Raw genomic sequence first — 114249 nt, 5'->3', positions numbered from 1 at the left:
GCGGAATGCCCCTAATTTTCGGAATACGTCCAAAGTGGTTTCGTTGTAGATATTCAGGCTTGCACCGGCAACAAAAGGAATGCCATGTTCGCGTGCCAATTTGACCGCACCCATGTCGTTGGCTTCAACTTTAAACTTTCCCTGCTCCGTGATTTTGCGCAGGCGTTTCAGATCGGATTCGCTTTCGAGCAGGACTTGTGAAGAAAGAATAATCTCCTTACCGCTTTCCGCCAAGTCTTCAGCCAGTCCGAACCAGTCGGCAAAGCGCATTTTCTGACGGCGTGAGCAGACTACTTCGCCCAAATAGACCGTGTCCAACGGCGTATCCAGCATGGAAACGTAAAATTCCAGCAGGGCTTCTTTTTGCCAGAAAAATAAAATAGGACCCAGCGACAATTTCAATGAATTCATTTTCTTCCCCTTATTTCCATGGGCGGTTGTATGCGCCCAAAGTTGTCTGATGACCTTCCGAAACTTTGCTCAAGGCATTGTTCCAGGACGGATTGACTTTGAAATGCGATGGGTCGGCTGCGGCTGCATCCAGTGCTTGGCGCAGGGATTTGGTTACTTGCGCCGTATACATCGGACTGCGTTGGCGTCCCTCGATTTTGATGGCGGACACACCGATTTTGATGAGTTCGGGCAACATTTCCAAAACATTCAGGCTAGTCGGTTCTTCCAAAGCATAGTAGGTTTCATCATTGACTTCAAAGCGGCCTTTGCACAAGGTTGGATAACCTGCCGGTTCATTGGGTTTGTATTGGTCTATCAATACCTGGTTTAGACGTACGTTCATGCGGTCGGGCAGTTGTTCCCAGCGGACGGATTTTGCCGGAGAGCAGACACCTTGCATATTGGGCGATTCGCCTGTTGCATAGCTCGACAAGATGCAACGGCCTTCCACCATCACACACAAACTGCCGAAGCCAAAGACTTCAATTTCCACATCAGTATTGTCAATTACATGTTTGACCTGATCGATGGTCAGCACGCGCGGCAAAACGGCACGACGGATGCCGAACAGCTCTTTCATCATATTGATGGCTTCGTAATTGGTGGCCGAACCTTGTACTGACATATGCAGGCGTAAATTCGGATGTTTGTCTGCCGCATACGCCATGATGGCGGGGTCGGCAACAATAATCGCATCGGCACCCAAATCCGCCGCCGTATCCACAGCAGCGTGCCAACGCTCCACTTGGCCGGCTTGTGCGAATGTATTGATGGCCATCAGTACATTGCGTCCGCGCGCATGGGCGTAAGCTACGCCTTCCCGCGCAGATTTCATATCGAAATTCAGTCCCGGAAAGTTTCGTGCATTGGTCGCATCTTTCAAACCCATGTAAACCGTGTCCGCACCGTTGTCCACAGCGGTTTTCAGTGCAGGCAGGTTGCCGGAGGGGCAGACCAATTCTGGAATTTTCTGCATTTTGTGTTCCTCGTCTTGATGATAACCTCTATCGGGTTAATCAATATTTTGTAGAATTCCGAATATTTTATGGATTAATGACACAAGATATGCTGACTTAAATCAAATCGAAAAATTCATGTTGACGTGGACATATTGTTTACAAAATCTTAACAGACGTTGTTTTTTATATATTTCATGTGCTTAAAAATTTTGATGACGGATTTTGTTTCAAAATCGGCTTATGTTTTTAACTATCGTATTTATTAATTTTTACAATAATAGTGATAGAAAAATGAAAAAAGGCCGTCTGAAAATCTGGTTTCAGACGGCCTTTCGCTTTAAAGGGGTAGATTTAAGAGAAACCCAAGCGGTTATCGGGTCGGGTAAACACAAAAATAAACAGAGAAGTTAACGCGCCCAAAGTATCGGCAAGCATGTCTTTTTGCGCGTCCCAAATATCGCCTTGAGAACCCAAGAATTCCAGTCCGGCCTCTCCGCCGTCGATGACGGCATATTGCCATTCGATGATTTCATAGGCGGCAGCCACGCTCATAATGAAGAACAAGGAGAAAAATAAGGCCAGGGGCAGATTACACAGCTTGCGGCGCAGCAGCCACTCAGCCATTGGATAGGCGTAGAAGCCGATGATGTAATGGGCAATACGGTCGTAATGATTGCGGTTTTCGCCCAAAATCGGTTCAAAAAAGCGGTTGATGGATTCAAATGGCACATCGGCAAAAGTATAGTATGCACCGATGGAATGCATAATCAGCCAAAAGCTCATGAATAAGTAGGCCAAGTTGCTGAAGCGGAAAATGCGGTAGGTGGCAACCAGAAGGAAGAATACGGATGCTACGGGGATGATTTCGGCGTACCAGACTGCACGGTCATGGGGATTGATGCCAGACCAAACAATGAGGGCGAAGATAATCGTAGCAAGAAAAATGGGAAAGATTGGAGAGGGTTTATTCATTTTTTGTGTGTAATAACAATGGTTGCGTATTGTATAACGAATTGGCAGGGCTGGCAGTTTCATACATTCAAGGCTGTCTGAAAAACAGCTTTCAGACGGCCTGAAGTTTAGCCGTTCCAGAAATAACGGGTGATGTGGAAAAACACGGGTGCGGCAAAACAGATCGAATCCACGCGGTCAAGCATGCCGCCGTGGCCGCGTATCATATTGCCCCAGTCTTTGACACCGTAATCTCGTTTGATGGCAGACATAACCAGGCCGCCAAAGAAGCCCATCAGGCAGACGATAAAGCCGATAACGGCTGCTTGGCCGTGGGAGAACGGCGTAATCGGCGCCATCAGCGCGGCAATGGCAGTGGCCGACAAAATACCGCCGACAGTGCCGGAAATGGTTTTTGACGGCGAAAGTGAAGGCATGATTTTTGCACCGCCAATCAGTTTGCCCCAAACGTATTGCAACACATCCGATACTTGCACCACGCCAATCAGGAAGATCAGCAACAGGATATTGTTGCCGTTATCGAAGCCGTCCAAGTCTAGAAACATCAGCGCCGGAACATGGGACAGACAGAAGATGCAAATCATCGCCATCCATTGCGTTTTGGCGGCGCGTTCCAAAAAGTGCGCGGTTTGGCCGCTGAGGCTGGCAATAATCGGCAGTATCAAAAAGCCGTAAACCGGAATAAAAATGCTGAACATGCCGTACCAGCTGTCATAGACGAAATAGTATTGCACCGGCAGCAGCAGGTAAAAGCAGACCACCATGCTGTAATAGTCGCTGCGGCGACGATAGACGAGGGTCATAAACTCGCGCAGTGCGGCAAATGAAATCAGGAAAAACAGTACAACCGTCCCGATTTTGCCGAACCAAAACGCCCCCAGCAACACCAGCGTCATCAGCCACCATGCGTAAATACGGGCATTGAGGTTGGCGATGGTGGCATTATCGGTGCCGTTTTTACGCTTAAGCCATTGTCCGATGATGCTGGCAAAACACAATACGGCAAACACGCCGACAAAAATATAGCTGGCTTGCGGAGTCAGATGAGCGGCGGCTTGTTCGACGATGATTTGTTGGGAAGTCGTAGAAAGGCTCATGCTTGTCCTCCTTTGTTTTGCTGAACTTCAGATTCATTTTGGCGAAGCTCGCTGCGGTCGTTTTCAGATGGCCTGAGTGCCAGCAATGCCTCACAGCTGCGTGTCAAAAAGCTGTCTTTGTCTTCGTTTTCCTGCAAAGTAAGCGGCTGTCCGATATGGACTTCACACAAAAGCGGTATAGGCAGGATTTTGCCTTTTGGTAGTACGCGGCTGATGTTGTCTATCCAAATCGGCACAAATTCGGTATCGGGTTTGCTTTTTGCCAGATGATAAATGCCGGACTTGAATGGCAGCAGGATGGTGTTGTCGTCAGTGTTACGCGTACCTTCAGGGAAAATAATCAAGGAGTCGCCTGCGTTCAGCGCGTCTTTCATCTGTTCAGTAATCGCTTGCGGATTATCACTATGGCGCGGAATCAGCAAGGCATTGAAAACGTTTTGAATGATGAAGCGTTTGAGTTTGCTTGTCAGCCAGTAATCCGAACCGGCGACTGGGCGCGTGGACAAGCGCCAGCGGCGGGGCAGGGAAATCCACACCAATACAAAATCACCATGGCTGCCGTGATTGGCGTAATAGACTTTTTGGTGCTGATTGAATGTCAGCTCACGCGAGCTTTTGGGGCGTACGCCCGTAAGAAAAGAGACCGACAGACATAAGGCTTGGTCGGTTAGCCAGGCAAGTTGTTTTTTGAGGAAGTTTTTCATTGTTTCTGCCTTTGGGAGTGAGATACCGCTCTAGATCTGGTTTGGGTAAATTAGCAAAAATAATCAAATGCTTTGGATAAGCAAAATTAAAAATTGTGCGGCGGTCAGGTATAAGCATTTGCGCCATAGGGAAAGTGCGCCGTTTATCCGTTGGGTCAAAGTACGGCTGCCTGAAATTTGACGCAAACCGTTTTGTTGTAAGGATTGGTCAAAGTCTTCAGGGGAGTAGCGGTTGTCGGCAAAGTCTTGGAACACACGGCGATCGAAGTGAACGCGGATATGGCAGTACAACAAAACCGCTGCCAAGAAAAGTTGCACCTCAAACCATGCGCCGCCATACTTTGCCGACAAGGCGAGCAGCAGAGCGTTGCAGGCGGCAACATAATGTGCGGTAGAGAGCAGGTGGGCGGTAATACGGCTGTCGGTTGCGTTGTCCATCATTATCCTTGTTTTAAACGGTTGGCCGCAGCTTCAACTGCTTGGGCAGTGGCCGGCGATAATACCATTTGCGGCCGAGCCTGTTTGAGTTCAGCCTTCGCTTGCGTCAAGTCTTTGCAGCCACCATAGACCAGCAGCCACGTCAGTACCACTGCGGCACTTCTTCCATAACCTAAAGCGCAACATACCAGCACTTTGCCGTGTTTTTGGCGCAAGGTTTCCAATATCAAGGCCGTCTGAACTAAATCGTTTTCAGACGGCGTTACCATATCCAGTAAAGGCAGAGCGCGATATTCTCCTTGATAGCTACGGCAGGGATATTCGGCACATACATCCAATACGGCAGGCAGATGGTTTGAAATCCCTAAAACGCTGCCAATCCATACATCATGGCGGACTTGTGCCGTTTTCGCCTTACCGCGTAACCAATACGCCATGTTTAGCCGTACGCCCACCAGATAAGGCAACAGCAAAACCGTCGCTGCTGCCGATAATTTACCGTTAGCCTGTTTTTGGAAGAAGGCTACATTTCCAGTCAAATAGGCAAAAGCCACCATCAGCAAAGACACGCTAATCCATATCAACCACAGCCACGCGCCACCCAGCAACGCGGGTAACGCCGTCAAACACGCGCCAAGCAAATACAGCAACGCAATCTTTCTTGAGCGTACATCACTCAAGCCCAGTTTTAACGGCGAAGTCATCTGACGTGGAAAAGCCCACAACACCAGCCAGCCGAGCAATGCTCCGGTTGGCACGTCAATAAAATGATGTTGATAAGTCGTCAGTACTGACAAGGCAATCAGGCTTTGCCATAAGAAAAGCGGCAGGCGGATTTTAGGAAAGCGCGTCCAATAAAATGCACCCACGATAATCGCCAACGCGATATGCAAAGATGGTGCTTGGTTGTACGGCAAATCAAATGCAGCCAATGAATCAAACAGCCAGCCTGACAGCCCATCGGCAGGCGGTTTGGGCCATCCGAAACGCAGCGGAAACAGCACAAAGCAAGCAGTCGCAATCAGTTGGGCAGCTACAAGGTGCGCTATATATCGGTTTTGTTCATGTGTATCACGGCAAAGAAAAAATGCCGCGGCATACATCAGGTTTAGCGACCAATAAGGCACAATTGTCCATGCCCAAAACGGAATATTGCGCTCCCATGCAAAAGCGATTTCAGGCACATAGTCCAGCGATGCCGCATAATGATTGGATAGGCCGTAGCTGGTGTAAAACAAGATACCGACTGAAATCAGCTTGAGCAGGGAGGTTTTGAGGGAGGGTTTCATGGGGGATTAGTTAATAATTAAATATTTTGATTCCGTGAGCCTATTTAAGATAAGTGATATTCGTACCATCAATGCTAAGAACTTTTCTATTCAGTAGATGCTGTAATAGTTTTTCAGTTTCATGATTGTTGGATTTTGCATGTGCTTTTATAGTGTTTCGTAATGTGCTGACTTTACCTGGGCGTTTTGATGGTTCAACTGACAGTGCGGCAATTACTTTTTTCCACATGGTTTCATCAGGCAAATGGAGTATTTTCTTTTGAGATATGGGATTGGGATTAGTATGGGGAAATGGAGCATATTCAATTTTTCCATTGTTTTGGCGAATGTGGTTTTGTTCGCGCAAATGGCGTGCAAAGGCTTGAATATCAGCTTGACTTATAGTAAGTGAGAGAGCATCTGCACGTTTCTGTACGGCATCTTGAAAATCAGTATAAGTTTTGGGTTTGATATTCAAAATATAACGTTGGATTTTCTGTAATAGATCATTGTCACTGATGTGGTAAATCACTATACCTTGCTCATCAACACTAATTAAGTTTTGTGTTTTAAGTTTATTAATAATATGAGCAGTTGTTGTTTCGCATTCTTCATCTGTTTTGCCTTGAAACTGTTCGCGTAAAATATATTTACACAGATTTTGTTGCAAATTATGTAAGCGAGATGGAAGAAAAGCATTGGGCTGACGCAAAGCAGTTAAGGCTGCTTGAAAATAAGGTGCTAATGGCTGAGGTGGTTTGAGGGAGTTTTCAGATTGAGGGTGGGGTTCTAGTAGTTTTGTTGGAGGAGTAGTATTAATTTTTGTGTGCTGCACTTCATCTATATTTGCTAGGCGTACAACACCTTTTGCCTCCTGCTTTTCTAAGATATGTTCTACTAATATATCGTAACCACCATCACGAGAAAGTATACCAATTTGAGCATCTGTATCTGTAGCTATAATTTTTCCAAGATAATAAGAAAGATAAAAATCTAATGCGTTTTTGCCTGATTTCTGTAAGTGAATAAGATGGACACGTTCGCCAAATGGAAGCAATGATGCCACTAAACTAATGGGTAATGATTTATGTTGTGTGCCTAAAAATAACCAAATATGAGTATCTTCAGTTGGTAATTTGTCCAGATTTTGCGGTTGGATATTTTCAAAGTCGATTAGTAAGTGTTTCATAGTATTATTTAATTGGGCTGACGTTTATACCCAAAATCCCTTTTAATATTATTTTTGTTGAGTTATTAATGCTCAACTTATATACCAGGCCGTCTGAAAGTTAAAAAATTGTTCAGACGGCCTTTATTTTTATTTCTTCACTGCCAAGCTGACGGTGAAAATACCGTCTTCGTCTATCCATTGATGGATTTTTTCAAAACCGGCTTTTTCAACCAACTGATCCATTTCCTGCTGACTGCGGCGGCGCATTACCCAGTTTGGGCTGCCTGCTTTGTGGCTTGTCAGGGCGCGGGCAATCATTTCCAGTTGCGGATGCCACGGTTGGCCGGTGTAGATCAGGTAGCCGCCAGTTTCAATGGCTTCGCCGAAACCGTAGAGTGAGTTCAAAATCAAATCGTTGTCGGCAAACAATTCATGTAGGCCGGAGACGATACCCAGCGTTGGACGTGGCTGTAAATCGTGATAGTTGGCGCGGTCGTAGGCATTGACTTCATTGAAGGTTACCGTGTTTTGCAAGCCGCGCTCGGCAATCAGCTTGCGTCCGGCTTCGACATTAATCGGGCTGTAATCGCGCAAGCGTACGGAATCAGGCAATGTGTCGGCAGTCAGTGCGTCCAATACATAGCGGCCATGACCGGACGCAATATCCAAAACGTGTACAGGTTTCCCTGCTTCACGCAGTTTGGCTGAGGCCGTCTGAATGGCTTTGCCGATATTGACTTTGCGTTGGCGGATACCGCGCCAGCCGATGGCGTTGAGATAGTATTTGTCCACCCATACACCGAAAGCGTTGCTGCCTTGCGGTTGATTGCGGTAGACGTAATCCAGTGTGCTGCCCGAATCAAAACCTGTTTCTTGACCGATTCTCAAACCTTCACTCCAGCGCGAACCCAGTTTGAGCGAGGCACGATATATTGCCCAAAATGCGCCGCGAGGCGTACAAACAGGCAAAGGCGTAGCCAGTTCGTCAGCTTCGCGACGGCTGTCTCCAAACAAGTGCGCTTGAGTCAGATCGACTTGTTGCAAAGGCTGATTGAAACGCTCGCGGATAAAACGGCGCATTTCGATAAACGCGATTTCACGGTTTTGTTCGCCTAAAGTATCGTGGTAGAAACCGGGCAGGATATGGCGCTCTTTAATATGGCTGCCCAAACGGTTGTAGAAATCGTGTTGCGGTTTGTGATGAACAACCCAATCGCTGCCTGAGATCAACAGTTGTACAGGCGTAGTAATCGCTTGTGCATCGGCAACCACACGTTCGGCCGCTTCATATAAACCCAGCAGGATGCGCACAGAAATAGCGCGGGCAATCAGCGGATCATTGTCGTAGCTTTTTTGACGTTCGACGTTGTGGGTCAGATAGTGGGCTTTGACGTAGCTGTTGACAAAGAAATTGCCGCGCCATTTTTGCATGATTTTCAAACCGGTACGGGCAAACGGAACATAGAGTTTGACTTTGAACGCAGGCGAAGCCAATACGGCGCAACGGATTTTCGGCGCGTAATCGTGCAACCAAGTAGAAACCAATACCGCACCGACACTTTGCGCAATCACGCAAATGTTTTCAGGTTTGATGCCGTATTCGCTTTGGATGTGTCGGATAAAATCATCTACGTCTGAAACCGAAGTGCCAATACTCGGACTATCGCCGCGTTCACCGGGGCTGTAACCATGACCACGCGCGTCCCAAGCAAAATAGGCAAAATCGTTGAAACCCAGTTCATCCGCCACAAACATCATTCGGCCGGAGTGCTCATGTCCGCGATGGAACAGCACAATGGCTTTGTCGGAAGAACCATCGGCAGCAGGGCGATAGCGGTAGAAAAGCGAAGTACCGTCTTGGGTAGAAAAGTATTTTTGCTGTTCGGACATGAGAAACTCCTAATAGTCATATTTTTTGAACAGTATCATGACATATCGGATAAATGCAATGATTATCCGATAGACGGACGAATGCAATGATGGAGAGAAATGGTAAAAGATGATTCCAAATTTTACTTAAAACTGATGGCAGTGATTATTAAAAGGTTAGATAGAGGGTGTTTGGATAACCTTACAAATTACCGACATATCATCATAAACTCTTTGTTTTGCAATTAATTTAGGGAACACAGTTAGACGGGACTTATCGTTATCATATTGTTGCCAAATTTTTTCTTTTATTTTCTTCTGAAAGGGAATCGCTTAGGCCGTCTGAACACTTTTCAGACGGCCTTTACTACGTTTAACCAAGCACTAATTAACTGCTAATTTTGTCATGTTTTAATACATCCATCGAAACCCGAATACACATTTGAAAAGGAAATCAAACATGAAAAAATTCTTATTGACCGCCATCGTTGCTTTGTCTGCCGCCACTGCCGGTGCCAGTGATTATATCGAACACAAAATCTACAGCGACAAAAACTTCGAGCAAAATCGTGCTAAAGCCGTAAAAATGTTGGAACAACGCGGCTATCAAGTTCACGATGTTGAAGCCGATAGCCGTCGCGGCCAGCCTGTATTGGATATCGAGGCTTTTAAAGATGGTCGTGAGTACGACATTGTTTTGTCTTACCCTGATTTGAAAATTATTAAAGAACGCATCGATTATTAATATTTCGATATAAAGTGGATTGTCGCAGGGCTTTTAGTTCTGCGACAGTTTGCTATTTAGGCATTTAAAGAATGTAAATTATCTAAAATAAATGAACTAAATATGCTTTTTATTTTCCATTTAATTCAAAGTGTTTGATGTTGGGAGTCATGGTATGAGTTTGAATGATTGGAAGGAAGATGGTCGGCTGAAGCAGATGGGCGACCAAGAAAAACCTTTAAACGATAGTGCAGCTGCCGAATCCCAACAGGATGTTGATTTTTGGGATCACAATCAAAACGGTGTTGTTGAAAACGAAGTTGAGGTTGTGGCTGAAGCGGTAGAAATTCAGGAAGTGGTTGAACATCCTGAGATGCCGTCTGAAAAAAACGAGAAGAAAGCCAAACGTAAAAAAGACAAGGCGAAGAAGAAAAAAAATAAAGCCGAGGATTTGAATGCGTCTGATCTGTTGGGTACGAATAAGGGCGTGGAAACCATGTTCCGCAACGCCGTACGCTCGGAGATGGAATTGTTGGCGCTGGCGGCAACCAAAGCGAACATTATGATTTCGCTGAATGGTTTTATTGTTTCTGCACTGATGATCTCGGGCGCATTTATTTTTTCATCGTCGCCTGAGTTTTTGATTCCGGCGAGTACCTTTATGATTACCGCCGCCGCGTCCATCGTGTTCGCGCTTCTGTCCGCTTCGCCCGAGCGTATCGGCAAAATGCAGGCGGCGCGGACATGGTTTAAGGATTTTATCCGTGGCCGTTCTAAGCTGCGGGATTTGAAAACCCGTCTCAGCAGTACTGAAACGCGATTTTTTGGCGGCAGCCAACCCAATATTTTGATTTATGAAGACCGTGTGAAACTGCAAAAAGATCAATATTGGGAAATGATGCAGGAGATTATGGGCGATCGTAAACAAATCTATGAAAAGATGAGCGATCATCTTTATTGGCTCGGCTTGTTGGCGGATAAACAGTTTAAATACATTAACTTATCTTACGCGGTATTCCGCTTGGGCTTGTTGGCTTCGCTGGCGGCATTTATCGGTGTGAAAACATTGCCGTCATTGCTGACGCCTCCGGCCAACAACGCGGCAGAGTTGCGTTCGCTGGGTATCAATATGTTTAACGGCGTATTTGAGCCTTCTGCCGTACAACAGCTTCCGGACGGTAAGTTGCTGATTGCGGAAGACGAACCAAACCATGCGTTCAGTATCATCAGTATTGATAAAACCGGCAGGTTTGTGGAAGACGAGGCATTGGATACGCGCGTGATTACCGGTTTCAAGCGCCGTCTCAGCGACTTGGAGGCTTTGGCTCGTGACGATGAAGGCTTTATCTACGCGCTGACTTCACACTCGCGCACCCGTAAAGGCAATCGCTCGCCTGACCGCGAACACCTGATGCGCTTTAAAATCCAAGACGGCAATGTGTTGGGGCTGACCAGCTACGACAATCTGACGCAGGTTTTGGAAACCGATCACAAGCTGCATGATTTGATTCGCGAGCGAACTAAGGCTGAGGTTTCTTTTGAAGAAATCAATATTGAGGGTATGGCGTTTGATCCGGTGAAAAAACGTCTCGTTTTGGGCTTCCGTGATCCTGAGTTCAACAACATGGCTTTGGTCGCGTTTATCAGCAATCCGAAAGATGTATTTGAGCGCAATGCCAAACCTGAGTTTGATGAAGTGGCCGTGATTGATATTGATGGCGGCGGTATCCGTTCCTTCAACTATGATCCTGTGTTGAAAACCTACGTGATCGCCAATGAAGTGAAGGATGAGAATGGACAGAAATTCTCACAACTGTGGACTTGGAGCGGCAATCCGACCGATGAACCGCAAAAAATCTCTCTGCCTAATCTGCAACACATCACCAACGTTGAAGCCGTCGATTCGATTACCGTTAACGGCAAGCCACAGATGATTCTGATGGGTGACGAAGGTAATGCTTCACAGAAAATTACTGCCAAGTATATGTTGGTAGATTACAGTCAACTGGGTAAACAGTAAGTTATCTTGGCTGCTGAATAAAAGGCCGTCTGAAACCGATAGTTTATGGTTTCAGACGGCCTTTTTTGTTTTCAGTAAAACGGGGTGATGGGTTTAAATATTCTAATCAATGATGATTAACCCGAGAACGTGGATAAGTTTCAGACGGCCTTCAAGCCATTGATGACACGTTTGTAGCAGGTGTAAACCAGTGCCGCGCAGGCCAGCCACATAAGGATATAGAAAAGAGAATGGAAGCTGCCGGCGATTGCATACCATACTGCCAATGCGCCGATAAAGAATGCACGGTCGCTTTTGCCGAATGGCCCGTCATAACGACGGCCGTTGCCATGAACTTGTCCCAAAACGCCGCAAAATTCAGTCATTGCCGCCAGCCAAATAAACAGGGCAATTTGCACGCCGCCGAAGGGCGCGATAAAGGCAAAAGGCAGATACAAAGCAGCATCGGCGACAATATCGGTGATTTCATTCAAATAACCGCCTAATGCCGATTGCTGGCCGAACTCCCGTGCCAGCATACCGTCCATCGCATTCAGCGCCATACGGATGAACAACCAGATCGGCAAAAGCCAGAATAATGTGGATATACCTGCAAACAATGCTAAAAGCAAACCGATCAAAATGGAAACGGCGCAGGCAAACAGGGTAACCTGATTGGCAGTAATGCCTTTTTGATACAGTCGCTTAACAATGGGGCGCAACAGGTTTTGGAATTTTGGTTTCAGGGCGTAGATGCTCATAATTATGCTATATAAAAGAAAATGAAGTGCCGTGATTATAGACGAAATCCGTTATAATCCGTCAATCTTCGAATCACGCGGTTCGCAAACCTCCCGCGTTAACAAAACTAGGAATTTACTATGGAAAAACAGCAGGCCCTCGTTATTTTTTCGGGCGGGCAGGATTCAACAACCTGCCTGATTCAGGCAATTCAAACATATGGCCGTGAAAATGTGCAGGCCATCACTTTTCAATATGGACAACGCCACGCCATTGAATTGGAGCGCGCGCGTTGGATTGCCCAAGATTTGGGCGTGAAGCAGACGGTACTCGATTTGAGCCTGATGCAACAGATTACGCATAACGCCTTGATGGATGATACGGTATCCATTGAAACAGCTTCAGACGGCCTGCCCAATACATTTGTAGATGGACGCAATGCTTTGTTTTTGCTGTATGCCGCCATTTACGCCAAAGGGCAGGGAATACGCCATATCATTGCCGGCGTGTGCGAAACCGATTTTTCGGGTTATCCCGACTGTCGCGATGTGTTCGTCAAGTCGATGAATGTCACATTGAATCTGGCCATGGATTACGCTTTTCAAATCCACACGCCCTTGATGTATTTAACCAAAGCGCAAACTTGGGCATTGGCGGATGAAATGGGTGTGTTGGATTATATTCGCGAGCAGACGCATACCTGTTATAACGGCATGGTCGGTGGTTGTCATGAATGTCCGAGCTGTATTTTGCGCGAGCGCGGCTTGTCAGAATATTTGGAAAATAAAAAGGCCGTCTGAATTAAGAGGGGCATATATTTCCAATATCCAGTTGTACGAAAAGGCCGTCTGAAAAATTCATTTCAGACGGCCTTTGGCTATGTATTTTGTTCTGCTTAGAACAGCAAATCTGCCGGTTCGCTGCTTGCCGGAGCATCTTTCACAGGAGCAGAGGCCGGGGCAGTAGCCGGTTCGGAAGCGGCTTTAGGCGCGGAAGCAGGAGCATCGGCCGGAGTGGTTGCCGGTTTGGCAGCAGGTTTTGCCGGTTTCACCGGAGTCGGATGAACGCTTTGTTTCGGTTCGGATGCTGCCTTATTTGTATCGTCGGTAGCATCGACTTCGATTTCAGTTCCTTGAGGCAATACTACATCTTTAGCAGGAGCCGGTTTCGGCATGACTTTAGGTTTGCTGTAAGCATCCGTGCCGCTGGTCCATGCCAAAGATTTCAAAGGCGATTTGAGTTTCACGCCTTTGGCGCAGGTCAGACAGTTTGCTGCGCCGGTGCGTCCTTTCAGGATTGCATCTACACGTGCAGCAGGGATGGTTTTACCGTGCGCTTTTGCCCAGGCAGCAATGCTTTTTTTCAGGGCAGCCGTATCAAGGTTTTTCTTGTCGTATGGGTCGCGATAGGCAGCCAACCACAAGTTTTGGTTGGCATCTTCGTTCAGGCTCGCCATTTGGTAGATAACGGAGGCAGGAGAACCTGTTGCGATGGTTTTGGCGAATTCTAATGCATCAGGCGATTTCATGCGCACGCAACCATGGCTGCGGACGCCGGGTACGCTGGCAGGGGCATTGGTGCCGTGAATGCCAAGGCTTAATTTAGGGTCGCCAAGACGGACAAATACCGGGCCCAGCGGGTTATTTGGGCCGGCCGGTACGCTTTTAACGCCGTCATTGCGTTCTTTTTGGATAGATTTAGGGATATGCCAAACCGGGTTGTAGGCTTTTGCGCCGATTTTATGTTCGCCCAGATTGGTTTGAGTCATGGCTTTGCCGACGGCAACAGGATAAATTTTGCTCAGTTTGCCGTTGTCGTAGAGGAACAAACGCTGTTGCGTAATATTGATAACGACGTGTTGTCCGGAAGAGGCGGGGGAGACGTCTGGAATAAGTGTGTTTGCAGCAGCGGCTGAAGTTAAAAGGGCGGCTGTCAGGCCGAATAGTATTTTTTTCATGTCGTCTTTTTTTGTAGGGTTTGAAACGAAAGTTTTTGGCGCATGATACCTGAAACTCTGTGTTTTTGTGAGAAAATATGCGCTTTCGGTATTGGAAGACAGTCAAACGGTCGGGTAGCGGCTGAGTGGCGGAAACGGTATGGGTGTGAAAGAACAGTATCAAGAGACGGAAGTTTTTTCTTTGGATTATGAGGGTAGGGGTGTTGCCAGAGTTGATGGGAAGACTGTATTTATCGGCGGTGCGCTGCCTGGAGAGCGTGTAACGTTTACCATTCATAAAGAGAAAAAGCAGTTTGCCGAGGCTCAAGTTGAAAAGGTTTTGAAGGCTTCTTCCGAACGTGTCGAGCCGGCGTGTTGCTATTTTGATACATGTGGCGGATGTTCGCTTCAACATGTTTCTTTTGGAGCGCAAGTTGCGTTAAAGCAACGGATTTTGGAAGAGCAGTTGGAACGGATAGGTAAGGTCAAGCCTGAGATAATTTTACCCCCTTTATATGGTTACTCCTGGTATTATCGCGATAGAGCACGTTTAAGTGTTTCGGTGGATAAACAAGGCCGTCTGAACCTCGGTTTTCAGGCCAAAAAAAGCCATGATGTCGTCAATATCCGCCATTGCCATATTTTGCCTAAGCATGTGTCCGATAGATTGTCTGATGTCCGTAATTTGCTGCAAAAGCTGCATGATGATGGTGTAAAAGTGAAATTTGTTGAGTTTTATTGCGGGAAAAATGTGACGGTGCTCAACATTCGTTTCGTAAATCAACCGTTTGGACAAATATTAAGCGAATTGCGTAATTGGTTTGATAAGATATTGTCGGGTGCTGAAAAGGCATGGCAAATATGGTTGCAGGATCATGCCGAGTCCTTGCCGTTTTACCCTGAGAACGCGCCTGACCTGAACTATACTTTTACTCAGTTTGATGTGGAAATGCCTTACAAACCCGGTGATTTTACGCAGATTAATGCGCAGCTGAACGAAGTGATGGTGGCAAGGGCGGTCAGACTTTTAAACCCTCAAAAAGGGGAGCGGATTGCCGATCTGTTTTGCGGTTTGGGCAATTTTAGTTTGCCGCTGGCGAAAAGTGGCGCATCGGTTGTCGGTATTGAAGGTGCTGGTTATTTGGTGGATAGGGCAAGGGAAAATGCTCGCCTGAATCGTTGTGCCGAGAATATGACGTTTTCTGTTGTAGACTTATTCGATACCGATGAAAAGACTGTTGAGTCATGGGGACAATTTGACAAGATGTTACTCGATCCGCCGAGAAGCGGTGCTTATGCTGTTGTCAAATCGCTACACAAACCGTTTTTGCCTCAGAAGATAGTGTATGTTTCGTGTAATCCATCAACATTTGCACGAGATGCCGGTGTCTTGGTTGATAAGGGCTATAAGTTTAAGGCGGCGGGAATCATGAATATGTTTGCACAAACCTCGCATGTTGAATCCATCGGTGTGTTCGAGTTGTAAATTGGTATCAAGTCCTTTATGTGAGTAGGGTTTTTAATGTAAAAATGAGTGCATTCATGTTATCATCATTCGTTTGGGGAATGAATAACGTTGAAGTTGCGTGTAAAGCAACAGATGTTAATAAATGCAGTTTGCAGCACAAGACCGGGAGGTGTTCTTGAACTATCAACTTTTAACTATTTTTTTGCTGGTGCTTTTTTTGCTGGTGTTGTTTTTTGTTCGTCATAAACAAAGTAACAATTCAGACAAACAAAGCGCACATGCATCAAAAAGCGGCCGTACATCTGCTGCTCATACAGCCTCCTCTGAGGATGGAAACGACTGGATTGAGAAGGTCAACCAGACAGTTTCCAATGCGGATAATCAAGACTGGGAATGGGGTGGAAGTGGCTCAAACGATGCAACAGCTTCTGTCTCCGCACAAGAAGTCGATCCGTTGACCGAATATCAGGTTTATAAACAGTTCGGCTATGAGAGTAAGGCTGCAGAGTCTTTGGCCGGTTATCTCAATACTTTGGAAGACGGTGCTCCGGAAAAGCTGGTTCATGAATTAATTGGTTTGAATCTGCGAGTTGGCAATATCGATATGCTGGCGGATACGCTTGAGCGCCATAGTGCTTCCCTTTCTGAAGACAGCGTAGCCGAATACCTGAAAGCCGGTCTGGCTTTGGATTCTACCAACCTACGCCTGCGTGTTTTCGCTGAGCATCATCTCGGTTGGAATATGCAGGAAGTGGACCGTCAAATTGGCGAACGAAGCGGTTTGGAAGTTGCTTCCGACGAGCATATTGCCTTTGAGAGCGATTCGGTTGAACGCATTGTCGTCCCCGGTATGGGCAAACGTGCGCCTATCGTATTAGGCAAGAAAGATTTTGGCGAAATCAGCCCTGAAGAAATGGGTGCGGTTATTGGTTTTGCCAAACCGGAGCGCAGTGCAAAAATCCTGAAAGACAAGATCAGCTACGAGACTGCTTTGCATCAATACAACAAAGCAATCCAAACTTCTGCGAAGCCTGCTGGTCTCATTATCGATGCCTTGCGTCTGGATTATCAGAATGAAGAAGTAGGGCAGTTTGCCAAGCATCTGTGGAAGCTTTACCACTCTTTGGGTCAATATGGCCGTCAAGTAAAAGAACGTATGCTTGGTTGGGGTTATAGCCTTGGTTATCACGAAATTTTTGATGATTTGGAAAAAGGCCCGTCTGAGCAGCAAATTAAAGAGATTGGCTTAAAGCGCGGTTATATTCAGCCAAGTTCTTTGCAGATGAAAGCCAAATATCGTGAGTTGGTTCAAAAAGACTCTTCAATCATCAGCGCCAGCTCTTCACCTGCAGATGAAGCCCTGAAAGAAGTGGAATCTTTGTTGGCCTACGGTCAGTTGGATTTGGCCATCGGTACTTTGGAACAGGCTGTTTTGCAGTATCCTCAAGAATCGCAGTTGTACATTATCTTGTTTGATTTGTACGAACGCGTTGAAGATTGGGGACGTTTGGAACAATTTCTGCGCTTGTTGCGTGAGCGCGTTGTCAGCCTGCCTGAAGAGGTTGTTTTGGCAATGAGCCGTCTCTTGCAACGAATGAACCAATATTCAAAAAAATAAGATAATCGTAGAAAGTACGAGTGATGAATAATCATTTACCAAAAATTAAAACCATACGGGTTATGTTACAGGAGATGGGTGAGCAACAGCAGGCGGTATTCCGTATGGCATTTAAAATGCACAATACGACGAATTACGTCATCGTTTCCCTTGATTCTGATGAAAAACCGGATTTGGTATTGGTTGATACCGATACTCCGGCAGGTGTAGAAGCTTGGAAAGAGTCGAAGAAAACTTATCCGGAAGTACCTGTGGCGATGTTTTCTTCCGAGTTGCCGACAGTAACGACTCCTTATTTGGCTAAGCCGGTCAAATTCGATACCTTATTTCCTGTTTTGCGCAGCTTGGCTCAAGGCGGCAATGTTTTTGAGCCGTCTGAGCAACAAGCGGCTGAAGAAAATAAAAGACAATCAAATTCCGATGGCACAAAAAAAGCAACTATTCGCCGATTTAATCCAAATAAAGGCTTGTTGGGCGCGCTGAAATTTGCCAGTCAAGGCCATCAAGATGTTGCCGTCTTGCATGAAGGCAAGCCGATATTAATCGTGTTTCCTAGCATCCAGCGAGTGCTGCTGACAGTCAGTGCCAATGAGTTGGAGAAATTGTGTAAAAACGATAACTTGGCAGTCGTATGTAAGGCTGTTCCTGATAATCCGCAATGGAAAGAAAAAGCCAAAGTTACCATTATGTCATGCTTGTGGCAGATGGCCATTTGGACTGCATCAGGCCGTCTGATTTATCCGATGACGCCGCAAACGGTCTTTACACTCAAGCGGTGGCCAAACTTAACCCGTTTGGCACATGTTCCGGAATCTATGCGTTTGTCGGCATTTCTGACAAAAACGTCTGTTAATTTGAACATCCTCTATAAAGTCATGCCTTTAGAAATGCCTGATATTTTGAACTATTTATCGGCAACATATATGACGGGCTTTTTGGCGACAGATACAGAGTTTGCAACTGATGCGAACAATACGCCTTCGTTGAACGAACAGATTGATGTGAATAGCAAAGACGTACCTGAAACAGCAATGAGCAAAGAGGCTCAAAAAATTGCCGGTCCGTCGAAAGAACAACCTCGCGGTCTGTTGCAACGCCTGATGCGTAAGTTGCTGGGTAAATCGTAAAGGACACGTCATGAAAGAAAATAAAATTATCTTTACCGGTCCTGTTGGCGTAGGTAAAACCACTGCAATTTCAGCTTTATCTGATGAACCACCGGTTCAAACCGATGCATCCGCATCCGATATGACACTTGTCCGCAAGGGGTACACGACTGTGGCGATGGACTACGGTGTCATTCATTTGGATGAGGAAACCAAGGTTCACCTATATGGTACGCCTGGTCAGGAGCGTTTTAATTTCATGTGGGAAATTCTGAGCCAAGGCAGTATGGGCTTGGTACTTCTTTTAGATAATACAAGAAGCAATCCATTGAAAGACTTGCAATTCTTCTTGGATGCATTCCGGGAATTGCTGAAAAAAGCGCCTTTGGTTGTAGGGGTAACGAAGATGGATATTCGATCCTTACCAAGCGTGGATGTTTATCAAAAATATTTAGCACAGAATAATTTTAATGTACCGGTTTTTGAGATTGATGCGCGTCGAGAAGACGATGTAAAACAATTGGTTACTGCCATGTTGTTCTCAATTGACCCCGGATTAGAGGTATAAGATGGAAGCGACACTCTCTTTACAAGCAAATTTATATCCTAAGATTACACCGGCGGGTGCGTATTATGCTGTTTCAAGTGATACGCCCAGTGCCAGCAGAACTTTATTGTATGGTCTGTTGCGTGCAGAGCCGTCTGAAACCATCAGCAGCGAAAAAATCTTGGCGTGGGCGGATACCAGTGACATCAATACCGCGTTGAACCTGCTGTACCGCCTCCAACGCTTGGAATTTTTGTATGGTGATGAGGAAATCAGCACAGATGATATCCATTTGACTGACGAGCAATTGCCGACATTGTTAGAACAGTTGTCTAATTCTGGCAAAGCTTTATTGGCTGATAAAAACGGTTTGTATTTCGCCAATGCTAATTTTCATCACGAGGCTGCGGAAGAGTTGGGCCTTTTGGCGAGTGAAGTGGCTAAAATGGAAGACAATCACCGTCTTTTGATTCGCAATAACCTGCATATCAATAATAGTGCATGGGGTATTTGTGATCCTTCAGGCCAAAGTGAATTGACCTTTTTCCCTCTGTATATTGGCATGACCAAGCTGATTTTGGTAATTGGCGGAATGCCTGACTTAAATAAAGAGGCTTTTGTTACTTTGGTTAAAGTGCTGTACCACCGATACGGCAGCCGTTGATTTTTGCCTGACCGATATTTATTTTAGAATGGAGCGACTATGCAACAACTATTAATCTCTGTATTAAGCGATTTGAACAATACCTCTGCGGATATCACTGCTTCTGCAGTTATTTCTACAGACGGCCTGCCGATCGCAACCATGCTGCCTTCCCACCTGAATGCAGACCGTGTAGGCGCGATGTCGGCAACGCTTCTGGCATTGGGCAATCGTTCCGTACATGAGTTGGCTTGCGGTGAGTTGGATCAGGTAATGGTTAAAGGTAAAAATGGCTATATTCTGTTGAGTCAAGCAGGTGAAAATGCAGTGTTAGCATTGATGGCAAAAGAAAGCGGTAAATTGGGCTTGATTTTGTTGGATGCGAAACGTGCGGCCAAACAAATTGCTGAAATCTTATAAAAGTTTTATAAATTAAAAAGATATAAAAATATTTTTGTTTTTATATAGATTGTTGCTTGACAGATTTCTGATATTTTCTATATAATTCGATCTTTAATTCCCCGATAGCTCAGTCGGTAGAGCGACGGACTGTTAATCCGCAGGTCCCTGGTTCGAGCCCAGGTCGGGGAGCCAAATTTTAAAACCACCATCTTACATGGTGGTTTTTATTTTATCTATTTATTGGTATTTTTAACATATTGATAATGCGTGGTGAGATGGTTGTACTCAATGCGTCAATTTTCAGACGGCCTACCAGCATATTTAAATATCTCATTTATTTTTTAAGCTATACATAATATGTATAGAAAAATAATATCTTATTGTTATCTATGGAAAACGCACATACATTACATTCTTCATCACGCTTTCGGTTCGCATTAAAAAATGCGGCATGGCATTTGTTAATTAGTCTAATTTTGGCTGGATTGACCGCTTTGTTGGTATTCGGAGTTTGGTATCCTTATCCGTATGCCGAGCTAACAGGCGGATTGGCTTTATATAAACTGGTTATTTCAGTAGATATTGTTTGTGGCCCGTTGCTGACTTTGATTCTTGCCAGTCCGAGCAAGAAACTTAAAGAGAGGATTATTGATTTTTCCTTAATCGGCATGATTCAGCTGGCTGCTTTAATTTATGGTTTGTACAGCGTATCTTTGGCGCGTCCAGTGGTTTCCGCATTCGAAACCGATAGGATAAATGTGGTAACTGCTGCAGAAATTAATATAAATGATTTGCGCCATGCCCCGAAGGATTTGCAGGATTTATCTTGGTTTGGCGTGCGCCGTGTTGGGTTGCGTGAAGCAACGAATCCGGATGAGGTTAACCAAAGTCTTGATTTGTCTTTGAAAAGTATTGAACCGAGTATGAGGCCCTCTTGGTGGTTACCAGATTCTCAGCAGGAACGTGAGAAAATTCGTAAGGTAATGAAACCGTTGTCTGTCTTGGCAAAAGCCCGTGGCATAAGTGAGGAATCAATTTTTAAACAGGCTTCATTGGAAAACAATGGGAAAGAGTTGTATTTCTTGCCGTTTACCAGTGCGCGAAGTAAAGAATGGGTTGTGATATTGAATGATCAGGCAGATTTCTTGGGTTATGCGCCGATTGATGGTTTTATCAAGTAAGAAAAGGCCGTCTGAAAGCTGGTAAGTGCTGGTATAGGCTGTTTTTAAAAGAAAATATGCTGTAAGATTTTGCCTTTCTTTCGTCAAACTGATAAACTGTTTGCCATTATTTTTGACCGAGGCATAAATTTTTCATGAAAGACGCAGAGCAGAGTAGTTGTTATACCGCTTCTTTCCCTTTATTTATGTCCGAACTTTGGCAGTCTGTCCGTTTTAAGCGGAACGGCTGCCTTTTTGTATTTTAAAGGAACGCAATCATTATGGATTTCAGTTGGTTGGCCGAGCCGCATACATGGATAGGCTTTGCCACGCTTCTGGTTTTGGAAGTTGTTTTAGGTATTGATAACCTTGTTTTCGTAGCGATTTTGGCAAACAAGGTCAAACCGTCGCAACGGGATAGGTCGCGGATAACGGGCTTGGGTTTGGCTGTCGTTATTCGGATTTTTATGCTGGGCTTTATGGCGCACATCATGACGCTGACGCGTCCTTTGTTTGAGTTGGGCGGTTTGGAGATTTCCGGTAAAGACATGATTATGTTTGCCGGCGGTATTTTTCTGCTTTATAAAGCGACTACCGAGCTGCACGAACGCCTTGAAGGCCACAATCAATTTGCTGTTGCTGAAGGGCAGAAGAAGCATTCTGCTTTTTGGGGCGTTGTGGCGCAAATCTTGATTTTGGATGCGGTTTTCTCTATCGATTCTGTTATTACGGCAGTGGCGATGGTGGATCATATTGTGGTGGCAATGGGTGCGGTTGTTGTGGCGATGACGGTGATGATTTCTGCCAGCAAACCGTTGACTGCATTTGTCGACAAGCATCCGACCGTTGTGATGTTGTGTTTGGGTTTCTTGTTAATGATTGGTTTCAGCCTGATTGCGGAAGCCTTCCATTTCCATATTCCGAAAGGCTATTTGTATGCGGCGATCGGCTTCTCAATTTTGATCGAACTGTTTAATCAGGTTTCGCAAAAGAATGCCCGCAAAAATGACTACATCAGCACTTCTTGGCGTAAGCGTACCGCTGAAAATGTGTTGGGTATGATGGGTATCCGCGAAAGCATTTTGGCAAAAGCAGGCGATAATGGTGGCGATGACGAGCATTTTGAAGAAAACGAAAAATCCATGATTCGCAGCGTGCTGACTTTGGCGGAACGCCCGATTATGGGCGTGATGATTCCGCGTCGGGAAATCGAGAAATTGGATATTTCCCAAAGTCGGGAAGAACAAAATGCGCAGTTGAAAAATACGCCGTATAGCCGTTTGTTGGTTGTCGGCAAGGCAGGTGTAGATGAGCCTTTGGGCTATATCAGTAAAAAAGATTTACTGAACCAGCTGCTTGAATCGGGAGAAATCAATATTCAGACGGCCTTGCGCCAGCCATTGATTTTACCGGACAGTACGACGGCGTTGAATGCGATTGAATTGTTCCGTCAAAGCAGCGCAGATTATGCGTTGGTGGTGGATGAGTTTGGCGCGGTGTTGGGTATGGTGACCATGAAAGATTTGTTGGAAACCATTGCCGGTGAGTTCCCTGAAGAGTTTGAGCGTGAGGAAGAAGAAGCTGCTCCAGCCAGTCAGGATGAAACGCTGTCTGTGGATGGTGCATTGGAGTATGTGGAATTGGCTTCTCAGTTAAATCTGCCTGCTCAAGAGGAAGACGCGGACTTTCATACCGTTGCCGGCTTGATTATGGAAGAATTGCAAAGTATTCCTGATGTGGGCGATTTCATCGATTACCATGGTTGGCGTTTTGAAGTGGTTGAGAAGGACGGACAACGTATTGCCCGTGTGAAAATCAACCGTTTGCCGGAAGAAGAATAAGTAAAGGCTAATATAGTAAAGGCCGTCTGAAAATGTTCAGACGGCCTTTTTATTGATTCAACTTTAGTTACCGTAATGTCCTGAGCCTAAGATTCGGTGTGAATGTGCGCCGGTTGCATGGTGGGGATTGCTCGGAACTTGATTGCACCAACAGGCGGCAAGCCAGGCAAAAGCGGCGGCTTCGACCCATTGCGGATCAAGATGGAGCTTAGCTGTGCTGTGCAATTTGGTGTCGGGAGAAAACAGGGTTTCCAAGTCTTGCATTAACACCGGATTGCGGATGCCGCCGCCGCAGATATAAAGATGATGAATTGCCGGAGCAGCTTGTTTGGTCGCATCAAAAATGGTTTGTGCGGTATAAAAGACCAATGTGCGTATCACATCTTCCGGCTTTTCATTACCTTTCAGATGGCCTTGAAGCCAGCTTAGGGAAAACAACTCTCGGCCTGTACTTTTGGGATAAGGGCGGCTGAAGTAAGGATGGTCAAGCAGGTTAGCGAGCAGGTCGGGGAGGATTTTGCCTTGTGCGGCTTTTTCCCCGTTTTTGTCGTAAGGCTGCTGCCAAATATGTTGCATCCATGCATCCATCAACATATTTCCAGGGCCGGTATCGAAGCCGAAAGAAGGGCTGTCGGGCGGGAGGATGCTGATATTGGAAATGCCGCCAATGTTGAGTACGGCGCGGGTTTCATTCGCATCTTGAAACAGCGCTTCGTGAAAAGCGGGGACGAGGGGCGCACCTTGACCGTTACAGGCAAGGTCGCGGCTGCGGAAGTCTCCGACCGTGAAAATGCCGGTCAGTTCGGCTAAAAGCGAGAGGTTAACCAGTTGAATGCTGTAACCGTGTTCAGGCGCATGGCGGATGGTTTGTCCGTGGCAGCCGATTGCGGTAATGTCTTTAGCCGACAGGTTTTGCTCTGTTAACAGTTGTTGGACGGTTTGGGCGTATAGGCGGCTGAGTGTTTGCGCCAGGATATTGCTTCTGTGCAATTCATTTTCGCCTATGTCTTGCAGTGCCAACAATTCTTGGCGCAGGCCGTCTGAATAGGGTAGAAAGCTGTGGGCAACAGCGCGTTGCCATTGCTTGCCCTGCATTTGAATCAGTACGGCATCGGCACCGTCCATGCTGGTTCCGGACATGATGCCGATATAGTATTGGGGTTGCATTTCGGTTACAGAAAGAGAAGGTAAAATGACATTTTAACGCCTTTTGACGTTTTTACGGGAATTTCGGCATTTAATGTAAATAGTTGGTGCAAGAAAGATTACAAAGAGGTTAAAATAACGCGACTCAACATGTTTTCCAAAAGGAAACTTTCCATGGCTCAAACTCAGTCGAGTGCGAACTTGAAGCTGATTAATACGGTTTTTGCCGCTATGCTTGTGAGCATGGTCGGCTATTTTATTTATTGGGGCCTGGGTTATACCCACTACAACCACTCCGGCCTGTTTATCCTTGCTACCTTTTTCGGCGTCTTCATGGCGTTTAATGTGGGTGGTAACGATATTGCCAACTCTTTTGGTACAAGTGTCGGCTCCGGCACATTGACCATTCCGCAAGCCTTGCTGATTGCGGCAGTATTTGAAGTCAGCGGCGCAGTGATTGCCGGCGGTGAGGTAACAGACACCATCCGTAAGGGTATTGTCGATTTGAATGGCATGCATCTGGATCCGATGCAGTTTGTCTTTATTATGATGTCTGCGCTTTTGGCTGCGGCATTGTGGCTGCTTTTCGCATCGCGCAAAGGCCTGCCGGTTTCTACGACACACGCCATTATCGGCGGTATTGTCGGTAGCGCCCTGTGTATGGCGGCATTGAACGGTGTGGATTCCGTTGCGCTGATTCAATGGGACAAGTTGGGCGAAATTGCCTTGTCTTGGATTTTGTCTCCGGTATTGGGCGGCATCGTTTCTTATCTGTTGTTTTCACGAATTAAGAAAAACGTTTTGGACTACAACTCTTGGGCCGATAATACGCTCAAAGGCATCAAGTTTGAGAAGAAAGCCTATAAAGAAGAGCATCGCCTGTTTTTTGAAGCCTTGAGTGAATCTGAAAAAGTCGAATACGCCACCAAAATGGCGCACGATGCCCAAATTTATGATGAGCCGGACTTTGATCCTGAAGAATTGCAGTCTGAGTATTATCGCGGTCTGCACCACTTTGACAGTCGTAAGGGCGAAGTAGATTCTTACAAAGCTCTGCATTCTTGGGTGCCGTTTATTGCTTCTGTCGGCGGCATGATGATTGCTGCCATGTTGATTTTCAAAGGTCTGAAAAATCTGCATTTGGGCATGAGCAACGTCAACAGCTTCCTGACCATTTTCATGATCGGCGCGGCTATTTGGATGGGTACGTTTGTATTCGCCAAAAGTTTGAAACGCAAAGATTTGGATAAATCGACCTTCCAAATGTTCTCATGGATGCAGGTATTTACCGCTTGCGGTTTCGCATTCAGCCATGGTGCGAACGATATTGCCAATGCGATTGGTCCGTTTGCCGCAATTATGGATGTGTTGCGTACCAACAGCATTACCGCTCAAAACGCTGTGCCGCCGATTGCCATGTTGACTTTCGGTATCGCTTTGATCGTCGGCTTGTGGTTTGTCGGTAAAGAAGTGATTAAAACCGTGGGTACCAGCTTGGCAGAAATGCACCCCGCGTCAGGTTTTTCTGCAGAGCTTTCTGCCGCCGCCGTCGTGATGGCCGCATCATTTATGGGCTTGCCTGTTTCCAGTACCCATATCTTGGTGGGTGCAGTTTTGGGTATCGGCTTGGTTAACCGCAATGCCAACTGGAAATTGATGAAACCGATCGGCCTTGCTTGGGTTATTACCTTGCCTGCAGCTGCCGTTTTGTCTGTTGTCAGCTATTTGGTTTTGCAAGCCGTGTTTTAATTGATTATTTGATTTAAAAAGGCCGTCTGAAAGATATTTCAGACGGCTTTTGCTTATTTTTGTAAGGGGTAGATTTTAGTTTATTTTAACGATGCATAAATTGTTTGTCCTGATACAAGAATAATCAAGGTAATAGAGAAATACCTTATTGAGAATAGCTTAGAAAAGATTTTGATTTCAAAACTTAGCTTAGTGAGGGTAAAAAAGCTATTTTTAATCAGTCCACTATAAGGCTAAGGCAATAAAAAGCCCTAATTCATCGACGTGAAAGATGTCGTATTGAATTAGGGGCTCTATTTATTTAGTGCAAGCCTTATCAGGCCGTCTGAACATTATTCAGCAGCTTCGTTGGTCTCAGCTTGTACAGGAGCTGTTTCCGCTTCAGCGGTAGCTTTAGCGGCTTGGCGTTCGGCTTGTGCAGCTAATGCCTGTTGAACGGCTGGGTGCTGTTGGGCGATGGTTTGTTCTTCTGCGCTGACTTCGCCTTTGAAGCGGTTGTTCAAGTCAAAACGTTTGCCGCCGCGCGCCAGGGCTTTCAGATAGCGCGGACGGCGGCAGTGGTTGGCCAGTACGCGTGCAATCAGTGCAGGGTCGTATTGGGGCAGGGCGGCAACCAAGTCTTGGTCGATACCGACGGCCAACGGTTTGAATCGTTTGAATACATCATATTTGCCGTAAATGTGGTCGGCAATCATGTCTGTCTGTTTTTTCTTGCTCATGGTTTGGACGGCAGATTTCAGCGCAGCGCCCAAAGCGGTTTCTTGTGCCATTGCGGTTGTATTCCTCTAATATAAATCCGTATTTTCGTCATACGGCAATAAGGTGCTATTGTAGTATAAAGACTGTGATTTGGCTAAATTTTTCTGAGAATATTCAGAAATAAACGGTTATTTTTCCAATTTGGCAATGTCCGGTGTATTAACCTGAACATCGGCATTTTGCGCACGATGGCGTAAGGCGTGGTCGATCAAGACCAATGCCAGCATGGCTTCTGCAATCGGAGCGGCGCGTAATCCGACGCAGGGGTCATGGCGGCCGTGTGTGGCGAGTTCGATGTGGTTGCCTTCTATATCGATGCTGCGGCGCGGTGTGGCGATGGAGCTGGTCGGTTTGATGGCAATATTTACATGAATGTCTTGTCCGGTGCTGATGCCGCCCAAGATGCCGCCTGAGTGGTTGGATAGAAAGCCTTGAGGCGTGAGCTCGTCGCCATGCTCGCTGCCGCGTTGCGTTACGCTATTAAAACCTGCACCGATTTCAACGCCTTTGACGGCATTAATGCCCATCATGGCATAGGCAATTTCTGCATCGAGGCGGTCAAAAACCGGTTCGCCCAGGCCAACAGGGACGTTGGCTGCTTCGATATGAAGTTTTGCGCCGACAGAATCCAATGATTTGCGCACGCTGTCCATATAGTTTTCCAAGTCCTCAATTTGGCTTTGGTTGGCGGCAAAAAAAGGGTTTTGGGAAATATATTCGTAACCTTCAAACTGGATTTCTTTTTCGCCTACTTGGGTAACGTAGGCGGTAATTTCCGTGCCGAATTTTTCTTTCAGCCATTTTTTCGCAACTGCTCCGGCTGCAACGCGGGCAGCGGTTTCGCGGGCGGAACTTCTACCGCCGCCGCGATAGTCGCGTGTACCGTATTTGTGCCAGTAGCTGTAATCGGCATGTCCGGGGCGGAAACTGGTGGCGATATTGCCATAGTCTTTACTGCGTTGGTCGGTATTGCGGATTAGGAGGGCGATGGGTGTGCCGGTGGTTTTGCCTTCGAATACGCCGGAGAGGATTTCGACTTGGTCGGCTTCGCGGCGTTGGGTAACGTGGCGGCTGGTGCCGGGTTTGCGACGGTCAAGGTCATATTGGATATCCGCTTCGCTCAATTCTAATCCGGGCGAGCAGCCGTCGATAATGCAGCCCAAGCCTGCGCCGTGGCTTTCGCCGAAAGTGGTAACGGTAAAGATTTGTCCGAAGGTATTGCCTGCCATAGGGATACTCTTTTGAAATTGGGTTTGGAAATTTTTTACTTGTTTGGATAATTCTCAGGCCGTCTGAACAGATGTGAGAACGAAATCAAAGATTCTCGTTTCACCGTTCAGACGGCCTTTTGAGATGACTGCTTAGTTCAATTTACCGTGGCACTGTTTGTATTTCAGGCCGCTGCCGCAAGGGCAGGGATCGTTGCGGTGAACAATCAGGCCGTTTTGTGCAAGCGCTTCAGGGCTGAAGTCTGTGCCGTCAGGGTCGAACGCTTCGGTAACCAAATCGGTTTGCGATTGACCGAGCAATTCTTCCATATCAGGCGCATCGGAGTGGACGGTTTGAACATCGCTGACGCTTTGTGCGGCAGTGTGGTCGTATTCACTGTTGCGCTCGATTTGAACGGCAGTCAGTAAAGCGGCAATGTTTTGTTTGATACCGCGCCACAGGTTTTCAAACATGGCGAAAGCTTCGCGTTTGTATTCCTGTTTCGGATTTTTCTGAGCATAGCTGCGCAGATGGATACCTTGGCGCAAGTAGTCCATAGCGGCGAGGTGTTCGCGCCATTGGTTGTCGATAACTTGCAGCATAACATTGCGTTCGAAGTCTGACATAGCCTGTTTGCCGACCAATTCGACTTTTTCGGCATACTCGTCTTCGATGCGCTTGATGAGGCGTTCTTTAATGTCTTGGTTGTCCAAAGTGCTGTCTTCTTTCAGCCAGCCTTTAATATCGACATGCAGGCGGAAATCGGCTGCAAGTTGGTGCTCCAGTGCCGGAATGTCCCATTGCTCTTCCATGCTGTCAGGTGGGATGTGGTAATCAACCAAGTCGCTGATAACGTCGGCGCGGATTTCGCGGGTCAAATCGCTGACGTCTTTGCTGGTCAGGATTTCGTTACGTTGATGGTAAATCACTTTACGTTGGTCATTGGCAACGTCATCGTATTCCAAAACCTGTTTACGCATATCGAAGTTGCGGCCTTCGACTTTACGTTGTGCGCCTTCGATTTGACGGGTCAGCAGGCCGTGTTCGATGGCGACGCCGCGCTCAGGTGCCAGGCGGTTGAGGATGGCGGCGGCACGGTCGAGTGCAAACAGGCGCAATAATGGGTCTTCAAACGACAGATAGAAACGGCTGGAGCCGGGGTCGCCCTGACGGCCCGCACGACCGCGCAACTGGTTGTCGATACGGCGGCTTTCATGGCGTTCTGTACCGATAATGTGCAAACCGCCTGCGGCCACAACTTGGTCGTGTTCGGCTTGCCAACCGCTTTCAAGGGCTGAAATTTGCGCTTGTTTTTGCTGTTCGCTCAGGGTTTCATCGGCGTGGATGGCTTCGATTTGATGTTTGAGGTTGCCACCCAAGACAATATCGGTACCGCGGCCTGCCATGTTGGTGGCAACGGTAATTGCGCCGACTTTACCGGCTTGAGCCACAATCAATGCCTCGCGCTCGTGTTCTTTGGCGTTCAGAACGTTATGCGGCAGACCGGCTTTGTGTAACAAGTCAGAAACCAGTTCGGAGTTTTCGATGCTGGTGGTACCGACCAAAACCGGTTGGCCGTTTTTGTGGCATTCGGCAATGTCTTTGACAACGGCTTCAAATTTTTCTTCGGCTGAGCGGAAGATTTGGTCGTTGAAGTCTTTGCGTTGTATCGGACGGTTGGTCGGGATGATGACGGTTTCGAGGTTGTAAATGCTTTGGAACTCGAAGGCTTCGGTGTCGGCCGTACCGGTCATGCCGGACAGTTTGCTGTACAGGCGGAAGTAGTTTTGGAAGGTAATAGAGGCAAGCGTTTGGTTTTCGCGTTTGATTTCTACGCCTTCTTTGGCTTCAACGGCTTGGTGCAAGCCTTCGGACCAACGGCGGCCGGCCATCAGACGGCCTGTGAATTCGTCCACAATCACGATTTCACCGTCTTGAATAACGTAGTGTTGGTCTTTGTGGAACAGGGTGTGCGCACGTAATGCCGCCATGAGGTGGTGCATCAGGGAAATATTGGCGGCAGAGTAGAGCGAGTCGTTTTCCTGTAATAAGCCCATTTGGGTCAGGATTTGCTCGGCGTGTTCGTGACCGGCTTCGCTTAGTATAACTTGGTGTGCTTTTTCGTCCACCCAGTAATCGCCTTCGCCTTCTTCGGTTTCTTGGCGGATAAGGTGGGCCGGAACGGCATCCATCACGCGGTAGAGCTGGATGTTGTCATCTGCCTGGCCGGAAATAATCAGCGGCGTACGCGCTTCGTCGATCAGAATGGAGTCCACTTCGTCGACAACGGCAAAGTTCAATTCGCGCTGAACTTTGTCGTATTGGTCGGTCACCATATTGTCGCGCAGGTAGTCGAAGCCGAATTCGTTGTTGGTGCCGTAAGTAATGTCGGCACCGTAAGCGGTTTGGCGTTCGAAAGGTTGCAAATCGGCTACGATCACGCCGACGCTCAAGCCTAAGAAATTGTACAACGGCTCCATAATGCCTGCGTCACGGGAGGCGAGGTAGTCGTTGACGGTAACGACGTGTACACCTTTTCCTGACAATGCATTCAGGTAAACGGCAAGGGTGGCCACCAATGTCTTACCTTCACCGGTACGCATTTCGGCGATTTTGCCGTTGTGCAGGACCATACCGCCGATCAGCTGTACATCGAAGTGGCGCATGCCCAATACGCGGCGGGATGCCTCGCGGCAGACGGCAAAGGCTTCAACCAAAATATCATCTAGCGTTTGTCCGTCAGCGAGGCGTTGTTTGAATTCGGCGGTTTTGGCCTGTAAATCTGCGTCGCTCAACGCTTTCATCTGTTCTTCGAGTGCATTGATTTTAGCAACGGATTTACGATATTGTTTCAGCAGGCGGTCGTTGCGGCTGCCGAAGATTTTCTTAGCAATGTTTGTCAGCATGAATAATTCCTGCGCCTTGATATAATAGTGGGCGAAATTGGGATTTTAACACAAGCGCTTGTATAACGCGGTAATGCTGTTTGAAATAAAGGTGGTTTTGCTGTATTTCAATTGTAATTGTTTGGTTAATTTACTGAAAGGCCGTCTGAAATATATGGATTTAGCACAATTGGGCAAGCGCGACCGTTTATTGGCGGTCTTGTTGCAACAATCGCAACAATGGCGGAAATTGGATGCAAAAATCAAAACGGTTTTGCCGATCAACCTGCATCCGCATTTTCAGACGGCCTGTATTGAAGACGGAAGACTGGTTTTGCTGGCCGCCAACAATATGGCTGCTTCGCGTTTGAAAATGATCCTGCCTGCCATGTTGCCCAAGTTGCAAGCATTGCATGACGGAATACGGGAAGTGGTGGTCAGGGTGGTCCCCAAACCTCCTCCTCAGCCGAAAACCAACAGCTTGCGATTGAGCGAGGCTGCTTTGGACAGCTTCGATGCGGCTGCGGCCAAATTGGAAGGCAAGCATCCCGAATTGGCAGCGGCATTGGCAGAATTGGTACGCAAGCACAGCCGCTAAAATCATGCCGAATGAGATTATGGTTAATAAATGTTAAAACTTATTTCATTTGACTGATAGCATCTAATACTAAAGAAATACGACCTAAACAGTAACTGTTTTCTTTTAGGTAAACTGATGTAAACTTGGCCTGAAATTTTGATTTCGTGTGAAGTTTGTAGCAAAATAACGTCTGAATTTCTTATCACTCTGCGTGAATAAGTTTAAGTTTGACATTTGCCTTTGTTAATATATTCGCGCGGGTTCTATTAATAGAACTTAACAAGACTCTCATCATTAGGAGATACATCAATGAAAGCTTATCTGGCTCTGATTTCCGCTGCCGTTATCGGCTTGGCTGCATGCTCTCAAGAAGCTGCAAAACCTGCTGAAGCACCTGCTGCTTCCGCTGCTTCTGAAGCTGCTCCTGCAGAAACTACTGCACCTGCCGATGCCGCTCCTGCCTCTGAAGCTGCTCCAGCCGATGCTGCCGCCGCTCCTGCTGCCGGCAACTGCGCAACTACTGTTGAAGCCAACGACGCTATGCAGTTCAACACTAAAGAAATCCAAGTAAGCAAAGCTTGTAAAGAATTCACCATCACTTTGAAACACACTGGTACCCAACCTAAAGAAAGCATGGGTCACAACATCGTCATCGGTAAAGCCGAAGACATGGACGGTATTTTCAAAGACGGTGCCGGTGCTGCTGCAACTGACTACGTTAAACCTGACGACGCACGCGTTGTTGCCCACACCAAACTGGTTGGCGGCGGCGAAGAAGCTTCCCTGACTCTGGATCCTGCTAAATTGGCCGGCGGCGAATACAAATTCGCTTGTACCTTCCCAGGTCACGGCGCTTTGATGAACGGTAAAGTTACTTTGGTTGACTAATCCGCCTCAAGCTCGAAAACAGACAGCCTGCCTTGCGCAGGCTGTTTTGTTATAATCTGGAAACATTAATTTAAGAATAAAACCTCAAAACCATGAATCCGTTTGAAACCAAAAGCGTTACTTTTGCCGAACCCATTGAAATGTTGTACGCCTGTCATGGCAAAGTACGCCGTTTCTGCAGCCAGGTTGCCATGTTGTCGGACTATATTGCCGAAAACGGCTGCAATCAAATCGTTTTGCAAACCATCCGCCAAATTGCCCAGTATTTCAACGTTGCCGCGCCGTTACACCATGAAGATGAAGAAGAAAACTTCTTTCCGCTTTTGTTGCAATATGCGCCGCAAGCCCAAGAAAGCGTTGACGAGCTGTTGCGCCAACATATCAGCCTGCATAGCAACTGGGACGGCGTAGCGGCTGAATTTGCCAAGCTTGAAGCGGACAACGCCTATATCCCTGATGCCGAAGCATTCAAACGTTTTGTCGCAGGATATGATATTCATCTGGCGATTGAAGAGCCGCTGTTTGATATGGGCAAAACCTTTATCCCCAAAGAAAAACTGACCGAAATCGGCGAAATTATGGCCGCACGCCGCCGCAAATAAGGTCGTCTGAAACAATCGTCTCAAGGAATACACTATGCTGACCCCAAAAAGTTGCGATTTGTTCAATATCCCTTTTTTCCAGTTTTCCCAGCTTAAAAAATACCAGCCTGAAAGCATTCCGCAAATCAAGGCAGACTATAAAGAAAACTGGCAGGTATGGCAGCAGCTGATCCAGCAGGTTGCCGCCGAATTGGGTGCACCGTTTGCGCCGCCGCATATCGAACGCTGGTGTAACGGCTGGCAAGTTCGCGCTCATTTCTTTGCCTATTTCAAATACGAACAATATAAAAATTCCGCAGCGATTTTATCGATTTTGCTGAATCGCCGCCGTTTGAGTGTCAGCTTGGATTGGCACTGCTATAAAGCCGATGTTTCACCTATTGCGCTGCCTGATTACAACCGCTGGCTGGATAATTTTGATACTGAAAAATACGCTTCATTCGATATGTGGCACGGTGCGGAAAGCGAATATGACGATTATCGTACCGTCGCCCAGCAAAGCGACGGCGATAGAAAGCTTCGAGACGACAAAGATTTCTTCTGTATCGGGAAGCACATCGAACGTGATGATTTAGGCAAGCAGGATGTCGCGAAATGGATAGTGGAAACAGTGGAAGACTTACTGCCACTTTATGAAGCTTGCCATGGAAAATAACTCAGAATACCGAAAGGCAGACTGCCCATTCAGTATCTTCAAATGAACTCAAGGCCGTCTGAAAATCATATTCAGAACGTTTCAGATGGCCTGTTTCTCAAAGTGAACAAATATGACCGAAACTAAATCCCTAGAACTTGCCAAAGAGCTGATTTCCCGCCCGTCCGTTACGCCGGATGATCAGAACTGCCAACAACTGCTGGCCGAACGCCTGCAAAAAATCGGTTTTGCCGTAGAAGAGCTTCATTTTGGAGACACCAAAAATGTTTGGTTACGACGCGGTACACAGGCTCCGGTGTTCTGCTTTGCAGGACATACCGACGTCGTGCCGACAGGTCCTGTTGAAAAATGGGATTCGCCCCCGTTTGAACCGACCGAGCGTGAGGGCCGTCTGTATGGTCGCGGCGCGGCGGATATGAAAACCAGCATTGCCTGTTTCATTACCGCCTGCGAGCGTTTCGTTGCCGAACATCCCGATCATCAAGGCAGCATTGCGCTTCTGATTACTTCCGACGAAGAGGGCGACGCGCTGGACGGCACGACCAAAGTCGTCGATGTATTGAAAGCGCGTGGAGAGTTGATTGATTACTGTATCGTCGGCGAACCGACTGCCGTGGATAAATTGGGCGATATGTTGAAAAACGGCCGCCGCGGCTCGTTGTCGGGCAACCTGACCGTCAAAGGCAAGCAAGGCCATATTGCCTATCCGCATTTGGCCATCAATCCCGTGTATACTTTTGCCCCGGCCTTGCTGGAGCTGACACAAGAAGTCTGGGATGAGGGCAACGAATACTTCCCCCCGACCAGTTTCCAAATTTCCAATATCAACGGCGGCACAGGCGCGACCAACGTCATTCCAGGCGAGCTGAACGTCAAATTCAATTTCCGTTTCTCTACCGAGTCCACTGAAGAAGGGCTGAAACAACGTGTCCACGCCATTTTAGACAAACACGGCGTGCAATACCATTTGCAGTGGTCTTGCTCAGGCCAACCGTTCCTGACTCAGGCAGGAAAACTGACCGACGTGGCACGCGAAGCCATTGCCGAGATTTGTGGTGTTGAGGCCGAATTGTCCACCACCGGCGGCACTTCGGACGGACGCTTCATCAAAGCCATTGCCAAAGAACTCATCGAGTTAGGCCCGTCTAACGCGACCATCCACCAAATCAACGAAAACGTACGTTTGGAAGATATTCCGAAACTGTCGGCAGTGTATGAAGGTATGTTGAAACGTTTGTTGAAGTGAAAAGGTTGTACCGTAGGCTTTGAAAAATGATAGGGCGAAACGATTCTTTTGCTCTTTCGGTTATCTCTTAAGTTATCGATAATTGAATAAGGCAAAATATGATTACTCTGCCTTCTTTAAACGAGCTTCCATCAAAGTGGAATGAAATCTGCGAGCGGCTGGAAACCGATTTTTCCACAGACCTCGAAGCCTTGCTGCACGAGCGGTTTACGGAACATGAAGCCAAGCAGTTCGAGCAGGGTTTTATCGACAGTATCGGTTGCGCCCCTGAGGAATATGTCCGTATCCGACGAACCATCCGACTGTTGGAAACGCGTTATCCTGATAGTCCGAACGAACTGACTGCCGCCGTGCTTGCCACGCCTTTGGGTGAGATGTTGGCGGTGTTCGGCAGCAAGGGCTTGTGTCTGCTGGAATTTGTCGGGCAGAAACATATGGAGCAGGAAATCATGGCTGTCCAAAAAGCTTTGCGTGGGCAGTTTATTTTCCAAGAAAATGAGCAAACGCAACTTTTACGCCAAGAATTGGATTTATACTTTCAAGGCCGTCTGAAAGTTTTTGTGACGCCTTTGGAAACGATAGGCACGGCTTTTCAGCAGCAGGTGTGGAATGCACTGCTGACCATTCCTTACGGTGAAACGCGCAGTTACAAGGAGCAGGCGCAACAGTTGGGTAATCCTAAAGCCATTCGCGCTGTTGCCGCTGCGAACGGGCAGAACAAGGTGTCTATCTTGATTCCCTGCCACCGTGTTATCGGCAGTGACGGCAAGCTGACCGGCTACGCAGGCGGTTTGAACCGCAAACAATCGTTGCTTGCCTTGGAGCGAGGCGAGGTTCAGACGGCCTTGTTTTGAGTTTTGATAGAGAATAAGGGGCCGCGCTTAGGGCAGGCTTCGCACGTTGAAAAATTGAGCAGCAGAAGGTCGGGGAAGCCCGGAAAAATCTGCATGGAGAAAAATGTTGGGCAATGCCCACGCTAGAAAAAGAGAAATAAGACATGAGCCTGAAAAACCGCCATTTTTTAAAACTTTTGGATTTTACGCCGGAAGAAATTACCACCTATCTCGACCTTGCCGCCGAATTAAAGGCCGCTAAAAAAGCAGGGCGTGAGGTACAGCGGATGAAGGGGAAAAACATTGCCCTGATTTTCGAGAAAACATCGACCCGCACCCGTTGCGCGTTTGAAGTGGCCGCACGCGACCAAGGCGCAGGGGTAACTTATCTGGAGCCGTCTGCCAGCCAAATCGGGCATAAGGAAAGCATTAAGGATACGGCGCGTGTTTTAGGGCGGATGTTTGACGGTATCGAATATCGCGGTTTTGGACAGGATGTGGTGGAAGAGCTGGCCAAGTATGCAGGCGTGCCTGTGTTCAATGGTTTGACCAACGAGTTCCACCCGACTCAAATGCTTGCTGATGCGCTGACGATGCGCGAGCATAGCGACAAGCCTTTGAACCAGATTGAGTTTGCCTATGTCGGCGATGCGCGGTACAACATGGCCAATTCGTTGCTGGTGTTGGCTGCGAAACTGGGCATGGACGTGCGTATCGGTGCACCGAAAAGTTTGTGGCCGTCTGAAAGCATTATCGAGACAGTGCAGGCTGTTGCCAAAGAGACCGGTGGACGGATTCTGTTGACGGAGAATGTGAAAGAAGCCGTGAAAGGCGTGGATTTTATCCATACCGATGTGTGGGTCAGCATGGGTGAGCCTAAAGAGGCGTGGCAGGAACGTATCGATTTGCTGAAAGATTACCGAGTTACGCCCGAATTAATGGCCGCGGCTGAAAATCCGCAAGTCAAGTTTATGCATTGCCTGCCTGCTTTCCATAATCGTGAAACCAAAGTCGGCGAATGGATTTATGAGACATTCGGCCTGAATGGTGTGGAAGTAACGGAAGAAGTTTTCGAAAGCGAAGCCAGCATTGTGTTTGATCAGGCAGAAAACCGGATGCACACGATTAAAGCAGTAATGGTAGCGGCATTGGGCGATTGAGTTTTGCGCTCAATGCCGCTTACTGCTTCATTTAATAGAGATTAAATAAAGGCCGTCTGAAAGAAAGACTTTCAGACGGCCTTGTTGTTTGATTGGGTTTATTGCCAAATCAGGACTTTGGGTTCGGGCGTTACTTGATAGCCTTCTTGACGCAATAGTTCGATTAGGCCTTTTTCGCTGGGTAAATGGGCAATGCCGACAGCAAAGAGGGTGCTTTGTTTGGCCGATTGCTTGCGGATTTCAGGTAGCCATGCCAAGTTGCGGCGAATCAGGAGGTCGTTTTTCAGCCAATCGGACATGGCTTTGGCGTACTTGGTATCAACAAGTTTGAGGGTGCGTTGTTCGGTTTCTTCCAAAAGTGGGATGAGTTCTTCAAAGCGGCCGTCTGAATAGGCTTGATGGAGTTTTTTGACATCTTCGGTTTCTTCTTTATTGGTTTTAATACTGGCTTTCAGAAAGTTGATCATGGTTTCTTCAGGCTGTGCTTTGAAGATTGCGGAAACTTCGTCCAAGCTTTCTAATGAACCACGCGGTTTATTGATGTCGGCGGCCGCGTTAGTCAGCAACATATCTGCACCGGTTTCTGAGCTATACCCTTGGGGAAATGTACTGCCGGCAAAAATGAATGCCGCCCACGGATGGAGTTTGTCGGCAATTTGGGCGATGGGTCGGTTTTCTTCATTTTTTGAATAGATTTCTTGTAAAAGACGGAAATCTGTTTTACCAAGCTTGCGGCTAAGCGGTTCGGTACTCATGACTTCTTTGAAGTATTTTTGATACATTCTTTTTGTTTCCGGACTGCTGTCCGGCAATGCGTCAACTTCTGTGGTCAGTTGGTCGGTGGATTGCAACAGTTTGAGGGCATCGGAAGACAAAGTTTGATTGGTTTGTCCCATGTGGATGGTGCCGAGCAGATAGGAGTCCGGTTGGCCTTCTTTGCTGATTTTCCAAACATTGCTGGTCAGTTTAGGCTGATGCAAGTTAAGTTCGGCAGGTTTGCTTTCGGGTGAGGTCGAGGCGGGTTTGCAGGCACCCAAGGCGAGGGCGGTCAATGGCACAAGCAGGCAGGCAAGCAGTTTTTTCATGTTTTTCCTTATTGAGGTGTGCGGTAGGCAAGGGCAATTTAGAAATCGAGTAGGTTTTGAACCGGATGTTCTCCCGTTTCGGGTTTTTCCATTTTGCGGTTGCGGATTTTGGCTTTCCTGAGGGATAGAAGGTGCATGACTTGATGCTTTTGGCTGTCGGTCATCTGGAGCCAGTACAAGCGCTCTTCCCGGCTGCGCAGGCAGCCTTTGCAATAACCTTTGGCATTGGCTTCGCAGACACCTATACAGGGACTGGGGATGGGGAAAAAATCGGGTTGTTCCATATTTTAAAAGCGTTTGAGATAAGAGACCGGACAAACCAAAATTGCAGACTGCATTCGTATTTGTCTAAACACGATCGGTGTATCCAGCAGGGTTCCTAATATCCAATTGAGTTGATCATTTCAATAAGTTTATATTTGCCACCCTAGGCATAAAAAACCTAAGAGAAACCATAAATATATCGCAGAAGAAGTCAGTATCTTCCCTATTGTCAGATTTCTCCAATAAAACCCAAGTAAGAACATTATAAAAATTAAAGGAATTCCAATATAAATATAATATTTAAGCGAACCTAATTCACTGAACACGTTTATAACAGAATAGAGACCGATAAATCCACCTGACCAAAAAACAATTATTGCCGGCCCTAAAAAAATAGCCGTTATTAAATGAGGGAGCAGTATGATTTTTATTCATTCTTTATATTTGTTGTTCATTTTAATCTCAATTACTGCAATGGTATCGTATCCATTCAAATGGGGGAGCAAAGTATACAGTAACGTCACCAAGAATAATTACGGTATGTTTGGCAGAATCATGTTTTAATACATATTTGGAGTTCCGCTATATTTTGATTTTCAGACGACCTATGTTCAGTCCCAACTATCTGTATTTTATGACTTAATCAGTTTGCGCAAAGACTGATTGTTGTATTTGATATCGGCAATCAGCCGGTCATATTGGTGCATTCTACGGAGCGAGCGGGTAATCAGATAGACCGAGAAAATAATCAAGCTGATGTTCATCAGACTGACCAGTACGAGCAAAGGCCAAACATCAACGGCCTCGTACCATTTCGATGTCGCAATCAGCGCACTGAAAATAGACAAAGGGAGTGCGAAAACGGCAATACCTGTACGCATGATAGCAAGTGCCGTGCGTTTTTCAGCAAGGAGAAGCTGTACTTGATTGATGCTGAGGATATCGTTTTGCTGTTCGGTAACCATAGGATACGCGCCTATACAAATTAACTTTGAATTCTGATAAAGCGGAAAATATGGTTTTATGTTACCCGAAAGTATTGAAAATAAAAACAAAGGTCGTCTGAAAATTTTCAGACGACCTTTTCCATTTCTGTTTATACGGTTTGCGAGTATTTGGCTTTGGTTTCTTTATGGCGCAAATGGTAGTCGAACACCATAGCGATGTTGCGGATCAAGAAACGGCCCTTCGGCGTAACGGTCAGGCCGTGCGGTTTGAGACGAACCAGACCGAGGGTTTCCAGTTGCTTCATATCTTCCAGTTCCGCTACAAAATAGCGGCTAAACGGAATGCCGAACACGCTTTCGTAAATTTGATAATCAAGTGAGAAGCGGCACATTAAATCCTGAATGATGTTGCGGCGCAAAATATCGTCTTGATTGAGCTGGTAGCCGCGCATGATGGGCAGGTGTCCGGCGTCGAGTGCGGCGTAATAGGCATCAATGTCGCGCTCGTTTTGGGAGTAGGTGCTGCCGATTTTGCCGATAGAGGATACGCCGATCGCCACCAAATCGCAGTCGGCATAGGTCGAGTAGCCTTGGAAGTTGCGTTGCAGGAAGCCTTCTTTGAGGGCGATGGAGAGTTCGTCGTCAGGTTTGGCAAAGTGGTCCATACCGATGAAAACGTAGCCTCGCTCAGTCAGGGTTTGGACGCAATATTGCAGCATATCGAGTTTTTCTTCGCTGCCAGGTACGACATTGGTGTCGATACGGCGTTGCGGTTTGAAGATATGCGGCAGGTGGGCGTAGTGGTAGAGGGCGAGGCGGTCGGGATCGAGGGATAAGACCGTATCGATGGTGGTTTTGATGCTTTCAGTGTTTTGGTGCGGCAGGCCGTAAATCAAATCGACGCTGACTGATTTAAACCCGGCTTCACGCGCGGCATCAATCACTTCTTTGGTTTCTTCATAACTTTGAATGCGATTGACTGCTTCCTGCACTTTAGGGTCAAAGTCTTGAATACCGACACTCATGCGGTTGAAACCGAGTTTGCCCAATTTGAGGACGGTCTCGCGGCTGACTTTGCGCGGGTCGATTTCGATGGAGTACTCGCCGTTGGGAGTCAGCTGGAAGTATTTACGAATCATGTCGAAGACGCGTTCGAGTTGGTCATCGCTCAGGAATGTGGGCGTACCGCCGCCGAAGTGGAGTTGCGCGAGCTGGTGTCTTCCGCCTAAATGAGGTGCCAGTAATTCCATTTCTTTTTCCAGATACTGGATATAGGCATCGGCACGGCTTTTGTCTTTGGTAATAATTTTGTTGCAGCCGCAGTAGTAGCAGATGGTATTGCAGAAGGGAATGTGGATGTAGAGTGAAAGGGGTTTGTTGAGCGCGCCCATGTTGCGCAGGTTTAAAGCTTGGATATATTCGGCTTCTTTAAAGCCTTCATGGAAGCGGTCGGCAGTCGGATAGGAGGTATAGCGAGGACCGCTTGATGGCAAACTGGCAATCAATTCACGGTCAAATTCCGGTAATTCATTGTTTGTGTTGGTGTTATTTGAGATGGGGATGATTTTCATGGTAGGGGCTTGAGTATAAAGTAGGGAAATTAGGGAAAATTTTAGTCAAAATTTCGATAGTTTGGTAGAATGCCTGATAATGATATGCCAACTTTGACTTGGGTCAATAGTTATTCGGCTTCATCAGGGATTTATAGAACTATGCAGATTAAGGGTGCGTTATGGCCACACACAATGCAACACATCAAATGAAAACCTTGTGTTCCACATGTTCTTTACGCGAGCTGTGTTTGCCTGTCGGACTGATGCCTAACGAATTTTCACAATTAGACGCGGTTATTCGTCAAAGCCGCCGTCTGAAAAAAGGTGAATACCTGTTCCGTGCCGGCGAGCCGTTTACCTCTTTGTTTGCCATCCGTGCAGGCTTCTTTAAGACAACAGTCGCCAGCCAAGATGGACGAGATCAGGTAACCGGCTTTTTTATGTCGGGCGAGCTGATCGGTATGGATGGGATTTGTTCCCATATTCACAGCTGTGATGCTGTGGCTTTGGAAGACAGCGAAGTATGCGAGCTTCCGTTTACACATATTGAAGAACTTGGACAGGATATTCCCAGTCTTCGTTCTCACTTTTTCCGCTTGATGAGCCGCGAAATTGTCCGAGATCAGGGCGTTATGCTGCTTTTGGGCAATATGCGCGCTGAAGAGCGATTGGCGGCATTCTTGCTCAACCTATCCCAGCGTCTCTATTCACGAGGCTTTGCCGCTAATGATTTTATCTTGCGGATGTCGCGTGAGGAAATCGGCAGCTATTTGGGGCTGAAACTGGAAACAGTCAGCCGCACCTTGTCTAAATTCCATCATGAAGGCTTGATTTCTGTTGAACACAAGCACATCAAAATCTTAGATGCGACAACCTTGAAGAAAATGGTTTCTGGTTGTTCGCACGCTATCTGAATCTTAGGCCGTCTGAAATATTTCAGACGGCCTTTTTAACAAGAATTAAAGAATAATTGTTAAGTTACGCAAGTTATAGTCAGATATTAAATTGAAAAATCTTCAACAACCGGCGTGTACAGAATGCGGTCGACTACTTCTCTGGTCAGTTTCGGTGCAAACATCTGGATAAAGTCATACGCGTAACCGCGCAGGTAGGTATCGGTGCGTAAGGCTATCCAAGTGGGTGATGGTTCAAATAAGTGTGCCGCATCAATCAGCTGTAAATCTTGATCGACCGCAGGATCGTACGCCATTTTCGCCATTAAACCAACGCCCAAGCCTAAGCGGACATACGTCTTCAATACATCTGTATCGGCAGCCGATAAGGCAACATCAGGTTGCTCAATATGCGCTTTATTAAATGTACGCGCAATGCTGCTGCCGGAATTAAAAGCAAATTCGTAAGTAACCAGCGGAAAAGAAGCTAAATCTTCAAGGCTTAAAGGATTGCGGCAGTCCAAAAGAGGGTGATCGTGCGGAACAATCACGGCATGGTTCCATTCGTAGCAGGGCAATTTGCCCAACTCAGGATGATCGTCAATGCGTTCAGTAATAATTGCCAAATCTGCTTCGCCGCTGCTGACCATTTGCGCAATCGCAGAAGGGCTGCCTTGTTTGATGGTCAAATTGACTTTAGGGTAGTTTTTGACAAATTCCGCAACGATTTTGGGCAAAGCATAACGCGCCTGGGTATGCGTTGTCGCGATGGTCAGCGAGCCGCTGTCATGATCGGTAAATTCGCTGCCGATATTTTTAATGTTCTGTACATCACGCAAAATCCGTTCCGAAATCTCTAACACGGCTTTGCCCGGTTGTGAAACGGAAACCACACGCTTGCCGCTGCGGATAAAAATTTGGATACCCAATTCTTCTTCAAGCAGGCGGATTTGTTTGGAAATGCCGGGCTGGGATGTGAAAAGCGCATCGGCGGCTTCAGAGACATTCAGATTGTGCCGGTAAACTTCAAGGGCGTAACGTAATTGTTGCAGTTTCATGGTAGCAGTACCGAATACGTTGTTATTGTGGATTTTGTGCGACAAACGGCATGTAATTTAACATATTTTGCCCAGTTTTGCCCCGAGTTTTGAAAATGGTTGTTTTTAATGAAAATATCTTTTAATGATATGAAAACAGGAAATTCAGGAAAGAAGAGGGAAAGGGGTTTTGTTGTTTTTGTACAACTTTAGGTAGGTGAATTGTCTGATTTTGCCCTAAATTAATGACACAAGATTGATTTTTCGGCATGATTAACTACTAGGAAGCAGGCACTTCATGATTGTTTGAAGGCATCGAGTATTGACAGTTTGCCTTGCGCTTCTTTATAGTGCAACCTGATATATCCGATTTGCCGCTGTTTTGATACTGCGGCCTGTATATTGGTACTTTGCAGCGGTTGCTTTCCTAGTCCGCCGCATAACAATTTGATGAGGGAATAAAATGACCAAACAGCTGAAATTAAGCGCATTGTTCGTTGCCTTGGTTGCCTCTGGCACCGCTATGGCCAGCGAAGCGCACACCAAACACGGTTACACCGTAAGCAGCCAATCTCAAGAAATCGTCCGTAACAACTACGGCGAATGCTGGAAAAACAGCTACTTCGACAAAGCTACTGAAGGCCGCGTTGAATGTGGTGATCGTGAAGCAGTTGCTCCTGTACAACAAGCTCCTGAGTATGTTGATGAAACTGTTTCCCTGTCTACTAAAACTCTGTTCGGCTTCGACAAAGACAACCTGCGTCCTGAAGCTCAAGAAAACCTGAACGCTTTGGCTCAACGCCTGAGCAACGACAGCGTACAAACTGTACGTGTTGAAGGTCACACTGACTTCATGGGTTCTGAAGAATACAACCAAGCTCTGTCTGAGCGTCGTGCTAACGTAGTTGCTAACTACTTGGTAGGCCGTGGCGTTGCTTCTAGCAAAATCTCTGCAGTAGGTCTGGGCGAGTCTCAAGCTCAAATGACTGCTACTTGTGAAGCTGAAGTTGCTAAACTGGGTAAAAAAGTTTCTAAAGCTAAGAAACGTGCTGCCCTTATCGCTTGTATCGAACCTGACCGTCGCGTTGATGTTAAAATCCGCAGCGTTGTTACTCGTCAAGTTGCTCCAGGCCAAACTATCGAAGGTCAAGGCGAATTGCCTGCTACTGATGAAGGTTGGATCCCAGCTCCTTACAATGGCGTTCACGGTTACGCTAAACCTTAATCGGTTTGTGAAAAATGCCCTGCAATATGCAGGGCATTTTTTTATGGTTTATATTTGAAGAGTCGGGGGAGTTCATGATTCAAAATAAAAGGCCGTCTGAAAGACTTCTTTTCAGACGGCCTTTTATTGAGACAGATTAGTTTGGTTTGGGCCATTTCCATACGCAGATGGCTGCCAGTATGGTACAAATCAAAAAGAGGATACTGGATAAGCCGTGCCAAACGCCGAATGTTCCGCCTACTAGGGACAGTAGCCAGTTATCCAGACCGTACTTGTGTGCCTCGATAACCGGCGTAACTAAAAGATGGTTGCAGGCTAAGAGTAGCCAAAGTACCAAAATCCACCAAGAAAGTGAGGCCAGTTGCCGTCTGAAAAAGGCATAGGCTGCGCCAAAAATTACTAAGCCACATAGTGCTGTAATGGCAAACAAAATACCGGCAATTTCTCCTGCCTGCATTTTAGGTAGGAGGCGGAACAGGATAGGGGCGGTAACATAGCCTGCTGTCAGCTGCATACCGAGCCATATAGCGGCAGCGGTTTGGGTAATTTTGTACAGTAGATTCATTATGTTTCTCCTGGGAATATTTCACTTTTTCTATTATGGTATTTTTAGATACAACAAAAGGCCGTCTGAAAATGTTTTCAGACGGCCTTTTGTTTATTTAAATATATTGCACGGCAATGATGTCATATTCACGTACGCCGCCGGGTGCTTGAACTTCTGCAACGTCGCCTTCTTCTTTGCCGATTAAGGCGCGGGCAATTGGAGAGCCAACGTAGATTTTGCGTTCTTTGATGTCTGCTTCATCTTCACCGACGATTTGGTAGGTAACTTGTTCTTCAGTTTCCAAATCTTCCAGTGTCACAGTTGTGCCGAATACGATTTTGCCTTCGGCGTGGATTTCGGCAGGGTTGATGATGTGCGCCATAGAGAGTTTGTGTTCCAACTCGGCGATGCGGCCTTCGATAAAGCCTTGACGCTCTTTGGCGGCTTCGTATTCTGCGTTTTCAGACAAGTCGCCGTGCGAACGTGCTTCGGCGATGGCTTCAATGACTTCTGGACGTGCTACGCTTTTGAGGTGTTGAAGTTCTTGTTTCAACAATTCTGCACCACGGACGGTCAAAGGGATTTTTTGCATAGAGTTCTCCATGAAAGCATGATGATGCTTTTAAAATTTTATCCGGCCACGCGCGGTAGCCGGATTGGAAATAAAAATACAAGCCGCCAAAGCTTGGCGGCTTGATGAATAAATAAGTAATGCCTGTATTCTACCAAATTCTGCCGAAACCGCAATGATTAAAACGGATTTTCAGTAAAGTGTTGTTTTCTGTTCTATTTTGTTTTTTCAGACGGCCTGAAAACTAAATATTGAAGTATTTCAAAGCCGCATCGGAAAAATGGTTTCTTAAATGAATGTTTTTGATTAAAATGTCTGATACTAATTCGTAATAATTAGTCTGCTTTAACTATATAAAGAGAATATATGGAAACAAAACCAACTTCCCAAAATGAACAACAGGCTAACCGCCGTTATTTGACTGTTTGGCGATGGCATTTTTATGCCGGACTTTTGGTTGCGCCGTTTTTAACCCTGCTGGCTGTTACAGGGTTGGGAATGCTGCTATTTGCCAATATCACCGGTAAAGAAGGTGAGCGCATACATGTTGCGCCGCAGGCGCAAGTGCAGCCTTTGTCGGCTCAGGCTGAAGCTGCTAGACAGTTTGTGAATCCGGAAACTGCCTCTGTGGTGCAATATATTGCGCCGCGTGCAGATGATATGGTTGCCGTATTCCGCGTAAACAATGACGATAAAGCCACTATGGTTGCCGTTGATCCCTATACGGCAAAAGTCGTGAACACGATGCCGCGTGGTCAAGGCTGGTATCACACGATGGATGAAATCCACGGCGATATTATGATTGGGGCGACTGGTGACTACCTGTTGGAAACCGCTGCGTCGTTAACCATCATCATGATTGTGACCGGTATTTATTTGTGGTGGGTAAAACAGCGTAGTCTGAAGGCTGTTTTTTTGCCTAAAGCAGGCAAAGGTCGTTCTTGGTGGCGCAACCTGCACGGTGCATTTGGCTCTTGGGTTTCTTTGATTTTATTGCTGTTCTGTCTGTCAGGTATTGCTTGGTCAGGTATTTGGGGCGGTAAAGTGGTTCAGGCGTGGAGCCAATTCCCTGCGGGTAAATGGGGCGTAGAGCCTAATCCGGTATCTTCCGTACCAACCCATGGTGATGTGTTGAATGATGGCAAATCCAAAGAAGTGCCATGGATTTTGGAGCTGACGCCTATGCCGGTTTCCGGTACAACAATGGGCGAAAACGGCATTAATCCGAGCGAGCCGATGACGTTGGAGACGGTTGACCGCTTTGCACGCGAAATTGGCTTTAAAGGTCGCTATCAGCTTAATTTGCCTAAGGGTGAGACCGGTGTATGGACACTGTCGCAAGACTCAATGAGCTACGATATGATTAGTCCGACTGCGGATCGTACGGTACACATTGATCAATACAGTGGCAAAATCCTGGCGGATATTCATTTTGACGATTACAACTGGTTTGGCAAGTTCATGGCAGCAAGCATTGCTTTGCATATGGGTACGCTGGGTTGGTGGAGCGTGCTGGCAAATGTTGTGTTCTGTCTGGCGATTATTTTTATCTGTGTCAGCGGCTGTATAATGTGGTGGAAACGTCGTCCTTCGGAAGCGCGAGGTTTGGTTCCTCCTGCACAGAAAATCAAATTGCCGGTATGGTGGGCAATGGCTGTGCCACTTCTGATTTTGGCTGTAATTTTCCCAACGGCCATTGCCGCAATCGCTGTCATTTGGATTTTGGATACAATGTTGTTGTCGCGTATCCCAGCATTGGCAAGATGGTTTAAATAACCGCCCGATGTGATTAAAGGCCGTCTGAATCTTTTGTTTCAGACGGCCTTTTGTATAAAGGTTAAAAGAGGTAGGGAAGTTACGATTCTGTTTAAGTTTATGCGTGGGATGGGAGTTATGGTTGGCTTGCAGGATTGTGTAAGAAAGACGAGGAGATCTTGTATAAAAACAAAAAACCCACTTCATTGAAGTGGGTTTTTGATGAAAGCGATTAACCTTTGCGAGCAGGCAATTTTTCTTTAATGCGAGCTGCTTTACCGGTCAGGCCGCGCAAGTAGTACAGTTTGGCGCGACGTACGTCACCACGGCGTTTAACTTCGATTTTTTCTACGGTAGGAGAGTACAGTTGGAAAGTACGTTCTACACCTTCGCCGCTAGAGATTTTGCGAACGATGAAGTTGCTGTTCAGGCCACGGTTGCGGCGAGCGATAACAACACCTTCGTATGCTTGCAGACGGCTGCGAGAACCCTCAACTACGCGTACAGATACGACAACGGTGTCGCCTGGAGCGAATTCAGGGATTTCTTTGTTCAAGCGAGCGATTTCTTCTTGCTCTAATTGTTGAATCAAGTTCATTTGTTTTTCCTAAGTTATGATTGGATTTCCTGTTGCTCTTGCAAGATTTCTTTTAAGAGGCGGGATTCCTTTGGGATTAAACTGCGCTTTTTCAATAAATCAGGTCGGCGCTCTAAAGTGCGTCGCAGCGATTGTTTCAATCGCCACTCGGCAATCAAGCCATGATTTCCTGAGCGTAAGACATCGGGAACGATCATGCCTTGGAATTCTACGGGTTTGGTGTAATGAGGACAGTCTAAAAGGCCGTCTGAAAACGAGTCTTGTTCGGCTGACTGTATATCGCCCAATACGCCCGGAACCAATCTTAAGACGGCATCCATCAACATCATGGCGGGTAATTCGCCGCCCGAGACGACAAAGTCGCCAATGCTGATTTCTTCGTCCACACTGCTTTGCAGCAGTCTTTCATCTATGCCTTCATAGCGTCCGCATAGAAGAACAAGATGGGGCAGTTTGGCAAGTTCTGCGGCCTTTTTATGCGTCAGCGGCTGACCTTGCGGACTGAGATAAATTACTTTGGCAGGTTTTTGCGAGTTTGCTTTGGCTTCTTCAATTGCCGCTTGAAGCGGCGGTGCCATCATGATCATTCCCGGACCACCTCCGAAGGGGCGATCATCAATATAGCCAAGTTTATTGTCGGCAAATTTACGGGGATTGACGGCTTGAAACTGCCAAAGATTTTGTTTTCTTGCTCTGCCTGTAACGCCATATTCGACAATGCTGTCGAACATCTCCGGGAAAATGGTGATGGCTTGAATCAGCATCAGTAGTCCAAACCCCAGTCGGCGATAATGGTTTTGCTGTCGGTGTCGACAGATTCGATATAGTTGGAGACAAAGGGAATCAGGATTTGTCCGTGTTCGCCTTTAATCATCAAAACATCATTTGCACCGGTTTCCATCAGGTTGCTAACTTTGCCGAGGACGATGTTTTCTTTGTTGATGACGGTCATGCCGACTAAATCTGCCCAGTAGTATTCGTCTTCCTCAGTAGGGGCGAATGACTCTCTGGGGATTTCGATGGTATAGCCGCGCAAGGCAAAGGCTTGGTCGCGATCGTCTATACCTTCAAATTTGACCTGAAGTTCGCCATTGACAATTTTACCTGCCTCAAGCACAACATCCAGGGTTTTGCCATCCTTGCACAACTGCCACTCGGGGTAGTCCAGCAGGCTGTCGGTATATTCGGTATTGGCGGCAATTTTAAGCCAGCCTTTAATGCCGAATACGCCTTTGATGTAGCCCATGGCTACCCGTTTTTGAGTGTCTGTCATGGTCGTTTCGGCTGATTAAGCAGCGATTTTTTGCTCTTTAATCAGTTTGGCAACTGCATCGCTAACTTTCGCGCCTTGAGCAACCCAGTGGTTGATGCGGTCTGCGTCAAAACGTACGCGTTCTTGTTTTTCGTTGGCAACGGGGTTGTAGAAACCTACGCGCTCGATGAAGCGGCCGTCACGACGGTTGCGAGAGTCAGTTACGACTACGTTGAAGAAAGGGCGGTGTTTTGAGCCGCCGCGAGCCAAACGGATAACTACCATTTTGAGTCCTTTTGAAAAATGCGGATATATAGAAACCGCTAATTTTAGGATATTTCACACGGGTTATGCAAGTTTTTATTTGTTTTTGTTGCTGTTTTGCCATTCGTTCAAATCGAGGCTGGCTTGATACAGGCCGCGGTCGGTTTCCGACGGGGTAACGGTAAATCCTGATTTTTCAGCGAGTTTGAGCATCGGTGTGTTTTCTTTGAGGATTTCCGCATTCATGGTTTGGTAACCTTGCTGTGTGGCAGTTTGGATAATGAGGCTCATCATTTTGCCTGCCAAGCCGGTTTTGCGTGCTTCAGGTGCTAAAGTAATGCCGAACTCGCACTCATTACGATTGATGCGGCTGTAACGGCTGACTGCGACGATACGGCCGTCTGAAGCGAAGGCCGCCCACGCGCATTCGGTATGGAAATCGGGACGGGTCAGCCGTGCAAGTGTGGGCAGCGGTAACTCGTTGGTATGGGTCATGAAGCGAGTATAGCGGTCGGCCGCGGGTAATTGGCGGACAAATTTTTGTTTGGCTTCGGCATCTTCAGGTTCTAGTGCGCGGATGTGCAGTGTGTTGCCGTCAGGCAGGGTAAAGGTATCGGTTTGGCTCGGATAGGGTGCGAGTACGTTTTGTATCTCGGGCGTTTCGGTTTTAGGGTGCAGCAGTTCGGAAGCGGCTTCGCCGGTGTTGCGTAGGAACTCGGCCGCTGCCGGATTTTTTTGTTGGAGGTAGGCGGCGGCGCTTTGCATTTTTGCTGCGGCCTGTTCTAAGGTTTGGACGGCTTTTTTAGGAATTTTGGTTGTTGGTGCAACAAGTTTTTCCACGATTTCTGGAATGATGGTGCTGCTGTATTGTCTACCGTTGTAGTTGAGGATAATGTCGCCGATATGCTGGTCGTTGTGGATAAGTGTGTTTAGGGAATGCAGAAATTGATTGAGAACGGAAGTGTTGTCGAGTTCCGCAAATTGGCTTAAACGCTGGATATCGAGCGTGGTGAAAGGAGGTAATGCGGCTTCGGTTTTGCCGTTGTAATGGGCGGAAAGGATGTTGCCGTAAATGGCATGGCGGCTGAACCGGAACTGGACGGCATTGTGTTTTTGGGTTTGGCACGGAGGCAGGTATAGGGCTTCCGCCATCAGTTCGGTTTGACCGGAAGCAATGGCTTTATCGATACTTTTGCTTTTGGGTGTTTTCAGACGGCCTGTTTGGGCTGGCGCAGGGGTATTTTGCACTTGTTGCAAATAGGCGGTTTGATTGCGGAAATAAAGTGTCAGCAAGGCTTCTTCCGGCGTGTTAAACCGAGTCAGGCCGTCTGAAAAACGATAGCTGACGAGAATGGGCTTGCTGGTTTTTTGTGCCAAATTATCCAGAGTTTGATGAATACTGTATGCATCCGGCGTATCTGGCGAAATAATGCCAAGTAGGGCTTGAGTATGCGGATTTTGTAATTGTTCGAGTGCCAAGCGGTGGATGCGTGCAGGCGTAGGGTTGCTGCCGATGCAGCCTTGTCGGATGGATGGTGCATCGGTTGGGAGGTCGAGGGTCAATTCGCAGGCATTGGCGGTAGTGCGCAGCCATTCTATCGGCGTATCGGACAGAATGGTGGGATGGGTAATGACGGGAATGCCGGAAAGGTAGGCTTTTAGGGCTGCTTCCAGTTCGGCGGTATTGAATACCGGTTGGAAATTGCAATGGCGGCTGAGGCTGCGCAGGATGGCTTTGTCTGTGTCGTTGGTATGGTGTGTGGACAACAGGATAAGCGGGGTGTGGCGTGTGAAGTGGCGGATAGCACTGAACAGCTCGCGTTGGTTTTCGGCCGGATTGTAGTGGATCACGGCAACTTTGGTATGGCGGTTGTGGCCGAAGCGGTTGAGCCAGTCGGCGGATGTGGTGGGGCTTAGGTCATAGTTGAGGCTGATGTGGCGTGATACGCCTTGGTGCAGCGTGTTAAGCAGGTGGTTGATGTTGCGGCTGACGGTGCTGTGGCCGGTGAGCAATGCGATATGGCCGGCCGGATAGTCGGTTTGGGTGCCGATATTGAGGTTGAGCGAGGGGAGTTGGATGCCTGCGCTGTTGCACACGGTGATGTTCAATTCGTCGCCGTGATGTTTTTGAATGATGGAACGGGCGTTTTTGCAGGATTCGGGCGGTAGGTTTTCCCAATCTTGAATCAGGATAATGTGGCGCAGGTTTTTTTTACGGCAGGCTTTGAACAGCGAGTCGTAATGGTCGGGCGGGATAACGGCAACAACCAAATCAGCCTGGCCCGGGATTTTGCTGAGGCTGGAGTAGGAGGGAATGCCTGCGACACTGCTGTGTCGAAGATTGACGGGGGTAATTTTGCCTTGATATGAGGAACCGAGCAGGTGGCTGAAAATGCGTTCGCCAAGGCTGTGCGGACGTTCGCTGGCGCCGACGAGGATGATGTGTTCAGGCATGAAGAAGTAGCCGGTTTGGACGGTTGCACTCATGTTAGTTCCTTATTTGTGTTTTTGGCCGTCTGAAAAGTTTCAGACGGCCTTATTTTTAGACTTCTTTTTTGTCTCCGGCTTTCTTTTTGGGAAGGATAAAACGCATCCTCAGGCCGTTGGGTTTGACATTTTCAGCGATGATTTTACCGCAGTGCTGTTCCATAATATGCTGCGTCAAGGCAAGCCCTAAACCTGTACCGGGCTTGTGGGCGCTGGAGTCGGCGCGATAAAAGGCAGTGAAAATATGCGGAAGCTGCATTTCATCTACGCCAGGCCCGTTGTCGGTCACATCGATAATCCAGTTTTTGCCGTCTTGTCCGATATGGGCTTGAATGGTGCTGCCTTCCGGACTGTAGTTGATGGCGTTGCGGATAACGTTGTCGAAGGCGCGGTATAGATAGCCTTCGTTGGCACTGATTACGGCATTTTCAGGGATTTTTGGATCCATGCTCAGGGTAACGCTTTGATTGTTTTGGTGGGCAATGCTTTGGTTGTCCTCAATCAAGTTGGTTAAGAACGGAACGAGTTTGAGGTTTTCTTTTTCCAAAGGAATATTGGAAGTCTCTAGGCGGGAGAGGGTCAATAATTCACCTACCAAAGTATCCATGCGCACCAATTCGCCTTCAAGCCGCTTGAGGTATTGCTCTTGCTTTTGCGGCTGAGATTGAATCAGGCCGACAATCGCCTGCATACGCGCCAGCGGCGAGCGCATTTCATGAGAAACGTGGTGGAGCAAATGACGCTCTTTGGCCACAAGTTTTTCAAGCTTTTCGGCCATTTTGTCGAATTGTACGGCAAGGTGGGACAATTCGTCGTCACGGTCATCAACTTGTTGGGAAATGCGGGTTTCGAGTTCGCCGTTGGCTACTCTGTCCATGCCGCCGCCAAGAATTTTAATGGGCTTGGTGATGTTGTTGGCAAGGATATATGCCATCAAGAGGCCGACGATGATGATGAAAGACAGAATGATAAATTCGTGCCAAATAGGCGAGAGCGGCAGGCCGGGAATGAAGAGCGGGCTGGGCAGGCGTTGGGCTTGATGATTGTCCCAGCCTTTAATGAAGAAGAGGTATTCTTCGCCGAAACGGTCGTATTCGATGTGGGCTAAATCGGATTCGGGGTTGTTGATGGCAAAGATGCGGGCGCGTTCGATGGACAGGCTGTCGATATTGCGGCCTAAAATATCTTTTTTATCGTCGCCGGTAATCACATAAACGGCATTGGAAACCGGATTGTTTTTCCATTCCGAAAGAATTTCGCGCGCACCGCTGTCTCCGCGCGAGTTAAACGCGGAGATGATGCTGCTCATCAATGTGGTTTCGATGGTGCGGCGTTGGTTGAATTGGTTTTCGGCGAGGGTGTTTTGTACCAGCCAAAATGAAAAACTCGCCACAAAGATTGCGCAGACGATGACTGCGCAAAATGTGGCGAAGATGCGTTGAAACAGTTTCATTGATCTGTTTAATCTTTAGTTTTTAACAAACAGGTAGCCTAAGCCGCGTACGGTTTGAATCAAGGAGGCATCGCCCAATTTGTGGCGGATGCTGGAGATGTGTACGTCGATGCTGCGGTCAAATTTAGCCAGTTTGCGGTCGAGTGCCTCAATAGACAGGGTCTCTTTGCTGACGACTTGTCCGGCGTGGCGCATTAAAACTTCGAGCAGGTTGAATTCGGTGCTGGTCAACTCGAGCGGAGTGTCTTTGATGCTGGCTTGGCGTTTGGCCGGGTACAAAACGACGTCGCTGACGGAAATGCTGTTAGGCGCGTTGTTTTGTTCGTTGCTGTGTTGCGCACGGCGCAGGATGGCGTTGATGCGGGCCAAGAGTTCGCGCGGTGTGCATGGTTTCGGTACGTAATCGTCCGCACCCATTTCCAGACCGATGATGCGGTCGATGTCGTCGCCTTTCGCGGTCAGCATGATGATGGGCACGGTGCTTTGGGTGCGTACGTTTTTCAGTACGTCCAAACCGTTCATTTTAGGCATCATGGAGTCTAATACGACGACATCGTATTGTCCGGTCAGAATTTCTTGAACGCCGGCTTCGCCGTCGGGAACGCTATGAACGTTGAGGCCTTCGGCAGTCAGGTATTCGGTCAGCAATTCGGTCAAGAGAGCATCGTCATCTACGAGTAATACGCGACTCATGGAATTTCCTTTTCGTGATTGTATGCGCCGCGGTACTAAATGGCAGTACGGCGCTTAAAATAGAGTTGTGTTCAATCTTAACATGCAATCTGCTTTTGTTGATAGCGTAATTTTCTGTGCTTTTGCGCTTTTTTGCATAGAAACTCGCTGCTCTTTACATTTTCAGACGGCCTGTAAGGACAAACTGACAATTGGGCGTGTTTTGTTCAGGGTTTGTCGCATGATTGGGCGGTTTGGTGTTTCGGTGCGTTGATGAAATCTTTGCAATCGGACAAAAGTTTGGGCAGCAAGGGAGCGAATGCCGGGTGACTGCGTATTTTGTCAGCGTAGAAATACATCATATAAGGATAATAATATTGCATTGCCTGCATCCATTGCGCACCTTCTTCTTTTTTGCCTTGTCGGTAGAGGTAAAGGCCGACTTGGTAGGCGCTGGAGTAGGGGCGGTAGGTCAGGGCTTTGAGTGCGGCTTCTTCCGCCCACGGACGGATATAGGCATCGGTCGGGTCGGCACGTTTGCTCAAGCTCAAATCGGCGTAATAGGCAAGCATGGGGCTTTCTTTGGAAAGTCGTTGCAAGCCGTCGATTTTGTTTTGAACCGTTTGCTGATCATCGGTTTTCCCTACACGGCTATATTGGGTTAGATTTTGATATTCCCAGCTGAGGTTTGCCATACCGATTAAAATCGATAAAGCGGCTATACCGCCTGCCCATTGTCTGATTCGGCTAGATAAAGGGCCGTCTGAAACATCTTTCGGATAAGAAGGTGTCAGAGACAGAATCAGGCTGAATACGGTAAGGAAGTAGATATACCAAAGTGGATATTCGAGCATGCTGTGACAGAGGCTGACGGCGGCGGCAGTCAGTAAAAACAGCGAGGCCGGTGTTTGGTTGCGTCCCGATAGTCGCCATACGGCTGCAAGCAGGGTTAAGGTTGCGAGCAAGGTGCCGGCAATGCCCATTTCGGACAGCAACTGCATGACGATATTGTGCGAATGGGTAAATAGTACGCCGAGGATATTGTTGGGGAAATATTGTTGCTGGGCATTGATCAGAAAGGTTTGCTGGGCAAAGCTGTTCCAGCCATGGCCGAACCAAGGTGCGGATTGAAAGGCAATCCATGCCTTGCTCCATTCGATTTGGCGCATGGAGCCTTCAAAACCGCTGGTGCCTGCGCGTTCTACAGCGGTTTCGTATTTGATGTTGCCAAACAAATCCAACAGGCTGCCCATGCCGAATTGGAAAGCAGCGGCTAGGATGGCGGTCAGAAGGAAAATGCACAGTGCGCGTTTGTGTTGGAAATGGGTACGCCAAAACCATAACGGCGTAATCAGGAATAGGGCGGCAATGTAGCCTAAGATGGTGCGCGAGTTGACAAGGCCGAGGGTCGCAGTCAAAGCCAATACGAACAGAAAACCTGCTGCATTGGACATTTTGCGCTCCGTCCATAAATAGGATGCCGCCAAAATGCCCCACATTAAATAATGTCCCAAATGATTGCGCTGGCCGAGTTGGCCGTTTACGGTACCGTTGCTTCGGGCAATGATGCCGTTCAACCACTCTACGTTGGACCAGCCTTTAAATTGCAACCAGACGATGGCGGCCTGTATGGTTGCCCCTATCAATAAAGACCAAGCAAAGATGCTGACGATGCGTTCCTGTCTGTAAGCTGCTACCCAGCCGCGAACCGACCATGCGCCCAGTGCTAAAATGACAAAGGTCCAGGCAGTAATATCGTTCATGCCGGGGTAGGTAGAGTGCATGAGGCGCGCTTGGAGCGACCAAAATGCAGCCATGGCAAACAAACCGATACTGAGTGCGGGAAGGCGGATATTCAGCAGGCCTTTGTGTGCGCTAATCAATGTCAGTACCAATGAGCCGCTCAGTGAAATGGCTTCCAGATAAAAGCTGGGTAATGGGCCGACTCGGTAGAGTGAAAGAAAAGGGATGGCACAAATCCAAAGAAAACTGAGCCATAAAGGCCAAAAGGTTTTCACTGAAGATTCAGTCAGGCCGTCTGAAAGTGTGTGGTAGGTCATTTTGATGTGTGTTTTTGTTGTTTGATAAATGCAAGGCAGCCGAGGAAAAAGGCAATGCACAATAATACGGAAACGGCGGCGCAAATCCGGCTGGCGAGAGCCGTGTCTGCCAGGCGCATACAGGCTTCGGCAAAGTAAATCAGAATCAGCATGGAGCTGTATTGGTAAGTGTAGATGCGTTTTTTCAAAATGCCGGTCAACGGCAAGCACAAAGGCAGGGCTTTCAGTGCCAACCATGAGCCGCCTTCGCGCAATGGCGCGATCCATAATTCCCATGATAAGGAAAGCAGGATCAGCAGGATAAGGCTTATGGAAGTTGCAAGATAAGGTAATGGGGAGCGTGTATTGTTCACAATATTGAGGGTGTAAAGCCGTACTGGAAAACTTAAAATTATACCGCTAAAAAGGCGTGGTAAGCCAAGAATATTGCTTAAAGATGCTGAAGAAAGGATTTATTGTTTTTTCTTCAAACGAATGAAACTTTATCTTGTTTTATAGTCTTATTAATATATATATTTAATAAAGATTGTGCTATTATTCTAAATACTTTATCTGAGGAGGATAGAAAACCATGAATCGCGTTGCTGATGTTATCCGTGATGATATTAAAGTAATGACAGCCTATCAGGTTGCCGATTTGCCGGAAGGTTTTATTAAGTTGGACGCTATGGAGTGTCCGCATCATCCTTTCGCCGGATATGAATCTTTGTTGTCAGAATGGGCGGATATAGTAAAAGAAGCCCCGATTCATTTGTATCCTCATACTGCCAAAAGTGGGATTTATGAAGAATTAAGGGAAGTCTTCGGTATTCCCGGCAAGGCGGAAATCGCATTGGGCAACGGCTCCGACGAGCTTATCCAGTTTTTGACCATGCTGGTTGCTAAACCAAATGCGCGTGTATTGGGTATTGAGCCAAGTTTCGTTATGTATCGTCATAATGCCGCGCTTTATGGTATGGAATATGTCGGCGTTCCCTTAAATTCGGATTTCTCTTTAAATCTCCCTGCCGTTTTGTCCACTATCGAGCAACATCAGCCGTCATTAATTTTTATTGCCTATCCCAATAATCCTACCGGTGTGTGCTTTAAGCGAGAAGAAGTGGAGGCGGTCATTAGTGCCGCTACCGGCATTGTGGTTGTCGATGAGGCATATGGCGCATTCCATCATGACAGTTTCCTTCCGTGGGCGGGAGAGGTCGAAAATCTGGTCGTAATGCGCACCATCAGTAAAATCGGCTTTGCCGGCTTGCGGATGGGGTATGCGGCGGCAAGTCCAAGTATTATGGGTGAGCTGGCCAAAATCCTTCCGCCTTACAATATGAATCAATTAAGCTTGACGGCGGCAAAATTCTCATTGAAACATCATCAAATCATTCAGCAAAACATTGATACATTAAAAAACGAGCGTTCGCGCGTGATGAATGAATTGTTGAAATTAAGCCGTTTGAAAGTTTTTCCGAGCGAAGCCAACTTTATTACCGTTCGCGTTCCTGATGCGAACGGGCTGTTTGAAACATTGAAGCAAAACCGCATACTGATTAAAAAACTGCATGGCAGCCATCCGCTTTTGGATCAGTGTGTCCGCATAACCATAGGCTCGGCAGCGCAAAATGATGCCGTCTTGGCGGTTATTAGAAACCTTTACCCCAATCTTTGATTTCAAGGAAACTACCATTATGAACAAAGCTCAACTGCATTTGACCAATTTTCTGTTACTGGTTGAAGAAGCCGGCTCATTGACCAAACTTGCACGCGCGTGCGGTTATGAAAACTCCGCCTCTTTGTCTCAGCTCAAACGCCGTTTGGAACAACAGGCAGGCGATGAGTCTGCACGCGGCATTCGTCCGAGCCTGGCTGCGAAGTTGGAATCCGGTATGCACAAACGCAAAGGCTGGCTGAACCGTGATCACAGCAAAGACCAAGAAAAAGCAGCAGCGATTGAATTGGCGCGTTTGGAAAAACAAACTGTCGAAGCAGCCGAAGCTGGTGTTTCAGCCGAAGGCCGTTTTGTTACCGTGACTCGCAATACCTGCGAAACCCAAATTACCGTCAGCCTCAATCTTGACGGTACCGGCAAATATCGCTTGGATACCGGCGTTCCTTTCCTTGAGCATATGCTTGCCCAAGTAGCGCGCCATGGTTTGATTGACTTGGATATTACCTGCAAAGGTGATTTGCACATTGACGACCATCACACGGTTGAAGACATCGGTATCGTGGTGGGTCAGGCTCTGAAACAAGCGCTTGGCAATAAAGCCGGCATTACCCGTTACGGTCATGCCTATGTTCCGCTGGATGAAGCGTTGAGCCGTGTGGTTATCGACCTTTCCGGTCGTCCTGGTTTGGTGTACAACATCGACTTTACCCGCGCCCTGATCGGCCGTTTTGATGTCGATTTGTTTGAAGAATTTTTCCATGGTCTTGTGAACCACAGCATGATGACCTTGCACATCGATAATTTGAGCGGCCGTAATGCACACCATCAAGCTGAGACCGTTTTCAAAGCCTTCGGCCGCGCATTGCGCATGGCAGTCGAATACGATCCGCGCATGATGGGTCAAACGCCTTCTACCAAAGGCACGCTGAGTGAAGAATCTGTTCAAGAAGAAGCTGAAGCCGCGTCTGAAGAATAAGGCATCGTGTGAATGAATAAAGGCCGTCTGAAACCGATCGGGATTTCAGACGGCCTTTTATTATTTGTCTTGTATAGTGGCAATATTTTGTTTTAAACCATCTTTTGCTACAATCATTCTTATTATTATATTAATCATTAAATGTTTTCAGACGGCCTGAGGAGAAGCAATGAAAGTAGCGATTGTCGATTATGGAATGGGAAACCTGCACTCAGTATTGAAATCTGTTCAGGCGGCGCAGGTTTTGTCCAATCAAAATGCCGAGGTTTATCTGACTTCGCGGCCTGAAGAGGTGATGGCGGCGGATAAGGTTATCTTTCCGGGGCAGGGCGCCATGCCGGATTGTATGTCGGCATTGAAGGCAAGCGGTTTGGGCGAGGCGGTTTCAGACGGCCTGAAAAACAAGCCGTTTTTTGGAATTTGCGTAGGTGCGCAATTATTGTTTGAACACAGCGAAGAAGGCGATACAGATGGTTTGGGTTGGTTTGAAGGGCAAGTAAAACGGTTTTTGTCCAATCAAACCGATGCACAAGGAGGCCGTCTGAAAGTGCCGCATATGGGGTGGAATACAGTGCGCCAAACCCGTCCGCACCCTTTATTTCAAGACATTGGGCAGAACGAGTATTTCTATTTTGTCCACAGCTATTATTTTGCACCGAAAAATGAAGAGATTGTTTTAGGCGTCAGCGAATATCCGAGTGAATTTGCCTGCATTGTCGGTAAGGACAATGTGTTTGCCACACAGTTTCACACGGAAAAAAGCCATCAGGCAGGATTATTGCTGCTGCGGAATTTTTTAAATTGGCAGATTTGAGATTTTTAACATAAATCTGCTAAAAATCGCTAATTTGTGTAAAATATACTGAAACTGAATAGAGGAGAAAAAATGCTGTTGATACCTGCCATTGATTTAAAAGAAGGACGTTGTGTCCGCTTAAAACAAGGCTTGATGGAGCAGGCGACGGTGTTTTCCGATTCGCCGGCGGAGATGGCGTTGCATTGGCGCAATCAAGGTGCACGCCGTTTGCATTTGGTTGATTTGAACGGTGCATTTGCAGGCGTTCCTCAAAATTTTCCGGCGATTAAAGAAATTTTGGCAGCCGTAGCCAAAGATATTCCGGTACAGCTTGGCGGCGGTATCCGTGATTTGGGCACTATTGAAAAGTATTTGGATTTGGGTCTGACCGATGTGATTATCGGTACGGCCGCGGTAAAAAATCCTGAATTTGTGCGCGAAGCATGTAAGGCATTTCCAGGTCAGATTATCGTCGGCTTGGATGCCAAAGACGGTATGGTGGCGATAGACGGTTGGGCAACGGTAACGGAGCATCATGTCGTCGATTTGGCCAAGCGTTTTGAAGACGATGGCGTCAACAGCATTATTTACACCGATATCGGCCGCGACGGCATGATGAGCGGCGTGAATATCGAGGCTACCGTCAAATTGGCCCAATCAGTGAATATCCCGATTATCGCTTCCGGCGGCTTGACGAATTTGGACGATATCCACGCATTGTGTGCCGTTGAAAACGAAGGCGTGAGCGGAGCAATTACCGGCCGCGCAATTTATGAGGGAAGTATTGATTTTGCACAGGCACAAAAACTGGCCGATTCTTTGGCTTGATCTAAGTGCGTTTAATTATGCAGATTAGGGCTTTGCAGGGTGTAACAGCGCAGGAGTTGGCGTATAGTTGAAAATGCCTTCAAAAGCGGCATTTTGCAAAGTCCTTAGACTTAAAATCTGTCTGAAATAATTATAAAAAACAACTCACTCAATATCTTATTTTATTAAGGGATTGGTATGCTTGAAGCGTTTGTTTTGGGTTTTTGGATTATCTGGTCATCCGATCGCGAAGTGTATCCGCTAAGCGAAAGTTTGTGGTTTACACTGATTGCAGTGATATTGCGGCAGCTGACGGCGTTTGATTTGCCGATTATCGATACCTATTGGATGATTTTCAACGGGATAATATGGGCATTTGCCGGTTTGATTTTTTCCATCGTCGGCCGCATCGACAGCAATTTCATTATTTCCTGTGTTTTGGCGATGATGGCCGGCATTGGTTATTTTCAGCTGTTGCAACATTTGCCGGATTGGTTGAGCAAATTTTTGGCCTGACGGTTTCAGACGGCCTGATAACGGATAAGAGGTATTGAGTATGGCATTGGCAAAACGAATTATTCCTTGTCTGGATGTAAAAGACGGTCGCGTGGTAAAAGGTGTCAACTTTTTGGGTTTGCGCGATGCAGGCAATCCGGTTGACGTTGCCAAACGCTACAACGATGAAGGCGCGGATGAGTTGACCTTTTTGGACATTACTGCCTCCAGCGACAATCGCGACACTATTTTGCACGTTATTGAGGCAGTCGCATCACAAGTTTTTATTCCATTGACTGTCGGCGGCGGTGTGCGCACGGTTGCCGATATCCGTCGCCTGCTTAATGCCGGTGCCGATAAGGCCAGCATCAATACGGCCGCTGTAACCAATCCTGATTTGGTCAACGAAGCGGCCGGTTTTTTTGGTTCGCAAGCGATTGTTGTTGCCGTGGATGCCAAAGCGGTCAACCCTGAAAACACCCGTTGGGAAATCTTTACCCACGGCGGACGTAATCCGACCGGTTTGGATGCGGTGGAATGGGCTGTCGAAATGCAACGACGCGGTGCGGGCGAGATTTTGCTGACCAGTATGGACCGGGACGGTACCAAGCAAGGTTTCAACCTGCCTTTGACACGCGCGGTCAGCGAATCGGTCGATATTCCGGTCATTGCTTCCGGCGGTGTCGGTTCTGTTCAACACTTGGTGGACGGCATTAAAGAAGGAAAGGCAGATGCGGTATTGGCCGCCAGTATTTTCCACTTTGGCGAAGCGAGTATCCGCGAAGCAAAACTGGCCATGCGTGAAGCAGGAATTGAAGTGCGTTTGTGATTGTTATCCAAAGCCCGTCTGAAAATATGGGAGAAAAACGCGAATGTCGAATATAAACGAAACGCTGCTGAATGCCGTAAAATTTGATGAAAAAGGTTTGGTTTGCGCGATTGCCCAAGATTGGCAGACACACCGTGTGCTGATGGTTGCCTGGATGAACGCCGAGGCCCTGCAAAAAACCGTAGAAACCGGTTTTGCCCACTATTACAGCCGTTCCCGCCAAAAACAATGGATGAAGGGCGAAGAGTCCGGACATACGCAAAAAGTACACGAATTGCGCCTGGATTGCGATGGCGATGCAGTGGTTATGTTGATTGAACAAAACGGCGGCATTGCCTGTCATACCGGGCGCGAAAGCTGCTTTTACAAAGTTTGGCAAGAGGGCGCATGGCAGACAGTCGATGCCGTGTTGAAAGACGAAGAAGCGATTTACGGACATAAACATCCTTAAGGCCGTCTGAAAGAAAATAAGAGAAACCGACCATGACCGATACCATCCTTACCCAAATTCAAAACGTCATCGATTCGCGCAAAGGCGGCGATCCGGATGCGTCTTATGTTGCCCAGCTGCTGCACAAAGGTGAAGACAAGATTTTGAAAAAAGTCATCGAGGAAGCGGGTGAAACCTTGATGGCTTCTAAAGATGGCGGTGGCGAACATTTGGTTTACGAAGTGGCGGATTTGTGGTTTCATACCATGGTTTTATTGGCGCATCACGGATTGCGCGCCGAAGATGTAGTAAACGAGCTTGCGCGCCGTCAAGGTTTGTCGGGATTAGTGGAAAAAGCTTCTCGCAAAGAATCTTGAATTTATATTACAATCTCGTATTTGACCTGTTTCAGAATCCGTCTCTTGGGGTAAAACGATTTCCCTTTTTTGGTTGAAACCCGTTACGCCTGTTTTCAGACGGCCATTGGAGCCATTATGGATAATTGTATTTTCTGCAAAATCGCAACCAAAGATATTCCGGCACAAACTGTTTACGAAGACGATGAGATGCTTTGTTTCAAAGACATCCGTCCTGCTGCGCCGGTGCATCTGCTGCTGATTCCGAAAGTACACTTCGATTCACTGGCACACGCAACCGCCGAACATCAAACCCTGTTGGGCAAAATGATGTTGAAAGTTCCTCAAATCGCCCATGAGGCAGGTTTGACCGACGGTTTCAAAACCCTGATCAACACAGGCAAAGGCGGCGGACAAGAAGTCTTCCACCTGCATATCCATATCATGGGTACGCCTGCATAACTATTATCTATTTTAACAAATTCAAGGATTTACCATGGGTAGCTTCTCTCTCTGGCACTGGATTATCGTACTGATTATCGTCGTTTTGGTATTCGGTACCAAAAAATTGCGCAACGTCGGCAAAGACCTCGGCGGTGCAGTGCATGACTTCAAACAAGGCCTGAATGAAGGTACAGACGGCAAAGATGCCAAAAAAGACGAAGTCATCGAACACAAAAAAGACGAAGACAAAGCATAATCCATGTTTGATTTCGGTTTGGGCGAATTGCTGCTGGTCGGCGTTGTCGCCCTGATAGTGCTTGGCCCCGAACGTCTGCCACAAGCCGCGCGCACGGCCGGGCGTTTGGTCGGTAAATTGCAAGGATTCGTCAATAACGTCAAGCAGGAACTTAACACTCAGGCTGAGTTGGACGAATTGCGCAAGGTAAAGCAGGAATTTGAAACCGCCGCATCTGAGTTTCGCGACGGTATCAAAGACTTGGGCAACGATGCACAAAAAAACCTGAGCGATATTTCAGACGGCCTCAAGCCATGGGAACGCCTGCCTGAGCAGAAAACGCCTGCCGATTTCGGTGTGGATGAGTTTGGCAATCCTTTGCCTGATCTGGTTTCAAACAGCACTGAGAATGAAAGCGCAATCCAAGCTTCTGAGCAGGGTGGGGCAGCGCAAACCCAAGAGCTTGTCGAGGCTGAAAATGCCGAGTCCGAGCAAGACCGCGCTTGGCGTGAGTATTTGACGGCTTCGGTTTCGCCTGCTCCTGTGGTAGAAGTCAGCTATATCGAATCCCCTGTTGCCGATGTTCCTCCGCTGCATACGACTTCTTTGCGTAAGCAGGCGATGAGCCGCAAACGCGATATGCGCCCGAAATTCCACGCCAAGCCCAAACTGCGTGTCCGTAAGTAAAAAGTGAGTCAACCGGTGTCCGAAACTCAACACGAACAACCCGTCCAACCGCTTATCGAGCATCTTCTCGAGCTGCGCCGTCGCATGATGTGGATCGTCATCGGTATCGTCGTCTGCTTTTTGGGTATGATGCCGTTTGCCCAGCAGCTCTATACCTTTGTTGCCGAACCATTGATGGCCAATCTGCCTAAAGATACCAGCATGATTGCAACCGATGTGATCGCGCCGTTTTTTGTGCCGGTCAAGGTTACTCTGATGGCGGCATTTCTGCTGTCGTTGCCGCACACGCTGTATCAAGTTTGGGCGTTTGTCGCTCCTGCCTTATACCAAAACGAAAAACGCTTGATTACGCCGCTGGTGTTGTCCAGCGTGACGCTTTTCTTTGTCGGTATGGCGTTTGCCTATTTTTTGGTATTTCCCGTTATTTTCAAATTCTTGGCCGGGGTAACCCCTGTCGGCGTCAATATGGCGACCGATATTGACAAATACCTGTCCTTTATTTTGGGCATGTTTGTTGCATTCGGTACGACGTTTGAAGTTCCCGTTGTTGTGGTGTTGCTTGCAAAAATGGGTATTGTTTCGACTGAACAGCTTAAGAATGCGCGTCCGTATGTGATTGTCGGTGCGTTTGTCGTGGCTGCAATCATCACGCCGCCGGACGTAATTTCTCAAACCCTGCTTGCTGTTCCGCTGATTCTGCTCTATGAAGCAGGTATTTGGTTCAGCCGCTTTATCAAAGCGAAAACGCAGCAGGAAGATGAGGATACACCGCAACCACCGTCAGAAGTTTAAGAATCAAGGCCGTCTGAAGAATTTTTCAGACGGCTTTTGTATCATGGCACTTCAGTTTTTAAGAAAAAGTATGATGAATGTTCGGGGAATCGTACAAAAACGTTACAGCACTAAATTCTTTTGATGTGACTAAAAATTTCGACCGAGGATTTTGCCGAAATCGAAGCAGTAATGCGTAACGGTCCCTTATGCGTCAATGGGCTGGTATTCTGAAGATGATTTTAATACCAAACTGCTGGAATTCCGTTTGGAAAATGAGGTAATTTTTACCAAGGCATAAGCTGAAAATACTTGATTTTAGGTAATTGAAAAAATATTCGTTTCTATTTTATTAAAAAGTATGATGTCAGGCCGTCTGAAAATTAACTACTTTTCAGACGGCCTTTTTATTACCTTTATTTTTTCTTTGCTATCCTTAGTTATCAAGCATCTGGCAAAAGGGTTTTGAAAAAGAGAAGTTTATATTTTGACTAAATCCAGTCGTGTGATTCTGTGTAAAAATGTGTTATCGTATCCATATATATTAAGAAACATTAATAAGTTTGTATTTTTCTTACAGAGAAAGGCTTCAAAATGGATGGATGGACTCAAACGCTGAGTGCCGGTACCTTGCTCGGTATCGCCGCCGCAGCGATTTTGCTGATCTTGATTTTGATTGTAAAACTGCGCGTTCATGCCTTGCTGACGTTGGTATTGGTCAGCCTGCTGACTGCCATCGTAACAGGTCTGCCTATGGGCAGTATTGTTAATGATGTATTGGTTAAAAACTTCGGCGGTACACTCGGCAGCGTGGCGTTGCTGGTCGGTTTGGGCGCAATGCTCGGCCGTTTGGTAGAAACTTCCGGTGGAGCTCAGTCTTTGGCAGATGCGCTGATTCGGATTTTTGGTGAAAAACGTGCGCCGTTTGCCTTAGGCGTGGCTTCTTTGATTTTCGGTTTTCCGATTTTCTTTGATGCCGGTTTGGTGGTGATGTTGCCGATTGTGTTTGCAACGGCACGTCGCATGAAGCAAACTGTTTTGCCCTATGCGTTGGCATCTATTGGCGCATTTTCCGTCATGCACGTTTTCCTGCCGCCTCATCCCGGCCCGATTGCCGCTTCTGAATTTTATGGCGCAAATATTGGTCAACTGCTGATTTTGGGTTTGCCTGTTACCTTGATTACTTGGTATTTCAGCGGCTATTTATTGGGTAAGATTTTAGGCCGCAGCATCCATGTGCCCGTTCCTGATCTGCTCAGCGGCGGTACGCAAGATAACGACCAACCGAAAGCGCCTGCAAAAGCATCTACGGTCATCGGCATTATGCTAATTCCTATGCTGTTGATTTTCTTGAATACTGGTTTGTCTACCCTGATCAGCGAGAAAATGGTCAGTGCGGATGAAGGCTGGGTGCAGTTTGCACGAATGCTCGGTTCGACACCGATTGCTTTGCTGATTTCTGTTTTGGTGGCCCTGTATGTATTGGGCAGTAAACGTGGCGAAAAAGCCAGCGCTTTGGAGAAAACCATTGATGGCGCATTGGGCCCGGTTTGCTCGGTTATTTTGATTACCGGTGCAGGCGGTATGTTCGGCGGCGTGTTGCGTGCCTCCGGTATTGGTAAGGCTTTGGCAGACAGCATGGCAGACTTGGGTATTCCTGTTTTGCTGGGTTGTTTCTTGGTGGCTTTGGCTTTGCGTATTGCGCAAGGTTCTGCGACTGTTGCATTGACTACCGCTGCCGCGTTGATGGCACCGGCCGTTGCAGCGGCAGGTTTCAGCGATTGGCAGATTACTTGCGTAGTTTTGGCTACGGCAGCAGGCTCCGTCGGTTGCAGCCACTTTAACGACTCAGGCTTCTGGCTTGTCGGCCGTCTGTTGGATATGGATGTGCCGACGACCTTGAAGACATGGACGGTCAACCAAACACTTATCGCACTCATCGGTTTTGCTTTATCGTCAGTGTTGTTTATCTTGGTTTAATCGAAAATGGCCGGCGGATAGTGTTTTTGAGATAACACAATCCGCCTGTTTTCAAATACCGTTAAAATCCAAATAAACAAGGAGTAGAAAAATGACGACACATTTTGTTATGATGGGCGTGTGCGGTTGCGGTAAAACCACTGCCGCATTGTCTTTGCAAAAACATCTCAACCAATGCCCGTATGCCGAAGGCGATGATTTCCATACTCAAGCCAACCGCGACAAAATGGGTGCCGGTATTCCGTTGACGGACGAAGACCGCTATCCTTGGCTGGGCAATTTGCGTGACTGGATGACGGAGCAGGCAAAAAATGGGGAAAAATATTCTATCGTTACTTGTTCCGCACTCAAGCATCACTATCGCGATATTCTGCGTGGTGCAGAAGGGAAGGTGGCTTTTATCCATCTGACTCCGCCTCAAGCAATCAATCTTGAACGTATGCTGTCGCGTCAAGGGCATTATATGAAAGCCGGTATGCTGGATTCGCAGCTGGAGATTTTGGAAGAGCTGGGTGCGGATGAGTACGGCGTTAAAATTGACAATCCGGGTTCGCCTGAAGCCGTTGAGGCAGATATTGTGAACTGGGTGAAAGCGCAAGACTTGATTTAGTAATGATCAAAAATGGAAAGGCCGTCTGAAATATTTCAGACGGCCTTTTTTGATGGGATTTAGAATGTTTTTTGCGAGTCAAGCAATAAGGTAACCGGCCCGTCATTGCAAAGGGAGACCTGCATATGGGTTTGGAATCTGCCGGTTTCGACAGTCAGTCCATGTTCGCGCAAAAGTTGCGCGGTATATTGATAAAGCTTATCCGCTTGTTCGGCAGGGGCAGAATTGGAGAAGGACGGACGGCGGCCGCTGCGTGCATCGGCGTAAAGGGTAAATTGGGAAATCAATAATATCGAGCCGCCGACATCTTTGAGCGATAAATTTAATTTGCCGTTTTCGTCTTCAAAGATACGCAGGTTGGCGGTTTTGTCTGCAATGTATTTGGCGTCTGTTTCTGTATCGGTATGGGTAATGCCGAGCAATATCATAAATCCGTTGTTGATTTCGCCACAGGTTTCGCAGGATTTTTCGGACAAAACATTAACTTTGGCATGGGTAACTTTTTGAATAACAGAGCGCATAATCTTGTGTGAATAAAAGGAGTTGTAAAAAAGGGCGTAAGATACGCCCTCCGAGTTCAAATACAGTTTCAGACGGCCTGAAACCATTGAATTAATTTACGGATTAATGCCGTTTTCTTTCAAAATACGTTCGATCTGATTCTCGACTTTTTGTCGTTTGACAGCTTGGGCAAGCTGATTGCGCACCAGTTCGAAAGGTTCGGCATTAGGATTACGCTCTACGGCGCTAAGTTTAAACAGATAAAAACGGTTTTCCATCTGAATCGGCTCATGTGTTACATCGCCTCGATTCATGTCGGCAAAAGCGGTAGCTAGTTGAGGAGGAAGCTGCTGTGGAGAGATGAAGCCATCGAACTCTTGTTCGGGGTTGGGATAGCGTTTCATCAGTTCTTCAAATGATAAGCCTTTGAGCAGCAGTTCTTGCGCGGCGCGTACTTCTTCGGCTGACGCAAAGTTGACTTGTTGCAGCTTGATAACGCGTGTTTGCTGGTCGTAGAAACGGCGCAACTCGGCATCGTCAACTGCGGTTTGACGTTCTAGATAAGCAGCGTATTGGTTAGCATAGAATTCAGCTTCAATGTTTTTGAATTGATTCTGTACTTCTGCATCTTTGTCCAAACCAGCTTTGATGGCTTCATTTTTCAAAATTTCCAAAGTCTGCAAACGTGTAACCACATCTTTGCGGATTGCCTGACCATCGGGTTTGGCAGTCTGGTTGGGATGTTGATCGGCCTGTCTCAATACTTCGGCGACCATGCTGTCGATACGCGCGGGATCGATTTCAGGTGCTTTAGCGGTTGCCAAGCCGACGGTTGATAGGGCGAGGATAGCCAAAACGGCAGCTTTGGGCTTGATGTTCATGTGAGTTCCTTATTGCCCGCCGCTATCACGGCGGGCACCTTATATTATTTGTTGACTTTGATGCTGGCTTTTTTCAGTAATGATTGAATGGCCGCATCAACACGGGCTGCCTGTAAGTCGCTGCCAATCTCGTTTTTAGCGACTTCGTAAGAAGGTACGGTAACGTTACGGCGGTCATTGACGTAGAAAACGGCGTACAGATTACCGTTTTGCAGTGGAGTTTTAGTGTACGCACCTTTTTTCAGGTCTTTGACTGCAGCGTAAAGCGGAGGCGCTGATTCTTGCAAATCTTTAAGCGGAACATAAGCTTTAGGGATGCCGCCGGCTTTTTTGGCCGCTTCGTCAATTGAGTATTGGTTCAATACTGAAACAAAGCTTTTTTTCGCATCCAAATCGGCAATGGCTTTTTGGGCATTGCTGTTGCTGTCGGTTAAGATTTCGCCCAGTTGGACTTCCTGAGTACCTTTATAGAAGTTGCTGAAATCGTTGTAAGCGGCTTTGACATCTTTTTCTTGAACAGGATTTTGACGGACGATATGTGCTGCAAAAGCTTGGCCCAATAAATCTTTTTCGAAAACTGCCCATTCGGTTTTGAATGTGGCTTTTTTATCTGCGCCTTGTTTGGCGGCATCAGCACGCGCTTGTTCCAATGCTGTTTTGAATTCAGCGCTTTGATCCAGTTTTAATTTTTTGGCTTCTTGGGTAACAACAGTGCTGATAACTTGGCGTTCAGTCAGCATTTGACGCAATTCAGGAGTGTCTTGAACGTTCGGGTTGCTGGCGAGTACGGAAGCAACTTGGTCATCGATAACGCTGCTGTCGATGGCTTGACCGTTGACGGTAACCAAAGTTTGGGCAAACAGGGTGCCGGAAGTCAGGGCAAGCATCAAGGCTGAAGCAAAGTAGGTTTTTTTCATCGTATTTCTCTTTTAAATTAATGATTAGAAATCAAAGTTTGAGTAGTAATCTTAATGGAAGTATTCGTCCGGCGTGGCTGCTTTGATACTGAGTGCATGAATCAGGCCATCTGAAAACAAGTCCTGCAAAAGCTGCTTAATCATACGTTGCCGCTGGAGGCGGCCAATGTTCTCAAATGCGTTGCTGACCACCACTATAGCGTAATGCCCGCCGCCTTTATTGCCGGCATGGCCGGCGTGCAGGTGGCTTTCATCTTCAAAATCGAAGAACTCAGGCTCAAGCGCCTGCAGGCGTTCCTCGATAATTTGACGCATATTGCTCATTTGAATACGGCTTTAAAGGGTTTAATCAATACTTCTGCGTATACGCCGGCATCGACGTAAGGGTCTTGTTCAGCCCATTCTTGTGCAGCGTCCAAAGATTCAAATTGAGCCACGATCAGGCTGCCGGAAACGCGTTCCGGATTGTCTGGTAGAGGATTGGGGCCGGCAGTCAGCAGACGGCCTTGCGCTTTCAATTCTTCTAAGCGTGCTAAATGAGCAGGGCGTGCTGCCATGCGTGCTTCGTGGACATCTTCGGCATCAGTAGCCAAAAGCATGAAATATTCCATTATTGATCCTCCTTAGGCTGGAAACGCATCAGATACATACCCTGTGCGATGGAAAAAATGATTGTGAAACCCAATGTGCCGAACAGTTTGTAATTGACCCATTGGTCTGGAAAATACGTAAAGACAAAGAGGTTGGCCGCACCCATAAAAATTAGGAAGCCAATCCATGCATAAGTCAGGCGTGTCCATACAAAATCAGGGAGCTGCATTTCTTTGCCCATGACGGCTTTAAGCCCGTTTTTACCGGCAAGATGGCTGAACAGCATGACGATCGCGCCGATCCAAAACAGAACGGTCGGTTTCCACATGATGAAGCGGTTGTCTTTCAGTAAAATCGTTGCACCGCCAAAAAAGACAATCAAAATTAGGCTGATCCATTGCATGGTGTCCAGCTTGCGGTGTTTCCAAAAGGTCAGCGCAGCTTGGGCTATACCGACTACAACCGCAACAGTCGTTGCGGCAATCATGTCTTTGGTGATGATGTATGTGATGAAAAATAAGAATACGGCGAATAAGTCGCTCAAAACCTTCATATATTAATGATGAAACTAATTGAGTAAATGCTAATCATACAGGGAGATGTGTTTTTTTGCACCTTTCCCTATGACTTTAATACCACATATATCCATATGAGATATTTGTTTTGGGTTGGCGAAATTTGTAAAAAAGAAACACAAGCATGCAAAAGTAATAGATTTGCTAAGGAATTTTAGGCTGAATAGCCTCTATTGCTTGGCAGGAATGGGTTAAAAATATATCATGACGTAATATCTAGTAAATATATGGTTAAATGCGCGCACATTGGTCAGTACCATAATTTCCGAACAGGGGATCAGTTTTGAAAAAACATCACAATATTAAATTAATTACAGCTTCTATCGCTTTAATGACATCGCTCAGTGCCTCTGCAGGTTTGGGTGGCTTGAACGTTCAATCTCATTTGGGTGAGCCTTTTACAGGCAGTATCACTGTGACTGGCGAGGAAGCTCAGGCTCTGCTTAATGGCGGCAAGGCCACTATTTCAAATGGCAATTTGCGTGCGGCGGTACGCAAATCAGGCGATAAGGCAGTCGTTACCATCCGCTCTTCTAAAGCCATCAAAGATCCTGTTTTGGTTTTTCAAGTAGGTGTTGGCGCGCAATCGCGTGAATACACTGCTATTATCGATCCGGCCGGATATGATTCTAAAGATGCTGCATCTGTTCGTACCCGTCCGGCCACTGAATCTCAATCCTCTGAGCCGACACGCAATGCCCAACAGCCTGCAACGAAAAACAATAAAGCAGCAGGTAATCAGGCAATTCAAGCGCGTAAGGATGTGCAGCGTAAGGTTGAGAAAAAACAAGTTCAGACGGCCTCTGCTAAAAACGACACGGCCTCACGTTCAGGCAGACAGCATTTGGTGCGTACGGGTGAAACCCTGATTGCCATTGCGTCCAGCATCCGTCCGCAAGGTATGACCCTGGATCAAACCATTCAGGCTTTGGTAAATGCCAACCCGGATGTGTTTATTGATAACAATGCCAACCGTATGTTGGCAGGTAAAGTGTTGAATATTCCAAACCGTAGCGAATTGCAACGCTTGGCTGCTTCTGCTCCTGTTAAAACCAATACAGCAGCAGAGAAAGGCAATGAAACTGCCAATGCAACAGAAGCCAAAACAGAAAAACCTGTTGCTCAGCCTGAGGCTCAAACTGAAGCCCAGGTTAAAGATACTGGCGTAAATACACAGCAACAGGAAGAAGTGAAACAAGCTTCAGCTGAACAAACAGAACAAGCAGTATCTGCAGCTGTCAATGAAGATGCCGCATCTACTGTTCCTGCGTCCGATGTTCAAGAAGCTATGGCTTCTGATGCTCAAGCGAATGTAGTGGCTTCTGAGCCTGTTGCAACCACTGATTCTGTCGCGGAGCAAACAGAAAGCGAATCAGACGGCAATTTATGGAAATGGTTATTGGCGGGGGGTGCAGCCCTTATTGCTGCTTGGTTGTTATTGAAAGCTGCCGGTAAACGTAAAGACGAGCCGGAAGCGGCACCTGTAAGCCGTAAGGATGAAGAGAAGGCTGTGCAGAAAAATGTTGCTGCTTCAGCTGCTGCGGTTGCTGCAACTAAAGTAACGCCGTCTGAAAAAACTCCAGACGGTCTGTTTATCGAAGATGATTTCGAAGATGATGTGGTTATCAATGAAGTAGAAGAATCTTCCAATATCGATGATGTCAAACTTGATTTGGGTAAGATTGACAATAGACAGGCAGGTATTCTTTCAGGTGCAGTAACGCATGATGTAGAGACAGAGCAACGTCGCTATGCTGATTGGGACAATATCGAATCAACAGAAAGCGTGTATGAACCTGAACCAGAAAATCCGTATCAGCCGGTATCTGTTGTTATGCCTGAACGTAAAGAAGAGCAGGCAAATACATTTGCTGAGTTTGATTTGGCGACAGAGGAAAAAGTCTCCGAGTCAAGAAATGAAGAGCCATTCGAGTTTACGGTAGAAACCCCTGAAGCTTCAGACAGCCATGTGCTGCCATTTGATGTCAAGCAAGATCAAGACTTGCAAATTCAAGAAACCAAAGAAGAAGTAGAGAAAGAAGAAGCTGCTTCTGAGTTTGTGATTGAAGAAGGTGCATTGGAATGGGGAGCTGAAGATGTTTCAGTGGCCGCCGATAAAAGCAATAGTGAAAGAGGCTTTGTTTCAGAATCAGTCGGCATGACCGCACCGCTTGAAGCCAAATATGATTTGGCTAAGATGTATATCGAAATCGGTGATCCTGAAGCGGCTCGAGAAACATTGCAAGCGCTGATTGAAGAGGCTGAAGGCGATATTCTGCATAAAGCCCAAAAACTGATAAAAGAACTTGGCGCATAAGTGCCAGTCAAATGAAGATGCCGTTTCAGACGGCATCTTTTTTATGGTAAATTAAAAAGTAAGATTTTGGCTGAGTCTATTATTGGTTGAGTAAGATTTCAGCTTTATATGATGGTTGAAGATGAAGGCCGTCTGAAAGACAAAATGGAGGCGTGTGTTAATCACGCCTTTTTAATATTTGTTACTTGAGCGTAGGCAACAATATCAATTTACAAGAAGTATAAGAAATGACTGAACAAGCAAATACAACAGGGCATCTCGTGCAGCGTTGGGCTTTAACCCTCTCTTATGACGGTAGCCGTTTTTATGGTTGGCAAAAACAGGCTGGAAATTTGCCGACTGTTCAGACGGCCTTAGAGCAGGCATTATCTTCAATAGCAGGGGAGCGAATTAATACCATAGTTGCGGGAAGGACGGATACGGGTGTGCATGCAACTGCCCAGGTAGTGCATTTTGATACATCAGTAAGCCGTCCGGAGCAAGCATGGGTGCGGGGTGTCAATGCACATTTGCCTGATGGTGTTGCTGTGTTGGTTGCGCAAAAAGTTGCATCTCATTTTCATGCCCGATTTGATGCTTATGGCCGCCATTATCGTTATTTATTGGAGTCTTCACCGGTTCGTTCTCCATTATTGGTTGGCAGAGTAGGGTGGACGCATTTGAAATTGGATTTAAATCTGATGAGGCAGGCTGCTGCCTTATTGGAGGGAGAGCATGACTTTTCCAGCTTTCGAGCGGCCGAATGTCAGGCGAAAACCCCTGTAAAGACACTGTATAGTACAAAGATTAGTGGAACTTCTCGCTATCTGTGCCTTGATTTGCATGGGAATGCATTCTTACATCATATGGTACGCAATATTATGGGGGCATTAGTGTATGTGGGTAGCGGCAGAATCAGTGTAGATGAGTTTGAGTCGGTCTTTCACGCAAAAAGTAGATTGATGGCTCCGCCAACTTTTATGTCTGATGGTCTGTATCTAACAGGTGTTGATTATCCTGATGAATTTGGGGTGGTAAAACTACCTCTGCCTGAGTGGATAGATGTTTCGGGTAATGTTTTTCAGACGGCCTAATTGACGGATTGTTGGTATAAAAGCAACAAAATCGCGTGATTGATGTGTAAATTAATAAAGTGTTGTAAAAAATGCACAGCTGGTTTTAAAAGAAATTTATCATTGATTTTAAATAATAAATTTCCTTTTTTTAGGCTGTGTTTGCCTTTGTTGGGTTTCAAGGGTGGTGGGGATGGATTGAATAAAGTTTGTTTTTTTAGAGAGGAGCAATTATAGTAACAGTCATGGAATCGCTGATTCCAGCGATAATGTAAGCCTAAGCGGATTGTCCGGTCTGCTTAAGTTATTTCTTCACAATAGAAAAGGAATACAGCAATGAAAAAATCTCTGATTGCTCTGACTTTGGCAGCTCTGCCTGTTGCAGCTATGGCTGATGTGACTCTGTACGGTCAAATCAAAGCTGGTGTAGAAATTTCTCGAACTAAAGAGAAAGCTGCAGGTCAAACTATTAAATCTAAAACTGCTACTGAGATTGCTGACTACGGTTCTCGTATCGGTTTCAAAGGTCACGAACACTTGGGTAACAACCTGAATGCTATCTGGCAAGTTGAACAAAAAACTTCTATCGCCGGTGGTGATTCTGGTTTTGCTAACCGTGAATCTTTCTTGGGCTTGGAAGGCGGTTTCGGTAAAGTTCGTGCCGGTAACTTGAATACTGCTCTGAACGACAGCAGTGACAGCTTTGACCCTTGGGAGTCTAGTAATGCTAATGCAGACGCTCTGCAACTGGGTAAAATCAAACGTGTAGATGGTCGCAAAGTATCTGTACGTTACGATACTCCTGTATTGGGTGGTTTCAGCGCAAGCGTTCAATACCAACCTCGCGACAATGCTAGACCTGACGACAAAGGTGTACATGCTGTGAAAAGCCGTGCGTCTTACGATTTGGGTCTGAACTACGAAAACTCTGGCTTCTTTGGTCGCTATGCTGGTTCTTTCGCTAAACATGCTGACTTGACTGATGGTTACCTGGAGACATTCAATAGAAACACTACCTTGAATGCTGGTGCTTACAAAGACCACCAAGCACACCGTTTGACTGCTGGTTACGATGCTAACAACCTGATGGTTGCTGTTGTGGGTCAATACGAAGGCTTCAAAAAAGATGTTGCTAACGCTAAGAAAAACGAACGTGTTGAAGTTGGTGCAACTGCTGCTTACCGCGTCGGTAACGTGACTCCTCGTGTTTCTTACGCTCACGGTTTCAAAGCTAAAGAAGACGGCGTGAAACAAAAGAACAGCGTTTACAACCAAGTTATCGTTGGTGCTGACTACGACTTCTCTAAACGTACTTCTGCCCTGTTGTCTGCCGGTTGGTTGAGAGAAGGCAAAGGCGACAACAAATACGAGAAAACTGCTGGTACTGTTGGCCTGCGTCACAAATTCTAATCTGACTTAAGATTAGTCTGAAAAAGAGCCTGTTTTATACAGGCTCTTTTTGTTTTTGTAAGAAATGTATTTTGTCATTACAGGGCAGGTTAAAGTATTTTCGATATTCGTTTTCAGACGGCCTATGGAAATTTAAGTCAGGTTATATTCTATTGAATATATGCTAAATGAAATTTCAGAAATTGTTTTGAGTATTATTATAAATAAGTTAACAATATAGGGATGATTATTGGATTAAGTTGATTTTCCTATGTTTCATGCCTGCTAATAAAAGGTTCATCTAATGTAGTTCTAAAGTATTATTAGTATGTAGAATCTGGTTTTAAGATTTGTAAATTTGATTTTAATCAAATTATTGCTGATAGATGATTCATATAATATAAGTGTTTAGAGTATCGATATATCGGGAATAGCCATGTCCTGTCTTGAAATGAAGTGCTTAAGTGGCATTTGGAAACGAATCCTTGTGCTGTTTGCTGTATTTTCTATGATGATAGTAAGCCTGCCTGCTTACGCCGAGCGCTTGCCTGATTTCTTGGCAAAAGTTCAGCCTTCTGAAATTTTCCCCGGTGCTGATCGCTACGGCAAGCCGGAAGGTAAGCCTTTGGTTGCTCGTGTATATAAAGGCGAAGAGCAGCTTGGCTTGGTTTATATCACGACTGACGTGGTCAATACGCGCGGTTATTCGAGCAAACCGATCGATACGATGGTTGCATTGGCCAATGATGGTACTATTGCCGGCGCAAAATTGGTTGAGCACCATGAGCCGATTATGCTGATCGGTATCCCGCAATCCCGTGTCGATAAATTCATTGACAAATATATCGGCTTAAATTTTATTAAAAACCCGCCTCAACCAGGTGTTGCACCAGGGGATATTATTAGTGGTGCGACTGTGACCCTGATGGTCATCAATGACAGTATTCAGCGCTCTGTTAAAGCAGTAATCCATCAATATCATTTGGGTACAGATAAAGCAGTTCAAGCCGGTACGTCAGCTGCTTCCGGCGAACAGTCTGCCGAACCTGCCGTTCAAACTCGTCCGCGTCGTGTTGCCAATCAAGACAAACAAGATATCCTGTCATGGAATGCGCTTTTGGAACAAAAAGCTGTCGGCCATCTGCATATTTCTATCGACGAAATCAATAAACTGTTTGAGAAAAGCGGTAAAGCAGGTGTGGCAGATCATGCGGAGCAGGGCGATGGTAATGATACATTTATTGATTTGTATGTTGCCTTGGTCAGCCAACCTTCCATCGGTAAAAGCCTTTTAGGTGAAGCCGGTTGGAATAACCTGCAAAAACGTTTGAAACCTGGCCAAGAAGCCGTGATGGTGGCCGGTGAGGGTCGCTATTCTTGGAAAGGTTCGGGTTATGTCCGTGGCGGTATCTTTGACCGTATTGAAATGATTCAAGGCGATACCAGCTTCCGCTTTACCGATGCGCAACATGAACGTGTAGTTGCTTTATCCGCCGAAGGTGCGCCTGCATTTAAAGAAGTTTCTTGGTTCACTATCCCCGAAGGTGTGGAATTTGATGGTGCTGAGCCATGGCGTTTGCAATTGATGATTCAACGCGTATTGAGCGTAAATGATAAGGCATTTGTAACTGCCGATTTGGATTATGAATTGCCAAAAGGCTATTACGTTGACGATCCTAAAGCACCGCCGGTTGAAATTAGTGCACCGGTTGAGCCGGTGGCTGCGGCAGCCTCTGCTCCGGAAGAAAGTACAGGTATTGCAGAAGATGCAACAGCTGAGGAAGGTGTATCCAACCAACTTTGGAAACAGGTTTGGAAAGCCAAACAAGGTCAAATCATGGTTGTTGGTATTGCTTTGACAATTCTTCTGTTGGTATTCCTGTTCCAAGATTGGATTGTCCGTTACGAAAAATGGTATGACCGATTCCGTCTTTGTTTCCTGACCTTTACGCTGTTTTATATCGGCTGGTATGCTCAGGCACAATTATCGGTAGTGAATACTTTGACGTTGTTCTCAGCCGTTTTGACTGAGTTTCACTGGGAATTTTTCCTGATGGATCCGCTGGTATTCATTCTGTGGCTCTTTACAGCGGCGACCATGCTGTTGTGGAACCGCGGTACATTCTGTGGATGGCTGTGTCCTTTCGGTGCATTGCAAGAGTTAACCAACCGTATTGCTAAAAAATTGGGTCTGAAACAAATTACAGTGCCACACTTGTTGCATACCCGTCTGAGTGCGATTAAATATGTAATTTTCTTCGCTTTGCTGGCAATTTCCCTGTACGATTTGGGTACGGCTGAAAAATTTGCTGAAATTGAGCCTTTCAAAACTGCAATTATTTTGAAATTCATGCGTGAATGGTGGTTTGTTTTGTTCGCCGCCGCTTTGCTGATTGCAGGCTTGTTCATCGAACGTTTCTTCTGCCGTTATCTGTGTCCTTTGGGTGCAGGTATTGCATTGCCGGGCCGCTTCCGTGTGTTTGATTGGCTGCGCCGTTATAAAATGTGCGGTAACCCATGCCAGATTTGTACACACGAATGCCCAGTACAGGCAATCGCACCTGAAGGCGATATTCATCCGAACGAATGTATCCAATGTCTGCATTGTCAGGTAATGTATCATCACGATACGCGTTGTCCTCAAGTAGTGGCAACGAATAAGAAAAAACAAAAACAAGCGGCGGCAAAAGCTGAACAGCATGATGCGGCAGCGACGCAAAATGCCCAAGAACAAGTCGTCCAGTTTGTTAAAAAAGAATCGGCAATCAGTGTCGACAAGTAGTAATTTATCAATAAAAAAAGAGGGCTGTATCGGCAGCCCGACTTAGAAAATTTTTCATCGGCAGGCCGTCTGAAAAATCGGCCGCCGGATTTTATCCAAGGAGTGTCGTATGTCAGACGAAAAATTAGAACAAAACGGCTTAAGCCGTCGTTCATTCTTAGGTACTGCCGCTGCTTCCGGTGCAGGTATTGCCGGTGCCGGTTTGTTGGGCTTGGCCGGTTGCTCTAACGGCGAGGGTGATAAAGCTGCTGCTTCCGGTGCTGCACCTGCCGAAAAAGCCGCTGCTCATTCTGCCGAACCGGGCAAACAAACTTCCGAAGTCGGTCCAGGCGAACTTGACCAATACTACGGTTTCTTGTCAGGCGGTCAATCAGGCGAAATGCGCTTGATCGGCGTACCTTCTATGCGTGAGTTGATGCGTATCCCTGTGTTTAATATGGACAGCGCTACCGGTTGGGGTCGTACCAACGAGAGCCTGCGTATTTTGAATGAAAAAATTACGCCGGAAACCCGTAAATTCCTGCAAGACAGCGGTCTGCGCTGCTACCCTAACGGCGACTTGCACCACCCGCACTTGTCTTTTACCGATCAAACTTACGACGGCCGCTATGCATATGCCAACGATAAAGCAAACAACCGCGTTTGCCGTATCCGCTTGGATGTGATGAAAACCGATAAAATCGTTGAAATTCCAAACGTTTCAGGTGTTCACGGTCTGCGTCCTCAACGCTATCCAAAAACTGGCTACGTATTTGCCAACGGTGAGCATATCGTTCCTGTTGACGGCGTAGGCAAATGGGATGATCCTAAAACTTGGAATGCCGTTTATACTGCAGTTGACGGCGAAACCATGGACATCGCATGGCAAGTATTGGTAGACGGTAACTTGGATAATGGCGATGCCGACTACCAAGGTAAATACTCTTTCTCTACCTGCTATAACTCTGAGCGCGCTCTGACTGTACAAGGTGCATCTTCTAACGAACAAGACTGGTGTGTGGTATTTAACCTGGCCGCCATCGAAGAAGGCATCAAAAAAGGCGACTTCAAAGAAGTTAACGGTGTGAAAATGTTGGACGGTCGTGCGGAAGCCAACTCTCCATACACTCGTTACATCCCGGTTCCTAACTCTCCTCACGGCTGTAATGCAAGCCCTGACGGCAAATACATCATGCTCAACGGTAAACTGTCTCCAACCGTTACCGTATTGGATGTCAGCAAACTGGATGACTTGTTTGCAGGTAAAATCAAAGAGCGCGATGTTGTCGTAGCCGAGCCTCAACTGGGTCTTGGCCCATTACACACTGCATTTGACGGTCGAGGCAATGCCTATACTACATTGTTTATCGACAGCCAAATGGTGAAATGGAACATCGACGATGCGATTAAAGCCTATAAAGGCGAGAAAATCGATCCGATCAAACAAAAACTCGACGTTCACTATCAACCGGGCCACAACCACACTACCATGGGCGAAACCAAAGAAGCCGACGGTAAATGGTTGGTATCTTTGAACAAGTTCTCTAAAGACCGCTTCTTGAATGCCGGTCCTTTGAAACCTGAGTGTGACCAATTAATCGACATCTCCGGCGACGAAATGCGTCTGGTGCATGACAATCCGACTTTTGCCGAACCACACGACTTGTGCTTGGTTGCCGCGTCTAAAGTGAACCCAAGCAAAACTTGGGACCGCAAAGACCCATGGTTCTGGCAAGAAGCTTTGGAACAAGCCCAAAAAGACGGTGTTGAGCTGGAAAAAGCTGCCAAAGTCGTACGTGAAGGCAACAAAGTACGCGTGTACATGACTGCCGTTGCACCTGCTTACAGCGTTCCTCAATTTGAAGTGAACCAAGGCGACGAAGTTACCGTATATGTAACCAACGTTGAGACCATTGAAGACTTGACTCACGGCTTTACTTTGGAAGGTTATGGCATTGCTATGGAGATTGGCCCGCAAGCTACATCTTCTGTAACCTTCAAAGCTGTCCGTCCAGGTGTACACTGGTACTACTGCCAATGGTTCTGCCACGCATTGCACATGGAAATGTCTGGCCAAATGATTGTTAAACCAAAATAATTTCGGTTTGATGATTTAATTCTTCAGGCCGTCTGAAAAAACATTCTTTCAGACGGCCTTTATAGCAAAGTTGTTTGTCGGCCGATATGGCCACAAAATGAAAGCCATCATCAGACAGCTTTGCTATAACACCAAAATACCTGTTTCCGCATCGGTTTATCATGCGGCAAGCAGGCCGTCTGAAACAGAGATATGATTATGACGCACACACAAATCCATCGTTCCAAATGGCAACGTGCCGCACTCGTATTGCTGCTTGGCAGCATGGTTCAGACGGCCTTTGCCGCAGTCATCAACGTATCCGCACAAGACAATCTCAATGATGCTTTGGCGCGCGCCCAAGCCGGCGATACGCTAAAGCTTGCCTCCGGTACATACAAAACCAAACTCTATATCGACAAACCCATTACCATCGAAGGCCCTGCCGACCGTTCCGCCAAGATTGTCGGCGACCGGAGCGGGAGGACGGTTGCCGTTCATGCGCCTGATGTAACTTTGCGCAATCTGACTGTTTCCCATTCCGGCATGAGTTTGCCGGCAATGGATGCCGGTATCTATTTAGAAGAGACGGCAACGCGCGCGCTGGTGGAGCATAACAACATCATCGACAATTCTGTCGGCGTGTATATTCACGGTGCGGCAGAATCCATGGTGCGGGAAAATAAAATCATCGGCGATGCAACCCTGCGCGTCAACGAACGCGGCAACGGCGTAACCGTCTGGAATGCGCCCGGTGCGCAAGTGGTCGATAACGATATTTCCAAAGGCCGTGACGGTATTTTTTCAAATACCAGTACCCATAATACCTACAAAGGCAACCGCTTTAGCGACTTGCGCTTTGCTGTCCATTATATGTACACCAATGACAGCGAAGTCAGCAACAATATCTCCGTCGGCAACAACATGGGTTATGTGCTGATGTTTTCCGAGCGCCTGAAAGTGTATGGCAACATTGCCGTTGGCAGTCGCGACCAAGGCATTATGCTCAACTACGTCAATTATTCCGAAATTCACGATAATGTGATCAACAAGGCAGGCAAATGCGTGTTTGCCTACAATGCCAACTACAATAAAATTTTCGACAACCATTTTGAAAACTGTCAAATCGGTATTCACTTTACCGCGGCCATTGAAGGCACAAACCTGTTCAATAATTCGTTTATCAACAACGAAAGCCAAGTTAAATACGTCAGCACCCGTTTCCTTGATTGGGGCGAGGGTGGTCACGGCAACTATTGGAGCGATAACAGCGCCTTTGACCTTGACGGCGACGGCTTCGGCGACAGTGCCTACCGTCCCAACGGGATTATCGACCAAATCATCTGGCGCGCACCCGTCGCCCGGTTATTGATGAACAGCCCTGCCATCAGCATTGTCAAATGGGCGCAATCGCAATTTCCCGCCATCCTGCCCGGCGGTGTAATTGACAGCAAGCCTTTGATGAACCCTGTCCGCAATAAAACGACAACCAAATACGAAGCCATGAAGGACGAATTGCTGCATGAAGCAAAAACGCACCAATCCGAATGGGGTAATGCCGAAAACGGTGCGCTGACAGGCGGAAATGCCAATATGTAACCTTTCAGACGGCCCAATATCAAAGGCCGTCTGAAACATTCACTAGAGGAATATCCATGAGCAGTACCAACCACGTTGAATTGAGAAACGTGACCAAGCAGTTTGGCAGCCAAAAGGCCGTTAACCAAGTCGATCTGGTTCTCAAGGCTGGCGAGAGCGTCGGCATGGCAGGACACAACGGTGCGGGCAAGTCTACCATTATGAAGCTGATACTCGGCCTGATTACGCCGACCGAGGGTGAAGTGATGCTTTTGGGAGAGCCAACCGGCAGTAAAGCAGGGGCGCAGCGTCGCAGCCAAATCGGTTACCTGCCTGAAACAGTTGCATTGCACCCTTCATTGACCGGTATCGAAACCATGGATTTCTATGCCAAACTTAAAAAACAGCCCCTGAGTAAAAACCGCGAATTGCTCGAGCGTGTCGGCATTTCCCAGGCCGCACGCCGCCGCGTCGGCACTTACTCCAAAGGGATGCGCCAACGCCTCGCTTTGGCACAAGCCTTGTTGGGCGAGCCTAAAGTTTTATTGTTTGACGAGCCGACTACCGGCCTTGATCCGGCTTCGCGTCAAATGTTTTATGAAGTTGTGCGCGAACTCAATGGGCGCGGCGCAACCGTATTGCTCAGCACCCACGCACTGGCCGAGCTTGACGGCCACGCCGACCGCATCATCGTTATGAAAAACGGCGTGAAAGTTGCCGACGGCAGCATGGATGAGTTGCATGTTCAAAGCGGTCTACCGCTGACCGTCAACGTCCGCTTGAAAGAAGCGCGCCCGTTGAGCGAGCGTTGGCATCCGCTTTCAGACGGCCTGTCATACCAAGCACAATGTAAAGCAGAAGAGCGCATGGCTCTTTTGAGTGAATTGGGTGATTTGGGCAGTCTTGCCTACATCGATATCTACACACCTACACTTGACGATATGTACGCGCAATTCTTGAAGAGGGAAGACGTATGAACCCCGTTTGGATTATTACCGGCAAAGAAGTCCGAGACAGCCTGCGCAACCGTTGGGTTCTTGCCGCCGCACTTTTGCTTGCCGCATTGGCACTGTCATTAGGCTTTCTCGGCAGCTCGCCTACCGGTTCGGTCAAGGTTGATCCCTTGACGGTAACCGTAGTCAGTCTGTCTAGCCTGTCTATCTTCTTGATTCCGCTGATTGCGATGTTGCTCTCTTATGATGCACTGATCGGCGAAATCGAGCGCGGTACAATGGCGTTGCTGCTAAGTTACCCCATCTCGCGCAACCAAATCCTTGCCGGTAAATTTATCGGTCATCTCATCATTCTTGCCCTTGCTACCACGGCAGGCTACGGTTTGGCAGGTATTACCCTTCAGCTTGCCAACGGCGGTTTTGATATTGCCGCATGGCAACCTTTCGCCCTTTTGATTGCTGCCAGCGTGATTCTTGGCGCAGCCTTTTTGTCCATGGGCTATTTGATCAGCGCAAAAGTTAAAGAACGCGGTACCGCCGCCGGTATCGCCATCGGCGTATGGCTGTTTTTTGTCGTTATTTTCGATATGGCGCTTTTGGGTGTTTTGGTTGCCGATACTGAACAAGTCATTACCGCGCCTGTAGTGGAAACCGTTCTTCTGTTCAACCCCGCAGACATTTATCGCCTGCTGAACCTGACGGGTTACGAAAATACAGCCATGTATGCCGGCATGGCGGGTTTGAGCGAACAAATCAGCCTGAGTATGCCTGTTTTGCTGACGGCTCAGGTATTATGGGTTATCATTCCCTTGGTCTTAGCCGCCTGGATTTTCGGAAAGCGACAAATATGAGAAAAATATTATTGACAACCTTCACACTCATCGCATTGGCAGCCTGCAGCAAGCAGGACAACAGCCCTCCGCCTGCGCCCCAACAAATCAGCGACAGCGCGGTCGGTCATTACTGCAGCATGAATTTGACTGAACACAACGGCCCTAAAGCGCAAATCTTCTTGAACGGCAAACCTGACAAACCGGTTTGGTTTTCCACCATCAAGCAGATGTTCGGCTACACCAAACTGCCCGAAGAGCCTAAAGGCATTCATGCCATCTATGTTACCGATATGGGCAAAGTCAAAGATTGGGAAAAACCCAATGCCGACGCCGAATGGATAGATGCGAAAAAAGCCTATTACGTTATCGAAAGCAGCTTTATCGGCGGCATGGGTGCGGAAGACGCACTTCCGTTTGCCGACAAGGCTCAGGCTGAAAAATTCGCCAAAGAAAAAGGCGGCAGAGTAGTCGGTTTTGCAGAGATGCCCGACGAATACATTTTCAAATAAAACAATCAATAAAAGGCCGTCTGAAACAGTTTCAGACGGCCTTTGTGTTGGAAGCTGCCGATTGCTGATTTAATGAATGCGGCTTTCAATATAAAGATAAAAAATCTAAGGAATACTTTATGTCCACCCCTTTAACGCGCCGCCGTTTCCTTGCCATAGCAGCCACCCTTGCCGCCGGTGTCGGCATTCCTTTTGCCATCAGCCGCAAAACCAATCAGCTGACTCATTCAGCCAGCCCGAATCAAGAAGGGCAGCCTGTTATCTGGAAAGGGATTGCATTAGGCTCGGGTGCGGAATTGCGTTTGTTCGGCGTTGGGCGCAGGCAGGCGGAGATACTGATCAACAAAGTATTGGCAGAAGTTTCACGGTTGGAAAAAATCTTCAGCCTGTATCGGGACGACAGCCTGATCAGCCGTTTAAACCGAGAAGGCCGTCTGAAAAATCCGCCATCCGATTTTTTGCAGCTGCTCAGTATCAGCCGAGATATCCATCAGCTGACGCAGGGTGCGTTTGATCCCAGCATTCAGCCATTGTGGAATCTGTATGCCGATCATTTCAGGCGAAACCCAAAAACCGAAACGCCACCATCTGAGCGCAGTATCAAAGACACGCTCAAATTAGTGGATTTCAACAAAGTCGATTTTGATACCAAAGAAATCCGTTTTGCCCAAAAAGGCATGGGCTTGTCGCTTAACGGCATTGCCCAAGGCTATATCACCGACAAAGTAGCTGAATTGTTGAAGCAGCAAGGCGTTTCTCAGGCATTGATTGATATGGGGGAGATTTACGGCTTTGATAATGCCAACCAGCGCGAGTGGAATGTCAGCATCCGCAATCCTGACCAAGAAGACAAAATCCTGACCACCATTGCCATGAAAAATCAAGCGTTTGCCACATCGGGCGGCTATGGCACGGTAATGGACGAGGCAGGCAAATTTACCCATCTGTTTGACCCGCGCACAGGCGGAAGCCAGCCGCGCTATAAAAGCATGAGCGTTATGGCGGAAAGTGCGGCAGTTGCCGATGCTTTTTCTACCGCATTTTCTATTATGGATGAAGCGGCCATCCGTACTGCGGCTCAAGTTAAAAAGGCACAGGTTTGGCTGGTAATGCCGAATAATGAATTGAAGAAGATTTGAGATTGAGAAAAAGAATGGTTTTGCCAGTTGGTTTGAATATATGAATAAGGGAAAGTCTAAGATATTGAAATAATGAAATATAAAAAAAGAAGGGCTGCCCAAGGGGCAACCCTGAAACTCTTGCAGCTGGGAGTAATTAGCAAGAGATTACGACACTTAAAACAAAAATTCACTCATTTCAAAGCACGAAGCTTTAATATCTAAGCAAAACGGTATTTCGACCGCTCAAACCCCTTCGATACGGAGAAACACAACATATATGGGAAAATCCGACAAAGTGGTTTGAAGCAATTCAGATGAACGGTCTGTAATGCAGATAACCGGATGTCTTTAGATGAACGGTATAATATCAGGATAAGCGGAACATTACTAGTAAATATTATAAAAAAGTAGAATAATTCATTTAGTGATTGATTATATTGAATAAAAACATGATTTCTTATTGAACTTTTTTGCAACATATTGATTTGGTTTTAAAAAGGGAATTACGTAAGTGTTTGGTGTTAATCAAAAAACTTATTTTGAGCTTTGAGAAGAGATAATCAATAGAAAAAGGCCATCTGAACGTTCCAGACGGCCTTTTTTCAAAGAGCGATTTATTTGGTTGCAGAAGCAGTAGAGGCGGCTTCGGCTTGAGCACCTGCTGCTGCGTTTTCACCCCATGCCGCAGGGTATTTGTAACCGGCAAAGCGTTTTTGTGAGTAGGCTTTGAACTCGTCAGAGTTGTAGGCTTCGGTTACATCTTTCAGCCATTGGCTGTCTTTGTCGGCAGTGCGGACGGCAGACCAGTTAACGTAGGCAAAGCTTGGCTCTTGGAACAGGGCTTCGGTCAGTTTCATGCCGCTGCTCATGGCGTAATTGCCGTTAACGATGGCAAAGTCAACGTCGGCACGGCTGCGCGGCAGTTGGGCGGCTTCAAGTTCTACGATTTGGATGTTTTTTGGATTTTCGGCAATATCGTTTTTAGAGGCAGTCAGCGGATCAACGTCGGCTTTCAGTTTAATCCAGCCCAATTCGTTCAACATAACCAATGCACGGGCAAAGTTAGATGGGTCGTTAGGTGCAGAAACGCTGACGCCGTCTTTCACTTCGTCCAAAGATTTCAGTTTGCCAGGGTACAGGCCCAAAGGTGCGGTCGGTACTTGGAAGGCTTCAACGATGTCCAGTTTGTGTTCTTTTTTGAAGTCGTCCAGATAAGGTTTGTGTTGGAAGATGTTGATGTCCAATTCGCCTTCAGCCAAAGCAAGGTTGGGGCGTACATAGTCGGTGAACTCTATCAGTTTGACTTTATAGCCTTTTTTCTCCAAAGCCGGTTGGATTTGGTCTTTTACCATATCGCCGAAGTCGCCGACGGTTGTACCGAAGACAATTTCTTTTTTCTCTGCGCCGTTGTCGGCAGAAGAAGCGGCAGAAGCAGCAGGCGCGCTGTCTTTTTGACCGCCGCAGGCAGCCAGTACGATGGCGAGCGCAGCGGCTGAAAGGGTTTTGAAGAATGGGTTGATTTGCATATTTTGCTCCTGATGGATGATAAAGCGGTTTCAGACGGCCTCAAGCCGCCGCTGTCAAAAAAAGAGGGATTGTAAATCTATTTTGGAAATATGAGGACGTTTTTTGTAAATTTATTTGAAATATATGCCCTAAATAGATAACAGGCCATCCGAAAAATAGTAAGTCCATTTCAGATGGCCTGGTTTGTTTAACGCTTGTCTAGTTTGCGTGCCAATCTGTTGCCGATACCTTGAATCAGGATAACGAGTAAAACCAGGATGGCGACGATGAAGATGATGACTTCCATTTGATAGCGGTAGTAGCCGTAACGGATGGCAAGGTCGCCCAAGCCGCCGCCGCCAATCATGCCTGCCGCCGCGCTGTACGATAGAAGGCCGATAGCCAGTACGGTAATGCTGGAAACCATACCTGCGCGCGCTTCATTCAAAAGCACTTTGCAGATGATGCTCATGGGTGAGGCTCCCATTGCGGAGGCTGCTTCAATCACGCCTCTGGGTACTTCGCGCAGATTTTGCTCGACCAGACGGGCGAAGTAGAACAAGCCGGATACGCTCAATACCAATGAGGCGGCAACCGGGCCGATGGTCGTACCGATGATGGCGCGTGTAACAGGAATCATGGCAATCATCAGGATGACGAAAGGAAACGCGCGCATCAGGTTGACCAGGTTGTCCAAAAATAAATTCAGTTGTTTGTTGTAGTGCAACTGATGACTTGACGTCACAAACAGCAATACGCCCAAAATCGTACCGAAGATAACGGCGAATGTAGTTGATAGTCCGACCATAATAAAGGTTTCGCCCAAGGCTTGGATAATTTCGTCCTTCATGCTGACGATGGTCGCAACAGCACTTTCAAATGTTAAATCTGCCATATTAGTCCTCTCGAATCAGCTCTTGCCCGATTTCGGATTGGGCATGGATTTGGTTGCCGTGTACTTCAACGATTTCCAGCAGACGGCCTTTGTCCAAGAGGGCGGCACGGTCGCACAGGCGGCGGATAACGCTCATTTCGTGGGTAACGATGACGATGGTTACGTTGAAACGTCGGTTGATGTCTTCCAAACACTTCAAAACGCTGCGCGTAGTGGCGGGGTCGAGGGCGGAAGTGGGTTCGTCGGCGAGGATGACTTGAGGTTGCGGCGCCAGCGCGCGGGCAATGCCGACACGTTGTTTTTGACCGCCGGAAAGTTGGGACGGGTAATGATTGGCACGGTCTTGCAAGTCGACAATTTCCAAACATTCTTCAACACGCGCTTGGATTTTTTTAGACGGCCATTTGGCAATTTCTAAGGGAAAGGCGACGTTTTCGGCAACGGTACGGTTGCTCAATAGGTTGAACTGTTGGAATACCATGCCGATATTTTGTCGAGCGTGGCGCAGTTGCGTGGCGTTGAGCGCGGTCAGTTCTTGGCCGCATACGCTGACGGTACCTGTATCCGGACGTTCCAATAAATTAATCAGGCGCAGCAGGGTGGATTTGCCTGCGCCGGAATAGCCCATCAGGCCGAAGATTTCTCCCTGTTTGATTTCGAGGCTGGTCGGCTCGACGGCGACAAAGTCTTTTTTGTCGCGTGTTTGATAGTGTTTGGAGACGTGATCCAGAATAATCATGGTTTATCCGTGTTTTCTTTAATTCGTGTGGCCATCAGGGTGTGCAGACGGCGGTTGTCGGCGCGTGCAACGGTAAATTGCAGGCTGCCGATGATGACTTTTTCGCCGCGCACGGGCAGATGTCCCAACTCTTGAATGACCAGACCGCCGATGGTGTCGGCTTCTTCGCTGCTATATTCCGTACCGAAGAAGGTGTTGATGTCTTTGATTTCGGTGGCCGCGTGGATGCGCCAGCGTTCGGAAGAAACGGCGTGGATATTGTCGGCGCTGTCGTCTTCGTCAAACTCGTCTTCGATGTCGCCGACAATTTGCTCGATAATGTCTTCAAAGGTGACCAAGCCGGATGTGCCGCCGTATTCGTCGATAACAATTGCCATGTGGTTGCGCTGTTCGCGGAACTCTTTTAAAAGGGCGGTCAAAGATTTTCCTTCGGGCACGAAAACGGCAGGGCGCAAGACGGATTTCAGGTGGAACTGCTCGGGGTTGAACATATATTTGAGCAGGTCTTTGGCGTGCAAAATACCCAAAACTTCGTCTTTGTCTTCGCCGATGACGGGGAAACGCGAATGGGCGGTTTCGATGACGTAGGCCGTGATGCGCTCGATGCTGTCGTTCTCTTTCAATACGTTCATGCGGCTGCGCGTAATCATGGCGTCGCGAACTTCCAGCTCGGCAAAGTCCAATACTTTTTCCAGCCGGGTCAGTGTGTCGGCATCAAAAACTTCCTGCTCGTGCGCTTGGCGCAGCAGGGTCAATACGTCTTCGGCGGAGTCGGGCTCGCCTGCAAGTCGGGAGATTAGGCGTTCGAAAAACTTGGGTTTCGACTGCGTACCGTCCATTTTAATATTCGTCCTCTTGGTAGGGGTTGGGGAAGCCTGTCGCCAGCATCAGGCGGATTTCTTCGGTTTCCATTATTTCGGCTTCATCGTCTTCGATGTGGTCGTAGCCCATCAGGTGTAAAGTACCGTGTATGGTCAGGTGGGCAAAATGCTGCTCGGGTGTTTTGCCTTGTTCGGCGGCTTCTTTTAAAACCACTTGCGGGCAAATTACTAAATCGCCATACAGGCCGTCTGAAAACTGGTCGGGCAGGATTTCACCTTCGTTGAGCGCAAAACTCAATACATTGGTGGCGTAATCTTTGCCGCGGTAGTCGCGGTTGTAAGCGCGGGCTTCTTCTTCGTCCAGAAGAATCAGGCTGATGTCTGCACGGCGGTATTCGTTTTTCAAGGCAGACCACGCCCAGCGGTAGAAGTCGTTCTCTGAAGGAAGGTTGGCGGCGGAAGAAGCGTTTTCAAAGTTCAGATGAAAACGTTGCCGCTGTAAGGATAAAAAAGGATATTGTTTGGCGCGTTTCATGTTGTCCCGAAAATTTGGTTTTTAGGCGTAAATATAACATATTCACCCTTGTGTCGTCTGAAAAACCGCCCAAAATATGATAGACTTCATGCCGTTTTCCATCTTTCAGGCAACCATTATGAACCCGAAAAAACTCGTTATCGCCAGTCGCGAAAGCCTGCTTGCCATGTGGCAGGCAAAACATATCCAAGGCCGTCTGAAAGCCCTGTATCCCGATTGCGAAGTCGAGATTTTGGGCATGACCACGCGCGGCGACCAGATTTTGGACAGAACTTTGTCAAAAGTCGGCGGTAAAGGCTTGTTTGTCAAAGAGTTGGAGCAGGCTTTGTATGATGGCAGGGCCGACTTGGCCGTGCATTCGATTAAAGACGTACCGATGGATTTGCCTGAAGGTTTCGCGCTTGCAGCAATCGGCGAACGCGCCAATCCGTTTGACGCGTTTGTGTCCAACCAATACGCGCGTTTGGAAGAAATGCCCAAAGGCGCCGTCGTAGGCACATCCAGCCTGCGCCGCGAAGCCCAGTTGCGCGCGCGCTATCCGCATTTGGTTATCAAACCTTTGCGCGGTAATGTGCAAACCCGTTTGTCCAAACTCGATAACGGCGAATACGACGCGATTATTTTGGCTGCCGCCGGTTTGCAGCGTCTGGAATTGGACGAACGCATCCGCATGATTTTGTCGGAATCCGACAGTCTGCCTGCCGCCGGACAAGGCGCATTGGGTATTGAAATTGCAGCGCATCGCGAAGATTTATACGAAATCTTAAAGCCTTTGAACCACGATACCACACACGCCTGCGTTACGGCCGAACGTGCGTTGGCGCACGCTTTGGGCGGAAGCTGCCAAGTACCGCTGGCCGCATATTGCACTGAAGAAAACGGCTTGCTGACTTTGCGCGGCTTGGTCGGTCATCCTGATGGTTCGGTCATTTTGCAGGCGGACGCGCAAGCCCCTGCCGAATACGCCGATGCCTTGGGTCGCGCAGTCGCCAAAAAACTGGCAGATGATGGTGCGGAAGAATTGATTGCCGCTGTATTGCAAGAACAGGCTTAAAATAGTATAGATCATTTAAAAAGGCCGTCTGAAACTTTCAGACGGCCTTTATTTTGTTGACGTTTAAGGATTCATAATCCGCGCAACCAAAGCTTTTTCTTTGCCCTGCATATTGGGGATTTTGACCTGAATGCCGTTGCCTGGTGCCACATCGACAGGCTGACCTTTGCGGGTCATTTGTTCCAATTTGATGGTTTGGTTGCCGCTCGGGTGGATAATTTCGAGTGAATCGCCGATGGCAAAGCGGTTTTTGACTTCGATGGTCGCCCAGCCGTTTTCGTCAATTTCGGTAACGTGGCCGACATATTGGCTTTGTTTGGCAATCGAATGGCCACTGAGGTAGTTTTGGTAATCCTGGGTTTGGTGGCGCTCAAGGAAGCCGCTGGTGTAGCCGCGGTTGGCAAGGCCTTCGAGTTCGCTCAACAGGCTGTAATCAAACGGACGGCCTGCAACGGCATCGTCAATCGCTTTGCGGTAGGACTGGGCCACGCGTGCAACATAATAAAGCGATTTGGTGCGGCCTTCGACTTTGAGGCTGTCCACGCCGATTTTGACCAGTTTCTCAACCACTTCAATGCCGCGAAGGTCTTTGGAGTTCATGATGTAGGTGCCGTGTTCGTCTTCCATAATCGGCATCATTTCGCCCGGACGGTTGGACTCTTCAATCAGGAAAACTTTGTCGGCATAGGGATGGCGTTTTTGACCGTTGATGCCTTCAAAGTTTTGGTTGGCTTCTTCTTGGGCTTTTTCAAAGTTAAAACCTTGCAGAAGCTGGGCATCACCTGCGTCGCTTTCGACGGCGTTGTGGACTTTGTAATCCCAACGGCAGGAGTTGGTGCAGGTGCCTTGGTTGGGGTCGCGGTGGTTGAAGTAGCCGGAGAGCAGGCAGCGACCGGAGTAGGCGATACACAATGCGCCGTGAATGAAGACTTCGAGTTCGATGTCGGGGCATTCTTGGCGGATTTCGGCGATTTCTTCCATGCTCAATTCGCGCGACAGGATGATGCGTTCGACACCGATGTTTTGCCAGAATTTTACGCCCCAGTAGTTGGTGGTGTTCGCCTGTACGGACAGGTGGATCGGCATTTCTGGCCATTTTTCGCGCACGGTCATGATCAAACCCGGATCCGCCATAATCAGCGCGTCGGGCTTCATGGCAATCAAGGGCTCCATATCGGAAACAAAGGTTTTGAGTTTGGAGTTGTGCGGCAGCGTATTGACGGTCAAAAAGAATTTTTTGTTGCGCTCGTGCGCTTCTTTAATGCCTTGCTCGAGAACGTCGAGTTTGGCAAATTCGTTGTTGCGGGCGCGCAGGGAGTAACGTGGGCTGCCGGCGTAAACGGCATCTGCGCCATAATCGTAGGCGGCGCGCATACGTTCGAGGCCGCCTGCAGGCAATAAGAGTTCGGGTGCTTTCATGTTTTATGCTTTTTAAAATGTTTTCAGACGGCCTTCAAGGGAAGAGGGAAGGCCGTCTGAAAGATGTTTGAAGAATGGGCGGATTATCCGCTGTTTTTGTGTTTCGGTCAATTTTGTGTCGGGTTTGCGCTTTGTTTTTTATACGGAAAATGTCTTATATGATGAAAGGTGAAAAGGGGCTTTAATTCGTTGGAAATGTAAAAAAAGTAGGGTTGGGCGGAATAATTTAACAAAAAACCGTTCAAGCAATGTATTTTCTTGTAAAATATCAAGCTTCATTTTAAAAAATATTCGGATTAGTTACCGATTTTGACCGACGGAAGGGTTATGGATTTTCGTTTTGACATTATTTATGAATACCGCTGGATGTTTTTTTACGGCGTATTAGCAACGCTGGGAATTACAGTGGTTGCAACGATAGGCGGTTCGATTTTGGGTTTGCTGCTGGCATTGGCTCGTTTGGTTAATCCGGAAAAAGCCGGTGCGCCGATACGTGCCTTGGCTTGGGTTTTGCGTAAGATTTCTTTTGTGTATGTTGCGTTGTTCCGCGGTACGCCATTGCTTGCTCAAGTTATTATTTGGGCTTTTGTTATTTTCCCATTTTTTGTACATCCTACCGATGGTGCATTAATCAGCGGAGAATCTGCAATTAATTTTCGTCGCTCTTATGGCCCATTGATCGCAGGTGTAATGGCTTTGATTGCAAACTCAGGTGCATATGTTTGTGAGATTTTCCGTGCCGGTATCCAGTCGATTGATAAAGGCCAAATGGAAGCTGCGCGTTCTTTGGGTCTGACCTATACTCAGGCGATGCGTTATGTGATTTTGCCTCAGGCTCTTCGCCGTATGTTGCCGCCACTTGCAGGTGAATTTATCACGCTTTTGAAAGATAGTTCTTTGCTGTCTGTTATTGCAGTTCCTGAACTTATGTCTGTTCAAAAAGCGATTACTGGCCAGTATTCGATATTCCAAGAGCCGCTTTATACGGTTGCATTGATTTATCTTGTATTGACGAGTGTATTAGGATGGGTATTCTTACGTTTGGAACGTCGCTATAACGTAAAACTTCATTAATTAGGAAGACAAAAAAGGAAGACTTTTTCAAGTCTTCCTTTTTTATTTGCTATCAATGTTTCAGACGGCCTTGAATCAGAATGCTTCGCCGACTTTGACACCGCCTGCGATGTCTTTAGGCGTTGCCAGTTTGGCGGTCGCCTGTTGGGCGGCTTGGAATTCTTCGGTTGCCATGATGTCGGCAGCTTCTTGTACGGTCAATGTGTTGGCCATGTATTGCCAACGTGCTGCTAAATCGGCGTTTGCCGGTGCGTGGAAACTGTCTCGCAATTCATCTACCAAGTCAGGGCGGTTGCATACCAGTACAATATCGCAGCCTGCTTCAAAAGAAAGGCGGGCGCGTTCTTTAATACCGCCGACACCGCATGCGCCTTCCATGGTCAGGTCGTCTGAAAAGATAACGCCGTTAAATCCGATTTCTTGGCGCAGGATTTGTTTCAGCCATTTTTCGGAGAAGCCGGCAGGTTGGCTGTCGATTTGCGGGTAGACGACGTGGGCAGGCATGACTGCGGCCATACCTGCTTGGCTTAATGCTCGGAAGGGAATAAGGTCTGCGGCTTCGAGCGCTTCGCGGCTGCGTTCGTCGCAAGGCAGGACGTGATGGCTGTCACCTTCGACAAAGCCGTGGCCGGGGAAGTGTTTGCCGCAAGATTTCATGCCGCCTTTGTTCAGGCCTTTTTGCAGGGCAAGGGCAAGCTGGGTCACGATGTTGGCGTCGCGGTGGAAACTGCGGTTGCCGATGACGGCGCATTGACCCCAGTCCAAATCCAATACAGGCGTAAAGGATAGGTCGATACCGCAGGCGGAGAGTTCGGTTGCTAAAACCCAGCCGACTTGTTCTGCTTGGGCGCAGGCGGCTTCTTTGCCTTCGTTGTCCCAAATTTCGCCCAATACGTTCATGGCCGGCAGGCGGGTGAAGCCGTCAATAAAACGTTGAACCCGTCCGCCTTCGTGGTCAACGGCGATGATGAGTTCAGGTGTACGGACGGCTTTGATTTCTTGAACCAAAGCTTTGAGCTGGGAAACGTTTTCAAAGTTGCGGCGGAACAAAATAACGCCACCGATGGCAGGGTCGAGCAGGCGTTGTTTTTCTTCTTCGGTCAGATGATAGGCGGCGACGTCGGCCATGACTGGGCCGCGTGGAAGATGAGGCGTATTCATTGTTTTGTCCTGAATAATGTATATATTGGATAATCGTTATGTTCAGACGGCCTGAGAGTGTAGAAATATCTCAGGCCGTCTGAATATTGGTTTTGAATTAGGCAGTTGCTTTTTTCTTGTCTTTTAAGATGAAAATCAACACAACCATCACGATGCCGGTTACCACAAAACCTAAAGGCGCAGAGCCGGTCATGCCTAGTACGAGGTAGCCTGAGGCGGCAGACGCGGCTACGGTCAGCGCGTAAGGGAATTGTGAGGTAACATGGTCGATGTGGTTACAGTGTGCGCCGGTAGAAGAGAGGATGGTGGTGTCGGAAATCGGTGAGCAGTGGTCGCCAAATACGGCACCGGCCATTACGGCAGACATGCAAGGGATAATCAGCGAAGGTTCGACTTTGACGGACATGGCGGCGGCAATCGGCAACATGATGCCGAATGTGCCCCAGCTTGTGCCGGTAGCGAAGGCCATCACGCCTGCGAGCATAAACAAAATCACGGGCAGGAAGCCTGCATGGATATTGCCTGCCACCAAAGTGGAGAGGTATTCGCCGGTGTGCATCTCGCTGACAACGGTGCTGATGATCCATGCCAAAATCAAGATGGTAATGGCACCACGCATAGAGATGATGCCCTGCCAAATGGCTTTAGGGTAGTCGCTGGTTTTGATGGTGCCGATGGTGCAGAGGATGACGGCCAATACGCCGCAGGTGCCGCCGAACACGAGGGAAGTGTTCACGTCGGTATTTTCAAACGCGCTGAGCAAAGAGAAGGTTTCAGAAGCTTGTGCACCAGTGTAAATCATGGCGGAAACCGTGGCGACAATCAGTACCAAAACCGGCACAATTAGTGCAAATACACGACCGTTGGGATGGCCTGTTTCAACGGTTTCATCATGAATTTCATTCAAAGCGGCACGTTCCAAACGAGCCATGGAGCCGATGTCGAAGGAGAACCAAGCAACGACAAACACCATAATCAACGCGAAGACGGCGTAGTAATTCATCAGGCTCATGGCCACGAATGCGCCCATCGGTGTGTAGTCTGTGATGTTGTAAGTCACCAAAAGGCCTGCCAAAGTAGCAATAATCGATGCCCCCCAGCTGGATACAGGCATCAAAACGCACATCGGCGCGGCAGTGGAGTCAAGGATATAAGCCAGTTTGGCGCGGGAAACTTTGAATTTGTCGGTTACAGGGCGGGCAATCGCACCGACGGCAAGGCTGTGGAAATAGTCGTCAATAAAGGTAACGAATACCAAACAGGCAGTCAGCAGTTTTGCACCGCGACGGCCTTTGATGTGCTGTTTTGCCCAATCGGCAAATGCTTGGTTGCTGCCGGAATGAGTCAGCAGAGAAGTGAAAATCCCCAAAAGCACCAAAAAGAGCAGGATTTTGGGTTTGCCCAAAGACCAATCACCGTCCGCCCAAGTCAGGCTGACAGCCATGTCTTTTAAGTGAACCAAGGCATCAAGTGGATTACCGCCTACCAGCAAAAATGAGCCTACGATAATGCCGACACCTAAGGACAGCAATACACGGCGCGTGGCAATGGCCAAGGCGAGCGCAATGGCTGCCGGGACGATGGATAAAATAGAATTTGAATAATTAATAAGTTGCATAATTATATTGTATATAAGCGGTGAAATATTTTCAGACGGCCTAAACTGGAAGACGGATAACAAAATACCCACCGCCTTTGACAGATGGGTATTTTATCATCTAACACATCATCATGCCGTCTGAAAAATCGGACTACTGCAGATTTAGCGCGAGGAACAAAGTATTGCCTTCGCGTTGTACCAAAAGCGGTACGTTTTTGCCTGAGCTTTCCAATGCGCTACGGAAAGTGGATTCGTCATTGACGCTGATTTGACTGACGGCAATGATTTCGTCGCCGCGTTTGAGGCCGGCACGTTCGGCCGCACCGCTAACGCGCAGAACGATTAAGCGTTGTTTGCCGTCTGCGTTTTCAACCTGCAAAGTTAGGCCTGCATTTTCAACGGTAAATCCGTCATGGCCGCCTTCGTGTTGCGAGTGTTCGGCTTCTTTTGCAGAAGTTTCCGTTTGTTCAGCTGCGCTGCCAAGTTTGACTTTGACATCGGTTTGTTTGCCGCCGCGCCAAATGCTTAAAGTCACTTCTTTTCCCGGCATCATCGAGCCGACCATGACCGGCAAATCGCTGGAGGCGCGGACTTCTTCTCCGTTTACGCTGCGGACAATATCGCCGACTTGCAACCCGGCTTGTTGCGCTGCGCTGTTCGGCATGATTTTGGCAATCAGCGCGCCGCTTGCTTTGTCCAAACCGAAAGATTTGGCCAAATCATAAGAAACTTCTTGAATAACCACGCCTAATTGACCGCGTTGGACTTTGCCGTTGGCTTTCAATTGATCGGCCACATTCATGGCAACATCAATCGGAATAGCAAACGAAATGCCCATGAAACCGCCGCTGCGGCTGTAAATTTGCGAGTTAATGCCGACTACTTGGCCACGGAGGTTGAATAACGGGCCGCCTGAGTTGCCGGGGTTGATGGCAACGTCGGTTTGGATGAACGGCGTGTAGTTTTCATTCGGCAGGCTGCGGCCTTTGGCGGAGACGATGCCGGAGGTTACGCTGTTGTCAAAGCCGAAAGGCGCACCAATGGCGGCTACCCATTCGCCCGGTTTCAAATCTTTCGGATTGCCGATTTTGACAACCGGCAAGTCTTCTTGCGGCTCGATTTTTAAGAGGGCAACATCGGATTGGGCATCTGAGCCGACCAGTTTGGCAGTGTATTCGCGTTTGTCGTTGAGCAGGACTTTGATATTGCCCATGCCGGCAACCACGTGGGTATTGGTCAGGATATAGCCGTCTTTGCTGATGATGAAGCCAGAACCGAAATTCAAATCGTCGCTTTCGGTATCTTCTTGCGGCATGTCTGGCATATTGGGAACAAGGCGTTTGAAGAACTCGTAAAACGGATCGTTGTCGGGAAATTGGCTCAGGTCCATGCTGTGGTCGTCATCCGGTGTCGCAGAGCGTTTTGCCGGTGTCGCTTGAATATTGACGACGGCCTGTCCTTCGTTTTGCACCAGTTGGGCGAAGTCGGGCAACAACATACCGACTTTTCCGTCATCGGTATTGGTTTCAATACGTTGAACGAGTTCTTTGTTTTCGTCTTTGTCGAAAAAGGTGCTGACTTTGTCGCAACCTGAAAGAAGGGAAGCTGAGAGGACAGCAAGGGCCAGATATGTGTTTGTTTTAATATGCACGAAAGTTCCTTTTGCCGGTGCCTATCGTATTGTCGGCATGCGTTTGAATCGGCAGGCAGTTTTATTGTTTGAATGCTGTTTAAATGTATAAGGTAGGATTTTTACACTTTAACGGTTTTTTTTCAAGCATTTCATTTTAAATGAAAAAATGATAATTGGGATTTTATTGTTTTAAGGCCGTCTGAAAACTTTTGAATATGACCTGTCGGTCGGTTCGCTTTTTTCAGACGGCCTTTAAATTGTGGTCAGTCGTGTTGATCCAAATGGTAGATCTGTGCCACGGCATCGATTAATTCGCTGTTGTCCGAGCCAGCTTTATTGAGCGTGCGTGTCGGAGAGTGGAGCAGTTTGTTGGTCAACTGAATGGAGAGGCGTTCGAGGACATCCTCGGCGGATACGCCTTTTGCCAGTTGCTTCATGGCATTTTCCAATACTTGGCGGCGCGCGCGTTCGCCTTCGTCGCGTAAGGCGCGGATAAGCGGAACACTTTGGCGGTTTTTCTGCAGGCGGATAAATTCGCTGACCTTTTCTTCCACCATGCTTTCAGCCGCCGCCGCTGCCTTTTTGCGCGCATCTTTACCGCTTTGGACAATGTCCATCATGTCGTCTACGGTATAGAGATATGCGTCTTCCAATTCGCCGACTTCGGCTTCGATATCGCGCGGAACGGCCAAATCCAGCAGGAAAACAGGCATGTTGTGGCGTTTTTTCAATGCGCGTTCGACCATGCCTTTGCCGACGAGGGGGAGTTGGCTGGCGGTGGAAGAAACAACCACGTCGTAATCGTGCAAAATATCGGGTAATTCATTCAGCAGGCAGGCTTCGGCGTTGACACCGAGTTTGTCGCACAATTCCTGTGCACGCTGGTGTGTACGGTTGGCAACGGTAATGAGCTTGGGATTTTTGGCGGCAAAATAAGTGGCTACCAGCTCAATCATTTCGCCTGCGCCGATAAAGAGGACGTTCAGATCGGAAATGGAAGGGAAGATTTGCTCTGCCATTTTGACCGATGCAGAAGCCATGGAGACGGAGTTTTCGCCGACAGCAGTGTCGGTACGCACTTCTTTGGCAACGGCAAAGGTTTTTTGAAACAGGGCGTTTAAGTGGGTGTTGATGCTTTCCTGTTCTTGTGCAACGCGGACAGCATCTTTGATTTGACCGAGAATTTGCGGTTCGCCCAAGACCATGGAGTCCAAGCCGCAGGCGACACGGAAGGCGTGGCGGACGGTTTCATTATTATCTAAGGTATAGAGGTAAGGGCGGATTTCTTCGGCAGGCAGGTCGTGATATTGCGCCAACCAGTCGATGATTTTTTCGGTTTCGCCGACGCAGTAAAGCTCGGTGCGGTTGCAGGTAGAAAGAATAACTGCTTCTTCCGCCGCCTCACTGCGCGCGAGGTTGGACACGGCATCCGGCAGATTTGCAGCTGCAAATGCCAGTTTTTCGCGTATGCTCAAGGGCGCGGTTTGATGATTGAGTCCGACGACGGTAAGTTGCATGGTTATGGTATGACTGGGTAGTGTGTGTGGTGGGTATTATAGCTTAAGTGGGCTTTAAAATGAATGTGTTGGGGGAGAAGATGCAATGAGGGTTGCCATCGAAAAGGCCGTCTGAAAAGATTCAGACGGCCTTTTTATCAAGAAAGGCTTAAACGGCTTCAGCTTCTTCTGCCAAGAAACCGCGCAATTTTTGCATGGCTTTGGCTTCGATTTGGCGGATGCGTTCGGCAGATACGCCGTATTCGGCAGCCAATTCGTGAAGGGTCAAACCGCCATCGTCTTGCAACCAGCGGCTTTCAACGATACGGCGGCTGCGGTCGTCCAGTTGCGCCAAGGCGTTTTGCAGACCTTCGGTTTGCAGGGCGTAGTGGGCTTGTTTGGACAACTGACGGCTAGGCTCTGCATCGTGATCGGCCAACCAGTCGATAGGGGCGAAGTTGTCCTCATCATCGTTGTTTTCTGCCATGATGCCGATGTCGTGACCGGTCATGCGTTGCTCCATTTCCAAGACTTCGGATAATTTGACGCCCAAATCGTCGGCGATTTCTTGCGCTTCTTTTGGAGACAAGGCATTCAGGTTTTTACGCATGCTGCGCAGGTTGAAGAACAGTTTGCGTTGCGGTTTGGTTGTGGCAACGCGGACCAAACGCCAGTTGCGCAAAATGAATTCGTGGATTTCGGCTTTAATCCAATGTACGGCAAACGAAAACAGGCGCGCACCACGACTTGGTTCGTAGCGTTTGACGGCTTTCATCAGGCCGATATTGCCTTCTTGAATCAGGTCGGCTTGGTTGAGGCCGTAGCCGTCGTAACCGCGTGCAATGGATACGACGACGCGAAGATGGGACAGAATAAGTTGTTTGGCGGCATTGAGATCGCCTTTTTGTTGACGTTCGGCCAGTTGTGTTTCTTCTTCGGCAGTCAGCATGGGAATGCTGTTGACAGTATGAATGTATTGCTCGAGGCTACCGTTGCCACTTTGGATAACGGGTAATGCAAAAGCTTTATTCATAAAGGATGCTCTCCTTGATTGGGCCGTCTGAAAACGGCTTTTTGTTTATTGTGTGACAAGCAGTATAACACCGCCTGTGGTTTGTTTTGTTATGGGTTGGATTTTTTCTGTAAATTAACGATAGATTCAATAGTTTTTACTGCTTGAATCGCAAGGGTTGATTGTCTTAGAAAATTTGAGTGATTTGCTAGGTTTTTGGTAAGTATATTACAAACATTTTTGTATGTAAATAGTTTTAGCAATAAAAAAGACCTTGTATAACAAGGTCTTAAAATTTTTTTTTATTCTGGTTTCTTCCGGCCAATCAGGATAAGGAATACGCCGATAAAGGCCAAAATGCTGATAAGCCATGTTGAGCCGCCTGCTTTCATATAAGGCGTTTCTCCGATATAGCCTTTAACGTGGCCTTCGAGGACTGCTTCTGTATCCGGTTGGGCTTCGGCAACAATCGTACCTTTAGGGGAAATAATGGCGGTCGCGCCGGTATTGGTGGCGCGAACCATGTAGCGGCCCAGTTCCATTGCACGCGCTTGGGACTGTTGAAGCTGCTGATACATGGCATTGGATTTGCCGTACCACGCCATATTGCTGATGTTGGCGAGTAGGGTAGAGCGTTTCGCCGTTGCGATGAGTTCGTCGCCGAAACCGTCTTCATAGCAGATATTGAAGGCGACTTTTTGATCTTTCATCACCAAAGGCGCTTGGTTGTCACCGCCTTTTTGAAAGTCGGCCAAAGGCATATCCATCATTTTATAGAGACGCTCAGTAATGGCGGGTAAGGGTTTGTATTCGCCAAATGGAACGAGGTGGTTCTTGGCGTAGTAGGGGATAACATCGGAAGTGCTGTTGTGATATTCGCTCAAATTGATGACTGCATTTTCGTAGCCGTTGCCGTCGGGCGTATATTGGCTTATACCGATGGCCAACGCGCTGCCGTTGCTTTGCGCTTGCTCGGCGAATTGTTCCAAGATGCCTTCGGGCAGGTCTTGGCGCATCAGCGGCAGGGCGGTTTCAGGCAGGATAACGATGTCGGCACTGGTTTTGCTGATTTGTTCGTAGTATTTCTGAATGGTCGGAATGATTTGTTCTTCTTTCCATTTCAGATTTTGCTCGATATTGCCTTGAATCAGAGCAACCGTGCTGGTGCTGCCGTCAGGGCGGGTGTATTCGGTTTGTTGGGAAATGTAGCCGACGGAGCAGAGCGCAACGATAAGGAATAAGGGCAGCAGGCGGTGTTTCAGACGGCCGTGGTTGTCAATCAGCAACACCAGCCATGCGCTGAGGAAAGCGGTTGCCAGCGTGACCATATGAATGCCGCCCAAAGGCGCGAAACCTGCCAACGGGCTGTCTTTGATGATTTGGGAATAGCCGATTGCGCCCCAGCCGAATCCGGTCAGAAAACGTTCGCGGGCAAATTCTGCCAGCGTCCACAAAATCGGCAGCAGGAGGCCGGTTTTGGCCCAGCGCGACAGGTTGCATTTTCTCCACACCCAAAAACAGATGGCCGGATAAAGCGCAAGAAATGCCGGCAGCAGGAAGGTGAGGGGGATGGCGTATGAATCCGGCAAACCCGAAACGTCATGCAAGGCAGTGTGTATCCAATAAAACTGCGCCGTATAACCGATTAATCCGAACAGATAGGCAGTCATGACGGCAAAGCGTGGACGCAATTCAATCAGGCGTATCAGCGCTCCAAACAACAGCGGCATTAGCCAGAAATGATAATACGGGGCGAAAGTGAACGGTGTCGCAGCGGCAATCAAGATAACCAGCGGCCAGTACAGCAGCGGATGTTGCCAATATTGTTCGAGTTTACGGAAAATATTCATGCTTTAAATGGTATTGAGGCCGTCTGAAAAGTTTTCAGACGGCAGGGAAACAAAATCAGTCTTTTTGAAACAATTTCATTGCAGGCAGGACGATTGCGCAAGCTAATGCACCGGCGGCTACTCCGACCACCAGATTGGCGATATGTTCCATCATGCCGCTGTCCCAATGTTGCGCGTGGAGGAAATCGTGCAAAAAGCCAAGGTTGTGGGCGATCAGTCCGCCGCCGACCAAGAACATCGCCAACGTACCGACAATGCTCAAGCCGCGCATAAACCAAGGCATAAATGAAATCAAGCCGCATCCGATACCTTGCACGGCGGCACTTTTTTGGCGCATCAACATCATGCCGAGGTCGTCAAGTTTGACGATAATGCCGACCAAACCATAGACCAATGCCGTCATGCCGACACCGATGGCGGCCATAACCAAAGAACGCGTCATCAGGTCATATTTTTCAACAACGCCCAGCGCGATAATGATGATTTCGGCGGAGAGGATGAAATCTGTGCGGACCGCGCCTTTAACTTTTGTTTTTTCGTCTGTGACTTCAGGCTCGGTATCGTGTCCGTCTTCGTGTTCATTGCGGTGCAGAAATTTGTGCAACAGTTTTTCCACGCCTTCAAAACACAAATACACACCGCCGATCATCAGCAAGGGCGTAATCAGCGCAGGCAGGAAAGCGGAAAGCAACAGCGCAAGCGGCACCAGAATCAGCTTGTTGACCAGAGAGCCTTTTGCCACCGCCCAAATAATCGGCAATTCGCGCTCGGCAGATACGCCGGTTACTTGATTGGCGTTGAGCGCCAAATCGTCACCAACCACGCCGGCGGTTTTTTTGGCGGCGACTTTGGTCATCATCGCTACATCGTCCAAAACGGCGGTAATGTCGTCCAAAAGCGTAAAGAGAGAGGCGAAGGCCATAATGTTGTCCGGATAAAATCAAATAAACGCGCGATTATATATGAAAATTCAGTTGCTTGAATGTTTTTCAGACGGCCGTTGACGGAAATTAACCAAAGGCCGTCTGAAAATGCTATTTCGGCGTATAACGTCCCGCCATGGCTTTATACACCATATTTTCGTATTTTAAGGCTTCATAGCGTTGGTTCAGCAGGTTTTGAGCCGAGCTGTATTCTGAATTCAAAGCCTCCAGCCAGTCTTTCAGTTCGTTTTTACCATGCTGGTAGCGTACTTGATAGTAATGGCTGTTTTTCTTGTCCAACTGGTAACGCTGTTCCTGATTAGCAAGGCTGGCCTGCGCGTTTTTGTAGGCAAGGTAATTGGTGTTGACCTCGTTAAGCGCGGTGGTCAGGGCTTTTTCAAAATTCAGCTTGGCACTGTCCATCTCCGCTTGTACGGTTTTGTCTTTCCATTTCATGGTCTGCCAATTAAGGAAAGGTAGATTGATGGTGGCCGATCCGCCTAACATAGGGATATTGAACGTGCTTTTCGCTTTATCGGAAGACGTACTCAAACTTGCGCCCAAAGTAATCGACGGATACCAACTGCGTTTTTGCGCGTTGACCGATTGTTGCGACGCTTGCAGGCGGTATTCGGCGGCGCGCAGGTCGGGGCGGTTGGCCAAAACGGTAATCGGTACGTCCAAATTTACACCCTTGACCGGCAACAGGCGGAATTGTGCCGGATCGGCGGCCATGTTTTCAGACGGCCTTAAATTCAACAAATTACGCAAAACCTGTTTTTGCGTATCCAAATTGTTTTGCAAAGACAACAGGCTGTTTTCTGCGTTCAGCAATGACTGTTTGGCTTGGGTCGGCTGGCTTGAGTCGGTCCGGCCGTAGCGGAACTTGGCATTCGCAATGCGGTTGATTTCCTGATATTGCTTCAGCGATTTTTTTGCCAACTCGATGGCTTCGTTCAGATAGGCGATATTGAAATACGCATCGGCGACATTATTAATCAAAGTCAGGCGCGTGTTGGCCATGTCTTCATGCGTGGCTTGGTATTCCCATACCTGCGCATCGGCAGTAGCACTGAGTTTGCGCCACAAATCCAATTCGTAGCTCAAACCAAGCTGGCTGCTGAAGGTATTGCCGTGGCTGCCGGTTTTCAGGTTTTTAGAAGCGTTCGCGCCCAACGAGCCGCTGAATGAAGGCACCAAATCCGCACCCAAAATATTGGCTTGATACAAAGCTTTGTTGACGCTGATGGCCGCCTGTTTCAAATCGACATTGTTGGCGAGCGCCTGCTCCATCAGCGCGTTGAGCTGCTGGCTTTGGTAGATTTCCCACCAGTTGCCGTTGACATCGTAGCGTTTGGCAGTTTCGGCTGCGCTCATGACTTGGCCGGTTGCTTCCAGCGTCAGATTCGGATTGGTTTTAGGTGCGGCGCACGCACTTAGGGCAAGGGCAACAGCCAATGATAAGGCTGCTTGGGAAAAAGGTTTCGTCTTCATAAAAAATCTTTCGGGTAACAGCATTTCAGACGGCCCTAAAATAATAGGCCGTCTGAAACATAATCAATCCTGAGCCAGCGCATCAATCGGGTTGAGCTTAGAAGCCTTATTGGCAGGCATAAAGCCAAATGCGACGCCGATGGCGGTGGAGCAGACAACTGCACCGATGACGGAAGTCATGGAAATGCTCATCGGGAAGTCGGTAACAAAATAGTTGAACACCAGACTGATGCTTGCGGACAACAATACGCCTGACAGGCCGCCGATGATACAGATTAAGACGGCCTCAATCAGGAACTGTTGCAAAATATTGTTGCGGCGTGCGCCGATTGCCATGCGGACGCCGATTTCTTTGGTGCGCTCGGTAACGGAGACCAGCATGATGTTCATCACGCCGATACCGCCGACCACCAAAGAGATGACAGCGATGGAAGAAATCAGCAGCGTCATGGTGCCGGTTGTGCTTTCAACCATTTCTTTGATGCTGTCGCTGTTGTTCATAAAGAAATCTTCTGTACCGTGGCGTGTTTTCAGCAGCTCGGTCAGGCTTTTTTCGGCAACTTGCGTGTTGGCATCGTCTTTGATTTTGACAACGATGGAGTTGGTATAGCTTTCGCCGGTAATTTGGTGCATGACCGTTGTATAAGGCGACCAAAGCATCAGCGAGTCGGAATTGCCGAATGAGTTGTCATCCTTTTTCATAATGCCGATGACGGTTAGCGGGCGTTTTTTGAAAAGGATGGTTTTGCCTAAAGGATTGACGCCTTCGCCGAAGAGTTTGGTTTTGGTGTTTTGGTCGATGACGACGACTTGGGCATCGGTTTTTACATCGTCATCATCAAACAGACGGCCTTCTTCCAATTTCAAACCGCGCACGTCGAAATATTGTTCGCCTACGCCGTAAAGTGAGGCGGTCAGGTCGGTGTTGCGGTAGGTTAAGGTGCCGCCGGAGTTGGTTTGAGGGGTGGCAGAGGCGACGTAGCTTTGTTGGCTGATGGCTTTTGCGTCATTAATCGTCAGTGTCTTGATTCGTCCGCTGCGGCGGTCACCAAAACCACGACCGGGGAAGATGCTGATGGTGTTTGTGCCCATCGAGTTGATGTCTTCCAGGATTTTTTGTTGCGAGCCATTACCTAAGGCCACTACCGATACCACCGAGGCGATACCGATGATAATCCCCAGCATGGTCAGCAGCGAACGCATTTTGTGCGCCATAATCGCCTGTACCGACATTTTGAATGCTTCCATAAATTGATCGTAATAAAACGACCAGGAAGCTTTTTCTTTAATCCTCTCCACTTTGCTTGGCGGAATATCGGGATTTTTAGACGTATCCGAAATAATCTGACCGTCGCGGATTTCGATGACGCGGTTTGCGTTTGCCGCAATGCCCGGATCGTGGGTGACCATAATCACGGTATGCCCGTCTTCGTGCAGCTTGTGGATGATTTCCATCACGTTTTTACCGCTGGCGGTATCCAATGCGCCGGTCGGCTCGTCGGCAAAGATGATTTCGCCGCCGTTCATCAACGCGCGGGCAATCGAAACGCGCTGTTGCTGACCGCCGGAAAGCTCGCTGGGTTTGTTGCTTTCTTTATTTTGCAAACCCAAATCGCCCAATAATTTTTCCGCACGTTCCGCGCGCTCTTTGCTGTCCATGCCCATATACACGGCAGGCAGGGCGACGTTGTCCCGGGCGGTCAGCGAGCTTAACAGGTTGTAACGCTGGAAAATAAAGCCGAAACGCTCACGGCGCAAAGCCGCCAGCTCATCCGGCTGCATTTGCGATGTTTCGATGCCGTCGATTTGATAAGAGCCGGAAGTAGCGGTATCCAGACAGCCCAAGATATTCATCAGCGTAGATTTGCCTGAACCGGACTGGCCGATAATCGCCACAAAGTCGCCTTTCTCAATAGAAAGGCTGACATCTTTCAATACGTGCACACGGTTTTCACCGCTACCGAAAAAACGGTTGATATTCTTACATTCGATTAAACTCATAATCTTTCCGGGCGAAAAATAGAAATACAGGAACTAAGGCCGTCTGAAACACAGCCAAACCTTTCAGACGGCCGTAATCAATCAGCGAGGAGGGCCGCCCCCCATCATCGCGCGTTCGCTGCTCTTATTCTTTTCATCTGCGCTCATTTCAGAAACGATCACTTTTTCGCCTTCTTTCAAGCCGCTTTTGATTTCGGTATTCATGCTGTCTTTCAAACCGACGGTCACTTCGCGTTCTACCGCTTTATTGTCTGCGCCCAAAATGCTGACATAGGATTTGCCGTTATGCTTTTTCACGGTCAGCGTCGGTACCAGTAAAACATTCTTCACACCGTTGATTTCGATCGTGTTTTGAGTGGTCATACCGATAGAAAGTTTGCCTTCGGGATTCGGTACAAGTGCGCGGGCATAGTAGTAAATTGCATTGGAAGTCGTGTCCGTGCTGCTGGTGTAGTTGCCCAAAGACATGGTGGTCAGGCCGGGGTCGACGCTGTCCAATTTCGCTTTAATCGGGGTGTCCGGTTCGGACAAAATGGTGAACGAAATATCCTGACCGGCTTTGACTTTCGTGATGTCGCCTTCGGCAATCTGCATTTTATTTAACATGGTTTCCAGATTGGCCAGCTGGATAATGGTCGGCGTAGATTGCGCCGCATTGACGGATTGGCCTTCTTCAACAGGAATGGCGACCACGGTGCCGTCCATGGTGGCGGTAATCCGCGTGTGACCCAGTTCGGATTCGGCTGTATTGATGGAGATTTTTGATTGTTTGATGGAGGCCTTCAGTTCGGCGACATTCGCTTTGGCTGCAGCTAAAGAATCTTGTGCAGATTCCAAATTTTCTTTGGAAGTTGCCTGTTCTTTCCATAAGGCAAGTTCGCGTTTATATTTTTTCTCTGCACTGGAAAGCGCGATTTCGGCAGAAACCAATTTTGCCTGATAGGTTTCCAGTTTGGATTTTTCGGTATTTAAGGTATTGATCTGATTGGTTGAGTTGATTTCCGCAATCAGATCGCCTTTTTTCACTTGTTGGCCCAGTTTCACATACAGTTTTTTAATCTGACCTGAAGCTTCCGCGCCTACGGATACTAAATTGGAAGGTGAGATTTCTCCGGTTGCCGACACGGTTTGACGGATATCGCCGCGTTTGACCACTTCTGTAATAAAAGAAGACTGAGGCTCAGGCTTCATCAAAGACCAGCCGCCGAAAGCCGCTGCTACTACAACAGCCGTACCGGCCGCCCACTTGAAAACTTTAGACATATAAAAAGAACCAATTCAATAAAATAACGTCGCAGACAAGCAACAAATATATTGATAGAAACAAAAAAACAACTGGATTTTACTGTAAAGACCAAGGCCGACCAAGAGATGGTTAGCTTAAATTGAAGTTTAACTTATTGAAATAAAAAATAAAAGAATAAAAATATTTTTCAGAACTTGCACCTCATTTACATAAATTCCCAAACTCCCTCCGAATCTGAACATTTAAGCCGCAAGAAAACTACTATAATATTCACATCTTAATTCTAATTATTCACGACATAAATACAATGAAACATCAACAAGGCTTCACGCTTATCGAGCTGCTGATAGTCGTTGTGATTGCAGCCATTCTTGCTACCATCGCCTATCCGTCTTATCAAAACTACATCCGCCAAACGCGCCTCGCATCCGTCCGCACACAGATGCTGCATAATGCCCAACAACTTGAACGCTACTATACTCAAAAAAGTACTTTTGAAAGGTTTTCTGATAAAAATTTACAGCAGAATCAATATTTTGATATTGGTTTTGAAGGTAAGCCTTCCGATTTAGGTTATATTTTGAAGGCTGAACCCAACAAAGAAACCAACGCTAATGAAACCTGTACCGTTTATTACAACGACAGCGGTATCATCTGGGCAAAAAACAGCAATAAACAAAACTGCCCCGGTTATGAAATACCAAAATCGGAATAAATCGAAATATAAAAAGGCCGTCTGAAATTCAGACGGCCTTTTTGATGGTTTGGCTGTATAAGCAGATTAGCCTAAACAGGGTAAATATCGGTAATCCTGACGCAATGTGAAGTCAGTCTTAGCCTTTGCGGCGCGGTTCGTCAGGGCGGATGCGTGAAGCCAGTTGGTCGAGGATGCCGTTGACGAATTTATGGCCATCGGTGCCGCCGAAAGTTTTGGTGACTTCGATGGCTTCATTGATGATGACGGGGTAGGGGGTCTCAGGCATGGTGCTCAGCTCATGGCAGGCAACCAGCAAAACGGCGCGTTCGATAGGACTGAGGTCTTTCTCGTCGCGGTCGAGCAGGGGGCTGATTTTTTCCATGTATTCTTCGGCATGGGTTTGTGCACCGAAAAACAGTTTGTTGAACAGCTCTTCATCCATATTGGATGTTTGGGACAGTTCGTGGATGTTTTTGGCGATTTCTGGGGCGGCAGTTTTGTTGATGCCTGCTTGATAAATAGCTTGTACGGCAAGCTCGCGTGCGCGGCGGCGTGGGCTTTTCATGGGTATTCCTTGTGAAGAGAGTGCCGATGGTTGTCGGCTGAATATTGAATGATTCAGACGGCCTCAATATCATGATTGAGAGGCCGTCTGAAAATATGCGGTATTCAATACGGGGAGAAGCTTATTCTTCGTCGTCTTCGTATTGTTCTGACAAAAGATGGTTGACCAAGTTGGCACATTCTACGGCAACTTTGGCGGCATCGGAGGCTTTTTCTTCGATACGTGCAACGGCTTGTTCGTCGTTTTCAGTCGTCAGGATGGCGTTGGCGATAGGGATGTTGTAGTCAAGGGCAACGCGGCTGACACCTGCGCCGGACTCATTGGATACCAATTCAAAGTGGTAAGTTTCGCCACGAATGACAACGCCGATAGCAATCAGGGCATCGAATTGTTCGGATGAAGCAAGGTTCATCAACGCGATAGGTACTTCAAGCGCGCCGGGAACGGTGGCAAGCGTGATGTTGTCTTCGGATACGCCCAATTCTTTTAGGGTGCGGCAGCATACTTTGACCATTTCGCTGCCGATTTCGTTGGTGAAGCGGGCTTGAACGATGCCGATGCGCAAGTTGGTGCCATCGAGGCGTGGTTCGATAATGTTCATGATGATTCCTTCAATATTTGTGAAATAGGGATTCGGCTCGGTTTCAGACGGCCTTGTTATAAAGAAGGCCGTCTGAAACAAAATGGGGATGGATTATTCTTGCGGCTGCCAATCGGCAACGGCTTGGAACTCGCCGTCTTCGTTCAATTCCCACGCGCAGCCTTCTGCCTGAGTCAGCAGGGGCGCGATGTCGGGATTGTCTGCGGTAATGGCGGAGAGACTGACAATGCTGAAATTGTCGGGATTGTCGGTGTATTCGTCGGTTTCGTCGCCGCTGAAAATACGCCAGCCGCTGTCGTTTTCAAATACGGGGGCTTCGCGGTAGAGGAAGCCGACGGGCTCGCCTTGTTCGGCGACGGTGTTGGTAACGATGCAGCGGTCGAGCGCTGCGGCCAATGCTTGGGCAAATTTGTTCATGGAGTTGACAAAGAGATGATTTGGCATGATTTTACACGATTCGCCGCTTTTCCGCACGGATGTGTGCAGGGGCGGTTTGATGGTACAATGTCGGTAAGTGCCGTCAGGTTTGAACATGACGGCTTTTGATTGTTTATCGGCTAGAGGGACGCAAGAAACAATGAGCCAAAATAAAAAAGTTGCCGGTGTAGCCTTTTTATTTTGTTTCACTGCGGATGAGGCGTATTCTCAGGCTGTTTTTTGAAAGTATGGAATGAAACCTGATTTGCTCAAACAGCAGGCGCATCGAGCGATTCAAAAGCGTCTGGGCTATGAGTTCCGCAATATGGAACTGCTTCGGCAGGCTTTGACTCACCGCAGCTACAATGCCAAACACAATGAGCGTTTTGAATTTGTAGGCGATTCGATTTTGAACTATTCCGTGGCGCGGATGTTGTTTGACGCGTTTCCGAAATTGTCGGAAGGCGAGTTGTCGCGGATGCGCGCGGCTTTGGTGAATGAAGGCGTATTGGCTGAAATCGCGTTGGAAATGAATGTCGGCGACGGGTTGTATCTAGGTGCCGGCGAGTTGAAGAGCGGCGGTTTCAGACGGCCTTCGATTTTGGCCGACGCAATGGAGGCGATGTTTGCGGCGGTCAGCTTTGACGCGGATTTTTCTGCGGCGGAAAAAGTGGTTCGCCATTTGTTTGCGGAACGCGTGAAACGTGCGGATTTGAATATCGGCAAGAAAGACAGTAAAACCGCTTTGCAGGAAGCCTTGCAGGCACGCCGCTTTGCTCTGCCGAAATACCGAATCGAAGAGCAAGCGGAGCAGACGGCTGATGCGATGTTTGTGATTTCCTGTGATTTGGGCGAACTCGGTTTCATCTGCAATGCACGCGGCAGCAGTCGGAAAGTGGCCGAGCAAAAAGCGGCATGTGAAGCCTTAGAGTGGTTGGAACAGAAGTTCCCTTTGAAAAAAGCTAAAAAATAATATTTCAGACGGCCTTTGAGAAAATGCAAAGGCCGTCTGAAACAATCAAGAAAGTCATATATAAATGGATATCGAAACCTTTTTGCAAAACGAGTCGCAACACCCGACGGATTATCGTTGCGGCTTTGTGGCCATCGTGGGTCGTCCGAATGTCGGTAAATCCACGTTGATGAACCATTTAATTGGTCAGAAAATCAGTATTACCAGTAAAAAAGCACAAACTACGCGCAACCGTGTAACCGGTATTTACACCGATGACACGGCGCAATTTGTGTTTGTCGATACGCCGGGTTTTCAAACCAATCATCGCAATGCCTTGAATGACCGTCTTAATCAAAACGTAACCGAAGCGCTTAGCGGCGTGGATGTGGTGGTTTTTGTGGTAGAAGCCATGCGCTTTACCGATGCCGACTGCGTGGTGTTGAAGCAGTTACCTAAGCATACGCCTGTGGTATTGGTGGTCAATAAAATCGATAAAGATAAAGCCAAAGACAAATTTGCGCTTGAGGCGTTTATCAATGAAGTGCGCCAAGAGTTTGAATTTGCCGCCAGCGAGGCAGTCAGCGCGAAACATGGCCTGCGTATTGCCAATCTGCTGGAACTGCTCAAGCCGTATCTGCCGGAAAGTATTCCGATGTATCCGGAAGATATGGTGACGGACAAATCCAGCCGATTCCTGGCAATGGAAATTGTGCGTGAAAAATTGTTCCGCTATTTGGGTGAAGAGCTGCCGTATGCGATGAATGTTGAAGTGGAGCAGTTTGAGGAAGAGGAAAGCGGACTGTTCCGCATTTATATCGCGGTGTTGGTCGATAAAGACAGCCAAAAGGCGATTTTGATTGGCAAGGGAGGGGAGAAATTGAAGAAAATTTCTACTGAAGCCCGCCTTGATATGGAAAAATTGTTTGATACCAAAGTCTTCTTGAAGATTTGGGTGAAAGTGAAATCTGGTTGGGCAGACGATATTCGTTTCCTGCGCGAATTGGGTTTGTGATTTGATGTGTTTGAACAAAGGCCGTCTGAAAAATTTTCAGACGGCCTTTTGTTTTATCAAGCCAACAATTCAGCTAGGCGTTTGACGATTTCATCCGCTGCTTGGCGTTTCGATGTTTCCGGAAATGAGGTTTCAGCAAGGTCATCAATAATGGTAATTTGATTGGTTGGCTTACCCATGGAAACGGAAACTTGGTTGGCCACCAGCATCGGTACGTTTTTGCGCAAACGTTTTGCCCGAGCAAATTCCAAAACCTGATGGCTTTCCGCAGCAAAGCCGACGCAGAATGGTGGGGAAGGCAGGGCGGCAACGGATGCGAGAATATCCGGATTTTCCGTCAGTTCGATAATCGGGGGTTGATTGCCGTTTTTCTTTAGTTTCTCGTTGCTGCTGTTTTTGACTTTATAGTCTGCAACAGCTGCAACGGAAATAAAGACATCTTGTTCCGGAATATAGCGATGAACCGTCTGATACATGGCTTCTGCGCTGACAGCTTGTTCGGAATGAGCCAAGCCTGCTGGCAAGGCCGTCTGAATTTGACCGTAAATCAGCGTGACTTTCGCTCCGGCAGCACGGCACGCACGTGCTAAAGCCATGCCCATTTGTCCGCTGGAAATATTGGTAATGCCGCGGACAGGATCGATGGCTTCAAACGTTGCGCCGGCTGTAATCAGAACTTTTTTGCCGCTCAGTAGCTTGGGTGTCCATAAATCCTCTAGCAAATCTGCCAGATCGACCGCTTCGACCATTCTGCCAGTACCTGTTTCTCCGCAAGCCTGTTCGCCATTGTTTGGGTAAAACACGGTAATGCCGTCTGAAACCAGTTGTTCAATATTGCGCAGGTTGGCAGGGTTGTTCCACATTTCGACATTCATTGCAGGCGCAACGGCCAAAGGACATTTTCTGGCTGCAGCCAAAGTAGTCAGCAGGTTGTCGGCCAATCCGTTGGCAATTTTGGCAATCGTATTGGCAGTTGCAGGCGCAATAAGAAATGCGTCGGCTTCTCGCGTCAGATTGATGTGCGCCATGCCATTATTGGAAGCACCTGAATAGGTATCCGATAAAACAGGATTGCCGGTTAAAGCTTGGAAAGTCAGCGGGGAGACAAATTCTGTCGCAGAATCTGTCATCACCACTGATACAGAATGTCCTTGCTTTTTCAGTAGTCTGACCAGTTCGCAAGATTTATACGCCGCAATACCGCCGGTAATACCGAGGAGAATGTGTTTGCTCATAAATAACGGGTTCATTAAATGAGATATATTAGGAATCAAATCAAATTAGATTTGTTCGATGTTGATTCTGGCCAGTTTTGCTTTAATCGCATTACCATATCTCTTCGGCAAAAATGCTGAAACCACCCCGTTTTTCACTTCAGTCACATAACTGCAGACTTTAAATTCAGGAACAACATTGAGCGAGTAGTCCGGATTGACCAAAGGCGAAGCACTGGAGTACAGCGTCCATCTTGCCAGACTACCGTCTTCATAATCAGTCGTTGCGTTAAAGCTGGTAACCCCTTCGCTGAAAGCGATTTGATAATTAGAGTAGAACTCGCCGGGAATTTTGTGTGCATTACAGAAATCAAATAATCTGTCATGTGCAAACAGATTCTGACGGATATAGGCCCACAATTCTTTTTCTAGAAAATCTTGGTCGGCAAAATGTCTGGAAGGGTAGCCCTCATCGACAAAGTTTTGAATCCTTTCCTGCATATCTGGGACTGCGCCCGCTTTAGCGCCCCACATACCCGCAAGAATTAGGGCAGTATGCGAGCCTGAGTCGCGAATAGTGTGGAATAGGGTGCCACTTTTTATCCATTCGGATACGGCTGCAGCATCACGATAGCAAATAATAGAATCTGCATCACGGAAAATAACGTATTCAGCCTCGGGATCATTGATGGCAAGAAAGCGCCACATCGTACCCGGCCAGTTGCGCAGTTGAAGATCAATATGGATAACCTCCGCACCATTGGCTTTAAACCGTTGGATGGCTTCGGCTGGAACAGAATCATTAACATAGAAACGGCATGTCCAGCCAGGGAAAAGAACAGGAGCAAGCTGGGTGTTTAAGACGGCAGGCTCAATATATTTGGAATTATTGCCAAATAAAGAAAAGGAGATAATCCGTTTGCCGTTTTTTGGAGCTGGTGCCGGAATGATTTCATGTTCTAGGTCTGGGATGGCTTTATCTTTTAGAACCAAAGCCTGATGACCGTAAAACCCAGTTTTTTCCCAGTTATCTAGAGCGCCATAAGCATGGGCAAGTAAATCCAAAGCAGGAATATAGGCGCTATCCAACTCTAATGTTTTCATTTCGGCCTCAATGGCTTTTTCCCATTTCAATTGCTTTAGATAGACATAAGCAACTTTGTGATGAAATTCGACAGATTGTGGATTGAGAAGGCAAAGAATCTCTGCACGTTTAAGCGCTTCCTCGTAATTTTCCTCTTCGATAAAAGAGTGATATGCTTGTTCAAATTTTTGTTGAATCTTTTCGTTACTCATAATAGGGACTATTCTAAATTTATGATTGTTTTATTGGAGAAAGTAGAGATTGTAAGAGTAGATGGGACTAAAGCGCCAGTAGTATAGAGATATAGAGTGTTTGAATGTGGCAATTAAGAGTAAAGTCGCAGGACTATTTATCTTTGGATATCTGTTTTATCTATCGAACGATAAAAGCCAATAAATTTTAAATCATTTAAATACAGATAGTTGTGAAAAAATTTTAATTTTTTTGAAGTTGGGTGTTGACTGGTTTTGTTGGTAGGCGTATAGTTCGGTTCTTCGCTGCTGACGCGGTGAAGAAAACGAAGCAGATAGTATAACACAGTTAGTTAAAATTTTCGATAATTTTAGTTGACATTTGCTAAATGTACTGTATAATTCGATTCGCTCTTTAAAAAAACAGATTACCGA

The 114249-nt window shown here is 47.5% G+C and carries 109 protein-coding genes, 1 tRNA gene and 1 riboswitch (1 of these 111 only partly in view); of the genes, 52 read left to right on the top strand and 58 right to left on the bottom strand.

Going from position 1 to position 114249, the window contains the following annotated elements; genetic code table 11:
• The 9 genes from ACTHTS_RS07835 to ACTHTS_RS07795 all read right to left on the bottom strand — a co-directional run.
• A protein-coding gene (locus ACTHTS_RS07835) for a U32 family peptidase (protein ID WP_440369719.1) crosses the window boundary here: on the bottom strand, positions 1-411 show its beginning. Its footprint begins 507 nt before the window's first position; only the first 411 of its 918 coding nucleotides appear in the window; it begins with the start codon at positions 409-411; the stop codon falls past the left edge of the window.
• 10 nt (positions 412-421) lie between these two features.
• Entirely contained in the window at positions 422-1429 is a 1008-nt protein-coding gene (gene ubiU / locus ACTHTS_RS07830; protein ID WP_440369718.1) for a ubiquinone anaerobic biosynthesis protein UbiU, read from the bottom strand.
• A 334-nt stretch (positions 1430-1763) separates the two neighbouring features.
• Positions 1764-2384: a DUF2238 domain-containing protein gene (locus ACTHTS_RS07825; RefSeq protein ID WP_440362219.1), complete on the bottom strand. Its 621-nt coding sequence runs from the start codon at positions 2382-2384 to the stop codon at positions 1764-1766.
• A 107-nt stretch (positions 2385-2491) separates the two neighbouring features.
• Positions 2492-3481, bottom strand: coding sequence for a phosphatidate cytidylyltransferase (locus ACTHTS_RS07820; RefSeq protein WP_440369717.1), 990 nt, complete (start codon positions 3479-3481; stop codon positions 2492-2494).
• The gene (locus ACTHTS_RS07815; protein ID WP_440369716.1) at positions 3478-4185 is read right to left on the bottom strand and encodes a lysophospholipid acyltransferase family protein; all 708 of its coding nucleotides are present in this window, start codon (positions 4183-4185) and stop codon (positions 3478-3480) included. Before ACTHTS_RS07815 ends, ACTHTS_RS07820 begins: the two co-directional genes overlap by 4 nt.
• A gap of 63 nt (positions 4186-4248) precedes the next feature.
• Positions 4249-4623 (bottom strand): hypothetical protein, encoded by a 375-nt coding sequence (locus ACTHTS_RS07810; RefSeq protein ID WP_440369715.1) that lies wholly within the window; start codon positions 4621-4623, stop codon positions 4249-4251.
• Between the two features lie 2 nt (positions 4624-4625).
• The gene (locus ACTHTS_RS07805) at positions 4626-5912 is read right to left on the bottom strand and encodes a phosphatase PAP2/dual specificity phosphatase family protein (RefSeq protein ID WP_440369714.1); all 1287 of its coding nucleotides are present in this window, start codon (positions 5910-5912) and stop codon (positions 4626-4628) included.
• Between the two features lie 40 nt (positions 5913-5952).
• Positions 5953-7080 (bottom strand): PIN domain-containing protein, encoded by a 1128-nt coding sequence (locus ACTHTS_RS07800; protein ID WP_440369713.1) that lies wholly within the window; start codon positions 7078-7080, stop codon positions 5953-5955.
• Positions 7081-7209: 129 nt separating this feature from the next.
• Positions 7210-8952, bottom strand: a complete 1743-nt coding sequence (locus tag ACTHTS_RS07795) for a bifunctional alpha/beta hydrolase/class I SAM-dependent methyltransferase (RefSeq protein ID WP_440369712.1) — start codon at positions 8950-8952, stop codon at positions 7210-7212.
• 439 nt (positions 8953-9391) lie between these two features.
• On the opposite strand from ACTHTS_RS07795, the gene ACTHTS_RS07790 reads away from it, so the two are divergent.
• Together ACTHTS_RS07790 and ACTHTS_RS07785 are read left to right on the top strand one after the other, a co-directional pair.
• Complete coding sequence (locus ACTHTS_RS07790) at positions 9392-9676, top strand: PepSY domain-containing protein (RefSeq protein ID WP_003684382.1); 285 nt, start codon at positions 9392-9394, stop codon at positions 9674-9676.
• Positions 9677-9872: 196 nt separating this feature from the next.
• Positions 9873-11675, top strand: a complete 1803-nt coding sequence (locus ACTHTS_RS07785; RefSeq protein WP_440369772.1) for a Pycsar system effector family protein — start codon at positions 9873-9875, stop codon at positions 11673-11675.
• A gap of 140 nt (positions 11676-11815) precedes the next feature.
• Here ACTHTS_RS07785 and ACTHTS_RS07780 read toward each other — a convergent pair whose 3' ends face one another.
• Positions 11816-12415: a CDP-alcohol phosphatidyltransferase family protein gene (locus tag ACTHTS_RS07780; protein WP_308538645.1), complete on the bottom strand. Its 600-nt coding sequence runs from the start codon at positions 12413-12415 to the stop codon at positions 11816-11818.
• 71 nt (positions 12416-12486) lie between these two features.
• Positions 12487-12532, top strand: a riboswitch (PreQ1 riboswitch).
• Positions 12533-12535: 3 nt separating this feature from the next.
• On the opposite strand from ACTHTS_RS07780, the gene queC reads away from it, so the two are divergent.
• Positions 12536-13195 carry a 7-cyano-7-deazaguanine synthase QueC gene (gene queC, locus ACTHTS_RS07775; RefSeq protein ID WP_440369711.1) on the top strand — a complete coding sequence of 220 codons (660 nt, stop codon included), beginning with the start codon at positions 12536-12538 and terminating at the stop codon, positions 13193-13195.
• A 95-nt stretch (positions 13196-13290) separates the two neighbouring features.
• Here queC and ACTHTS_RS07770 read toward each other — a convergent pair whose 3' ends face one another.
• Positions 13291-14352 (bottom strand): L,D-transpeptidase, encoded by a 1062-nt coding sequence (locus ACTHTS_RS07770; RefSeq protein WP_440369710.1) that lies wholly within the window; start codon positions 14350-14352, stop codon positions 13291-13293.
• A 139-nt stretch (positions 14353-14491) separates the two neighbouring features.
• Here ACTHTS_RS07770 and rlmD point away from each other — a divergent pair, with 139 nt between their 5' ends.
• The 9 genes from rlmD (at position 14492) to ACTHTS_RS07725 (ending at position 23116) form a co-directional block, all read left to right on the top strand.
• On the top strand, positions 14492-15817 hold the full coding sequence (gene rlmD / locus ACTHTS_RS07765; RefSeq protein WP_440369709.1) for a 23S rRNA (uracil(1939)-C(5))-methyltransferase RlmD: 1326 nt from the start codon (positions 14492-14494) through the stop codon (positions 15815-15817).
• A gap of 124 nt (positions 15818-15941) precedes the next feature.
• Positions 15942-17417: a 23S rRNA methyltransferase gene (locus ACTHTS_RS07760; protein WP_440369708.1), complete on the top strand. Its 1476-nt coding sequence runs from the start codon at positions 15942-15944 to the stop codon at positions 17415-17417.
• Between the two features lie 23 nt (positions 17418-17440).
• Complete coding sequence (locus tag ACTHTS_RS07755; protein WP_440369707.1) at positions 17441-18544, top strand: response regulator; 1104 nt, start codon at positions 17441-17443, stop codon at positions 18542-18544.
• Between the two features lie 10 nt (positions 18545-18554).
• Positions 18555-19091 (top strand): GTP-binding protein, encoded by a 537-nt coding sequence (locus ACTHTS_RS07750; protein WP_003748733.1) that lies wholly within the window; start codon positions 18555-18557, stop codon positions 19089-19091.
• Between the two features lies 1 nt (position 19092).
• Positions 19093-19734 carry a peptidase M23 gene (locus ACTHTS_RS07745; RefSeq protein WP_440369706.1) on the top strand — a complete coding sequence of 214 codons (642 nt, stop codon included), beginning with the start codon at positions 19093-19095 and terminating at the stop codon, positions 19732-19734.
• 39 nt (positions 19735-19773) lie between these two features.
• A complete protein-coding gene (locus ACTHTS_RS07740; RefSeq protein WP_003679682.1) occupies positions 19774-20133 on the top strand; it encodes a roadblock/LC7 domain-containing protein in 360 nt (119 codons plus the stop codon).
• A gap of 98 nt (positions 20134-20231) precedes the next feature.
• Positions 20232-20307, top strand: a tRNA-Asn gene (locus ACTHTS_RS07735).
• Between the two features lie 197 nt (positions 20308-20504).
• Positions 20505-21296, top strand: a complete 792-nt coding sequence (locus tag ACTHTS_RS07730; RefSeq protein WP_440369705.1) for a fimb protein — start codon at positions 20505-20507, stop codon at positions 21294-21296.
• 260 nt (positions 21297-21556) lie between these two features.
• A complete protein-coding gene (locus ACTHTS_RS07725) occupies positions 21557-23116 on the top strand; it encodes a TerC family protein (protein ID WP_440369704.1) in 1560 nt (519 codons plus the stop codon).
• Between the two features lie 63 nt (positions 23117-23179).
• Here the strand turns inward: ACTHTS_RS07725 and ACTHTS_RS07720 are convergent, their stop codons facing one another.
• A complete protein-coding gene (locus ACTHTS_RS07720; protein WP_440369703.1) occupies positions 23180-24283 on the bottom strand; it encodes an anhydro-N-acetylmuramic acid kinase in 1104 nt (367 codons plus the stop codon).
• 153 nt (positions 24284-24436) lie between these two features.
• On the opposite strand from ACTHTS_RS07720, the gene ACTHTS_RS07715 reads away from it, so the two are divergent.
• Entirely contained in the window at positions 24437-26011 is a 1575-nt protein-coding gene (locus tag ACTHTS_RS07715) for an inorganic phosphate transporter (protein ID WP_440369702.1), read from the top strand.
• Between the two features lie 332 nt (positions 26012-26343).
• On the opposite strand, the gene ACTHTS_RS07710 is transcribed toward ACTHTS_RS07715, so the two are convergent.
• The 3 genes from ACTHTS_RS07710 to secA form a co-directional block, all read right to left on the bottom strand.
• The gene (locus ACTHTS_RS07710; protein WP_063075611.1) at positions 26344-26781 is read right to left on the bottom strand and encodes a ProQ/FINO family protein; all 438 of its coding nucleotides are present in this window, start codon (positions 26779-26781) and stop codon (positions 26344-26346) included.
• Between the two features lie 117 nt (positions 26782-26898).
• Positions 26899-27999 carry a chorismate synthase gene (gene aroC / locus ACTHTS_RS07705; protein ID WP_440369701.1) on the bottom strand — a complete coding sequence of 367 codons (1101 nt, stop codon included), beginning with the start codon at positions 27997-27999 and terminating at the stop codon, positions 26899-26901.
• A gap of 132 nt (positions 28000-28131) precedes the next feature.
• Positions 28132-30885, bottom strand: coding sequence for a preprotein translocase subunit SecA (gene secA / locus ACTHTS_RS07700; protein ID WP_440369700.1), 2754 nt, complete (start codon positions 30883-30885; stop codon positions 28132-28134).
• A 154-nt stretch (positions 30886-31039) separates the two neighbouring features.
• Here secA and ACTHTS_RS07695 point away from each other — a divergent pair, with 154 nt between their 5' ends.
• The 7 genes from ACTHTS_RS07695 to ACTHTS_RS07665 all read left to right on the top strand — a co-directional run bounded on the left by ACTHTS_RS07695 (position 31040) and on the right by ACTHTS_RS07665 (position 36828).
• Entirely contained in the window at positions 31040-31462 is a 423-nt protein-coding gene (locus tag ACTHTS_RS07695; protein ID WP_440369699.1) for a DciA family protein, read from the top strand.
• Between the two features lie 291 nt (positions 31463-31753).
• Positions 31754-32332 carry an azurin gene (gene azu, locus ACTHTS_RS07690; RefSeq protein WP_003748712.1) on the top strand — a complete coding sequence of 193 codons (579 nt, stop codon included), beginning with the start codon at positions 31754-31756 and terminating at the stop codon, positions 32330-32332.
• Positions 32333-32424: 92 nt separating this feature from the next.
• Entirely contained in the window at positions 32425-32934 is a 510-nt protein-coding gene (locus ACTHTS_RS07685; protein ID WP_285071123.1) for a hemerythrin domain-containing protein, read from the top strand.
• 34 nt (positions 32935-32968) lie between these two features.
• On the top strand, positions 32969-33589 hold the full coding sequence (locus tag ACTHTS_RS07680; protein WP_004519621.1) for a glucose-6-phosphate 1-dehydrogenase family protein: 621 nt from the start codon (positions 32969-32971) through the stop codon (positions 33587-33589).
• A 112-nt stretch (positions 33590-33701) separates the two neighbouring features.
• Complete coding sequence (gene dapE, locus ACTHTS_RS07675; RefSeq protein ID WP_440369698.1) at positions 33702-34835, top strand: succinyl-diaminopimelate desuccinylase; 1134 nt, start codon at positions 33702-33704, stop codon at positions 34833-34835.
• 98 nt (positions 34836-34933) lie between these two features.
• Entirely contained in the window at positions 34934-35689 is a 756-nt protein-coding gene (locus ACTHTS_RS07670; protein ID WP_440369697.1) for a methylated-DNA--[protein]-cysteine S-methyltransferase, read from the top strand.
• Between the two features lie 143 nt (positions 35690-35832).
• On the top strand, positions 35833-36828 hold the full coding sequence (locus ACTHTS_RS07665; RefSeq protein WP_440369696.1) for an ornithine carbamoyltransferase: 996 nt from the start codon (positions 35833-35835) through the stop codon (positions 36826-36828).
• A gap of 98 nt (positions 36829-36926) precedes the next feature.
• Here ACTHTS_RS07665 and ACTHTS_RS07660 read toward each other — a convergent pair whose 3' ends face one another.
• The 4 genes from ACTHTS_RS07660 to hemN all read right to left on the bottom strand — a co-directional run bounded on the left by ACTHTS_RS07660 (position 36927) and on the right by hemN (position 40695).
• Positions 36927-37913, bottom strand: coding sequence for a TraB/GumN family protein (locus ACTHTS_RS07660; protein WP_440369695.1), 987 nt, complete (start codon positions 37911-37913; stop codon positions 36927-36929).
• Positions 37914-37951: 38 nt separating this feature from the next.
• Positions 37952-38197, bottom strand: coding sequence for a DUF1289 domain-containing protein (locus ACTHTS_RS07655; RefSeq protein WP_049329517.1), 246 nt, complete (start codon positions 38195-38197; stop codon positions 37952-37954).
• A gap of 612 nt (positions 38198-38809) precedes the next feature.
• Positions 38810-39142, bottom strand: coding sequence for a hypothetical protein (locus ACTHTS_RS07650; protein ID WP_049331146.1), 333 nt, complete (start codon positions 39140-39142; stop codon positions 38810-38812).
• A 131-nt stretch (positions 39143-39273) separates the two neighbouring features.
• Positions 39274-40695: an oxygen-independent coproporphyrinogen III oxidase gene (gene hemN, locus ACTHTS_RS07645; RefSeq protein WP_440369694.1), complete on the bottom strand. Its 1422-nt coding sequence runs from the start codon at positions 40693-40695 to the stop codon at positions 39274-39276.
• Between the two features lie 161 nt (positions 40696-40856).
• On the opposite strand from hemN, the gene fnr reads away from it, so the two are divergent.
• A complete protein-coding gene (gene fnr / locus ACTHTS_RS07640; RefSeq protein WP_039862092.1) occupies positions 40857-41591 on the top strand; it encodes a fumarate/nitrate reduction transcriptional regulator Fnr in 735 nt (244 codons plus the stop codon).
• Between the two features lie 86 nt (positions 41592-41677).
• On the opposite strand, the gene ACTHTS_RS07635 is transcribed toward fnr, so the two are convergent.
• Positions 41678-42628, bottom strand: coding sequence for a CysB family HTH-type transcriptional regulator (locus ACTHTS_RS07635; RefSeq protein WP_049344882.1), 951 nt, complete (start codon positions 42626-42628; stop codon positions 41678-41680).
• 442 nt (positions 42629-43070) lie between these two features.
• On the opposite strand from ACTHTS_RS07635, the gene ACTHTS_RS07630 reads away from it, so the two are divergent.
• Positions 43071-43832 carry an OmpA family protein gene (locus ACTHTS_RS07630; protein WP_049323939.1) on the top strand — a complete coding sequence of 254 codons (762 nt, stop codon included), beginning with the start codon at positions 43071-43073 and terminating at the stop codon, positions 43830-43832.
• A 136-nt stretch (positions 43833-43968) separates the two neighbouring features.
• On the opposite strand, the gene ACTHTS_RS07625 is transcribed toward ACTHTS_RS07630, so the two are convergent.
• Both ACTHTS_RS07625 and greA read right to left on the bottom strand, forming a co-directional pair.
• Positions 43969-44397: a DUF4149 domain-containing protein gene (locus ACTHTS_RS07625; protein ID WP_440369693.1), complete on the bottom strand. Its 429-nt coding sequence runs from the start codon at positions 44395-44397 to the stop codon at positions 43969-43971.
• 97 nt (positions 44398-44494) lie between these two features.
• A complete protein-coding gene (gene greA / locus ACTHTS_RS07620) occupies positions 44495-44971 on the bottom strand; it encodes a transcription elongation factor GreA (RefSeq protein WP_003684304.1) in 477 nt (158 codons plus the stop codon).
• Positions 44972-45316: 345 nt separating this feature from the next.
• Between greA and ACTHTS_RS07615 the strand changes: the two genes are divergently transcribed.
• Positions 45317-46726, top strand: a complete 1410-nt coding sequence (locus ACTHTS_RS07615) for a PepSY-associated TM helix domain-containing protein (protein ID WP_440369692.1) — start codon at positions 45317-45319, stop codon at positions 46724-46726.
• A gap of 211 nt (positions 46727-46937) precedes the next feature.
• Here the strand turns inward: ACTHTS_RS07615 and rplS are convergent, their stop codons facing one another.
• The 9 genes from rplS to ACTHTS_RS07570 all read right to left on the bottom strand — a co-directional run bounded on the left by rplS (position 46938) and on the right by ACTHTS_RS07570 (position 55844).
• The gene (gene rplS, locus ACTHTS_RS07610; protein ID WP_003679470.1) at positions 46938-47303 is read right to left on the bottom strand and encodes a 50S ribosomal protein L19; all 366 of its coding nucleotides are present in this window, start codon (positions 47301-47303) and stop codon (positions 46938-46940) included.
• 14 nt (positions 47304-47317) lie between these two features.
• Positions 47318-48067: a tRNA (guanosine(37)-N1)-methyltransferase TrmD gene (gene trmD / locus ACTHTS_RS07605; protein WP_440369691.1), complete on the bottom strand. Its 750-nt coding sequence runs from the start codon at positions 48065-48067 to the stop codon at positions 47318-47320.
• Entirely contained in the window at positions 48067-48576 is a 510-nt protein-coding gene (gene rimM / locus ACTHTS_RS07600; RefSeq protein ID WP_070836875.1) for a ribosome maturation factor RimM, read from the bottom strand. The genes trmD and rimM overlap by 1 nt, the downstream gene beginning before the upstream one ends.
• 15 nt (positions 48577-48591) lie before the next feature.
• A complete protein-coding gene (gene rpsP, locus ACTHTS_RS07595; protein ID WP_003684452.1) occupies positions 48592-48840 on the bottom strand; it encodes a 30S ribosomal protein S16 in 249 nt (82 codons plus the stop codon).
• A gap of 75 nt (positions 48841-48915) precedes the next feature.
• Complete coding sequence (locus ACTHTS_RS07590; RefSeq protein WP_440369690.1) at positions 48916-51306, bottom strand: GNAT family N-acetyltransferase; 2391 nt, start codon at positions 51304-51306, stop codon at positions 48916-48918.
• A gap of 55 nt (positions 51307-51361) precedes the next feature.
• The gene (locus ACTHTS_RS07585) at positions 51362-52759 is read right to left on the bottom strand and encodes a HAMP domain-containing sensor histidine kinase (protein ID WP_114926315.1); all 1398 of its coding nucleotides are present in this window, start codon (positions 52757-52759) and stop codon (positions 51362-51364) included.
• A gap of 15 nt (positions 52760-52774) precedes the next feature.
• Entirely contained in the window at positions 52775-53452 is a 678-nt protein-coding gene (gene misR, locus ACTHTS_RS07580) for a two-component system response regulator MisR (protein WP_003748666.1), read from the bottom strand.
• Positions 53453-53658: 206 nt separating this feature from the next.
• Positions 53659-55491, bottom strand: coding sequence for a Wzy polymerase domain-containing protein (locus ACTHTS_RS07575; RefSeq protein WP_440369689.1), 1833 nt, complete (start codon positions 55489-55491; stop codon positions 53659-53661).
• Positions 55488-55844, bottom strand: a complete 357-nt coding sequence (locus ACTHTS_RS07570; protein ID WP_039862096.1) for a DUF2069 domain-containing protein — start codon at positions 55842-55844, stop codon at positions 55488-55490. Before ACTHTS_RS07570 ends, ACTHTS_RS07575 begins: the two co-directional genes overlap by 4 nt.
• A 218-nt stretch (positions 55845-56062) precedes the next feature.
• On the opposite strand from ACTHTS_RS07570, the gene hisC reads away from it, so the two are divergent.
• From hisC to ACTHTS_RS07500, 14 genes are all read left to right on the top strand, one after another.
• A complete protein-coding gene (gene hisC / locus ACTHTS_RS07565; RefSeq protein ID WP_440369688.1) occupies positions 56063-57148 on the top strand; it encodes a histidinol-phosphate transaminase in 1086 nt (361 codons plus the stop codon).
• Between the two features lie 19 nt (positions 57149-57167).
• On the top strand, positions 57168-58124 hold the full coding sequence (hisB, locus tag ACTHTS_RS07560) for an imidazoleglycerol-phosphate dehydratase HisB (protein ID WP_440369687.1): 957 nt from the start codon (positions 57168-57170) through the stop codon (positions 58122-58124).
• Between the two features lie 169 nt (positions 58125-58293).
• Complete coding sequence (gene hisH, locus ACTHTS_RS07555) at positions 58294-58938, top strand: imidazole glycerol phosphate synthase subunit HisH (protein WP_440369686.1); 645 nt, start codon at positions 58294-58296, stop codon at positions 58936-58938.
• A 72-nt stretch (positions 58939-59010) separates the two neighbouring features.
• Positions 59011-59748: a 1-(5-phosphoribosyl)-5-[(5-phosphoribosylamino)methylideneamino]imidazole-4-carboxamide isomerase gene (gene hisA / locus ACTHTS_RS07550; protein ID WP_440369685.1), complete on the top strand. Its 738-nt coding sequence runs from the start codon at positions 59011-59013 to the stop codon at positions 59746-59748.
• 177 nt (positions 59749-59925) lie between these two features.
• Positions 59926-60243, top strand: coding sequence for a multidrug transporter MatE (locus tag ACTHTS_RS07545; protein WP_070460191.1), 318 nt, complete (start codon positions 59926-59928; stop codon positions 60241-60243).
• Between the two features lie 40 nt (positions 60244-60283).
• The gene (gene hisF / locus ACTHTS_RS07540; RefSeq protein WP_440369684.1) at positions 60284-61051 is read left to right on the top strand and encodes an imidazole glycerol phosphate synthase subunit HisF; all 768 of its coding nucleotides are present in this window, start codon (positions 60284-60286) and stop codon (positions 61049-61051) included.
• 43 nt (positions 61052-61094) lie between these two features.
• Positions 61095-61502 carry a phosphoribosyl-AMP cyclohydrolase gene (hisI, locus tag ACTHTS_RS07535; protein ID WP_003748650.1) on the top strand — a complete coding sequence of 136 codons (408 nt, stop codon included), beginning with the start codon at positions 61095-61097 and terminating at the stop codon, positions 61500-61502.
• Between the two features lie 32 nt (positions 61503-61534).
• Positions 61535-61858, top strand: coding sequence for a phosphoribosyl-ATP diphosphatase (locus tag ACTHTS_RS07530; protein ID WP_003679440.1), 324 nt, complete (start codon positions 61535-61537; stop codon positions 61856-61858).
• 117 nt (positions 61859-61975) lie between these two features.
• Positions 61976-62299, top strand: coding sequence for a histidine triad nucleotide-binding protein (locus tag ACTHTS_RS07525; protein WP_049329536.1), 324 nt, complete (start codon positions 61976-61978; stop codon positions 62297-62299).
• 34 nt (positions 62300-62333) lie between these two features.
• Positions 62334-62537, top strand: a complete 204-nt coding sequence (gene tatA, locus ACTHTS_RS07520) for a Sec-independent protein translocase subunit TatA (protein ID WP_003679438.1) — start codon at positions 62334-62336, stop codon at positions 62535-62537.
• Positions 62538-62540: 3 nt separating this feature from the next.
• A complete protein-coding gene (tatB, locus tag ACTHTS_RS07515) occupies positions 62541-63203 on the top strand; it encodes a Sec-independent protein translocase protein TatB (RefSeq protein ID WP_440369683.1) in 663 nt (220 codons plus the stop codon).
• Positions 63204-63218: 15 nt separating this feature from the next.
• The gene (gene tatC, locus ACTHTS_RS07510; protein WP_440367392.1) at positions 63219-63995 is read left to right on the top strand and encodes a twin-arginine translocase subunit TatC; all 777 of its coding nucleotides are present in this window, start codon (positions 63219-63221) and stop codon (positions 63993-63995) included.
• 573 nt (positions 63996-64568) lie between these two features.
• Positions 64569-65954, top strand: a complete 1386-nt coding sequence (locus ACTHTS_RS07505) for a GntP family permease (RefSeq protein ID WP_440369682.1) — start codon at positions 64569-64571, stop codon at positions 65952-65954.
• Between the two features lie 91 nt (positions 65955-66045).
• Positions 66046-66564: a gluconokinase, GntK/IdnK-type gene (locus ACTHTS_RS07500; RefSeq protein ID WP_440369681.1), complete on the top strand. Its 519-nt coding sequence runs from the start codon at positions 66046-66048 to the stop codon at positions 66562-66564.
• Positions 66565-66623: 59 nt separating this feature from the next.
• Here the strand turns inward: ACTHTS_RS07500 and dtd are convergent, their stop codons facing one another.
• From dtd to ACTHTS_RS07470, 6 genes are all read right to left on the bottom strand, one after another.
• Positions 66624-67085, bottom strand: coding sequence for a D-aminoacyl-tRNA deacylase (dtd, locus tag ACTHTS_RS07495; protein WP_440369680.1), 462 nt, complete (start codon positions 67083-67085; stop codon positions 66624-66626).
• A gap of 96 nt (positions 67086-67181) precedes the next feature.
• Positions 67182-67946 (bottom strand): peptidyl-prolyl cis-trans isomerase, encoded by a 765-nt coding sequence (locus ACTHTS_RS07490; protein ID WP_440369679.1) that lies wholly within the window; start codon positions 67944-67946, stop codon positions 67182-67184.
• Between the two features lie 44 nt (positions 67947-67990).
• Entirely contained in the window at positions 67991-68863 is an 873-nt protein-coding gene (locus ACTHTS_RS07485) for a peptidylprolyl isomerase (protein WP_070646233.1), read from the bottom strand.
• 51 nt (positions 68864-68914) lie between these two features.
• On the bottom strand, positions 68915-69187 hold the full coding sequence (locus ACTHTS_RS07480) for a BolA family protein (protein ID WP_070460214.1): 273 nt from the start codon (positions 69185-69187) through the stop codon (positions 68915-68917).
• Positions 69184-69474: a YciI family protein gene (locus tag ACTHTS_RS07475; protein ID WP_004519663.1), complete on the bottom strand. Its 291-nt coding sequence runs from the start codon at positions 69472-69474 to the stop codon at positions 69184-69186. Before ACTHTS_RS07475 ends, ACTHTS_RS07480 begins: the two co-directional genes overlap by 4 nt.
• Entirely contained in the window at positions 69474-70007 is a 534-nt protein-coding gene (locus ACTHTS_RS07470; protein WP_315037852.1) for a septation protein A, read from the bottom strand. The genes ACTHTS_RS07475 and ACTHTS_RS07470 overlap by 1 nt, the downstream gene beginning before the upstream one ends.
• Positions 70008-70360: 353 nt before the next feature.
• Between ACTHTS_RS07470 and ACTHTS_RS07465 the strand changes: the two genes are divergently transcribed.
• The 10 genes from ACTHTS_RS07465 to ACTHTS_RS07420 all read left to right on the top strand — a co-directional run bounded on the left by ACTHTS_RS07465 (position 70361) and on the right by ACTHTS_RS07420 (position 84637).
• Positions 70361-72346 (top strand): FimV/HubP family polar landmark protein, encoded by a 1986-nt coding sequence (locus ACTHTS_RS07465; protein ID WP_440369771.1) that lies wholly within the window; start codon positions 70361-70363, stop codon positions 72344-72346.
• Positions 72347-72573: 227 nt separating this feature from the next.
• Positions 72574-73419, top strand: a complete 846-nt coding sequence (truA, locus tag ACTHTS_RS07460; RefSeq protein ID WP_440369678.1) for a tRNA pseudouridine(38-40) synthase TruA — start codon at positions 72574-72576, stop codon at positions 73417-73419.
• Positions 73420-73734: 315 nt separating this feature from the next.
• A complete protein-coding gene (gene porB, locus ACTHTS_RS07455) occupies positions 73735-74808 on the top strand; it encodes a trimeric porin PorB (RefSeq protein WP_440369677.1) in 1074 nt (357 codons plus the stop codon).
• Between the two features lie 487 nt (positions 74809-75295).
• Entirely contained in the window at positions 75296-77569 is a 2274-nt protein-coding gene (locus ACTHTS_RS07450; protein WP_440369676.1) for a 4Fe-4S binding protein, read from the top strand.
• A gap of 109 nt (positions 77570-77678) precedes the next feature.
• On the top strand, positions 77679-79646 hold the full coding sequence (gene nosZ / locus ACTHTS_RS07445) for a TAT-dependent nitrous-oxide reductase (RefSeq protein WP_036493194.1): 1968 nt from the start codon (positions 77679-77681) through the stop codon (positions 79644-79646).
• A gap of 198 nt (positions 79647-79844) precedes the next feature.
• Positions 79845-81224 carry a nitrous oxide reductase family maturation protein NosD gene (locus tag ACTHTS_RS07440; protein ID WP_440369675.1) on the top strand — a complete coding sequence of 460 codons (1380 nt, stop codon included), beginning with the start codon at positions 79845-79847 and terminating at the stop codon, positions 81222-81224.
• Between the two features lie 56 nt (positions 81225-81280).
• Entirely contained in the window at positions 81281-82180 is a 900-nt protein-coding gene (locus ACTHTS_RS07435) for an ABC transporter ATP-binding protein (protein WP_440369674.1), read from the top strand.
• On the top strand, positions 82177-83007 hold the full coding sequence (locus tag ACTHTS_RS07430) for an ABC transporter permease (RefSeq protein ID WP_070606811.1): 831 nt from the start codon (positions 82177-82179) through the stop codon (positions 83005-83007). Before ACTHTS_RS07435 ends, ACTHTS_RS07430 begins: the two co-directional genes overlap by 4 nt.
• Positions 83004-83498, top strand: coding sequence for a nitrous oxide reductase accessory protein NosL (locus tag ACTHTS_RS07425; RefSeq protein ID WP_070646263.1), 495 nt, complete (start codon positions 83004-83006; stop codon positions 83496-83498). Before ACTHTS_RS07430 ends, ACTHTS_RS07425 begins: the two co-directional genes overlap by 4 nt.
• 119 nt (positions 83499-83617) lie before the next feature.
• Positions 83618-84637, top strand: a complete 1020-nt coding sequence (locus ACTHTS_RS07420) for an FAD:protein FMN transferase (RefSeq protein ID WP_440369673.1) — start codon at positions 83618-83620, stop codon at positions 84635-84637.
• A 596-nt stretch (positions 84638-85233) separates the two neighbouring features.
• Here the strand turns inward: ACTHTS_RS07420 and ACTHTS_RS07415 are convergent.
• From ACTHTS_RS07415 to ybeY, 5 genes are all read right to left on the bottom strand, one after another.
• Positions 85234-86145 carry a MetQ/NlpA family ABC transporter substrate-binding protein gene (locus ACTHTS_RS07415; protein ID WP_440369672.1) on the bottom strand — a complete coding sequence of 304 codons (912 nt, stop codon included), beginning with the start codon at positions 86143-86145 and terminating at the stop codon, positions 85234-85236.
• Positions 86146-86333: 188 nt separating this feature from the next.
• The gene (locus tag ACTHTS_RS07410) at positions 86334-87020 is read right to left on the bottom strand and encodes a methionine ABC transporter permease (RefSeq protein WP_440369671.1); all 687 of its coding nucleotides are present in this window, start codon (positions 87018-87020) and stop codon (positions 86334-86336) included.
• A gap of 1 nt (position 87021) precedes the next feature.
• A complete protein-coding gene (locus tag ACTHTS_RS07405; protein ID WP_003679393.1) occupies positions 87022-87759 on the bottom strand; it encodes a methionine ABC transporter ATP-binding protein in 738 nt (245 codons plus the stop codon).
• Positions 87756-88598: an HlyC/CorC family transporter gene (locus tag ACTHTS_RS07400; RefSeq protein WP_440369670.1), complete on the bottom strand. Its 843-nt coding sequence runs from the start codon at positions 88596-88598 to the stop codon at positions 87756-87758. Before ACTHTS_RS07400 ends, ACTHTS_RS07405 begins: the two co-directional genes overlap by 4 nt.
• Position 88599: 1 nt before the next feature.
• Positions 88600-89115 (bottom strand): rRNA maturation RNase YbeY, encoded by a 516-nt coding sequence (ybeY, locus tag ACTHTS_RS07395; RefSeq protein WP_440369669.1) that lies wholly within the window; start codon positions 89113-89115, stop codon positions 88600-88602.
• Positions 89116-89233: 118 nt separating this feature from the next.
• Here ybeY and hemC point away from each other — a divergent pair, with 118 nt between their 5' ends.
• Positions 89234-90169, top strand: coding sequence for a hydroxymethylbilane synthase (gene hemC, locus ACTHTS_RS07390; RefSeq protein ID WP_440369668.1), 936 nt, complete (start codon positions 89234-89236; stop codon positions 90167-90169).
• A gap of 63 nt (positions 90170-90232) precedes the next feature.
• Here hemC and trhP read toward each other — a convergent pair whose 3' ends face one another.
• The gene (gene trhP / locus ACTHTS_RS07385) at positions 90233-91588 is read right to left on the bottom strand and encodes a prephenate-dependent tRNA uridine(34) hydroxylase TrhP (RefSeq protein WP_440369667.1); all 1356 of its coding nucleotides are present in this window, start codon (positions 91586-91588) and stop codon (positions 90233-90235) included.
• Between the two features lie 327 nt (positions 91589-91915).
• Between trhP and ACTHTS_RS07380 the strand changes: the two genes are divergently transcribed.
• Positions 91916-92662 carry an amino acid ABC transporter permease gene (locus ACTHTS_RS07380; protein WP_070459299.1) on the top strand — a complete coding sequence of 249 codons (747 nt, stop codon included), beginning with the start codon at positions 91916-91918 and terminating at the stop codon, positions 92660-92662.
• A 75-nt stretch (positions 92663-92737) separates the two neighbouring features.
• Here the strand turns inward: ACTHTS_RS07380 and nagZ are convergent, their stop codons facing one another.
• From nagZ to ACTHTS_RS07330, 10 genes are all read right to left on the bottom strand, one after another.
• Positions 92738-93823, bottom strand: coding sequence for a beta-N-acetylhexosaminidase (gene nagZ, locus ACTHTS_RS07375; protein WP_440369666.1), 1086 nt, complete (start codon positions 93821-93823; stop codon positions 92738-92740).
• A 97-nt stretch (positions 93824-93920) separates the two neighbouring features.
• Positions 93921-95441, bottom strand: a complete 1521-nt coding sequence (locus ACTHTS_RS07370) for a Na+/H+ antiporter NhaC family protein (protein WP_440369665.1) — start codon at positions 95439-95441, stop codon at positions 93921-93923.
• Positions 95442-95574: 133 nt separating this feature from the next.
• On the bottom strand, positions 95575-97074 hold the full coding sequence (locus ACTHTS_RS07365) for a DegQ family serine endoprotease (RefSeq protein WP_440369664.1): 1500 nt from the start codon (positions 97072-97074) through the stop codon (positions 95575-95577).
• 245 nt (positions 97075-97319) lie between these two features.
• Positions 97320-98573 carry a glutamyl-tRNA reductase gene (gene hemA / locus ACTHTS_RS07360; RefSeq protein WP_003684306.1) on the bottom strand — a complete coding sequence of 418 codons (1254 nt, stop codon included), beginning with the start codon at positions 98571-98573 and terminating at the stop codon, positions 97320-97322.
• Positions 98574-98721: 148 nt separating this feature from the next.
• Positions 98722-99585, bottom strand: a complete 864-nt coding sequence (gene rpoH / locus ACTHTS_RS07355; RefSeq protein WP_036493231.1) for an RNA polymerase sigma factor RpoH — start codon at positions 99583-99585, stop codon at positions 98722-98724.
• 281 nt (positions 99586-99866) lie between these two features.
• Positions 99867-101414, bottom strand: coding sequence for an apolipoprotein N-acyltransferase (lnt, locus tag ACTHTS_RS07350; RefSeq protein ID WP_440369663.1), 1548 nt, complete (start codon positions 101412-101414; stop codon positions 99867-99869).
• A 55-nt stretch (positions 101415-101469) separates the two neighbouring features.
• Positions 101470-102336: a DUF808 domain-containing protein gene (locus ACTHTS_RS07345; protein WP_440369662.1), complete on the bottom strand. Its 867-nt coding sequence runs from the start codon at positions 102334-102336 to the stop codon at positions 101470-101472.
• A 112-nt stretch (positions 102337-102448) separates the two neighbouring features.
• Complete coding sequence (locus tag ACTHTS_RS07340) at positions 102449-103831, bottom strand: TolC family protein (RefSeq protein WP_440369661.1); 1383 nt, start codon at positions 103829-103831, stop codon at positions 102449-102451.
• A 63-nt stretch (positions 103832-103894) separates the two neighbouring features.
• Positions 103895-105832: a MacB family efflux pump subunit gene (locus tag ACTHTS_RS07335; protein WP_440369660.1), complete on the bottom strand. Its 1938-nt coding sequence runs from the start codon at positions 105830-105832 to the stop codon at positions 103895-103897.
• A gap of 81 nt (positions 105833-105913) precedes the next feature.
• On the bottom strand, positions 105914-107095 hold the full coding sequence (locus ACTHTS_RS07330) for an efflux RND transporter periplasmic adaptor subunit (RefSeq protein ID WP_070646311.1): 1182 nt from the start codon (positions 107093-107095) through the stop codon (positions 105914-105916).
• Positions 107096-107385: 290 nt separating this feature from the next.
• Between ACTHTS_RS07330 and ACTHTS_RS07325 the strand changes: the two genes are divergently transcribed.
• Complete coding sequence (locus tag ACTHTS_RS07325) at positions 107386-107793, top strand: type IV pilin protein (RefSeq protein ID WP_308538627.1); 408 nt, start codon at positions 107386-107388, stop codon at positions 107791-107793.
• Positions 107794-107911: 118 nt separating this feature from the next.
• On the opposite strand, the gene nusB is transcribed toward ACTHTS_RS07325, so the two are convergent.
• The 3 genes from nusB to ACTHTS_RS07310 form a co-directional block, all read right to left on the bottom strand.
• On the bottom strand, positions 107912-108340 hold the full coding sequence (gene nusB / locus ACTHTS_RS07320; protein ID WP_049350952.1) for a transcription antitermination factor NusB: 429 nt from the start codon (positions 108338-108340) through the stop codon (positions 107912-107914).
• A 121-nt stretch (positions 108341-108461) separates the two neighbouring features.
• Complete coding sequence (ribH, locus tag ACTHTS_RS07315; protein ID WP_036493252.1) at positions 108462-108941, bottom strand: 6,7-dimethyl-8-ribityllumazine synthase; 480 nt, start codon at positions 108939-108941, stop codon at positions 108462-108464.
• A gap of 93 nt (positions 108942-109034) precedes the next feature.
• Positions 109035-109358, bottom strand: a complete 324-nt coding sequence (locus tag ACTHTS_RS07310) for a DUF2185 domain-containing protein (RefSeq protein WP_293192529.1) — start codon at positions 109356-109358, stop codon at positions 109035-109037.
• A gap of 253 nt (positions 109359-109611) precedes the next feature.
• Here ACTHTS_RS07310 and rnc point away from each other — a divergent pair, with 253 nt between their 5' ends.
• Together rnc and era are read left to right on the top strand one after the other, a co-directional pair.
• Positions 109612-110331, top strand: coding sequence for a ribonuclease III (gene rnc, locus ACTHTS_RS07305; RefSeq protein ID WP_070646320.1), 720 nt, complete (start codon positions 109612-109614; stop codon positions 110329-110331).
• Positions 110332-110395: 64 nt separating this feature from the next.
• Positions 110396-111325 carry a GTPase Era gene (era, locus tag ACTHTS_RS07300; RefSeq protein WP_440369659.1) on the top strand — a complete coding sequence of 310 codons (930 nt, stop codon included), beginning with the start codon at positions 110396-110398 and terminating at the stop codon, positions 111323-111325.
• A 56-nt stretch (positions 111326-111381) separates the two neighbouring features.
• On the opposite strand, the gene coaBC is transcribed toward era, so the two are convergent.
• Both coaBC and ACTHTS_RS07290 read right to left on the bottom strand, forming a co-directional pair.
• Positions 111382-112560, bottom strand: a complete 1179-nt coding sequence (coaBC, locus tag ACTHTS_RS07295; RefSeq protein ID WP_440369658.1) for a bifunctional phosphopantothenoylcysteine decarboxylase/phosphopantothenate--cysteine ligase CoaBC — start codon at positions 112558-112560, stop codon at positions 111382-111384.
• A 45-nt stretch (positions 112561-112605) separates the two neighbouring features.
• Positions 112606-113835: a tetratricopeptide repeat protein gene (locus ACTHTS_RS07290; protein ID WP_440369657.1), complete on the bottom strand. Its 1230-nt coding sequence runs from the start codon at positions 113833-113835 to the stop codon at positions 112606-112608.
• Positions 113836-114249 lie beyond the last annotated feature (414 nt).

This window comes from Neisseria sp. P0019.S003 (genome assembly GCF_051957115.1).
GTDB lineage: Bacteria > Pseudomonadota > Gammaproteobacteria > Burkholderiales > Neisseriaceae > Neisseria > Neisseria flavescens_D.
Note: the sequence above shows the minus strand (reverse complement) of the source record. Positions and strands in the feature narration are given on the sequence as shown.

What these genes read in the sequence shown, in the direction of transcription:
- hisF (WP_440369684.1), top strand. Translation starts at nt 60,284, where the DNA reads ATGGCATTGGCAAAACGAATTATTCCTTGTCTGGATGTAAAAGACGGT.
- ACTHTS_RS07740 (WP_003679682.1), top strand. Translation starts at nt 19,774, where the DNA reads ATGCAACAACTATTAATCTCTGTATTAAGCGATTTGAACAATACCTCT.
- ACTHTS_RS07800 (WP_440369713.1), bottom strand. Translation starts at nt 7,080, where the DNA reads ATGAAACACTTACTAATCGACTTTGAAAATATCCAACCGCAAAATCTG.
- ACTHTS_RS07575 (WP_440369689.1), bottom strand. Translation starts at nt 55,491, where the DNA reads ATGACCTACCACACACTTTCAGACGGCCTGACTGAATCTTCAGTGAAA.
- rplS (WP_003679470.1), bottom strand. Translation starts at nt 47,303, where the DNA reads ATGAACTTGATTCAACAATTAGAGCAAGAAGAAATCGCTCGCTTGAAC.
- ACTHTS_RS07490 (WP_440369679.1), bottom strand. Translation starts at nt 67,946, where the DNA reads ATGAACATCAAGCCCAAAGCTGCCGTTTTGGCTATCCTCGCCCTATCA.
- tatA (WP_003679438.1), top strand. Translation starts at nt 62,334, where the DNA reads ATGGGTAGCTTCTCTCTCTGGCACTGGATTATCGTACTGATTATCGTC.
- tatB (WP_440369683.1), top strand. Translation starts at nt 62,541, where the DNA reads ATGTTTGATTTCGGTTTGGGCGAATTGCTGCTGGTCGGCGTTGTCGCC.
- ACTHTS_RS07430 (WP_070606811.1), top strand. Translation starts at nt 82,177, where the DNA reads ATGAACCCCGTTTGGATTATTACCGGCAAAGAAGTCCGAGACAGCCTG.
- ACTHTS_RS07325 (WP_308538627.1), top strand. Translation starts at nt 107,386, where the DNA reads ATGAAACATCAACAAGGCTTCACGCTTATCGAGCTGCTGATAGTCGTT.
- azu (WP_003748712.1), top strand. Translation starts at nt 31,754, where the DNA reads ATGAAAGCTTATCTGGCTCTGATTTCCGCTGCCGTTATCGGCTTGGCT.
- ACTHTS_RS07670 (WP_440369697.1), top strand. Translation starts at nt 34,934, where the DNA reads ATGATTACTCTGCCTTCTTTAAACGAGCTTCCATCAAAGTGGAATGAA.
- ACTHTS_RS07805 (WP_440369714.1), bottom strand. Translation starts at nt 5,912, where the DNA reads ATGAAACCCTCCCTCAAAACCTCCCTGCTCAAGCTGATTTCAGTCGGT.
- nusB (WP_049350952.1), bottom strand. Translation starts at nt 108,340, where the DNA reads ATGAAAAGCCCACGCCGCCGCGCACGCGAGCTTGCCGTACAAGCTATT.
- ACTHTS_RS07415 (WP_440369672.1), bottom strand. Translation starts at nt 86,145, where the DNA reads ATGCAAATCAACCCATTCTTCAAAACCCTTTCAGCCGCTGCGCTCGCC.
- ACTHTS_RS07585 (WP_114926315.1), bottom strand. Translation starts at nt 52,759, where the DNA reads ATGAAACTGTTTCAACGCATCTTCGCCACATTTTGCGCAGTCATCGTC.
- secA (WP_440369700.1), bottom strand. Translation starts at nt 30,885, where the DNA reads ATGCTGACAAACATTGCTAAGAAAATCTTCGGCAGCCGCAACGACCGC.
- ACTHTS_RS07425 (WP_070646263.1), top strand. Translation starts at nt 83,004, where the DNA reads ATGAGAAAAATATTATTGACAACCTTCACACTCATCGCATTGGCAGCC.
- ACTHTS_RS07660 (WP_440369695.1), bottom strand. Translation starts at nt 37,913, where the DNA reads ATGAAAAAACTGCTTGCCTGCCTGCTTGTGCCATTGACCGCCCTCGCC.
- ACTHTS_RS07720 (WP_440369703.1), bottom strand. Translation starts at nt 24,283, where the DNA reads ATGCAACCCCAATACTATATCGGCATCATGTCCGGAACCAGCATGGAC.
- ACTHTS_RS07530 (WP_003679440.1), top strand. Translation starts at nt 61,535, where the DNA reads ATGACCGATACCATCCTTACCCAAATTCAAAACGTCATCGATTCGCGC.
- ybeY (WP_440369669.1), bottom strand. Translation starts at nt 89,115, where the DNA reads ATGAAACGCGCCAAACAATATCCTTTTTTATCCTTACAGCGGCAACGT.
- ACTHTS_RS07750 (WP_003748733.1), top strand. Translation starts at nt 18,555, where the DNA reads ATGAAAGAAAATAAAATTATCTTTACCGGTCCTGTTGGCGTAGGTAAA.
- ACTHTS_RS07810 (WP_440369715.1), bottom strand. Translation starts at nt 4,623, where the DNA reads ATGGACAACGCAACCGACAGCCGTATTACCGCCCACCTGCTCTCTACC.
- ACTHTS_RS07755 (WP_440369707.1), top strand. Translation starts at nt 17,441, where the DNA reads ATGAATAATCATTTACCAAAAATTAAAACCATACGGGTTATGTTACAG.
- ACTHTS_RS07745 (WP_440369706.1), top strand. Translation starts at nt 19,093, where the DNA reads ATGGAAGCGACACTCTCTTTACAAGCAAATTTATATCCTAAGATTACA.
- ACTHTS_RS07695 (WP_440369699.1), top strand. Translation starts at nt 31,040, where the DNA reads ATGGATTTAGCACAATTGGGCAAGCGCGACCGTTTATTGGCGGTCTTG.
- ACTHTS_RS07405 (WP_003679393.1), bottom strand. Translation starts at nt 87,759, where the DNA reads ATGATTATTCTGGATCACGTCTCCAAACACTATCAAACACGCGACAAA.
- dapE (WP_440369698.1), top strand. Translation starts at nt 33,702, where the DNA reads ATGACCGAAACTAAATCCCTAGAACTTGCCAAAGAGCTGATTTCCCGC.
- ACTHTS_RS07335 (WP_440369660.1), bottom strand. Translation starts at nt 105,832, where the DNA reads ATGAGTTTAATCGAATGTAAGAATATCAACCGTTTTTTCGGTAGCGGT.
- ACTHTS_RS07680 (WP_004519621.1), top strand. Translation starts at nt 32,969, where the DNA reads ATGCTGACCCCAAAAAGTTGCGATTTGTTCAATATCCCTTTTTTCCAG.
- aroC (WP_440369701.1), bottom strand. Translation starts at nt 27,999, where the DNA reads ATGGCAGGCAATACCTTCGGACAAATCTTTACCGTTACCACTTTCGGC.
- rimM (WP_070836875.1), bottom strand. Translation starts at nt 48,576, where the DNA reads ATGACAGACACTCAAAAACGGGTAGCCATGGGCTACATCAAAGGCGTA.
- hisH (WP_440369686.1), top strand. Translation starts at nt 58,294, where the DNA reads ATGAAAGTAGCGATTGTCGATTATGGAATGGGAAACCTGCACTCAGTA.
- ACTHTS_RS07785 (WP_440369772.1), top strand. Translation starts at nt 9,873, where the DNA reads ATGGGCGACCAAGAAAAACCTTTAAACGATAGTGCAGCTGCCGAATCC.
- hisA (WP_440369685.1), top strand. Translation starts at nt 59,011, where the DNA reads ATGCTGTTGATACCTGCCATTGATTTAAAAGAAGGACGTTGTGTCCGC.
- fnr (WP_039862092.1), top strand. Translation starts at nt 40,857, where the DNA reads ATGGCCACACACAATGCAACACATCAAATGAAAACCTTGTGTTCCACA.
- ubiU (WP_440369718.1), bottom strand. Translation starts at nt 1,429, where the DNA reads ATGCAGAAAATTCCAGAATTGGTCTGCCCCTCCGGCAACCTGCCTGCA.
- ACTHTS_RS07635 (WP_049344882.1), bottom strand. Translation starts at nt 42,628, where the DNA reads ATGAAACTGCAACAATTACGTTACGCCCTTGAAGTTTACCGGCACAAT.
- ACTHTS_RS07330 (WP_070646311.1), bottom strand. Translation starts at nt 107,095, where the DNA reads ATGTCTAAAGTTTTCAAGTGGGCGGCCGGTACGGCTGTTGTAGTAGCA.
- lnt (WP_440369663.1), bottom strand. Translation starts at nt 101,414, where the DNA reads ATGAATATTTTCCGTAAACTCGAACAATATTGGCAACATCCGCTGCTG.
- ACTHTS_RS07795 (WP_440369712.1), bottom strand. Translation starts at nt 8,952, where the DNA reads ATGTCCGAACAGCAAAAATACTTTTCTACCCAAGACGGTACTTCGCTT.
- ACTHTS_RS07685 (WP_285071123.1), top strand. Translation starts at nt 32,425, where the DNA reads ATGAATCCGTTTGAAACCAAAAGCGTTACTTTTGCCGAACCCATTGAA.
- ACTHTS_RS07485 (WP_070646233.1), bottom strand. Translation starts at nt 68,863, where the DNA reads ATGAAAAAAACCTACTTTGCTTCAGCCTTGATGCTTGCCCTGACTTCC.
- ACTHTS_RS07475 (WP_004519663.1), bottom strand. Translation starts at nt 69,474, where the DNA reads ATGGAATATTTCATGCTTTTGGCTACTGATGCCGAAGATGTCCACGAA.
- ACTHTS_RS07435 (WP_440369674.1), top strand. Translation starts at nt 81,281, where the DNA reads ATGAGCAGTACCAACCACGTTGAATTGAGAAACGTGACCAAGCAGTTT.
- ACTHTS_RS07760 (WP_440369708.1), top strand. Translation starts at nt 15,942, where the DNA reads ATGCAGTTTGCAGCACAAGACCGGGAGGTGTTCTTGAACTATCAACTT.
- ACTHTS_RS07545 (WP_070460191.1), top strand. Translation starts at nt 59,926, where the DNA reads ATGCTTGAAGCGTTTGTTTTGGGTTTTTGGATTATCTGGTCATCCGAT.
- hisB (WP_440369687.1), top strand. Translation starts at nt 57,168, where the DNA reads ATGAACAAAGCTCAACTGCATTTGACCAATTTTCTGTTACTGGTTGAA.
- ACTHTS_RS07725 (WP_440369704.1), top strand. Translation starts at nt 21,557, where the DNA reads ATGGATTTCAGTTGGTTGGCCGAGCCGCATACATGGATAGGCTTTGCC.
- ACTHTS_RS07770 (WP_440369710.1), bottom strand. Translation starts at nt 14,352, where the DNA reads ATGAAAAAAATACTATTCGGCCTGACAGCCGCCCTTTTAACTTCAGCC.
- queC (WP_440369711.1), top strand. Translation starts at nt 12,536, where the DNA reads ATGGAAAAACAGCAGGCCCTCGTTATTTTTTCGGGCGGGCAGGATTCA.
- ACTHTS_RS07625 (WP_440369693.1), bottom strand. Translation starts at nt 44,397, where the DNA reads ATGAATCTACTGTACAAAATTACCCAAACCGCTGCCGCTATATGGCTC.
- ACTHTS_RS07410 (WP_440369671.1), bottom strand. Translation starts at nt 87,020, where the DNA reads ATGGCAGATTTAACATTTGAAAGTGCTGTTGCGACCATCGTCAGCATG.
- ACTHTS_RS07310 (WP_293192529.1), bottom strand. Translation starts at nt 109,358, where the DNA reads ATGAACAAATTTGCCCAAGCATTGGCCGCAGCGCTCGACCGCTGCATC.
- ACTHTS_RS07780 (WP_308538645.1), bottom strand. Translation starts at nt 12,415, where the DNA reads ATGAGCATCTACGCCCTGAAACCAAAATTCCAAAACCTGTTGCGCCCC.
- rlmD (WP_440369709.1), top strand. Translation starts at nt 14,492, where the DNA reads ATGGGTGTGAAAGAACAGTATCAAGAGACGGAAGTTTTTTCTTTGGAT.
- ACTHTS_RS07480 (WP_070460214.1), bottom strand. Translation starts at nt 69,187, where the DNA reads ATGAGCAATATGCGTCAAATTATCGAGGAACGCCTGCAGGCGCTTGAG.
- ACTHTS_RS07790 (WP_003684382.1), top strand. Translation starts at nt 9,392, where the DNA reads ATGAAAAAATTCTTATTGACCGCCATCGTTGCTTTGTCTGCCGCCACT.
- ACTHTS_RS07340 (WP_440369661.1), bottom strand. Translation starts at nt 103,831, where the DNA reads ATGAAGACGAAACCTTTTTCCCAAGCAGCCTTATCATTGGCTGTTGCC.
- ACTHTS_RS07345 (WP_440369662.1), bottom strand. Translation starts at nt 102,336, where the DNA reads ATGGCCTTCGCCTCTCTCTTTACGCTTTTGGACGACATTACCGCCGTT.
- ACTHTS_RS07420 (WP_440369673.1), top strand. Translation starts at nt 83,618, where the DNA reads ATGTCCACCCCTTTAACGCGCCGCCGTTTCCTTGCCATAGCAGCCACC.
- ACTHTS_RS07500 (WP_440369681.1), top strand. Translation starts at nt 66,046, where the DNA reads ATGACGACACATTTTGTTATGATGGGCGTGTGCGGTTGCGGTAAAACC.
- ACTHTS_RS07370 (WP_440369665.1), bottom strand. Translation starts at nt 95,441, where the DNA reads ATGCAACTTATTAATTATTCAAATTCTATTTTATCCATCGTCCCGGCA.
- hisI (WP_003748650.1), top strand. Translation starts at nt 61,095, where the DNA reads ATGTCGAATATAAACGAAACGCTGCTGAATGCCGTAAAATTTGATGAA.
- nagZ (WP_440369666.1), bottom strand. Translation starts at nt 93,823, where the DNA reads ATGAATACGCCTCATCTTCCACGCGGCCCAGTCATGGCCGACGTCGCC.
- hemA (WP_003684306.1), bottom strand. Translation starts at nt 98,573, where the DNA reads ATGCAACTTACCGTCGTCGGACTCAATCATCAAACCGCGCCCTTGAGC.
- ACTHTS_RS07290 (WP_440369657.1), bottom strand. Translation starts at nt 113,835, where the DNA reads ATGAGTAACGAAAAGATTCAACAAAAATTTGAACAAGCATATCACTCT.
- coaBC (WP_440369658.1), bottom strand. Translation starts at nt 112,560, where the DNA reads ATGAGCAAACACATTCTCCTCGGTATTACCGGCGGTATTGCGGCGTAT.
- ACTHTS_RS07655 (WP_049329517.1), bottom strand. Translation starts at nt 38,197, where the DNA reads ATGGAACAACCCGATTTTTTCCCCATCCCCAGTCCCTGTATAGGTGTC.
- ACTHTS_RS07590 (WP_440369690.1), bottom strand. Translation starts at nt 51,306, where the DNA reads ATGAGTGCAACCGTCCAAACCGGCTACTTCTTCATGCCTGAACACATC.
- ACTHTS_RS07465 (WP_440369771.1), top strand. Translation starts at nt 70,361, where the DNA reads ATGACATCGCTCAGTGCCTCTGCAGGTTTGGGTGGCTTGAACGTTCAA.
- ACTHTS_RS07825 (WP_440362219.1), bottom strand. Translation starts at nt 2,384, where the DNA reads ATGAATAAACCCTCTCCAATCTTTCCCATTTTTCTTGCTACGATTATC.
- ACTHTS_RS07665 (WP_440369696.1), top strand. Translation starts at nt 35,833, where the DNA reads ATGAGCCTGAAAAACCGCCATTTTTTAAAACTTTTGGATTTTACGCCG.
- ribH (WP_036493252.1), bottom strand. Translation starts at nt 108,941, where the DNA reads ATGAACATTATCGAACCACGCCTCGATGGCACCAACTTGCGCATCGGC.
- hemC (WP_440369668.1), top strand. Translation starts at nt 89,234, where the DNA reads ATGAACCCGAAAAAACTCGTTATCGCCAGTCGCGAAAGCCTGCTTGCC.
- ACTHTS_RS07730 (WP_440369705.1), top strand. Translation starts at nt 20,505, where the DNA reads ATGGAAAACGCACATACATTACATTCTTCATCACGCTTTCGGTTCGCA.
- ACTHTS_RS07505 (WP_440369682.1), top strand. Translation starts at nt 64,569, where the DNA reads ATGGATGGATGGACTCAAACGCTGAGTGCCGGTACCTTGCTCGGTATC.
- ACTHTS_RS07815 (WP_440369716.1), bottom strand. Translation starts at nt 4,185, where the DNA reads ATGAAAAACTTCCTCAAAAAACAACTTGCCTGGCTAACCGACCAAGCC.
- ACTHTS_RS07400 (WP_440369670.1), bottom strand. Translation starts at nt 88,598, where the DNA reads ATGGACGGTACGCAGTCGAAACCCAAGTTTTTCGAACGCCTAATCTCC.
- era (WP_440369659.1), top strand. Translation starts at nt 110,396, where the DNA reads ATGGATATCGAAACCTTTTTGCAAAACGAGTCGCAACACCCGACGGAT.
- misR (WP_003748666.1), bottom strand. Translation starts at nt 53,452, where the DNA reads ATGAGTCGCGTATTACTCGTAGATGACGATGCTCTCTTGACCGAATTG.
- rpsP (WP_003684452.1), bottom strand. Translation starts at nt 48,840, where the DNA reads ATGGTAGTTATCCGTTTGGCTCGCGGCGGCTCAAAACACCGCCCTTTC.
- ACTHTS_RS07440 (WP_440369675.1), top strand. Translation starts at nt 79,845, where the DNA reads ATGACGCACACACAAATCCATCGTTCCAAATGGCAACGTGCCGCACTC.
- ACTHTS_RS07470 (WP_315037852.1), bottom strand. Translation starts at nt 70,007, where the DNA reads ATGAAGGTTTTGAGCGACTTATTCGCCGTATTCTTATTTTTCATCACA.
- truA (WP_440369678.1), top strand. Translation starts at nt 72,574, where the DNA reads ATGACTGAACAAGCAAATACAACAGGGCATCTCGTGCAGCGTTGGGCT.
- greA (WP_003684304.1), bottom strand. Translation starts at nt 44,971, where the DNA reads ATGCAAAAAATCCCTTTGACCGTCCGTGGTGCAGAATTGTTGAAACAA.
- ACTHTS_RS07715 (WP_440369702.1), top strand. Translation starts at nt 24,437, where the DNA reads ATGGCTCAAACTCAGTCGAGTGCGAACTTGAAGCTGATTAATACGGTT.
- hisC (WP_440369688.1), top strand. Translation starts at nt 56,063, where the DNA reads ATGAATCGCGTTGCTGATGTTATCCGTGATGATATTAAAGTAATGACA.
- ACTHTS_RS07450 (WP_440369676.1), top strand. Translation starts at nt 75,296, where the DNA reads ATGATGATAGTAAGCCTGCCTGCTTACGCCGAGCGCTTGCCTGATTTC.
- ACTHTS_RS07525 (WP_049329536.1), top strand. Translation starts at nt 61,976, where the DNA reads ATGGATAATTGTATTTTCTGCAAAATCGCAACCAAAGATATTCCGGCA.
- ACTHTS_RS07650 (WP_049331146.1), bottom strand. Translation starts at nt 39,142, where the DNA reads ATGGTTACCGAACAGCAAAACGATATCCTCAGCATCAATCAAGTACAG.
- trmD (WP_440369691.1), bottom strand. Translation starts at nt 48,067, where the DNA reads ATGCTGATTCAAGCCATCACCATTTTCCCGGAGATGTTCGACAGCATT.
- trhP (WP_440369667.1), bottom strand. Translation starts at nt 91,588, where the DNA reads ATGAAAGCACCCGAACTCTTATTGCCTGCAGGCGGCCTCGAACGTATG.
- rpoH (WP_036493231.1), bottom strand. Translation starts at nt 99,585, where the DNA reads ATGAATAAAGCTTTTGCATTACCCGTTATCCAAAGTGGCAACGGTAGC.
- hemN (WP_440369694.1), bottom strand. Translation starts at nt 40,695, where the DNA reads ATGAAAATCATCCCCATCTCAAATAACACCAACACAAACAATGAATTA.
- nosZ (WP_036493194.1), top strand. Translation starts at nt 77,679, where the DNA reads ATGTCAGACGAAAAATTAGAACAAAACGGCTTAAGCCGTCGTTCATTC.
- ACTHTS_RS07615 (WP_440369692.1), top strand. Translation starts at nt 45,317, where the DNA reads ATGGAAACAAAACCAACTTCCCAAAATGAACAACAGGCTAACCGCCGT.
- ACTHTS_RS07380 (WP_070459299.1), top strand. Translation starts at nt 91,916, where the DNA reads ATGGATTTTCGTTTTGACATTATTTATGAATACCGCTGGATGTTTTTT.
- ACTHTS_RS07630 (WP_049323939.1), top strand. Translation starts at nt 43,071, where the DNA reads ATGACCAAACAGCTGAAATTAAGCGCATTGTTCGTTGCCTTGGTTGCC.
- ACTHTS_RS07710 (WP_063075611.1), bottom strand. Translation starts at nt 26,781, where the DNA reads ATGGCACAAGAAACCGCTTTGGGCGCTGCGCTGAAATCTGCCGTCCAA.
- dtd (WP_440369680.1), bottom strand. Translation starts at nt 67,085, where the DNA reads ATGCGCTCTGTTATTCAAAAAGTTACCCATGCCAAAGTTAATGTTTTG.
- rnc (WP_070646320.1), top strand. Translation starts at nt 109,612, where the DNA reads ATGAAACCTGATTTGCTCAAACAGCAGGCGCATCGAGCGATTCAAAAG.
- porB (WP_440369677.1), top strand. Translation starts at nt 73,735, where the DNA reads ATGAAAAAATCTCTGATTGCTCTGACTTTGGCAGCTCTGCCTGTTGCA.
- ACTHTS_RS07820 (WP_440369717.1), bottom strand. Translation starts at nt 3,481, where the DNA reads ATGAGCCTTTCTACGACTTCCCAACAAATCATCGTCGAACAAGCCGCC.